Annotated in this window: 97 protein-coding genes and 6 pseudogenes (2 of these 103 running past the window's edge); 45 read left to right on the forward strand and 58 right to left on the reverse strand. The window is 66.4% G+C overall.

All coding sequences use genetic code 11. The annotated features are described in order from the left end of the window. Positions 1–1708 carry the 3' portion of a TonB-dependent receptor gene (locus tag AC0KUR_RS10790; protein ID WP_473375860.1) on the forward strand. The gene continues 428 nt to the left of window position 1, outside the view, so the window shows 1708 of its 2136 coding nt (coding positions 429–2136); the start codon falls outside the window, past its left edge; the stop codon is at positions 1706–1708. 202 nt (positions 1709–1910) lie between these two features. Then, positions 1911–2150: pseudogene (locus AC0KUR_RS10795) on the forward strand (polyamine ABC transporter substrate-binding protein); the annotation flags it as partial. Between the two features lie 100 nt (positions 2151–2250). On the opposite strand, the gene AC0KUR_RS10800 reads toward AC0KUR_RS10795, so the two are convergent. The 10 genes from AC0KUR_RS10800 to rbsK form a co-directional block, all read right to left on the reverse strand. Continuing rightward, positions 2251–2856 (reverse strand): SLOG cluster 4 domain-containing protein, encoded by a 606-nt coding sequence (locus AC0KUR_RS10800; protein ID WP_034191952.1) that lies wholly within the window; start codon positions 2854–2856, stop codon positions 2251–2253. After that, entirely contained in the window at positions 2853–4100 is a 1248-nt protein-coding gene (locus AC0KUR_RS10805) for an MFS transporter (RefSeq protein WP_069704914.1), read from the reverse strand. The genes AC0KUR_RS10800 and AC0KUR_RS10805 overlap by 4 nt, the downstream gene beginning before the upstream one ends. A 272-nt stretch (positions 4101–4372) precedes the next feature. Further along, complete coding sequence (locus AC0KUR_RS10810; RefSeq protein WP_034191954.1) at positions 4373–4702, reverse strand: H-NS histone family protein; 330 nt, start codon at positions 4700–4702, stop codon at positions 4373–4375. A 313-nt stretch (positions 4703–5015) separates the two neighbouring features. Beyond that, positions 5016–6365 (reverse strand): reverse transcriptase family protein, encoded by a 1350-nt coding sequence (locus AC0KUR_RS10815; protein WP_473375861.1) that lies wholly within the window; start codon positions 6363–6365, stop codon positions 5016–5018. Positions 6366–6663: 298 nt separating this feature from the next. Continuing rightward, on the reverse strand, positions 6664–7236 hold the full coding sequence (locus AC0KUR_RS10820; RefSeq protein WP_034191956.1) for a plasmid fertility inhibition factor family protein: 573 nt from the start codon (positions 7234–7236) through the stop codon (positions 6664–6666). A 263-nt stretch (positions 7237–7499) separates the two neighbouring features. Next, complete coding sequence (locus tag AC0KUR_RS10825; protein WP_059562318.1) at positions 7500–8465, reverse strand: dTDP-4-dehydrorhamnose reductase family protein; 966 nt, start codon at positions 8463–8465, stop codon at positions 7500–7502. Between the two features lie 209 nt (positions 8466–8674). Further along, positions 8675–9088, reverse strand: a complete 414-nt coding sequence (locus AC0KUR_RS10830; RefSeq protein ID WP_034191958.1) for a DoxX family protein — start codon at positions 9086–9088, stop codon at positions 8675–8677. 375 nt (positions 9089–9463) lie between these two features. Continuing rightward, positions 9464–10408 (reverse strand): dihydrodipicolinate synthase family protein, encoded by a 945-nt coding sequence (locus AC0KUR_RS10835; protein WP_049036751.1) that lies wholly within the window; start codon positions 10406–10408, stop codon positions 9464–9466. A 44-nt stretch (positions 10409–10452) separates the two neighbouring features. Then, positions 10453–11772, reverse strand: a complete 1320-nt coding sequence (locus tag AC0KUR_RS10840; protein WP_034192040.1) for an MFS transporter — start codon at positions 11770–11772, stop codon at positions 10453–10455. Positions 11773–11832: 60 nt separating this feature from the next. Beyond that, the gene (gene rbsK / locus AC0KUR_RS10845; RefSeq protein WP_124608663.1) at positions 11833–12759 is read right to left on the reverse strand and encodes a ribokinase; all 927 of its coding nucleotides are present in this window, start codon (positions 12757–12759) and stop codon (positions 11833–11835) included. A gap of 241 nt (positions 12760–13000) precedes the next feature. On the opposite strand from rbsK, the gene AC0KUR_RS10850 reads away from it, so the two are divergent. After that, on the forward strand, positions 13001–14086 hold the full coding sequence (locus AC0KUR_RS10850) for a LacI family DNA-binding transcriptional regulator (RefSeq protein ID WP_034191961.1): 1086 nt from the start codon (positions 13001–13003) through the stop codon (positions 14084–14086). A gap of 25 nt (positions 14087–14111) precedes the next feature. On the opposite strand, the gene AC0KUR_RS10855 is transcribed toward AC0KUR_RS10850, so the two are convergent. Continuing rightward, a complete protein-coding gene (locus AC0KUR_RS10855) occupies positions 14112–15182 on the reverse strand; it encodes a lysozyme inhibitor LprI family protein (protein WP_473375862.1) in 1071 nt (356 codons plus the stop codon). On the opposite strand from AC0KUR_RS10855, the gene AC0KUR_RS10860 reads away from it, so the two are divergent. Next, positions 15115–15660: a hypothetical protein gene (locus AC0KUR_RS10860; protein ID WP_473375909.1), complete on the forward strand. Its 546-nt coding sequence runs from the start codon at positions 15115–15117 to the stop codon at positions 15658–15660. The two genes, AC0KUR_RS10855 and AC0KUR_RS10860, sit on opposite strands and share 68 nt — an antisense overlap. Here the strand turns inward: AC0KUR_RS10860 and AC0KUR_RS10865 are convergent. From AC0KUR_RS10865 to AC0KUR_RS10875, 3 genes and pseudogenes are all read right to left on the reverse strand, one after another. Beyond that, a pseudogene (locus AC0KUR_RS10865) lies at positions 15580–15785 on the reverse strand (sodium:solute symporter family protein); the annotation flags it as partial. The gene AC0KUR_RS10860 and the pseudogene AC0KUR_RS10865 overlap by 81 nt on opposite strands. Positions 15786–15810: 25 nt before the next feature. Then, complete coding sequence (locus AC0KUR_RS10870; RefSeq protein ID WP_473375863.1) at positions 15811–16932, reverse strand: Fic family protein; 1122 nt, start codon at positions 16930–16932, stop codon at positions 15811–15813. 94 nt (positions 16933–17026) lie between these two features. Continuing rightward, entirely contained in the window at positions 17027–17944 is a 918-nt protein-coding gene (locus AC0KUR_RS10875; RefSeq protein ID WP_175026866.1) for a LysR family transcriptional regulator, read from the reverse strand. A 127-nt stretch (positions 17945–18071) separates the two neighbouring features. Between AC0KUR_RS10875 and AC0KUR_RS10880 the strand changes: the two genes are divergently transcribed. Both AC0KUR_RS10880 and wrbA read left to right on the forward strand, forming a co-directional pair. Next, positions 18072–18797, forward strand: coding sequence for a pirin family protein (locus tag AC0KUR_RS10880; protein ID WP_034191964.1), 726 nt, complete (start codon positions 18072–18074; stop codon positions 18795–18797). 61 nt (positions 18798–18858) lie between these two features. Beyond that, positions 18859–19461, forward strand: a complete 603-nt coding sequence (gene wrbA, locus AC0KUR_RS10885) for an NAD(P)H:quinone oxidoreductase (protein ID WP_034191965.1) — start codon at positions 18859–18861, stop codon at positions 19459–19461. A 90-nt stretch (positions 19462–19551) separates the two neighbouring features. Here wrbA and AC0KUR_RS10890 read toward each other — a convergent pair whose 3' ends face one another. The 7 genes from AC0KUR_RS10890 to AC0KUR_RS10920 form a co-directional block, all read right to left on the reverse strand. Next, positions 19552–19857, reverse strand: coding sequence for a hypothetical protein (locus AC0KUR_RS10890; RefSeq protein ID WP_034191966.1), 306 nt, complete (start codon positions 19855–19857; stop codon positions 19552–19554). Positions 19858–20090: 233 nt separating this feature from the next. After that, a complete protein-coding gene (locus AC0KUR_RS10895) occupies positions 20091–20825 on the reverse strand; it encodes an LrgB family protein (protein ID WP_049036691.1) in 735 nt (244 codons plus the stop codon). Next, on the reverse strand, positions 20822–21193 hold the full coding sequence (locus AC0KUR_RS10900) for a CidA/LrgA family protein (RefSeq protein ID WP_473375864.1): 372 nt from the start codon (positions 21191–21193) through the stop codon (positions 20822–20824). The genes AC0KUR_RS10895 and AC0KUR_RS10900 overlap by 4 nt, the downstream gene beginning before the upstream one ends. Positions 21194–21462: 269 nt before the next feature. Beyond that, positions 21463–22497: an alpha/beta hydrolase gene (locus AC0KUR_RS10905; RefSeq protein ID WP_473375865.1), complete on the reverse strand. Its 1035-nt coding sequence runs from the start codon at positions 22495–22497 to the stop codon at positions 21463–21465. A gap of 58 nt (positions 22498–22555) precedes the next feature. Next, positions 22556–22981, reverse strand: a complete 426-nt coding sequence (locus tag AC0KUR_RS10910; RefSeq protein WP_034191970.1) for an organic hydroperoxide resistance protein — start codon at positions 22979–22981, stop codon at positions 22556–22558. Positions 22982–23205: 224 nt separating this feature from the next. After that, positions 23206–23772, reverse strand: coding sequence for a TetR/AcrR family transcriptional regulator (locus AC0KUR_RS10915; protein ID WP_034191971.1), 567 nt, complete (start codon positions 23770–23772; stop codon positions 23206–23208). Positions 23773–23889: 117 nt separating this feature from the next. Next, a complete protein-coding gene (locus AC0KUR_RS10920; protein WP_260435792.1) occupies positions 23890–25842 on the reverse strand; it encodes a sensor histidine kinase in 1953 nt (650 codons plus the stop codon). Between the two features lie 529 nt (positions 25843–26371). Between AC0KUR_RS10920 and AC0KUR_RS10925 the strand changes: the two genes are divergently transcribed. Both AC0KUR_RS10925 and AC0KUR_RS10930 read left to right on the forward strand, forming a co-directional pair. Beyond that, positions 26372–27010, forward strand: coding sequence for a response regulator (locus AC0KUR_RS10925; RefSeq protein ID WP_049028533.1), 639 nt, complete (start codon positions 26372–26374; stop codon positions 27008–27010). A gap of 310 nt (positions 27011–27320) precedes the next feature. Further along, the gene (locus AC0KUR_RS10930) at positions 27321–29033 is read left to right on the forward strand and encodes a hybrid sensor histidine kinase/response regulator (protein WP_051701121.1); all 1713 of its coding nucleotides are present in this window, start codon (positions 27321–27323) and stop codon (positions 29031–29033) included. 57 nt (positions 29034–29090) lie between these two features. Here AC0KUR_RS10930 and AC0KUR_RS10935 read toward each other — a convergent pair whose 3' ends face one another. Then, positions 29091–29687: a TetR/AcrR family transcriptional regulator gene (locus AC0KUR_RS10935; protein ID WP_124670073.1), complete on the reverse strand. Its 597-nt coding sequence runs from the start codon at positions 29685–29687 to the stop codon at positions 29091–29093. An 89-nt stretch (positions 29688–29776) separates the two neighbouring features. Here AC0KUR_RS10935 and AC0KUR_RS10940 point away from each other — a divergent pair. The 3 genes and pseudogenes from AC0KUR_RS10940 to AC0KUR_RS10950 form a co-directional block, all read left to right on the forward strand. Further along, a pseudogene (locus AC0KUR_RS10940) lies at positions 29777–30086 on the forward strand (alpha/beta hydrolase); the annotation flags it as partial. Between the two features lie 105 nt (positions 30087–30191). Then, positions 30192–32045: an ABC transporter ATP-binding protein gene (locus AC0KUR_RS10945; protein ID WP_473375866.1), complete on the forward strand. Its 1854-nt coding sequence runs from the start codon at positions 30192–30194 to the stop codon at positions 32043–32045. A 47-nt stretch (positions 32046–32092) separates the two neighbouring features. After that, positions 32093–32173 (forward strand): annotated as a pseudogene (locus tag AC0KUR_RS10950) (hypothetical protein); the annotation flags it as partial. Positions 32174–32317: 144 nt separating this feature from the next. Here AC0KUR_RS10950 and AC0KUR_RS10955 read toward each other — a convergent pair. From AC0KUR_RS10955 to AC0KUR_RS11005, 11 genes and pseudogenes are all read right to left on the reverse strand, one after another. Then, complete coding sequence (locus AC0KUR_RS10955) at positions 32318–33439, reverse strand: porin (RefSeq protein WP_473375867.1); 1122 nt, start codon at positions 33437–33439, stop codon at positions 32318–32320. Positions 33440–33594: 155 nt separating this feature from the next. Further along, positions 33595–34563, reverse strand: a complete 969-nt coding sequence (gene speB / locus AC0KUR_RS10960; protein ID WP_124608654.1) for an agmatinase — start codon at positions 34561–34563, stop codon at positions 33595–33597. A gap of 43 nt (positions 34564–34606) precedes the next feature. Then, positions 34607–36196 (reverse strand): gamma-glutamyltransferase family protein, encoded by a 1590-nt coding sequence (locus AC0KUR_RS10965; RefSeq protein WP_367190516.1) that lies wholly within the window; start codon positions 36194–36196, stop codon positions 34607–34609. Positions 36197–36210: 14 nt separating this feature from the next. Further along, on the reverse strand, positions 36211–37581 hold the full coding sequence (locus AC0KUR_RS10970) for an aspartate aminotransferase family protein (protein ID WP_473375868.1): 1371 nt from the start codon (positions 37579–37581) through the stop codon (positions 36211–36213). Positions 37582–37660: 79 nt separating this feature from the next. Beyond that, complete coding sequence (locus AC0KUR_RS10975; RefSeq protein ID WP_473375869.1) at positions 37661–38425, reverse strand: ABC transporter ATP-binding protein; 765 nt, start codon at positions 38423–38425, stop codon at positions 37661–37663. Continuing rightward, on the reverse strand, positions 38422–39162 hold the full coding sequence (locus AC0KUR_RS10980) for an ABC transporter permease (protein ID WP_226229280.1): 741 nt from the start codon (positions 39160–39162) through the stop codon (positions 38422–38424). The genes AC0KUR_RS10975 and AC0KUR_RS10980 overlap by 4 nt, the downstream gene beginning before the upstream one ends. After that, entirely contained in the window at positions 39159–39857 is a 699-nt protein-coding gene (locus AC0KUR_RS10985) for an ABC transporter permease (RefSeq protein WP_473375870.1), read from the reverse strand. The genes AC0KUR_RS10980 and AC0KUR_RS10985 overlap by 4 nt, the downstream gene beginning before the upstream one ends. 85 nt (positions 39858–39942) lie before the next feature. Further along, a complete protein-coding gene (locus AC0KUR_RS10990) occupies positions 39943–40740 on the reverse strand; it encodes an ABC transporter substrate-binding protein (protein WP_080288030.1) in 798 nt (265 codons plus the stop codon). Between the two features lie 128 nt (positions 40741–40868). After that, positions 40869–41546, reverse strand: a complete 678-nt coding sequence (locus tag AC0KUR_RS10995) for a GntR family transcriptional regulator (protein WP_080288031.1) — start codon at positions 41544–41546, stop codon at positions 40869–40871. Positions 41547–41889: 343 nt separating this feature from the next. Continuing rightward, positions 41890–42321 (reverse strand): annotated as a pseudogene (locus AC0KUR_RS11000) (transposase); the annotation flags it as partial. 60 nt (positions 42322–42381) lie between these two features. Then, a complete protein-coding gene (locus tag AC0KUR_RS11005) occupies positions 42382–43971 on the reverse strand; it encodes a methyl-accepting chemotaxis protein (RefSeq protein ID WP_124671223.1) in 1590 nt (529 codons plus the stop codon). A gap of 863 nt (positions 43972–44834) precedes the next feature. Between AC0KUR_RS11005 and AC0KUR_RS11010 the strand changes: the two genes are divergently transcribed. Beyond that, a complete protein-coding gene (locus tag AC0KUR_RS11010) occupies positions 44835–45047 on the forward strand; it encodes a hypothetical protein (RefSeq protein ID WP_473375871.1) in 213 nt (70 codons plus the stop codon). Positions 45048–45328: 281 nt separating this feature from the next. Here the strand turns inward: AC0KUR_RS11010 and AC0KUR_RS11015 are convergent, their stop codons facing one another. Further along, entirely contained in the window at positions 45329–46675 is a 1347-nt protein-coding gene (locus AC0KUR_RS11015) for an MFS transporter (RefSeq protein WP_049028750.1), read from the reverse strand. 294 nt (positions 46676–46969) lie between these two features. On the opposite strand from AC0KUR_RS11015, the gene AC0KUR_RS11020 reads away from it, so the two are divergent. The 3 genes from AC0KUR_RS11020 (at position 46970) to AC0KUR_RS11030 (ending at position 51354) form a co-directional block, all read left to right on the forward strand. After that, positions 46970–48007, forward strand: a complete 1038-nt coding sequence (locus AC0KUR_RS11020) for a LacI family DNA-binding transcriptional regulator (RefSeq protein WP_175026878.1) — start codon at positions 46970–46972, stop codon at positions 48005–48007. 333 nt (positions 48008–48340) lie between these two features. Beyond that, positions 48341–50122, forward strand: coding sequence for an IlvD/Edd family dehydratase (locus AC0KUR_RS11025; protein WP_034191987.1), 1782 nt, complete (start codon positions 48341–48343; stop codon positions 50120–50122). 50 nt (positions 50123–50172) lie between these two features. After that, positions 50173–51354 (forward strand): fumarylacetoacetate hydrolase family protein, encoded by a 1182-nt coding sequence (locus AC0KUR_RS11030; protein WP_473375872.1) that lies wholly within the window; start codon positions 50173–50175, stop codon positions 51352–51354. Between the two features lie 146 nt (positions 51355–51500). Here the strand turns inward: AC0KUR_RS11030 and AC0KUR_RS11035 are convergent, their stop codons facing one another. The 4 genes from AC0KUR_RS11035 to AC0KUR_RS11050 all read right to left on the reverse strand — a co-directional run bounded on the left by AC0KUR_RS11035 (position 51501) and on the right by AC0KUR_RS11050 (position 56611). Next, positions 51501–52691, reverse strand: coding sequence for a M20 aminoacylase family protein (locus AC0KUR_RS11035; protein WP_034191989.1), 1191 nt, complete (start codon positions 52689–52691; stop codon positions 51501–51503). Between the two features lie 79 nt (positions 52692–52770). Next, positions 52771–54105 carry a DUF3100 domain-containing protein gene (locus AC0KUR_RS11040; RefSeq protein ID WP_034191990.1) on the reverse strand — a complete coding sequence of 445 codons (1335 nt, stop codon included), beginning with the start codon at positions 54103–54105 and terminating at the stop codon, positions 52771–52773. A 48-nt stretch (positions 54106–54153) separates the two neighbouring features. Then, the gene (locus AC0KUR_RS11045) at positions 54154–55671 is read right to left on the reverse strand and encodes an aldehyde dehydrogenase family protein (RefSeq protein WP_059562269.1); all 1518 of its coding nucleotides are present in this window, start codon (positions 55669–55671) and stop codon (positions 54154–54156) included. Between the two features lie 52 nt (positions 55672–55723). After that, positions 55724–56611, reverse strand: a complete 888-nt coding sequence (locus AC0KUR_RS11050; RefSeq protein WP_473375907.1) for an NAD(P)-dependent oxidoreductase — start codon at positions 56609–56611, stop codon at positions 55724–55726. A gap of 128 nt (positions 56612–56739) precedes the next feature. Between AC0KUR_RS11050 and AC0KUR_RS11055 the strand changes: the two genes are divergently transcribed. Then, a complete protein-coding gene (locus AC0KUR_RS11055; RefSeq protein ID WP_473375873.1) occupies positions 56740–57648 on the forward strand; it encodes a LysR family transcriptional regulator in 909 nt (302 codons plus the stop codon). Positions 57649–57857: 209 nt separating this feature from the next. Here AC0KUR_RS11055 and AC0KUR_RS11060 read toward each other — a convergent pair whose 3' ends face one another. Beyond that, positions 57858–59339: a sensor domain-containing diguanylate cyclase gene (locus tag AC0KUR_RS11060; protein WP_473375874.1), complete on the reverse strand. Its 1482-nt coding sequence runs from the start codon at positions 59337–59339 to the stop codon at positions 57858–57860. Positions 59340–59549: 210 nt separating this feature from the next. Here AC0KUR_RS11060 and AC0KUR_RS11065 point away from each other — a divergent pair, with 210 nt between their 5' ends. The 3 genes from AC0KUR_RS11065 (at position 59550) to AC0KUR_RS11075 (ending at position 62183) form a co-directional block, all read left to right on the forward strand. Then, positions 59550–60194 carry a glutathione S-transferase family protein gene (locus AC0KUR_RS11065; protein WP_226252526.1) on the forward strand — a complete coding sequence of 215 codons (645 nt, stop codon included), beginning with the start codon at positions 59550–59552 and terminating at the stop codon, positions 60192–60194. 211 nt (positions 60195–60405) lie between these two features. After that, positions 60406–61506: an acyltransferase family protein gene (locus tag AC0KUR_RS11070; protein ID WP_473375875.1), complete on the forward strand. Its 1101-nt coding sequence runs from the start codon at positions 60406–60408 to the stop codon at positions 61504–61506. Positions 61507–61658: 152 nt separating this feature from the next. Next, positions 61659–62183, forward strand: coding sequence for a hypothetical protein (locus tag AC0KUR_RS11075; RefSeq protein WP_473375876.1), 525 nt, complete (start codon positions 61659–61661; stop codon positions 62181–62183). A gap of 26 nt (positions 62184–62209) precedes the next feature. On the opposite strand, the gene AC0KUR_RS11080 is transcribed toward AC0KUR_RS11075, so the two are convergent. From AC0KUR_RS11080 to AC0KUR_RS11095, 4 genes are all read right to left on the reverse strand, one after another. After that, positions 62210–62674 carry a hypothetical protein gene (locus tag AC0KUR_RS11080; protein WP_473375877.1) on the reverse strand — a complete coding sequence of 155 codons (465 nt, stop codon included), beginning with the start codon at positions 62672–62674 and terminating at the stop codon, positions 62210–62212. Positions 62675–62898: 224 nt separating this feature from the next. Beyond that, entirely contained in the window at positions 62899–63366 is a 468-nt protein-coding gene (locus AC0KUR_RS11085) for a hypothetical protein (RefSeq protein WP_034191999.1), read from the reverse strand. Positions 63367–63415: 49 nt separating this feature from the next. Further along, positions 63416–64087: a hypothetical protein gene (locus AC0KUR_RS11090; protein WP_034192000.1), complete on the reverse strand. Its 672-nt coding sequence runs from the start codon at positions 64085–64087 to the stop codon at positions 63416–63418. A 195-nt stretch (positions 64088–64282) separates the two neighbouring features. Beyond that, positions 64283–65260: a LysR substrate-binding domain-containing protein gene (locus AC0KUR_RS11095; RefSeq protein ID WP_059562249.1), complete on the reverse strand. Its 978-nt coding sequence runs from the start codon at positions 65258–65260 to the stop codon at positions 64283–64285. Between the two features lie 57 nt (positions 65261–65317). On the opposite strand from AC0KUR_RS11095, the gene AC0KUR_RS11100 reads away from it, so the two are divergent. The 3 genes from AC0KUR_RS11100 to AC0KUR_RS11110 all read left to right on the forward strand — a co-directional run bounded on the left by AC0KUR_RS11100 (position 65318) and on the right by AC0KUR_RS11110 (position 68399). Continuing rightward, complete coding sequence (locus AC0KUR_RS11100; protein WP_034192002.1) at positions 65318–66217, forward strand: DMT family transporter; 900 nt, start codon at positions 65318–65320, stop codon at positions 66215–66217. Positions 66218–66854: 637 nt separating this feature from the next. Further along, a complete protein-coding gene (locus AC0KUR_RS11105; protein WP_034192003.1) occupies positions 66855–68009 on the forward strand; it encodes a branched-chain amino acid ABC transporter substrate-binding protein in 1155 nt (384 codons plus the stop codon). An 87-nt stretch (positions 68010–68096) separates the two neighbouring features. Further along, positions 68097–68399: a hypothetical protein gene (locus AC0KUR_RS11110; RefSeq protein WP_059562243.1), complete on the forward strand. Its 303-nt coding sequence runs from the start codon at positions 68097–68099 to the stop codon at positions 68397–68399. Between the two features lie 94 nt (positions 68400–68493). On the opposite strand, the gene ydiJ is transcribed toward AC0KUR_RS11110, so the two are convergent. After that, positions 68494–71541 carry a D-2-hydroxyglutarate dehydrogenase YdiJ gene (ydiJ, locus tag AC0KUR_RS11115; RefSeq protein WP_473375878.1) on the reverse strand — a complete coding sequence of 1016 codons (3048 nt, stop codon included), beginning with the start codon at positions 71539–71541 and terminating at the stop codon, positions 68494–68496. A 152-nt stretch (positions 71542–71693) separates the two neighbouring features. Here ydiJ and AC0KUR_RS11120 point away from each other — a divergent pair, with 152 nt between their 5' ends. Then, positions 71694–72584 carry a LysR substrate-binding domain-containing protein gene (locus AC0KUR_RS11120; RefSeq protein WP_034192006.1) on the forward strand — a complete coding sequence of 297 codons (891 nt, stop codon included), beginning with the start codon at positions 71694–71696 and terminating at the stop codon, positions 72582–72584. A 22-nt stretch (positions 72585–72606) separates the two neighbouring features. Here AC0KUR_RS11120 and AC0KUR_RS11125 read toward each other — a convergent pair whose 3' ends face one another. Continuing rightward, complete coding sequence (locus tag AC0KUR_RS11125) at positions 72607–73458, reverse strand: LysR substrate-binding domain-containing protein (RefSeq protein WP_034192007.1); 852 nt, start codon at positions 73456–73458, stop codon at positions 72607–72609. A gap of 110 nt (positions 73459–73568) precedes the next feature. On the opposite strand from AC0KUR_RS11125, the gene AC0KUR_RS11130 reads away from it, so the two are divergent. Continuing rightward, positions 73569–74216 (forward strand): LysE family translocator, encoded by a 648-nt coding sequence (locus tag AC0KUR_RS11130; protein ID WP_034192008.1) that lies wholly within the window; start codon positions 73569–73571, stop codon positions 74214–74216. A gap of 352 nt (positions 74217–74568) precedes the next feature. Here the strand turns inward: AC0KUR_RS11130 and sfnG are convergent, their stop codons facing one another. Both sfnG and msuE read right to left on the reverse strand, forming a co-directional pair. After that, positions 74569–75672, reverse strand: coding sequence for a dimethylsulfone monooxygenase SfnG (sfnG, locus tag AC0KUR_RS11135; RefSeq protein ID WP_175026886.1), 1104 nt, complete (start codon positions 75670–75672; stop codon positions 74569–74571). 35 nt (positions 75673–75707) lie between these two features. Then, the gene (msuE, locus tag AC0KUR_RS11140; protein ID WP_473375879.1) at positions 75708–76268 is read right to left on the reverse strand and encodes an FMN reductase; all 561 of its coding nucleotides are present in this window, start codon (positions 76266–76268) and stop codon (positions 75708–75710) included. 475 nt (positions 76269–76743) lie between these two features. Here msuE and AC0KUR_RS11145 point away from each other — a divergent pair, with 475 nt between their 5' ends. Both AC0KUR_RS11145 and dhaL read left to right on the forward strand, forming a co-directional pair. Continuing rightward, positions 76744–77898: a sigma-54 interaction domain-containing protein gene (locus AC0KUR_RS11145; RefSeq protein ID WP_367190532.1), complete on the forward strand. Its 1155-nt coding sequence runs from the start codon at positions 76744–76746 to the stop codon at positions 77896–77898. 226 nt (positions 77899–78124) lie between these two features. After that, positions 78125–79825, forward strand: coding sequence for a dihydroxyacetone kinase subunit DhaL (gene dhaL, locus AC0KUR_RS11150; protein WP_473375880.1), 1701 nt, complete (start codon positions 78125–78127; stop codon positions 79823–79825). 45 nt (positions 79826–79870) lie between these two features. Here the strand turns inward: dhaL and AC0KUR_RS11155 are convergent, their stop codons facing one another. Then, positions 79871–80023 carry a hypothetical protein gene (locus tag AC0KUR_RS11155; protein WP_473375881.1) on the reverse strand — a complete coding sequence of 51 codons (153 nt, stop codon included), beginning with the start codon at positions 80021–80023 and terminating at the stop codon, positions 79871–79873. Between the two features lie 60 nt (positions 80024–80083). Continuing rightward, on the reverse strand, positions 80084–80371 hold the full coding sequence (locus AC0KUR_RS11160) for a DUF1330 domain-containing protein (RefSeq protein ID WP_034191737.1): 288 nt from the start codon (positions 80369–80371) through the stop codon (positions 80084–80086). A 625-nt stretch (positions 80372–80996) separates the two neighbouring features. Between AC0KUR_RS11160 and AC0KUR_RS11165 the strand changes: the two genes are divergently transcribed. Next, entirely contained in the window at positions 80997–81929 is a 933-nt protein-coding gene (locus tag AC0KUR_RS11165) for an MBL fold metallo-hydrolase (protein WP_049036817.1), read from the forward strand. Positions 81930–82066: 137 nt separating this feature from the next. On the opposite strand, the gene AC0KUR_RS11170 is transcribed toward AC0KUR_RS11165, so the two are convergent. Both AC0KUR_RS11170 and AC0KUR_RS11175 read right to left on the reverse strand, forming a co-directional pair. Continuing rightward, positions 82067–82315 (reverse strand): hypothetical protein, encoded by a 249-nt coding sequence (locus AC0KUR_RS11170; RefSeq protein ID WP_124671239.1) that lies wholly within the window; start codon positions 82313–82315, stop codon positions 82067–82069. A gap of 212 nt (positions 82316–82527) precedes the next feature. Then, entirely contained in the window at positions 82528–83388 is an 861-nt protein-coding gene (locus tag AC0KUR_RS11175) for an HTD2 family dehydratase (protein WP_059561947.1), read from the reverse strand. A 336-nt stretch (positions 83389–83724) separates the two neighbouring features. On the opposite strand from AC0KUR_RS11175, the gene AC0KUR_RS11180 reads away from it, so the two are divergent. The 7 genes from AC0KUR_RS11180 to AC0KUR_RS11210 all read left to right on the forward strand — a co-directional run bounded on the left by AC0KUR_RS11180 (position 83725) and on the right by AC0KUR_RS11210 (position 90288). Continuing rightward, positions 83725–84204, forward strand: coding sequence for a MarR family winged helix-turn-helix transcriptional regulator (locus tag AC0KUR_RS11180; protein WP_034191735.1), 480 nt, complete (start codon positions 83725–83727; stop codon positions 84202–84204). Next, positions 84201–86318 carry an FUSC family protein gene (locus AC0KUR_RS11185; RefSeq protein ID WP_059561944.1) on the forward strand — a complete coding sequence of 706 codons (2118 nt, stop codon included), beginning with the start codon at positions 84201–84203 and terminating at the stop codon, positions 86316–86318. Before AC0KUR_RS11180 ends, AC0KUR_RS11185 begins: the two co-directional genes overlap by 4 nt. Before the next feature lie 34 nt (positions 86319–86352). Continuing rightward, complete coding sequence (locus AC0KUR_RS11190) at positions 86353–86565, forward strand: DUF1656 domain-containing protein (protein ID WP_473375882.1); 213 nt, start codon at positions 86353–86355, stop codon at positions 86563–86565. 1 nt (position 86566) lies between these two features. Further along, a complete protein-coding gene (locus tag AC0KUR_RS11195; RefSeq protein ID WP_059561938.1) occupies positions 86567–87541 on the forward strand; it encodes an efflux RND transporter periplasmic adaptor subunit in 975 nt (324 codons plus the stop codon). Further along, positions 87538–89022, forward strand: coding sequence for an efflux transporter outer membrane subunit (locus AC0KUR_RS11200; RefSeq protein ID WP_473375883.1), 1485 nt, complete (start codon positions 87538–87540; stop codon positions 89020–89022). Before AC0KUR_RS11195 ends, AC0KUR_RS11200 begins: the two co-directional genes overlap by 4 nt. Positions 89023–89202: 180 nt before the next feature. Further along, the gene (locus tag AC0KUR_RS11205) at positions 89203–89628 is read left to right on the forward strand and encodes a TOBE domain-containing protein (RefSeq protein WP_034191730.1); all 426 of its coding nucleotides are present in this window, start codon (positions 89203–89205) and stop codon (positions 89626–89628) included. A gap of 75 nt (positions 89629–89703) precedes the next feature. Then, positions 89704–90288 (forward strand): nitrogen fixation protein NifQ, encoded by a 585-nt coding sequence (locus AC0KUR_RS11210; protein WP_473375884.1) that lies wholly within the window; start codon positions 89704–89706, stop codon positions 90286–90288. Positions 90289–90403: 115 nt separating this feature from the next. Here the strand turns inward: AC0KUR_RS11210 and AC0KUR_RS11215 are convergent, their stop codons facing one another. Beyond that, entirely contained in the window at positions 90404–91465 is a 1062-nt protein-coding gene (locus AC0KUR_RS11215; RefSeq protein WP_049033618.1) for a DMT family transporter, read from the reverse strand. A 459-nt stretch (positions 91466–91924) separates the two neighbouring features. Beyond that, positions 91925–92605, reverse strand: a complete 681-nt coding sequence (locus tag AC0KUR_RS11220) for a ProQ/FinO family protein (RefSeq protein WP_226252625.1) — start codon at positions 92603–92605, stop codon at positions 91925–91927. 625 nt (positions 92606–93230) lie between these two features. On the opposite strand from AC0KUR_RS11220, the gene AC0KUR_RS11225 reads away from it, so the two are divergent. Continuing rightward, positions 93231–93815: a DUF2889 domain-containing protein gene (locus tag AC0KUR_RS11225; protein WP_473375885.1), complete on the forward strand. Its 585-nt coding sequence runs from the start codon at positions 93231–93233 to the stop codon at positions 93813–93815. A gap of 68 nt (positions 93816–93883) precedes the next feature. On the opposite strand, the gene AC0KUR_RS11230 is transcribed toward AC0KUR_RS11225, so the two are convergent. Together AC0KUR_RS11230 and AC0KUR_RS11235 are read right to left on the reverse strand one after the other, a co-directional pair. Further along, on the reverse strand, positions 93884–94375 hold the full coding sequence (locus AC0KUR_RS11230) for a flavodoxin family protein (RefSeq protein WP_034191725.1): 492 nt from the start codon (positions 94373–94375) through the stop codon (positions 93884–93886). 66 nt (positions 94376–94441) lie between these two features. Then, a complete protein-coding gene (locus tag AC0KUR_RS11235) occupies positions 94442–95095 on the reverse strand; it encodes a TetR/AcrR family transcriptional regulator (RefSeq protein WP_069704944.1) in 654 nt (217 codons plus the stop codon). 83 nt (positions 95096–95178) lie between these two features. Here AC0KUR_RS11235 and AC0KUR_RS11240 point away from each other — a divergent pair, with 83 nt between their 5' ends. The 4 genes from AC0KUR_RS11240 (at position 95179) to AC0KUR_RS11255 (ending at position 100986) form a co-directional block, all read left to right on the forward strand. Beyond that, on the forward strand, positions 95179–96303 hold the full coding sequence (locus AC0KUR_RS11240) for an MBL fold metallo-hydrolase (RefSeq protein WP_473375886.1): 1125 nt from the start codon (positions 95179–95181) through the stop codon (positions 96301–96303). 125 nt (positions 96304–96428) lie between these two features. Continuing rightward, positions 96429–97445, forward strand: a complete 1017-nt coding sequence (locus AC0KUR_RS11245) for an AraC family transcriptional regulator (RefSeq protein WP_473375908.1) — start codon at positions 96429–96431, stop codon at positions 97443–97445. 1821 nt (positions 97446–99266) lie between these two features. Next, positions 99267–99962 carry a ParA family protein gene (locus tag AC0KUR_RS11250; protein WP_031398033.1) on the forward strand — a complete coding sequence of 232 codons (696 nt, stop codon included), beginning with the start codon at positions 99267–99269 and terminating at the stop codon, positions 99960–99962. After that, the gene (locus AC0KUR_RS11255; protein WP_034191721.1) at positions 99955–100986 is read left to right on the forward strand and encodes a ParB/RepB/Spo0J family partition protein; all 1032 of its coding nucleotides are present in this window, start codon (positions 99955–99957) and stop codon (positions 100984–100986) included. Before AC0KUR_RS11250 ends, AC0KUR_RS11255 begins: the two co-directional genes overlap by 8 nt. Positions 100987–101086: 100 nt before the next feature. Here the strand turns inward: AC0KUR_RS11255 and AC0KUR_RS11260 are convergent, their stop codons facing one another. After that, the gene (locus AC0KUR_RS11260; RefSeq protein ID WP_034191720.1) at positions 101087–102403 is read right to left on the reverse strand and encodes a replication initiation protein; all 1317 of its coding nucleotides are present in this window, start codon (positions 102401–102403) and stop codon (positions 101087–101089) included. 2348 nt (positions 102404–104751) lie between these two features. On the opposite strand from AC0KUR_RS11260, the gene AC0KUR_RS11265 reads away from it, so the two are divergent. Continuing rightward, positions 104752–105066, forward strand: a complete 315-nt coding sequence (locus AC0KUR_RS11265) for a DUF4148 domain-containing protein (RefSeq protein WP_124610123.1) — start codon at positions 104752–104754, stop codon at positions 105064–105066. Between the two features lie 152 nt (positions 105067–105218). Here the strand turns inward: AC0KUR_RS11265 and gcvA are convergent. Continuing rightward, positions 105219–106124, reverse strand: a pseudogene (gene gcvA / locus AC0KUR_RS11270) (transcriptional regulator GcvA). A 140-nt stretch (positions 106125–106264) separates the two neighbouring features. On the opposite strand from gcvA, the gene AC0KUR_RS11275 reads away from it, so the two are divergent. Then, positions 106265–107563, forward strand: coding sequence for an adenylosuccinate synthase (locus tag AC0KUR_RS11275; RefSeq protein ID WP_473375887.1), 1299 nt, complete (start codon positions 106265–106267; stop codon positions 107561–107563). Positions 107564–107864: 301 nt separating this feature from the next. Continuing rightward, on the forward strand, positions 107865–108815 hold the full coding sequence (locus AC0KUR_RS11280; protein ID WP_473375888.1) for a LysR family transcriptional regulator: 951 nt from the start codon (positions 107865–107867) through the stop codon (positions 108813–108815). Positions 108816–109078: 263 nt separating this feature from the next. Here AC0KUR_RS11280 and AC0KUR_RS11285 read toward each other — a convergent pair whose 3' ends face one another. After that, a complete protein-coding gene (locus AC0KUR_RS11285) occupies positions 109079–109909 on the reverse strand; it encodes an AraC family transcriptional regulator (protein WP_231750657.1) in 831 nt (276 codons plus the stop codon). A 743-nt stretch (positions 109910–110652) separates the two neighbouring features. On the opposite strand from AC0KUR_RS11285, the gene AC0KUR_RS11290 reads away from it, so the two are divergent. The 3 genes from AC0KUR_RS11290 to AC0KUR_RS11300 form a co-directional block, all read left to right on the forward strand. Further along, positions 110653–111534 (forward strand): LysR family transcriptional regulator, encoded by an 882-nt coding sequence (locus AC0KUR_RS11290; protein WP_034191715.1) that lies wholly within the window; start codon positions 110653–110655, stop codon positions 111532–111534. 229 nt (positions 111535–111763) lie between these two features. Further along, positions 111764–113002: an efflux RND transporter periplasmic adaptor subunit gene (locus tag AC0KUR_RS11295; protein WP_473375889.1), complete on the forward strand. Its 1239-nt coding sequence runs from the start codon at positions 111764–111766 to the stop codon at positions 113000–113002. 15 nt (positions 113003–113017) lie between these two features. Beyond that, positions 113018–115343, forward strand: partial view of an efflux RND transporter permease subunit gene (locus AC0KUR_RS11300; RefSeq protein WP_175868201.1) — the 5' portion only. It continues 866 nt past the right edge of the window; the window shows 2326 of its 3192 coding nt (coding positions 1–2326); its start codon is at positions 113018–113020; its stop codon lies off the right edge, out of view.

Below are 115343 nucleotides of genomic sequence, written 5' to 3' on the forward strand. Positions count from 1 at the left end.
TGACGTCGACCATATCGAAGTGCTGCGCGGTCCCCAAGGCACGCTATGGGGAACCAATGCGCTGGGTGGCGCCATCAACGTTGTCACGAAGCAGCCTGACGGAACTCGGGATGTTCACGTGACAACCGAGGTCGGCGAACACGGCTATCGCATGGGCGAGGCAGTTCTTGGCGGCAATATCCTGCCCGGGCAACTTGACGGACGGATGGCGATCCGTTACGGCCATGAGAATGGCGATATACGCAGCCTTTACACCGACAAGCTGGGCAAGCGCGACATCGGTGCATTCCGTGGAGGACTACGCTTCACGGGGCTGGACGACACGCTCATCACAGTGACGGGCAACTATCTGCATGATCAGGCCAACTCCCCGCTCTATATCCTGCGTAGCGCCAGTCAGTTTCCGACCAGTGGCATCCTGACCGAGCCGGACTTGAAGACAACGCAAGCGGGCGCCACCGTGACCGTCGAGCATTTTTTCAAGAATTTCCAGCTCACTTCCATCAGTTCCTACCAGCACAACAAGCTGGAAAGCGAACTCGATCTCGTGGACAAACTTGTCTATGACGCGATCGGGTTTCCCGCATCCAGTAACGTGGGCCACTCGACGGATCAGGAGAACATCTTCAGCCAGGAGATTCGGCTGAATTCAATCGAGGGTGCCCCGGTTCGCTGGGTCGTCGGTGCCAGTGCCATGCGAACCAACGGCATACGCTGGTGCAGCAGTACGCAGTGCGCGCCGCCTCCGTATTCCGGCTCAGTCGCGATGAAAAGCAATCTCGACACGACCAATCTAGGACTGTTCGGGGACGTTTCGATCCCCTTTGCGAACCGCTGGGAGTTCTCGATCGGCGGTCGGGTAAGCCATGACAATATCGAGATGAAGCAGGACAACTCCCTGGGCCTCGCTTCGCTGACCGGCTCCAACTCCACGTCGCAAACCTATCCGACAGGTCGGGTAGCCCTGTCCTTCAAGTGGACGAACGACATTCAAAGCTACGTGTCGGTGGCTCGTGGTCACGCGTCAAGGGTGTACCCGCTCTTTAGCTATCCGGTCGACGGCATCGTGGGCAACCCCTATCCGGCCGCTTTGGGGTGGACTTACGAAGCGGGCGTCAAGGCCGATCTTCTTGACCATCGTCTTCAGATCGATGCCAGCGTCTATCACAACGACATCAAGAACGGTGTCATGTCCTATCTCGATCCTTCGCTTGGCGCCTTTCGGACGACATACCAGGACTACAAGACCAGTGGTTTCGAGTTGCAGGCGCGCGCGCTCGTCGCTGAAGGCTTGAGCTTCTCCGGGGGCGTCGGCTACATCCATAGCGAACTCGGCGCCAACGGCGCCGCGGTCAATACGGTCACCGGCAATCCCGTTCCGAACACACCGAATTGGACGGCGACGGCCGGGCTGCAATACGAAACCTCAGCCAAGGCAATTCATTTGCCGGGCACGCTCTCCGCCGACCTTCAATACCAATATACAGGCAAGCGCACCGCAGATATCGACAAATCTTATTACCTTGACGCCTATAGCCTGGTGAATGCCCGGATTGGATGGAAGAACAAGGATCTCGAAGTCTATCTGTTCGGCCGCAATCTTTTCGACAAACGCTATGAAACCTTCGGCAACCTGTTCAACGGCATGCAACTGGTTTCGGTCGGTCGCGGCCGCACCTTGGGGGCAGGCCTGACAAAAAACTTTTGATTGCCGCCAGGATGGGCATCTCGTCATCTAGCCGCCGCAGCTCATCATCTGAGTACGTTACTGACCTGATCTTGAAACGCTCGCCTCGGATTGGAAAGATTCGGAATGGTTCATGGCATATCTCGCCGATTTGTTGATCCCTTCTCGCGACCGGACCCGTTCAATCAGATCTCTCGTTGTTGATGCCCAAGCAGAACTGATCCACCTCGACGCGGCGCTGAAATGGATCAACTTACGGCAGGATCCGAAGGTCGACGCGGGCATCCCCAACGCGGCGTTCTACGCGACCGCGAACAAGGCTGCCCGCCAGTACGTGAAGCCGGCCGTCGCGCGCGATCCGTTGGTGTATCCGGCCGACGAGGTGCCGGGCAGGATGACGCGGCTCAAGCCGATGCCGCACGAGATTCGCCGGCCGCGGAACCGGCTGTGGGCGCGGTTGAAACGGGACGTGGACGGCACCGAACCGTGCCTGCGGCCGCATGCGCCGCAGGCACGCCCGCATCGAAAGCGCAACCCGCCGCCGTCGAAGCCGCTCGCGCGAGCTATCTCGTCGCCCGCGCGCGCTCCGCCGCAAACGCCGCCTCCACGAACCGGATCACGTCGTCGAGCGACGACGTGCATACGGCATCGACCGCGAGCGCCTGAAACGCGCCGTCCGGCCCGAAGCAGACGAGCGGCTTGCGCCAGTGTTGCGCCAGCGAGATTTCCTGCGCCGTGCCGGGCCCACCCGGCAACGCGACGATCAGGTCGCTGCTCAACACGTTCACGTGGTTGCGGTTGATCGTGTGCGGATCGGCATCGGGTTCGCGGCGCGGCAGCGGCGTGAGGATCGGGATGTCGACGAATGGATGCGGATAGCCGTCGAGCGGCACGAAACCCGCGACCGGATCGGCCTGCGTCGGCAGGATGCCGATCGACCGGCCGGCCCGCCCCGGCACGCCGGCGAACGCGCGCGCGACGGCCAGCATCACGCCCTGCCCGCCGCCCGTCAGCAGATTGAAGCCGGCCTGTGCGAGCCATGCGCCGAGCGGCTCCGAAAACGCCAGCCACGGCTCCTTGCCCGAGCCCATCACGCCGATCGTCCTGTTCTTCTGTTGCATCGTGGTTTCCGGTGAAATCGTCGCGGTGCGCGCGAGCGCCACGCTCATTCGAGTTCGACGCCCTTGAGCTCGGGAATCAGGAACAACGTCGCGACCATGTCGAGCACGTAGAGCCCGGCGAGCAGCGCGATGGCCGTCTGGAACGAGTAGTGCGCGGCGAGCGCGCCGACCGCGACCGGGCCGAAGCCGCCGACCGCGCGGCCGATATTCCACAGCACGTTCTGCGCGGTGGCGCGCGCGGCCGTCGGATAACCTTCCGACATCAGCGTCCCGTAGCCGCCGACCATCCCGTTGACGAACAGGCCCATCAGCGCGCCGGCCCACAGCATCGCCGTCGGGTCCGTCAGCCGCGCATACGCGATGACCGTGACGACCGAACCGAGCTGGTACAGCAGGAACGTCGGCTTGCGCCCGATGCGGTCGGCCAGCTGCCCGAACACCCACACGCCGATCATCATCCCGACGACCGTCGCCGCCGTCCACAGCCCCGACTTCGTCAGCGAGAAGCCCATCTGCTTCGACAGGAAGGTCGGCAGCCAGATCATGATCCCGTAGTAGCCGAAGTTCTGGACCGAACAGAGGATCACGATGCCGAGACTCGTGCGCGCGGTGCGGCCGTCGGCGACGAGCATGCGGAACGCATTGGACGTCGGCTGCGTCGCGCGCTGCACGAACGCTGCCGGCTCGTGCAGCTTGTTGCGCATCGCCCACGCGAGCAGCGCGGGCAGCACGCCGACCAGGAACATGCCGCGCCAGCCGATGTGGAGCAGCAGGAGCGGCGTCAGCAGCGCGGCCAGCAGCACGCCGGCCTGCCAGCCGAGCGCGACGTAGCACGACACGCGGGCGCGCTTGCTCGCCGGCCACGCTTCCGCCGCGAGCGCCATGCCGATCCCGAACTCGCCGCCCAGCCCGATGCCCGCGATGGTGCGGTAGGCCAGCAGATCCCAGAAGCCGCGCGCGAACGCGCACAGGCCGGTGAAGATCGCGAACAGCAGGATCGTCCAGGTCAGCACGCGCACGCGCCCGTAGCGGTCGCTCAGCGCGCCGAACAGGATGCCGCCCGCGACCGCGCCGATCAGCGTCCACGTGACGAGCGCGCCGCCCTGCCCGGGCGTCAGTTGCAGCGCCGCCGTGATCGCCGGCAGCATGAAGCCGAGGATCAGCAGGTCGAAGCCGTCCATCGCATAACCGATCGCCGACCCGGCCAGCGCTTTCCACGCGTACGACCCGACCTGCTCCACGCGCGGGGCCGACGAGCCGTCGAGCGTCGAAGATTTCATGTTTGCTGCCATGGTGTCCTGCCACGAATGTCCGGCGACATTCTAAGGCCTGTGTGCGCCGACGACGGGCGCGGGCGCGCATCGGCGCCGCTGCCGCAACGGCAAGCGGGACATGGCAGGCAAGGCGGGAAAACGGAGGAAACGTCGATCCGGTGTCGGCGGCGAGGCCGGCGATGTCGCGGCCAGGCCGGACACCGGATGAAAAAGATTGACGGACGGGGGTTACCGGCGGGCCTGCCGGCCCGAGCCGGACGGCGCCGCGCCGCCGGGCGGCTCGACCGGCTTCAGCCCTGGTCGTCGCCGGGCCACCAGGCCTTGGCCTCGCGGTCGACGGCGAGCGATTCGAGATCCTTGCCTTCGAGCCATTTCGGCCGCGGGCCGCGCCCCGACCACGAGCGGCCGGTCGTCGGATCGTAGTACTTGGCAGGCGCCTTGCGTTTTCGCTGGACGATGTAGCCGAGCGCGCTCAACACTTCCTGCTGCGAAATGCCCAACAGCTCGACTTGCTCCTTGAATGCCGCGAGCGCGGCCTGCTTCTCCTTCTGCTTCGCATCCGACAGCTTGATGTTCAGGTCCCGAAGTTGTGCTTCGAGTTCCTGCAGGGCCTGGGTCATGTATTCATCCTCTTTGGGCATGTTTTTGCAAAAAACTCCGATGGTCGAACCTATCACGAAGTTCCGCCGATCGGTGCTGTCAAATATGTGAATCGTCCGCCCGAGCCGGCATGCTTTGCGCGATGCGCACTAAACGACGTCGCGCGTCATTGACAGGCAGGACCGGGCCGGCGTCGCGCACGAACAGGCACGGCGAACGGCTGCGGCAAGTCAGGCGCCGCCCCTGGCACGGGTGCGGCATGGCGCGAATGATAGCAGTGCGCGACATCGTATTGCAGAAGTCGCGTAACGGAATCGATGCGCAGCGAGCGGCTTACCGCCCGGCGTCGTGCGCATCCCAGGCGATCCGGTCGAACAGCGCGCGCAGCTTCGCGCCGCGTGCCGCATTCAGCGCGGCGGCATGCGCGACGCGCCCGGCGAGATGCGCGCGGAAATCCGGATGCGCGTCCCGATTCTGCGAGGCCGGGCCGTGCCGGATGCAGTTGGTCAGGATGGCCTTCAGCCGATCGAACTCGTCGCGCGCCAGATTCGGATGACGATTGACGACCACGCCGGCCAGTTGCTGTCGCGCCCCGCGCCGCATCACGCGCGTCTTGCGCAGTTGCAGCGCGAAGCCCTCCTCGAGCGCGATCGCGGCAACCCTGATTTGCAGCCGCTCGATGTCGCGCGCAAGCGCGCCGCCGCCCGAGAACGCGAGATCGTCCGCATAGCGCGTGTAGGTCGCGTCGAGCGAACGCGCGAGCGCGGCGAGCCGCATGTCGAACCGGAACGCGCTCAGGTTCGCGAGCGCCGGCGACGTCGGCGCGCCCTGCGGGAGATGCCGTTCGCGATAGCGCTGGCGGCCGATCCAATCTAACCGGTCGCGCAGGTCCGGCGCGAGCAGCCGCGCGGAGGGCACGCGATTCGTGCACAACCCGGTGAGCGTGCGCGCGACTTCGACCGGATACCCGAGCGTGGCGAACAGCGCATGGACGCGTGCGGCGCGTACCGACACGAAGAAATCCGCGAGATCGAAGCGGACGACGACATCGCGGCCGGCATGCGGCGCTGCGAACGACACGATCCCGTGCCCCTTGCGAAAACCGTGCACCGCGCCGTGCGGCGCAATGCGATCGAGCAACCCGTGCAGGATGCGGCGCTGTGCCTCGCGCAGCCTTCCCTTCGGGATCTCGACCAGCCGGCACCCGCCGCTGCGCTTGTCGACCGCGACGTACGTGTAGTGATGCAGCGGCGTGGCGCCGCTGCGCGCGTCGACGCGCCAGTGGTCGGACAGCCAGTCGAGCGCCGGCACGCTCACGCCGAGCCAGTCGGCGAGATCGCCGGGCGTCGCCCATGGCGGCACTTCGCAGCCGGCGAGCGGCGCCGGCAACGGCCGCTGGACCGGCGGCCGCCGCACGACGCGGATCACGGCCGGCCGAGGGTCGCCATACCACGCGCGCACGAATCCGGGCGCCTCGGCCACGACGGCCGCAAGTGCATCGATGGCGGTGTCGGCCCAATGCGCGCCGAAGCGCGCGAGCGATGCATCCGCGACTTCATCTGCCCAGACCGGCGCGCCGCCGAGCACGGCCGCCATCCGCGCGACGACGCCGTCGCGTTCGGGCGAACCGGCGAGCATCGCCTCGGCAATCGTGCGGGTCGTGTCGCGCAGGGATGCATGCATGGCCGGGAATGGGCGAGAATGGGCGGGACGATGAGTCAACGTGGCTGGTGCTGCGAGGGGAGGCGTTGCGCCGCGCGCAACCGGGCCCCTTGCGACGCATCGGTGTGTCGATCCGATCCACGGGGTAGCCCCGTGGTCCTGGAACATCGACTGCCTGTTCCGGGTGTGTGCTTGACCCACCGGCCCGCGTCGCGACTGTAATGGGCGCACGCGCCGGGTGTCAAATCAGGGGGACGACGCGCGATAGGCGGCGGGCCGAGCACGTCGCCGGCCCGCGTGCCTCACCCCGTTGCCGCGCTTACACGCCCCGCGCGAACAGCGCGCTGTATGCGATCGGCGCCACGCCGATACCGGCCATACCGTTCAGCATCGTCGCCCAGGTCGCGTCGGCCACGCTCACCGGAAACGACCGCACGTGATTGGCGAGCAGCCAGAAGGTCCGCGTCATACCGTCGCTCATCGCGACTTCGTACCCGCTTCCCGCGGGCCAGTAGCCGACCGGCGGCAGCGCCACCGGCGCCTCTCGGCCGCCCCTGAACCCGGCGGCGGCCATTGCGAACTTGCCGTCGAGCGGCATGGCCCGGCGCGGTACGCAGTCCTGCGAATCCTGTTTCGGGAACGCGGGGCTCGTTTCGAGCCAGCGGCGATAGAACGCGTCGGCGTCGAGATGGACGACGAAACGCTCCACCCCGGCCGGCTCGGCCGCCAGATAGCAGTCGGCCTGACCGGGCACGGGAACGCGCCAGATCGCGCGCTTCGCGCTCAGGTCGACCAGTTCGCACGCCGTCGGCCGGTGCGCAAGGGTTGAAGCGGGTCCGGATCCGCGCAAGTCGCGCGCGCGGTCGAGTCCGTTACGAAGACGTGTCAGCATGGGCCCTCTCTTTCTCTCTCGATTTGTTCGAATGAGTCAGGGAATGTGGCGCGATCCGCGCCATCGCTGCCGGTTTGCCCGGTGCCCCGACGCTCCCGGCTGGGTCGGGAACCCGCGCAGTGTATCGCCTTTCGATGACGGCACGACAGCGCATGCCGCCCTCTACCGGTGGGTGCGGAACCCGCCCCGTCGAACGAAACCCCGCTTCGTCCCGGGCTTTCCGCGCCGGTGGCACGGCCCGCCGCAGCACATCGTCGACGGCCTTACGGAATCGGCGGCGCGCCGCGCAGGACCGTGCGCAAGGCCACGTCGAACGGCGTCGCGTGGTCGATGCCGAGCGCGCGCAGGCTCGACGCGTCCAGATGGCAATCGTATGGGCGCGGCGTCGCGTCGGTCGGCTGCTCGATCGGCGTGAGCGACGCGGCGACGCCGAGCGCGGCGGCGATCCGTTGCGCGATCTCGTATTTCGTCATCGGCTCGTCGCCGGACCAGTGACGGATGCCCGTGACGGTCCGGCCCGACAGGTGACGCAGCGTGAGGTCGCGGATCACGTCCGCCACGTCCGGCGTGTAGGTCGGATAGCGGATCGCCCAGGCGTCCATGCCGACCGCTTGCGCGCCCGTGCGCGCCGACGCCGCGGTCGCCGGAACCAGGCTCGTGACCGCCGATTCGCTCCAGTCGGCGATCGGGCCGTAGAGCAATGGCAGGCGCAGCACGCAGGACAGCGACGACGCGGCGAGCAACGCCGCCTCGCCTTCGAGCTTGGTGCGGCCGTAGATGTTCAGCGGGTTCGGTGCCGCGTCTTCACGGTACGGGGCGGCCTTGCCGTCGAACACGTAGTCCGTGGAAATGCCGAGCGTCCATGCGCCGTATCGGGCAGCCAGCGCGCCGACGCGGGCCGGCGCGTCGACGTTGATCGCGCGGGCGGCGGCCGGGTCGCGTTCGCAGATATCGGGCCGGCGTTCGGCCGCGCAGAGGATGACGGCGGCCGGCCGGTGGGTCGCGAACGCCTGCTCGAGGGCCGGCTGGTCGAGGACGTCGAGCAGCGCGAGGTTTTCCGGCGGCAGCGCGAGCAGTCTTGCGCCAGCGGTGTGCGGGTTACGGCGGGTCGCGATCAGGTTCAGCGACGGTTCGCGGGCGAGGGAGGCGGCGACGGCTCGGCCGAGCAGGCCGGAGGCGCCGATGAGGAGGATGGTGGGGAGTTCGGTCGGTGACGTCGTGCTTGGCATCGGGAACGGATGGCTTCGAGGTTTGGAAGCATGAGGTTACAACGAGTACCCGGATGCCATTCTCGAAAATTCGGATGCCTGCGCTGCCGGCCCGCGGTTCCGTGCAATGCCTGCGGCCGCGAACGGGGGCCGCAAAAATCCGCAACAAACAAGGCCCGGCGCACCTCGGTGCACCGGGCCCATGAGATCGGGCAAAACTTCGCCCTGCGTTACTTCCGGTCCACCGAGTACCGCCCCGGCCCGGTCAGCGCGAGCAACAGCAACCCGCCGATGATGCTCACGTTCTTGTAGAAGTTGATCATCGCCATGTACTGCTCCATCCCCTGCAGCGCCCAGTAGCGATGGCCGATCAGCGCGGTCGCGAGCGTATAGGCGGCGAACACCAGCGCGAGCGGACGCGTGTAGAAGCCGATCGCGATCAGCACGCCGCCGGCCAGTTCGACCGCCACCGCGATCGCGGCCGCCAGTTCGGGCGCCGGGTTCCCCGTCGACGCCATGTACGCGACCGTGCCCGAGAAGCCGGTCAGCTTCTGCCAGCCGAACAGCACGAACAGGATCATCATCAACACGCGAGCCGCCAGCAGCAGCTCGTCCTTCCTCGATTCCAGCGAAACGTAACGCATAATAATCACCCTTGAATTGACGGTTTGATGCGGCCGCCGCCGACGCACGCCGAAGCGGCGCGCGTGGCCGGCAACGGACCACGCCTCGCCCGACCGGATCGCCGGCCGATACCGTGGCCGGTTGCCGAAGAATCCGTCCGGTCGCGCCGTTCGCGGCGCGCTGCGAACCGGTTCTGGCGAAGCACGGGTGCAGTCTACTGTCTCGCCGCAAATCATCAATCCGTCGAAATATGATTCGCTGTCTCGATTTAGTGGACAATTGAGTCAAACAAGGGCTTGCTAAGCATCAAGGTGCGTGCAAAACGGCACGGCAAGCGGTGACGCCGGGCCGCACATGCGGCCCGAATGCATCGCCCGACCCGCCACCCCGGGCGCCTACGCCGCGATCCGCCGGCGGAAATGCTCGGTTCCCGCGACGATCTTGTCGAGCACCGCGTCGAGCGCCCAGAATCGCTCGCGCACGTCGTAGTCGATCGCACGGCACTTGATCGACCCGAACGTGCCGATCCGCTGATGGTAGAGCTTCGCGAGTGCCGGGTAGCCGAGCGCCTCCGACACCGCCGACACGACCAGGAACGTCGACAGTTCGTCGGCCAGCGCCGGATTCGTGTCGCCTTGCGTGCGCAACCACCGGTAGAGGTCCGGGTGGAAATTGGTGAACACGCCATTGAAGCCGGCGGACCCGGCCTTCATCGCGTCCCACGCAATCGCGGCGTTGGCGTTCAGGATCTTCAGCGGCGATCCCGCGGCGATCCCGACACGCCGCTTCACCGTCTCGAGATCGCAGCTCACGTCCTTGAGCATCACGAACCGGCCCGTGTCGATGCACGCGCGCAGTTCGTCATCCGAGAGGAGCCGCCGGTAAGGGGCCGGACATTCATACAGGCCGAGCGGAAGATCCGACGGCAGTCGCGCGAGCAGCCGGTGCAGATGATCGAGCAACGCGGCGCTGCCCTTGCGCTGCGGATCGAGGCGGTTGGTCACGAGCACGACGCCCTGCGCGCCCGATTCGGCCGCCGCGCACAATTCGGCGACCTGCGCATCGAGATCGTCGCTGATGTGCCCGGACGCGACGACGGGCACCCGGCCGGCCACCCGATCGACCACGAAACGCGCGAGTTCCGCGCGTTCGGCCAGGCTCAGGAACTGCATCTCGCTCGATTGCGCGACCGCGAACAACGCATCCGAGCCGTGTGCCAGATACCATTCGATGAGCCGTTCGAGCCCGGCGTAGTCGATCGCGCCGGCGTCGTCGAACGGCGTCAGCATCACCGGCACGATCCCCTCGATGGTCACGTTCGATTGCTGCGGGTGTTGCATCTGTTTCTCCTTGCTTCAGTGAATGCGGGGGGCAGACCGCGAGCTCATGCCGGCAACGGTCCGGGCGCGGCGTTCGCGGCCTGCTCGGGAATCGGCTTGCGCACCAGCAGCAGGTACGCCATCGCACCGGCGAACGCAATCGCCGCGGCCGTCAGCAGCGCCGGCACGAACGACCACTTCTGCGCAATGATGCCCGTCAGGATCGGCGCAAGCGCGCCGCCGATGAAACCGCCGAAATTCTGGATCGCGCCGAGCGACGCGATGCGGCTCGGCGGCGCGGCCGCCGTCGCGAGCGCCCACGAGCTGGCCGACGCGGCGTTCGCGAGAAAGATCACGACCGATATGCATGCGAGCGCAACCGTATTGCTCTGCACGAGCGCGGCCGGGATCGTGAACGCGACCATCCCGAGCATCGCGACCACCACCGCGTTGCGTCGGCTCACGACCGGCGAACGGCTGCGGCGCGTGACCAGGTCCGACAGCCAGCCGGCGACCAGCGAACCGACGAACCCGCACAGAAACGGCACCGACGCGGCGAAGCCGGTGCGGATCAGGCTCATGTGCCGCTCCATCGTCAGGTAGCCCGGCAGCCAGGTCAGGTAGACCCAGTTCAGGTACACGGATCCGAAGAAGCCGATCAGCATCCCCCAGGTCGTGCCGTGCGAGAACAGGCTGCGCCAATCGGCGAAGGTCAGTTTCGGCGCCGCGGCCACGTTTTGCGCGTCGGCATCGAGATAGCTGCGCTCGGCGGCGGACAGTTGCGCACGCACCGGATCGCGATACAGCGCGAACCAGACGACCGCGACGACGAGACCGAGCGCACCGGTCACGATGAAGGCCCAGCGCCAGTTGAACGATGCCACGAGAATCGACAGCAGCAACGGCGCCAGCGCGGTGCCGAGCGGCGACGCGGCGTTGAAAATGCCGGTCGGCGTGCCGCGCGCACGCAGCGGAAACCAGTTGCTCACCACGCGCGCGGCCGACGGAAACTGCGGCGCCTCGCCGATACCGAGCACGATGCGCGCGACGATGAACCAGCCGAAGGTCGACACGATGCCGCCCGCCGCCTGCGCGAACGACCAGACGATCAGCCCGATGCCGAGCAGCCGGCGCGGGCCGATCCGGTCGACGAGGCCGCCCACCGGAAACTGGCACAGCGCATAGCTCCACGAGAACGCGGACAGCAGCAGCCCCATCTGCGCGAGCGACAGGCCGAGATCGCCGCGGATCGCCGAACTCGCGACGGCCAGCGTGCCGCGATCGAGGTAGTTGACGATCCCGCTCGCCATCAACAGCGCGAGCGCGATGCGTTGTCCGCGCCGGATGCGTGGCGGTGCGGGCGGAACAGGTTGGTTTTCGTTCATGTCGGTTGTCTCCATGTCACTGGTGTCGGCCGGTGATGGCCGTTCCGTCGTATGCGGAATTCAGGTATCCCCGCGCATGACTTCGTCACGCGTCGGGATCGAGGTTTGTGCGCCGTGGCGCGTGACGCTGATGGCCGCCGCGCGCTGGCCGAAGCCGATCGCATCGTCCATCGATGCGCCGCCGGCGCGGGCGGCCGCGAACCCGCCGACGAACGTGTCGCCGGCCGCGGTCGTATCGACGGCCACCACCGTCATCGCCCGATGCCGGCCGTTCCCCGCGCTGCCGCGCCAGCAGACGCCGCGCGCGCCGAGCGTGACCAGCACGTTGCCGACGCCCTTCGCGCACAACGCATCGGCCGCGCGCACGGCCGACGCGTCGTCGCCGACGGCGATGCCGGTCAGCGACTCGGCCTCGGTTTCGTTGACGACGAGATAGTCGACCCGTGCCAGCAACGCGTCGGACAGCGGCTGCGCGGGCGCCGGATTGAGCAGCACCGGTGTGTGGTGCTCAGTGGCACAGGCAATCGCGCACGCGACGGCGGCAACCGGCACTTCGAGCTGACACACGAGGAGTGCCGCCTCCGCGATCGCGTCGCGCGCCGCGTCGATCCGGCCGGCATCGAGACACGCATTCGCACCGGGCACGACGACGATGCTGTTCGCACCGCCGTCGTCGACGGTGATCGTCGCCACACCGGTCGCCGCCCCGCCGATCCGATGCAGGTGCGTCACGTCGATGCGCTCCGCCGCGAGCGCGCCATGCAGGCGCGCGCCGAACGCATCGTCGCCGACGCAGCCGATCATCACGACCGATGCGCCCAGGCGCGCGGCCGCGACCGCCTGGTTCGCCCCCTTGCCGCCGTGAACGGTCTGGAATGCCGTGCCGAGCAACGTTTCGCCCGGCACCGGCAGGCGCGTCGTGCGTGTGACGAGGTCGATGTTGACGCTGCCGACGACAGCGATACGCGACGAGGCGATGTCGTTCATGCTCGAATGTAACCGCTTACATTTGAGATCGACATAATGGCCGAACAGGCCGTCGTCTCTGAAAATTTCGCGATGCGGGTGAAATCCATGTCTGACATAATACGAAGCAGCAATAAGATAGCGCTTACATTCTCACAGGATCGGATGAGGATGCAAGCGGGACCACCATGAATCGAGGGTAAACAATGATGCGACTGGCAACGCATGCCGCAGGCAGGCCCCGCCCGCCGGGAGACGGCCGATGAGCACGCCCCCGTCCCGCGGCGGCGCGTCGCGCACGCGCCGCGGCAGCGGCCGCTCGGTGCTCGGCGACGTCGCGAAGCTGGCCGGCGTGTCGACCGCGACCGTCTCGCGCGTGTACAACGATCCCGGCAAGGTGTCGGCCGACGTGCAGCAGCGCGTGCGCGACGCGGCGCGCACGCTGAACTGGATTCCGAATGCGGCCGGCCGCGCGCTCGCGTCCACGCGTACCCACATCACCGGCGCGATCATTCCGACGCTCGACGACCAGGTGTTCGCGTCGCAGGTCGCGGGCATGCAGGCGGTCATGGCCGAACACGGCATCACGCTGTTCCTCGGCTGCTCGAACTACGATCCCGCGCAGGCGCTGGCGCAGGTGCGCGCGATGCTGTCGCGCGGCGTGGAAGCCGTGTCGCTGGTCGGCGAAGCGTATCCGCCGGAACTGTTCGAACTCCTCGCGATGCATCGCGTGCCCTACGTGGTCACCTACGCGTATCGCGACGACAGTCCGCACTGCTGCATCGGCTTCGACAACCGCGCGGCGTTCGCGCGGCTCACCACCCACCTGCTCGACCTCGGTCACCGCGATTTCGCGATCATCATGCAGCCGTCGGCGGACAACGACCGCGTACAAGCGCGCCTGCGCGGCATTCACGACACGCTGGCCGCGCACGGGCTCGCCGTGCGCCCCGTGCATCAGCATGAAGGCGCGGCCACGATCGCGTTCGGGCGCGCGAGCTTGCGCGCAATCGCCGGCAGCGACGCGGCGACGCGGCCGACCGCCGTGATCTGCGGCAACGACGCACTCGCGCTCGGTGCGCTGCTCGAGGCGCAGGCGCTCGGCATCGACGTGCCCGCGCAACTGTCGATCACCGGGTTCGACGACATCGCGCTCGCGCGCGAGATCCAGCCGCCGCTGACGACGATGTGGGTCGATACCGACGCAATCGGGCGCCAGGCCGCGCATGCACTGCTCGACGCGCTCGAGAACGGCGCCACGGGGCCCGGCCGGGCCGTGCTGCCCGAGTTGCGCACGCGGGAATCGGTCGCGCCGCCGGCGCCCGTGCGCGCGGCGCGCCGGAAGTGAAAACGTGCCGCGCGGCGGCGCCCGCTCACGGCATCACGTCGATCGGCAGCGCCTTGTCGAGATTGTCGTGCCAGGCCTTGATCGTCTTCGGCACGGTTTTCTTCCACGCCGGCACGTTCGTGTAGTAGCGCATCCGGACGGTGTTCTTCGCATCGAACACGAGCAGCCCGATCCACAGATCGGCGCCGCGGCGCATCACGATCGCCGCGTTGGTCGTCGCGATGCCGCGCACCCAGTAGGATTTCACGTGCGCATCGAGCCCGTCGAGATCCTTCTCGTCGGCGCTGTAGTTGACCATGTCGACGAGCGTCTGATAATCGCCGCCGAGTAGTTTGTGCGCGGCCGCATTCTGCGTCGCGTCGGTCACGACCTTGAGGGTCAGCAGGTCGGCCGGCGGTTTGGCCTGGAACCGCGACACCGTCACGTAGTCGCCCGCGTAGACGACACCCGCGCCGGCACCGCAATCGAAATCCGCGCCCTGCTGCGTGACGCGGATGCGCCCGCCCTTGCGGTCGAAATCGAGCCGGCATGCGTCCCGGCGATAGGTGCCGCTATCGCCGTGCAGCACGATGTCGCCGTCGAGGCCGCCGTCATTCGCGCCGTTGTTGCCGCTCAGTTCGAAATGCAGGCGCGGCGCCGTGCCGGTGAACGTCAGCACACCACCGAACGACGGGTTGTCGCTCGTCAGGTACCACGTCTGCTGCCAGCGGTCGGCGGCGAGCGGCGTGCCGTTCAGGCTCGCGAGCCGTTCGCGGTAGCGGTCGCCGAGGCAGGGTGCATCGCTGCCGCACTGGTCGCGCTGCTTCAGCCACTTCAATTGCGCGGCCTTCAGCGCGGCCGTATCGCCGCCTTTTGCGAGCGCCCGCTTCCACGCGGCCGACAGGTCGCCGTCCAGCTTCGACAGGGCGGTATCCGCACAGATCGTCTTCTCGGCCGGCGAGGCGGCCTTCGCGCAGTCGAAGCCGGCCGCCTGCGCGGCAATCGGCAGCAGCGTCAGCAGCGCGGCCGCCGCGACGAATGGCAGAGGCGTGCGTCGCACGCTGGATGCGGAAATCGCGGCGTGTTCGCGCGGATTCGATCGGTTCTGGATAGTCATCGGCTTGATCGTCGCTGGGTCGCGCGCCCGTAGAAGCTACCTGCACGCGACATTCGAGGTAAAAACGCCCGGCCCGGCATGCGGCACACGCCGCCGCCCGCCGAAGCGTAACCCGGATGCGCGACGCCGATCAATCGACGTTCGATGTCGTTGCAACCGTTCCGGCAGCCACGCTGCGTTGCACGATGCCGTCGCGCAATACGGCTTGCGTCGCGCGATGGAAGATTCCGATGAACACCATCGCGCCCGCCGCTTCGCGCGGCGACTGCCCCCTGCGCATCGGCCACGCGCACGATGCCTTTTGCGCGCTGGATCGTGCGCGGCGACGCCTTCAGCCACGCGCGCAGCCTTGTCGAGCACGTCCGGCGCGGCGACGGTGATGCTTGCGAACGCCGGCAATCAGGAACAGGATCGATGCGCACGCAACGACATGTTCGAGCGCGCGGCGGCTGCAGTGGCCCTTGAACAGGTCGGGTAGCGTGATCGCGTTGTGGCGCTTGCCGGCCTCCCGGATCCTCGGTCCGACGAAATAGCCGATCGGATTGGCCCGCGGGATGAGCCGAGAAACCACACGCCATAAGTCGGCCTTTTCGCGTAGATGCCGTGCCGTCGAGCGCGCGAACGGGTATCAGCCGTCGAACGGCGCCAGCTCGTAACTCGTGCTCCGGCCGCCGGACGACGAACGGCGCAGCACGCCGTGTTCGACGAGTTCCGCGATGTCGCGCAGCGCGGTGTCCTGCGAGCACTTCGCGAGGGCCGCCCACTTGGTCGTCGTCAGCTTCCCCTCGAAACCGTCGAGCAGGCGATTCATCACCTTGGCCTGGCGCGCGTTCATCGCGAAGCCCGCACAGCGCTGCCAGAAGCGCGCCTTCACCAGCACCGCGTCGAGCGTCGTGTGTGCGTGATCGATCGCCCTGCCGAGGGTATCCAGGAACCACGCGAGCCATTCCGTGACGTCGAGCGAACCGCGCTGCGTGCGCTCCAGCACGTCGTAGTACGCATTGCGCTCGCGCTGGATCTGCGCCGACAGGCTGTAGAAACGCTGCGGACTCCGGTCGGCGCGCGCCAGGACCAGATCGCCGAGCGCACGCGCGATACGGCCGTTGCCGTCGTCGAACGGGTGGAGCGTGACGAACCACAGATGGGCCAGGCCGGCCTGGATCAGCAACGGCTCGGCCGGTTCGGCATTGAGCCACGCGAGAAAGCGCGCGATCTCGTGCGTCAGGCGCGCGGCCGGCGGCGCCTCGAAATGCACGCGCTGCCGGCCGATCGGGCCGGACACCACCTGCATCGGCCCGCTCGCATCCGTGCGCCATCCGCCGACCGTGATTCGCGACAATCCCGAATAGCCGGTCGGGAACAGCGCCGCATGCCACCCGAACAGGCGCGCCTCGGTCACCGGCGCCGCCGCATGGATCGTCGCGTCCAGCACCATGTCGACGACGCCCTCGACGTGGCGGTCGACCGGCGCCAGCGCGCCGATGTCGACCCCGAGCCGGCGCGCGATCGACGAGCGGACCGATGCGACATTCAGGGTTTCGCCCTCGATCGCGCTGGTCTTGACGACGTCCTCCGTCAACGCGGCCAGGCTCGCCTCGTCGCGCAGCGCGAGGCCGATGTCCGCCAGCCGCCCGGCCAGCATGCCTTGCGCGCGGCTGACGTCGGCCAGCGGCGTGGCGAGTGCCGGAAGGTCGAAGCGCCACGCCGGCCAATCGGCCGATTCCCAGATGAAAGTGTAATCTCCGCTCATGATGCGGAGATTATCCCACCGATTCGCCGCATGACTCAATATTCTCCGTATATTTTGCGGAGAATATGCGCGCTATTCACCGCACGGTGGCCTGCTATCGCGTCCGGCCCGCGTCACGCTTCCCGGGCGGCGGCGCGTCGCCGAGCCGCTCGGCAAGAAATCCGATGAACGTGCGCAGCGTGACGAACCCTTCCCGATGCTGCGGGAACACCGCATTGAGCGTGATCGGCGGCGGCACGTACGCGTCGAGCACCGGCACGAGCGCGCCGCTGTCGAGCGCCGCGCCGACGATGAAGTGCGGCAGCAGCGCGATGCCGAGCCCCGCGATCGCCGCGTCGCGCACCACTTCGCCGTTGTTCGCGACGAGCGGCCCCTGCACGTCGAACGTGCGTGACGCGCCGTCGATGCGGAATTCCCAGCCGACGCGCCGCTCGCGCCCGTACAGCAGGCAAGTGTGACCGGCGAGATCGGCCGGTGTCTGCGGCATGCCCTGCCGCTTCAGGTACGCGGGGCTCGCGCACGCGATCATCCGCCATGCGCCCAGCGGGCGGGCGATCAGCGTCGAATCCTCGAGCGAGCCGATCCGCAGCACGAGGTCGAACCCTTCGCCGATCAGGTCGACGCGCCGGTCGGTCAGGTCGAGGTTCAGCCGCACGGCCGGGTGCGCGGACAGGAATTCGGCGATCAGCGGCGACACGTGGGTAATCCCGAACGACAGCGGCGCGCTGATCTTCAGCGAGCCGTGCAGCTCGGTGCTGCGCACCGACATCGCCTGCTCGGCGTCGGCGATCTCCGCCAGGATGCGCTGCGCGCGCGCATAAAACTCCTGCCCCGATTCGGTCACCGCGAGATTGCGCGTATTGCGGTGCAGGAGCCGCACGCCGAGCGACGCCTCCAGCGCCATCGTGCGCCGGCTGACGAACTGCTTCGACAGCATCAGCTGGTCGGCCGCCGCCGTGAAGCTGCCCGCATCGACGGTCGCGACGAAGATCCTCAGGTCGTTGAGTTCCATATTGTCCACTCCATAGCGACAGTCATTATCTCTACAGCCATTTATTTGTCAAATCGATTGACCTAAGATTCATCTCAACGAACGGCCGGGCCCACTTCCGAGGTCCGGCGACTTCAAGGAAAAAATCATGATCGAAATCCGTGCAGCAAACCAACGTGGCCGTGCGGAGCATGGCTGGCTCAGCTCCCGTCATACGTTTTCGTTCGCGAATTACTACGATCCGAAGCAAGTCGGCTTCTCCGACCTGCTCGTGATCAACGATGACCGCGTCGCGCCGGGCCGCGGCTTCGGCACGCACCCGCACCGCGACATGGAAATCCTGTCGTACGTGCTCGACGGCGCGCTGGAACACAAGGACTCGATGGGCACCGGTTCGGTGATCGTGCCGGGCGACGTGCAGTTGATGAGCGCGGGCACGGGCGTGCGCCACAGCGAGTTCAACCACTCGCCGGACACGCCGGTCCACTTCCTGCAGATCTGGGTCGGGCCGGCCGAAAAGGGTGCCGAGCCGCGTTATCAGCAGACGAATGTCGCGGCCGACGACAAGCGCGGCAAGCTCGCCCTCGTCGTGTCGCCGAACGGCGACGCCGGTTCGCTGAAGATCCGGCAGGACACGCGGATTTACGCGGGCCTGTTCGACGGCGATGAGCGCACGACGCTGGAACTTGACCCGAGCCGCTTTGCTTACGTGCACGTGGCGCGCGGCAGCGTGACGGTCAACGGCGTGACGCTCGGCGAAGGCGACGGCGCACGCATCCGCGGCGAACAGGCGCTGACGATCGCCGACGGCCAGGATGCCGAAGTGCTGGTGTTCGACCTGCGTCCGGTCGAAGTGACGGCCGAGTGGGCATGACGCCCGTTCGGGAAACCGGGCCCCGCTGAATGCGGGGCCTTTTTAATCGGAGATTCGCAACATGGCCAAGGTTCTGGTTCTTTACTACTCGTCCTACGGGCACGTCGAAACGATGGCGCAGCACATCGCCGAGGGCGCGAAATCGGTGCCCGGCGTCGAGGTCACGCTCAAGCGCGTGCCGGAAACGATCCCCGTCGACCAGGCCCGCGCGATCGGCGTGAAGGTCGACCAGGCCGCGCCGGTCGCCACGGTGGACGAACTCGCCGACTACGACGCCATCATCTTCGGCACGCCGACCCGCTTCGGCAACATGGCCGGCCAGATGCGCACGTTCCTCGACCAGACGGGCGGCCTGTGGATGAAGGGCGCGCTCGTCGGCAAGATCGGCAGCGTGTTCGCATCGACCGGCACGCAGCACGGCGGCCAGGAAACGACGATCACGTCGTTCCACACGACGCTGCTGCACCACGGGATGGTGATCGTGGGCGTGCCGTATGCGTGCAGCGGGCTCGTCAACATGAACGAAATCACCGGCGGCACGCCGTACGGCGCGACGACGCTCGCGGGCGCGGACGGCAGCCGCCAGCCGAGCGCGAACGAACTCGACATCGCGCGCTACCAGGGCAAGCACGTCGCGGAAATCGCCAGCAAGCTCGCGTCGTAACGCGGCGGCCTCGCGCCGCTGCCGTTGCGCGCACGAACGAACGGCGCCGGTTCGACCGGCGCCGTTCGTCCTGTGCAGGGCTGGCGGGCGTTACTGGCCCGAAGCCGGCGCGGCCGGCGCCGCCTTCGTCGCGGGCGCCTTCTGCACGGCGTTCTGCGGATAGTTGCTCTGGTCGTTGGTCAGCCGGTAACCGCTGCCGGTGCCGATCGCCTTCAGGTCCGACGCGTGCCGCGCACGGGCCGCCTTGCGCGCCGCCTTCTTCTGCGCCTTGTCGAGCTGCTTCTGCGTCGGCGCGGACGCCGGATCCTGCGCGTATGCCGCCGGCACGGCGGTCAACAACAGACCGCACGACGCCGCTACTGCTGCTGCCACCGAAACCACGCGAGACTGCTTCATGGCCGGATCTCCTTGTCGAGTGTTGATTGTGGATTATCGGACACCGGCGCGCACGCGACGGCTTGCGACAACGGCGCCGATGCAACGTTAGCCGATCGCCGCGCAAATGTCCGTGTGCGTTCCTGAATTCTCCTGATAACGACAACGATACGTGCAAGCGGCACGGGCCGTCCTTTCGGCCTGCCATCCGCGCCATCAGGGAAACCGATAGCCCGCGGCCGACCGGCGCGCGTTCAGATCCAGCGCGACAACACCGGCAGCAGGATCGGAACGACGAAGGCCGTCAGCACGCCGTTCAGCCCCATCCCGAGCCCGGCGAACGCGCCGGCCTCCTCGCTGACCTGGAACGCGCGCGCGGTGCCGATCCCGTGCGACGCGACGCCGAGCGCGAAGCCGCGCACGGCCGGCTCGTCGACCCGCAGCAGATTGAGGATGCCACGCGCGCACACCGCGCCAAAAATCCCGGTCGAAATCACGAGCACGGCGGTGAGCGACGGAATGCCGCCGATCTCGGCGGCGACCGCCATCGCGATCGGCGTCGTCGCCGATTTCGGCGCGAGCGACGCGATCGTCTGGCCCGACGCGCCAAACAGCGCGGCGATGCCGACCGCCGACACGATCGCGGTCAGCGAGCCCGCGAGCAGGCCGACGAGCAGCGGCAGCGCGGTGCGCCGCAGCTTCGGCCACTGGCGGTACAGCGGCAGCGCGAGCGCGACGGTCGCGGGGCCGAGCAGGAAGTGGACGAACTGCGCGCCTTCGAAATACGTCGGATACGGCGTATGCGTGATCGTCAGCAGCACGACGATCAGCGCGACCGCGATCAGCACCGGGTTCGCGAGCGGGTTGAAGCGCGCCCGCGCATAGACGGCCTGCGCGAACAGATACGCGACCAGCGTGATGGTCAGGCCGAGCAGCGGGGTCGCGGCGAGATAGACCCAGATCGCGCCGAGTTTCGGGAAGGCCGTCATCGCACGCCCTCCGCGTCGCCGCCCGCGCGGCGCTGGCGCCGCAGCAGCGCACGCGTGACGAGCGCCGTCACCGCGATCGCCAGCGTGGTGCTGACGGCCAGCGCGACGACGACCGCGACCGCATCGCCGCGCACGCGATCGGCCGACACCATGATGCCGACGCCGGCCGGTACGAACAGCAGCGACAGGTGACGCAGCAGCTCGAGCGCGGTCGGTTCGATCGCATCGGCCACCTGCGGGCGCAGCATCACGAAGCCGAACAGCAGCAGCATGCCGATCACGGGGCCCGGCACCGGCAGGCCGAACAGATAGGACACGCCTTCGCCGAGACACTGGAAAATCAGCAAGACCGCGAACGCCTGCAACATGAACCGCTTCTCCCGAATGGTTGCGCCGGGCCGGCGGCTTGCCGCGCCGGCATGGACGATACGCGCGATCGTACCAACATTGCCGGCCGCCAGTCGCGACTGGCGCAATCGCCCGATCCCGGCTCGACCGTGTCACCCCTGCGGACACCGTCGTGCTTCACCGCCCCAACCGCGCGCCGGTCGCATGCAAAAAAGGCGGGCATACACCCGCCTTCGTTCCGTTCGCACACGCACCGCGACGCTTGCGGCGCGCGTGCGCGCCCGCCGCGTTACTTCAACCGCGTCGCGATTTCGTTGGCCATCGCCTTCGTCGCGGCCTTCGTCGGCGCATCGTCGGCCAGCGCGTTCAGCAAACCGAAATCGTGGATCGTGCCGTCGTAGCGCGTGGTCGTCGCATCCACGCCGGCCGCGTCGAGCTTGCGGCCATACGCTTCGCCTTCGTCGCGCAGCACGTCGAACTGCGCCACCTGGATCAGCGCGGGCGGCAGGCCCTTCAACTGCGCGGTGCTCGCGCGCAGCGGCGACGCGTAGATCTCGTTGCGTTGCGCTTCGTTCTTCGTGTAGGCGTCCCAGAACCACTTCATCATCGGCCGCGTCAGGAAGTGGCCCTGCTGGTACGCGTTGTACGAGCTCGTATTGAAGTTGTGGTCCGTGACCGGCCACATCAGCCCCTGGAAGCGGATCGCGGGGCCGCCCTTGTCCTTCGCCATCAGCGCCACGACGGCCGCCATGTTCCCGCCGACGCTGTTGCCGACCACCGCGAGGCGGCTGCCGTCGACACCGATCTCGGCGCCATGCGCGGCCACCCACTTCGTCGCCGCATAGGCCTGGTTGATCGCGACCGGGTAATGCGCTTCCGGCGACGGCGTGTAGTTCACGAACACCGCGACGGCGCCCGACTGCACGACGAGATCGCGCACGAGGCGCTCGTGCGTCGGGAAGTCGCCGAGTACCCAGCCGCCGCCGTGGATGAACACGAAGACCGGCAGCGTGCCCGTCGCGCCTTGCGGGCGCACGATCGTGACGGGTACCGACAGGCCGTCCTGCTCGATCGTGCGGTTCGATACGTCGATGCCGGACAGGTCCACCTTTACGCCGTTCTGCGCATCGACCAGCACCTGACGCGCCTTCGCGGGGCTCAGCGTTTCGAGGCCCGGGCCCTTCTGGCCGTTCAGCACGGCGAGGAACGCACTCGTCTTCGTATCGGGACGGATGGTATCGGCGCCGGCCGCGAATGCGGCGGGGGCGGTGGACAGCGCGGCCGCAACGGCGGCGGCGATCAGCAGCGGCTTGACGATCTTCATGATGGTGTTCCTTGGCGTTCGCGGTTGAATGACGACAAATGATTCGGAATGCGATTGATTAGAGAAGCGTGAGCGTGACGTCGATGTTGCCGCGCGTCGCGTTCGAGTACGGGCAGACGACGTGCGCACGGTCGATCAGCGTTTGCGCGACGTCGCGATCGAGGCCCGGCAGCGAGATCTTCAGTTCGACTTCGATGCCGAAACCGTTCGGGATCGCGCCGATGCCGACGCTGCCTTCGATGGCGGCGTCCGCGGGCATCGCGATCTTGTCGCGGGCCGCGACGAACTTCATCGCGCCGATGAAGCACGCGCTGTAGCCGGCGGCGAACAGCTGCTCGGGGTTCGCGCCTGCGCCGCCCGCGCCGCCGAGTTCGCGCGGCGTGGTCAGCTTCAGGTCGAGACCGCTTTCGGGCACCGTCGCACGACCGTCACGGCCGCCGGTGGCTTTTGCATGGGCGCGGTACAACACTTTTTCGATCGACATGACAGACTCCTTTGCAGTAAATGAACGAAACAACCTTCGAACCGGGGATCGCGTGCCGTCGGCTTTTTCCGCCGGTCCCGCGCTTGTTTATCTACTCATAGATAGACAAGCATCCCAAAAAAATACAGAAGCATTACCCTCTGCGCCGATTGTCTATCTATCACTAAATAGACAACAAGAACCCATAAAACGGCGGCGAACCGCCCTGCTACCCGCGCGGTCCGTCAGGACCGCGCCTTCCAGACGGCCTCGACATCCTCGAGGCGCGCCCGCGTATGAAACAGCCGGCTGGCCAGCACGCTACCCTGAAACGCCGCGTACAACGTGCGCGCGGCCGTATCGGGTTCGCCGCTGAACTGCAGCGTACCTTCCTTCGCGCCCTGCGCCAGCAATGCCGCCAGCCAGCTTTCGTTGGCCTTGAAGAACGCCTGCACGGCCTGCCGCACGTTCTCCGGCAGCGTTTCGATATCGGCCGCGAGCATCCCGCACAGGCAGATCAGGTTGCCGTCGCCGAGCGTGCGGCCGAACATCTTCGTGTACAGGCTCAGCTTCACGTCGGCCGGCAATGCCGGATCGATCGTCCGCATGGCCGCGAGGACTTCGTCGCTGTACACCGCCACCGCTTCCAGCACCAGATCGTCCTTCGACGGGAAGTAGTAGTGGATGCTCGACGTCTTCACGCCCACCAGGTCGGACAGGTCTCGATAGCTGAAGCCGTTGTAACCGCGCAGCATCATCAGCGTGATCGCGTGATCGAGAATCTGTTCGCGGACGGTCGGTTTCGTTTCCATGGATCGAACTTTATCTACTCATAGATAGACAGTCAAGGACTTTTTTCGGGGCACCATGAAAAGTCTGAAAATCTGGCACCCCGGCGAGCGCACCGGCCGGCTCGTCGCCGCCGGCCCTCAGCCCGGGACGGGTTCAGCCAGCGTCTCGCGGTTCGCGCTTTCCGCCGCGTCGTCCGCCCCGGCCACGGGCAAGCTCAGCACTACCGTCGTGCCCTGCCAGGCCGCGCTGTCCACGCGAATCTCGCCGCGATGCCGATCGACGACCGCCTTGGCGAACGCCATTCCGAGCCCGACGCCCTTCGTGTACGGCTGCCCTTGCAGGCGAAAGCGCCGATAACGCTCGAACAGATGCGCCTGCTCGCTGGCGGCGATCCCGTAACCGTGGTCGCGGATGATGCAGCGCACCGACGCGCGATCCTCGGTCAGTTCGACCGTGCACTCGATACGGGTATCGGGTGCGCTGTACTCGACGGCGTTACCGAGCAGGTTGGCCAGCGCGCGCGACAGCAGTGCCGGGTCGCCGTACACGAGCGCTTCGTCGCAACGCGGCACGTCCTCGACGGCAATCCGCTTTTCCTGCGCGCGCGGCCAGATTTCATCCCGTGCCTGATTCATCAGGTCAGCGACGTTGACGAGCTCCGATACGCACTCGCCCGCCTCCGCCCTCGAGACCTGCGCGAAACCGTCGGCCATCGCCAGCGTATGGCACGCCAGCCTGCCGATTTCATGCAGGCGCTCGCGCAGGGTGCAGCCGGACGGGCATTCGGCAGGCGCATTCACCAGCACGACGACCGACGTGAGCGGCGCGCGCATGTCATGCGAGAACAGCGTCAGCATGTCGCTGCGCTGCCGCTCGAGCACCGAACGGCGAACGTAGGCGCCGCGCAGCATGTCCAGTGCGTCGTTCACCCGCCCGATCTCCGGGCTCGCGCCCGGCACCCGGGCGATCGGCGACACATCGCCCTGGCTCAGCGCGACGATGCGCCGGCTCAGCTCGGCGAGCGGCTTCGACAGCGTCCGCTGCGTGCCGCGCACGAGCAGGAACAGGATCAACGTGCACAGCGCCGCTTGGGCGACGGATAGCGCCATCCTGACGCGGGCGGCATCGCGCAACTCGACGGTGCGCGCGCTCGTCATTTCGATCACGCGGTCGCGCAGTTGCTCCGACGCCCCGAGATCGCGCATGATCCGCCGCGCGAAGTCCTCGACGCTCATCGCATACGCACCCGTCCGGCTCGCGCGGATCGTCGCCGCGACCAGCGGCAGGAAGCTGCCGTCCAGCGTGTCGTTCAGTCGTGCGAAGTCGTTTGCGAGCGTCGTGTCGGCGAGCAGCGGCGCGATCGCGCCGGCGATCAATGCGCGCAGCTGCATGATGCGTCCGCGCATCTGGATGATGCTCGCGAGCCGCTCCTCGCCGATCGGCTCGCGCTTGATCAGCGACGCGACGAACAGCGAGCCGAGCCGGCCGGTATATTCGCGCAGGTCGCCAAGCAGGTGCGCGAGCATCAACAAACCCGACGTCGCCGGATTGCGCATTGCCGTGCCGGCCATGACGTCGTCGGCCAGTGACGCGAGATCGTCGGCGACCGCGAACATCCGGTCTTGCGCCGCCTGAACCTGCCACACCGTGCGCGCCGTCAGCGGCTGCGCCGCGAGCGCGTCGACTTCGCCACGGGCGCCGTCCAGTTCCGCGCGGATCGACTCGAGCGCACGCAACGCGATCCGCCGCTCGGGTGCCTCGAGGGTCGCCGCCTGCGCGATGTCCGTTCGAAGCGCGTCGAGTGCCAGGTTCGAGCGCATCCGCGCATCGCTTACGGCCTCCACGTCCGCCGCCGGGTCGCGCCGCTGCAACGCAAGCAGCGTGTTGGCCGGCCAGCGTTCGGCCGAAATCAGGTTCGCCGCGACCATCGCGCGCTCGACCCGCCCAAAATCGCGCAAATCGAGGCTCCCCTGCCGGTATTGCCGGTAGCTTTCCAGGACGATCGTTCCACACGCCACGATCGTCAGCATCACGACGAGCACGAAGCCGATGCCCATCCGCTGTTGGATCGAGAGGCCATCGAAGCTCATGGCGCCCGTCCGCTTCGGCAACGGAACACACCCGATTCGGCATCGCCGGTGGGACATGGATACGTCACGTTCGATTCCTGAATTACGTCATTTCCGTTGACAACACTCATCGCCGGCATCAATTGACGCACAATCGAAATCAATGGCCTCGCCATCGAATGACACATGGAAAAAAATACGCCGTTTCATCATGCTTATTTCATCGTGAAATATCCGATTCAACGGCTCCCGTGCGGCGACTTTCGACGGCCTTCCTCCACACGCTTGCTTCGCACTGCGATACACCTGGGTTTCAGTCGGCATTCAGCGGCAGACGCACGCCGACGATCGCAGCACGGCGCCGCCTGAATCGCCTGCCATTAGCCACTGCCGCGATGGAGTCTCGACCTTTTCAAACGGAATGTAAACGCGACGTTCGACGCAGGGGAAATACCGGATAAGCAGGACGTTAGTATTACGACTTTCGTCTTGTACAATCCTGTTCTTTCCTATCGGATAGGCGTCGGCTTTCCCACAGCCCATCGCGCCCATGAAAATACTGATCGTCGACGATCACGCGCTCCTGCGTGACGGCGTGGAGATGCTGCTGCGTCGGGAAGACGCCGACATGATCGTCGTTCAGGCGAGCAGCGCCGATGACGCGCTGCACCTGCTCAACCTGCACGCAGACCTCGACGCCATCGTGCTCGACTTGAAGCTGCGAGGCATGGACGGGATCGACGCGCTCGCCGTGTTCGCGAAGATGCGCCCGGGGCTGCCCGTCATCGTGCTGTCGTCGTCGGAAGATCCGGGCGCCGTGCGCGCCGCATTCACGCAAGGCGCGATGGGCTACGTGCCGAAATCGGCCAGCCCGCATACGCTGCTGTCTGCCATCCGGATCGCGCTCAGCGGCGAGCGTTACGTGCCACCGCTCGTACTCGACGAACACGCGACACAGCAGCCGGACAGCGCCGGGGCGACGACGCTTTCGCGCGACGAGTTGCTGACGCACCGCCAGATCGAAGTGCTGCGCTATCTTGCGGAAGGCATGCCGAACAAAGTCATCGCCCGCAAGCTCGGCCTGTCGGAAAAAACCGTCAAGGCGCACATCACTGCGATCTTCAAGGCGTTGAACGTAATCAATCGCACGCAGGCGGCTGCCGTCGGCAGGAAGGCCGGACTCATCTGACCGGAAGCGCGAATTGCGTTGCCGGCGGGGATCGCCTAAATTTTTTCTGCATCCTCGACGCAAACGGGGGCGTTGATGACAACCCCGCCCCGAGACACGAATCGTGGCGCGATCCTCCGACTCCCCGATGCACCCGCGTGCGACGCGCGCGATTGCAATTCGCCTCACACGCAATGAACGACACTTGACGGACATTCATGTGCATTCACGTGGCAATGAACGGGCGCGGCACCGACGCCAACCGCCGGGCCCGGTCGCGATACCGCATGCGGGCTCCGGGTCCGGGGCGTGATACCCGAGGAGCCCGTGCATGACGCGCGCCGACGAATCACCCGAAGCCCCGCCGCCGATCGTTTCGGCAGCCTCGGACGTCCCGTTCGACCTGGCCGCCGACGTGATCGCGCGCTGGCAGCGTCTCGTCGACCTGATGGCGGAAATCGTCGGCGTGCCGGCCGCGCTGATCATGCGCAACGTCGGAAAAGACATCCGCGTGCTGGTGGCGAGCCGATCCGAAGGCAATCCGTTCTATCCGGGCGAATCGGCCGAGCTGCACGGATCGGGGCTTTATTGCGAAGCGGTGATCGAGAGCGGCCGCTCGTTGGTCGTGCCGAACGCGCGACGATCGGAACGCTGGCGAAACAATCCGGATCTGCGCGTGAATATGGTTTCGTATCTCGGCCTGCCGATCCGCTGGCCGGACATGACGACGTTCGGCACGATCTGCCTGCTCGACTGCAAGGAAAACGCCTATTCGGAGCGGTACATCCGGCTGGTCGAAGAGCTGCGCAACCAGATCGAGATGCAGTTGCAGCTCATCCATGCGCAACGGACCGCCGAACACGCGCGCCAGCAGGCCGCTCAACTGGCCGAAAACTTCCGGCAGCAGAAGGATCTCGCCGCGGAAGCCGTGCGCGTCAAATCGAGCTTTCTCGCGGCGGCAAGCCATGACCTCCGCCAGCCCGTCCATGCATTGAGCCTGTTCGTCGGCGCATTGCGGCACGTGCCGATGCCCGTCGATGGCGCGCTGCTCGTCGAACGCATTGACCAATCCGTCAATGCGATGGACGAGCTGTTCACCGCGATCCTGGACATCTCGCGGCTCGATGCCGGTGTCGTGCCCGTGCATCGCAGGCCGTTCGCGATCGATTCGGTGCTGGAGCGGGTGTGCCGGGACGTAGCCGTCGACGCGCGCGCGAAGGGGCTGCACCTGTCGTACGTGCCGAGCACCGTGGTGGTCGACTCCGATCCGGTGCTGATCGAGCGGATCGCGCGCAACCTGCTGTCCAACGCGGTGCGCTATACCGACGCGGGACGGATCGTGGTGGGCTGCCGGCGCACACACACGCATGTCCGCCTGCAAGTGATCGATACCGGGCGCGGCATTCCCGCCGATCAGCAAAGCCGCGTGTTCGACGACTACTACCAGTTGCCCCATCGCGACCGCGGCCACGAACAGGGCGTGGGCCTCGGCCTGGCGATCGTGCGGCGCCTGGCGGAGCTGCTCGAGTGCCCGCTGGCACTACGCTCGGCGCCCGGGCAGGGCTCGTGCTTCGAACTGCGTCTGGTACGAGTGGACGCGGTCGTGAAACCGCCCGCGACCGCCGTCGACGAGTTCGCCTTCGACGAGGCCGCCGCGGCCGCGGCGCACCTCGTCGTGGTGATCGACGACGAAGCGGCCATCCGCGCGGGCATGTCGATCCTGCTCACCCGCTGGGGATACCGCGTCGTCGTGGCGCCGTCGGTCGACGACGCGATCGCGCTTCTGGCGACCGGCGACGTACCCCCGACGTTGTTGATCTGCGATTTGCACCTGCGCGGCGACGAGAACGGAATCGGCGCGATCGCACGGATTCGCGAAGAATTCAACGCGGCCATTCCCGCGATGCTGATCACCGGCGACACCACCGCGCGCCGGCCCGGCCGATCGCAGCACGGCGGCTTCATGCTGCTGCACAAGCCGGTGCCGAGCGACAAGCTGCGCTCGGCAATCATGCGCTGCCTGGGTGCGCCGAAGGGCAGATGAGACCAGGACCGAAACGCGCGACGACGAGGGTGCCGCGCGGTATCGGGACAGCGATCGTCACTGCGGCCGCAGCATCCGCCGGATGATCGTCCGCAGCATCGCGCGATGCGCGCGCGGCTTGAATCCCGGCTCGAATACGACCCGCCCGACCGCGCCTTCCGTGAGCGCGAGCAACCACGTCGCGACGAGATCCGGCTTCAGGCTCCCGTCGATCGTCCCTTGCGCCACACCGCGCTTGATCAGCTCGACCATCCTCCCTTTCACCTGCGCCTCGTTCGCCGCGAACAATGCCGCGACCTCCGGATTGCGCGTCGCCTCGGCCGCGGTCTCGATGCTGATGCGCGCATAGACGGGATCGCTCGACAGTTCCATCAGCGCCAGCGCGATCTCCTCGATCGCGGTCAGCGCATCGTCGGCGTTCGCATGCCGCGCGAACAGCTCGGCCATCTCGCGCTGGTCTTCCTGTGCGACGGCCTCGACGATCGCCGCCTTGGTCGGGAAATAGTGAAACAGGTTGCCGGGGCTCATCCCGGCCGCCTTGCAGATCGCGGCCGTGGACGTCGCATGAAAGCCGTCGCGCGCAAAACAGGCGATGGCGGCATCCAGAATCTGGCGCCGCTTCGCTTCCACTCTTTCAGGATCGATCTTTCTCAACGGGAACTCCGTACATGACGATCGCTCTAATATTTATTAGACTGATCAGTCGATCTATTATCATGGCGATGGGCTGCGGGCGTCAAGGCGGCCTGCAATCGGACCGGATCGATGCGACACTGGCCGCCGAGCGCGACTATCTGGAAGATGCATCGCAGGCGCTCGCGACGAGGCAGGGGCCCGTGCTGGCCGGGTGGGGCGCGCTGGATAGCCACGTCGATCCGGCGCGTCGTCGTGGTGCCCGGCGCGACGCACCGGCTGCCGCGCGCCGGCTGGTTCGATTACCCGCTCGAGTCGGACTGGCCGCAGTGGAAGATCGGTCCGTACACGGCGCTCGGGCGCCATGTGTATGCGCCCGGCACGCTCGGCCCGATCGAAGCGTGGATCCGGTCGCAGTGAACACATGTGCAACACGGCAGCGCCGCCAAAGGCGCGCTAGATGAAACGGGCATCAGGCAATATCGGTCGCACCGCCCCGCGCGGCCGCTACAAGGAGGAGTTTCAATGTATTCGTGGTTCGAACGTCGCCTGCCGACTTTCCCGCTCGAAGATCCCGTCACGCCGCCGAAGGGATTCTTCTCGTTCGTCTGGGCGTGCACGAAAGGCGCGCGCTGCTGGATCCTGCTGATCGCGCTGACGTCGGCCGCGCTCGCCGCATACGAAGCCGCGCTGTTCGCGATGATGGGGCACGTGGTCGACTGGCTGTCGACGTCGACACCGGCGGAATTCGGCGGCCGCCACTTCGGCGCGCTCGCCGGCTTCGCGGCGATCCTCGCCGGCAGCACGCTGCTGATCGCGCTGCACACGATGGTCAAGCACCAGGTGCTGGCGATCAACTTCCCGATGCGGCTGCGCTGGCTGTTTCACCGGCTGATGCTCGACCAGAGCCTGTCGTTCTACGCCAATGAATTCGCGGGCCGCGTGACGACCAAGATCATGCAGACCGCGCTCGCGGTGCGCGACGCGCTGTTCATGTCGGTCGACGTCGTGATCGGCGTGACCGCCTACCTGATCGGTATCCTCGTGCTGGCGGCCAGCTTCGACTGGCGGCTGATGATTCCGCTCGTGCTGTGGGCGCTCGGCTACGGCGCCGCGTGCGCGTATTTCGTGCCGCGCCTGGGCGCCGTCGGCAGCCGGCAGGCCGACGCGCGCGCGCTGATGACGGGCCGCATTACCGACGCGTATTCGAACATCACCACCGTGAAGCTGTTCTCGCACACCCGGCGGGAAGCCGACCATGCCCGGCGCGCGATGGAGGCGTTCAAGGCGACCGGCGACGCGCAGATGCGGCTTGTCAGCGCGTTCGAGATCGTCAATCATCTGCTGTCGACGCTGCTGCTGGTCGGCTCGGCCGGGCTCGCGCTCGCTCTGTGGATGCACGGCGAGGCGAGCGCGGGCGTCGTCGCGGCCGTGATCGCGATGGCACTGCGACTGTCGAGCTATTCGCACTGGATCATGTGGGAAATGACCGAGCTGTTCGAGAACGTCGGCACGATCCAGGATGGCATCAACACGCTGACGAAGGTGCGCAGCGTGGTCGACGCGCCCGATGCGCGGCCGCTCGCGGTGCAACGCGGCGAAATCGTATTCGACAACGTGCAGTTCGCGCACGAGGACAACGACCGCACGGTGTTCGACGGGCTAAACCTGACGATCAGGCCGGGCGAACGGATCGGCCTGATCGGCCGCTCGGGCGCCGGCAAGTCGACGCTCGTGAACCTGCTGCTGCGCTTCTACGACGTCGGCGGCGGCACGATCCGGATCGACGGCCAGGACATCGCGCATGTGACGCAGGATAGCCTGCGCAGCGCGATCGGGATGGTCACGCAGGATACGTCGCTGCTGCACCGGACGATGCGCGAGAACCTGCTGTACGGGCGGCCCGACGCGACCGAGCGCGAGATGCAGGAGGCCGCCGTGCGGGCGGAAGCGTCCGAGTTCATCGACCGGCTGCGCGACCGCCACGGGCGCAGCGGCTACGACGTCGAGGTCGGCGAGCGCGGCGTGAAGCTGTCGGGCGGCCAGCGGCAGCGCGTCGCGATCGCGCGCGTGATGCTCAAGGATGCGCCGATCCTCGTGCTCGACGAGGCGACCAGCGCACTCGATTCCGAGGTCGAAGTCGCGATCCAGCGCAGCCTCGACACGCTGATGAGCGGCAAGACGGTGATCGCGATCGCGCACCGGCTGTCGACGATCGCGGCCATGGACCGGCTGATCGTGCTCGACGAAGGGCGCATCGTCGAGGAAGGCACGCACCAGCAGCTGCTGAACGCGGGCGGTATCTATGCGGCGCTGTGGGCGCACCAGAGCGGCGGGTTCCTCGGCGAAACGGCGGAAGCGGAAGGCGCGGAGCGGTAGGCGGGGATGCCGCGGCAACGTGGCGGCACGGATGGTTTTGCACGGAAGTGCTCGCCGAAGGCGACGAACCGGGTTTCTCGTTCACGACCGGGTTGTGGGTCGACCACGGTTTCCCGGAAATCATCGTGTTCTCGTTGCCGGTGCGCATCGCCCACGATGTACCGGGAGACGCATACCGGATGGCCGCTTGCCAAACGCCGTCTCCCCTGCACCTCGTGCGTCACGACAGCGGCCACGAGCGTGCCACTGTCATGACGCGCGCCGCTTGCGTGTCAGAAACGGTGGCGAATCCCGACGATCGCAAGCTCCTGGGTGGCCTTGCCGCCATCGACATACGCATCCGCAATCACCGCCTGCGCCGGGCCCGCACCGTTGCTGCCCGACGCGTGCCCGTAGCTCATCGTTGCATAGAGATCGGTACGCTTGCTGATCGCGTAGTCGGCCGCGAGCGTGACCTGCTGGTAGATGGCCGACGAATCGCCGTGCGATTTCAGATAGTTGTAACCCGTCTCGAACAACAGTGCCGGCGAAGCCTGCCATGCGACGAACACCGAGCCGTTGTTGTAGCGCTCGGCCGCCCCGAACGTCGAATGCCCGTCGCGCAGGTATTCGGCATAGCTATAGTGGCCGCCCAGCGTGAAGGCACCGAGCACGTAGCTCACGCCGGCCCGCGCGATATTCACCGCACTCGCCGTCACGTATGCATTGTTGACCGGCGACAGGAAGATCGTATCGGCACTGCTTGCGCCACGCGTCGACAGCACCGCGTTACCGTTGTCCAGATGCGCATAGCCGGCCGCGACGGTCACCGGCCCGGCCGTGTACGACATCGCGGCGTTGTACGCCTGCCCGGAGCCGACCGAGCCCGCCACGCCGCCGAACCCGTACATCGCGGCCACCTGCAGGCCGCCCCACGACGGGCTCACCCATTTGACCGCATTGCTGTTGCGGACCGAGCCGTCTGCATTGTCGACGTCGCCGGGCGCCGTGAAGTACTCGAGGAAATTGTTCCCCTGCACCGGCAACACCAGGTCCTGCAACGTATCCTGCTGGCGGCCGGCCGTCACCGTACCGAATCCGCCCGACAGCCCGACGAACGCCTTGCGTCCGAACAGCAGGCCGCCGCTCATCTTGCCGCTGTTCACGTTGAAACCGTTCTGCAGGTTGAACAGCGCGCTCAAGCCCCCGCCCAGATCCTCCGTGCCTTTCAGCCCCCACTGGCTGACCGACATCTGTCCCGATTGCAGCTTGACCTGGTTGCTGGCGCCGCCGGTGTTGTGCGTGTACTGAATCGATTCGTCGATGACGCCGTACAGCGTGACCGAGCTTTGCGCAAATGCACTGCCGCACATACCGGCCGCGCATGCAAGTGTGGTCGATGCGATCCATTTCATTGCCGTGCTCTCCTGTCGTTGCGTGGTTGATCCATCTATTGACATGTTTTTGGTTTCGTTCGTCATTCAATTCGGATACCGAATTGATACGACCGAAATCGATGCCGTTTTTCCCGGGCCGCACCGGCGACGCGAATCGCCGGCGCGCCCAGGCCTTACCGCGCCGCGCGAGCGCGGTGCCTGAACAGGCAGACCAGCTCGCTCGCCACGTGCGCGGCGGCCAGCGCGGTAATGTCAGCGTGATCGTAGGCGGGCGCGACCTCGACCACGTCCGCGCCGACCAGGTCGACCGACGTGAGCCCGCGGATGATCGACAGCGCCTGCGCGCTCGACAGGCCGCCCGGCACGGGCGTACCCGTGCCGGGCGCGAACGCCGGATCGAGCCCGTCGACGTCGAAGGTGAAATAGGTCGGCCGCGCGCCGACGATCTCGACGATTCGGGCAATGGTCGCGTTCACGCCGTGTTCATGCACCCACGCCGCGTCGAGCACCGACACGCCCATGAAATCGTCGTTCCACGTCCGGATACCGATCTGCACCGAGTGGACAGGATCGATTAGGCCGTCCTTGATCGCCTTGTAGAACATCGACCCGTGATTGAGGCTGTCCGGCCGATCGTCCGGCCAGGTATCGCAGTGCGCATCGAAATGGATCAGCGAAAGCGGCCGGCCGTATTTTTCCGCATGAGCGACGAGCAGCGGATAGCTGATGTAGTGATCGCCGCCGAGCGTCAGCATCCGTGCACCGGCGTCGAGTATCGTGCGCGCATGCGCGACGATCGTCTCCTTGACGGTCGACGGATTGTGTACGTCGAGCCAGCAGTCGCCGTAGTCGATTACCGCATAGTCGTCGAACGGATTGATCCCCCACGGATACGGCAGCAGCACGCCGAGCTGGCTGCTCGCCGCGCGGATCGCACGCGGGCCGAGCCGCGCGCCCGGACGGTTGGTCGTCGCGATATCGAGCGGCACGCCCGTCACCGCGAGATCGACGCCGGCCAGTTCCTTCGTATACAGACGCCGCATGAACGACACCACGCCCGCATAGGTATTCTCCTTCGACGAACCGTATGGCGACTCGCGGCGGATCGCGCCGTCTCCACGTACGACCGACTGCTTCTGCATGATGTCATCCTTGTTTCGTGTGCCGACAATGCGGACGCCCGGGTCAGATGCCCAGCGCGCAGCCGTCCTTGCGATGGTCGGACGCGCCGATCAGCGTGCCGGCCTCCCAGTCGATCCGGATCGCCTGCGCGCCGCCGATCGCCCAGTTCGGCGCGACGAGGTTGAAGCCGCGTCGCGTGAGCGCTTCGCGCACAGCCGCGGGCATCGTGCATTCGACCTCCACTTGATCGGTACCCGGCCGCGGAAAGATGCGCGGCAGGTCGATCGCCGTCTGCAGGTCCAGATCGTAGTCGAGCACCTTCGACAGGAAGTGCGCATGTCCCATCGCCTGGTAGTGGCCACCCATCACGCCGAACGTGATCTGCACCTTGCCGTCGCGGGTCACCATGCCGGGGATGATCGTATGCATCGGCCTCGCGTGCGGCGCGATCGCGTTCGGGTGGCCCGCTTCGAGCGTGAAGCTCTGGCCGCGGTTGTGCAGCATCACGCCCGTTTGCGCGGACATGATGCCGCTGCCGAACGGATGAAACAGCGAATTGATGAAGCTCGCGCAGTTGCGGTCCTTGTCGACCACGCAGATGTAGACCGTATCCTTGTGCTCCACCGGCGCCGCGACCGGCGCGCCGAGGGCATGCAGCGCCGCGATGCGCGTGCGCAGCGACTCGACCGACGCCTCGGACAACAGCGTATCGACATCCAGCGGCCGGTAGCGCGGATCCGCGAGCAGCACGTCGCGCAACGCATACGCGACGCGCGCGGCGTCGATCTCCCGGTGCAGGCGCTCGGCGCCGAGCGGATCGTCGTTCGCGTCGAATCCTTCGAGCAGCTTCAGCATCAGCAGCGCGATGACGCCCTGTCCGTTCGGCGGACACTCGTGCACGTCGTAGCCGCGAAAACGCGCGGTGATCGGCGTCACGTATTCGCCACTGAACGCCGCGAAGTCGTCCATCGTATGCAGGCCGCCCATGCTACGCAGGCGAGCCACGATGTCCTCGGCGACCGCGCCTTCGTAGAACACGCGCGGGCCCCCTTGCGCGATCGCGTCGAGCGTGCGCGCGAGCAGCGGCTGCCGATGCACGCTGCCCGCGCGCGGCGCATGGCCGGCAACCAGCATCTGCGCGCGGCTCGTGTCGTCCAGCGACAGCAACTGCGCCTGATGGGCCCAGTCCGCGGCCGCGCGCGGCGCGACCGCATAGCCGTCGCGGGCGAGCCGGATCGCCGGCGCAAGCAGCGCGGAAAGCGGCAGCGTGCCGTGGTCGCGCGCGAGCGTCGCCCACGCGTCGACCGCGCCGGGCACCGTCACCGCGTGCGGCGAGTGCCGCTCGATCGACGTGATGCCGAGCGCGCTCAGCCGCTCGACGCTCGCAGCGGCCGGCGCCCAGCCCGACCCGTTGAAGCCGACGATATCGTCGCCGCCGCCGCGCGAATAAAGCGCGAAGCAATCGCCGCCGATGCCGGTCGAGCCCGGCTCGACGACGCACTGCACCGCGCATGCGGCAATGGCTGCGTCCATCGCATTGCCGCCCGATTCCAGGATCCGGATGGCGGCCAGCGTCGACGCGGGATGCGACGTCGCGGCCATCGCGCCGGTCGACATCACCAGCGAGCGGCCCGGTTGTTCGAAATTCCTCATGGTGTTCTCCCGATTCAGCGTGCGGCCAGCGACCGGCGCCATGCGAGTGTGTCGTCGAGCGCCTGTTTCGACGCGTCGAACAAGTGGTCGATTTCGTCGTGCGTGATGATCAACGGCGGGCAGAAATTGAACGTATCGCCCAGCGCCCGCGTGATCACGCCGTACGTCAGCGCCCGCTCGCCCGCATGGATCGCCACGCCTTCGGCGGGCGGGAACGGCGCTTTCGTCGCCTTGTCGGCGACCAGCTCGACAGCCGCGAGCAGCCCGGACCCGCGTGCCTCGCCCACGAGCGGATGCGCGGCGAGATCGGCCACGCGCTGCTGGAAATGCGGGATGACGTCGCGCACGTGGTCGAGCACGCCGTCCTCGTCGTAGATGCGCAGCGTCTCGAGCGCGACGGCCGCGCAAACGGGGTGGCCGCTGTACGTGAAGCCGTGGCCGAAGGTGCCGATCTTCTCGCTTTCGGCCACGAGTGCGCGATAGATCCCCTCGTTGACCATCAGCGCCGAGATGGGGAGGTAGCCGGCCGACAGCTGCTTGGCGACGACGATCATGTCGGGCTGCATGCCGAACGTTTCCGAGCCGAACATGTTGCCGGTCCGACCGAAACCGCAGATGACCTCGTCGGCCACGAGCAGGATGTCGTACCGTTTCAGCACGCGCTGGATCTTTTCCATATAGGTGGCCGGCGGGACGATCACGCCGCCCGACGCCATGACCGGCTCGGCAAAGAACGCGGCGATCGTCTCGGGCCCTTCGCGAAGAATCAGTTGCTCGAGCGAATCGGCGCAGCGCGCCGCGAACTGCTCCTCCGATTCGCCCGGCAGCGCATGACGATAGTAGTGCGGGCAGTCCGTATGCAGGATGCGATCGATCGGCAGGTCGAAGTCGCGATGGTTGTTCGGCAGGCCGGTCAGGCTCGCCGACGCGATCGTCACGCCGTGGTACGCCCGCGTGCGCGCGATGATCTTCTTCTTCAGCGGCCGCCCGAGCGCGTTGTTGTAGTACCAGATCAACTTCACCGCGGTGTCGTTGGCTTCGGAACCGGAGTTCGCGAAAAACACCTTCGACATCGGCACGGGCGCCATCGCGATCAGTTTCTCGGCCAGCAGGATCGACGGCTCCGACGATTTGTGGCCGAACGCGTGATAGAACGGCAGCTTGCGCATCTGCCGGTCGGCTGCATCGGCCAGCCGTTGTTCGCTGAATCCCAGCGATGCGCAGAACAGGCCGCTCAGCGCTTCGATATAGCGGTTTCCTTCCGTGTCGTATACATAAACGCCCTCGCCACGCTCGATCACCATCGGCCCGACATCGCGATGGCGGCTCAGGTTCGTATACGGATGAAGGACGTGGTCGATGTCATTCTGCTTCAGCATGTGCATGGGTACCTTCCTGGTTTCGTCTCTTCCATGGTCGTGTCTTGCGTGTGCGGACCCGGCCGGAACTGGCCGTCGAATCCTGCTATTTGAGCCCGCCGGACAGGAATTTCTGCAACCGTCCGCTCTTCGGTATCCTCAATATGTCGCGCGGATGGCCCTCTTCCTCCACAACACCCTGGTGCAGGAACATGACGTGGTTCGATACCTCGCGCGCGAAGCCCATCTCATGCGTGACGACGATCATCGTGCGGCCTTCGCCGGCGAGATCGCGCATCACCTTGAGCACGTCGCCGACCAGCTCCGGATCGAGCGCCGACGTCGGTTCGTCGAACAGCAGCGCGTCCGGCTCCATCGCGAGCGCGCGTGCGATCGCGACGCGCTGCTGCTGGCCGCCGGACAGATGGGCAGGGTACGCATCGGCGAAATGCGTCATGCCCACCTGCTGGAGATAGCGCTCCGCCCGCTCGCGCGCCTCCGCGCGGCCGAGCTTCAGGACGTGCAGCGGCGCTTCGACCACGTTCTGCAGCACCGTCATGTGTGCCCACAGATTGAAATGCTGGAACACCATCGCGAGCCGCGTCCGCATCCGGCGCAACTGCACGGGATCCGAAATCCTGATCCGGCCGTTGCGGTCGACCGACGTCCGCACTTCCCCGCCGCCCAGCGACACGCGGCCCGACGAAGGCGATTCCAGAAAATTGATGCATCGAAGCAGCGTGCTCTTGCCCGATCCAGACGAACCGATCACGCTGATCACGTCGCCCGGGTTCGCTGCGAGCGAGACGCCCTTCAGGACCTCGTTGTCGCCGTAGCGTTTGTGGAGATTGTCGACAGACAGTGCATTCATGTGGCGTGGCTCCGCGATTGAGCAAGCGTGGAAAGCGGCAGCGGCCGCAGGTGGACGAGCAGGCGCCGCTCGGCGGTCCGGATCAGCAGCGCGACGAGCCCCGTCAACGCGAAATAGACGGTGCCGACGGAAATGAACGCCTCGAACGGCGCGTAGTAATTCGCGTAGGCATCCCGCGCGGCGCCCGTCAGGTCGATCAGCGTGATCGCGCTGACGAGCGATGTGCCGTGCAGCAACAGGATGATTTCGTTGCCGTAGGCGGGCAGGAACCGGCGCAGCGCCGACGGCAGCACGATGCGGCGCCACGCGGTCGCGCGCGACATCCCGTAGGCTTGCGCCGCTTCGATTTCGCCGTACGCGGTGGTGCGAATCGCTCCGGCCAGGATTTCCACGGTATACGCGCAGGTGTTCGCGGTCAGCGCGATCAGCGCGCACCCGAACGGGTCGCGCAGCGGCAACAACAGTGGATTGCCGCGCTGCCACGCGTCCTGGACCCACTGGAACTGACCGAATCCGTAATACACGAGCATCAGTTGCGCGAGCAGAGGCGTGCCGCGCATGAACCACGTGTAGGCCGCCACCGGGCCGTGCACGACGCGGTTCGGCGACACGCGCAACACGGCCAGCGGAATCGCGAGCAGCAACCCGAGGGCCAGCGAGCCCACGGTCAACTGCACGGTGATCCACAGCCCGCCGGCGTACGCGCCGAGCAGCGCGATCCATTGTTCATGGCTCATCCGTGCAGCCTCCCCTCGCGCATGCCGCGGTTCAGGCGCACGCGGGCACGCGCCAGGCATGCCGTCGATCCCGACGTCACCAGCAGATACACCGCGCAGGCGGCCAGGTAGAACGTCATCGGCGCCTGGGTCGTGCGGCCGGCCTGGTCGGAGATGAACATCACGTCGTGCAGGCCGATCAGCGACGCGATCGCCGTCGTCTTGAGCAGCACCAGCCAGTTGTTCACGGCGGCGGGCAACGCGAGCCGCGCCATCTGCGGCAACATGATGCGTCGAAAGGCGAGCCATCCCGAGAATCCGTATGCGCGCGCCGCCTCCATCTGGCCGCGCGGCACGCCGAGCATCGCGCCACGGAACGTCTCCGTGTAGTACGCGCCGAAAATGAAGCCGATCGTCAGCACGGCGGTGGCGAACGCGTCGACGTCGGGCGCATGCAAGCCGAACGCGGCCGACAGCTGGTTCAGTAGAATCTGGCCGCCATAAAACACCAGCAGCATCATCACGAATTCCGGCACGCCGCGAATCAGCGTGGTATACGCGGTGGCGGCGGACACCAGCACACGCGAGCCCGACAGCTTGGCCATCGCGCCCGCGATGCCGATGCACACGGCGAGCGCGACGGACAACACGGCGAGCATGATCGTCACCTCGGCGCCGCGCAACAGCGCCGGCAGGTATTGCTGCAATTCGGACATAACGCTCCTTTCCAGCGCGCTCGGGGTTCATATCGGCCATGCCGGCGCATCCATGCGCGTCGGCGCGGCGCCGATCGACACGCGATCAGTAGATGTCGAAATCGAAGTACTTCTTCTCGATGGACTGATACACGCCATTGGCGCGAATGGCCGTGATCGCCTGGTTCAGTTGCTGCCGGAGATCGTCGTCGGTCTTGCGCACCGGGATGCCGTAACCCTCGCCGAGCAACGCCTTCTGCTCGGGCGTCGTACCGACGATCGGCGTGCCGACGAACTTGAAGTTCGCGCCTTCCGGTTTCGTCAGAAATGCCGAATACGCGGCGGTCGCGTCCTGCAGCGCGGCATCGATGCGGCCCGAGCGCAGGTCGAGGTAGACCTCGTCCTGGGTCGGGTAGCGCACCAGCTGCACGCCGTTCTGCACCCAATACGCGCTCGCGTACTTGTCGGCCAGCGTGCCGCGTTGAACGCCGACGCGCTTGCCCTTCAACTCCGCCGGCGTCGCGTCCTTGACGGGGCTGTTTTTCGCGACGACCAGCCGGCGCGGCGTGTTGTAGTACTTGTCGGTGAAGGCGACCTTCTGCTTGCGCTCGGCGGTGATCGCGACCGACGCGACGATCGCGTCGACCTTGTCGGCCATCAATGCGGGAAGCAGGCCGTCCCAGCCGATCTGCACCAACGTGCAACGGGCGTGCATCTGCGCACACAGTGCATGGATCACGTCGATGTCGAAACCCACCGGCGTGCCGTCCGGCTGCATCGACGAAAACGGGGGATAAGCGCCTTCGTAGCCGATCCGGATGTCCTTCCACTCTTTCGCCTGGGCCTGCGCGGCCGCCAGCATGACGGCGGCGAGCATCAGGAATCTCATCATGTGTCGTTTCATGTCGATACTCCGTAACGTGTTTCGGTGGAAATGACTGCGTGGTCGTGTTGCAGGTCTCTCGTCTGACGATTATTTCGGATGCCTTATCGATAAGCACGAGGCGTCGGCGACCGCCTCGCCGCGTTCCGTCAGTCGCCGCCCGTCATCCAGTCGCGCAATGCCGGCACGGTCGCTTCGATGTGCTCGCGTACCGCCGCCTCGAGCGCGACAGGATCGCCGCACCGGATCGCCTCGATCAGCGACATGTGGTCGTCGCGCGACGTCTTCGGCTTGTACGCCAGCTCGAGCCACAAGCGCATGTGCGGTTCCACCATCGTATGCAGCCCGGCAATCTGCGTAATCAGGCGCTGGCGGCCGCACAGCTGGCACAGATACTCGTGAAAGCTGCGATGCACGGTCACCCACTGCTGGCCGTCCGGCTCGGCGCGCTCCATCGCATCGATCAGGCGCGTCAACTCGTCGACATGCTGCGGCGTGATGTTCGGCAGCGCCATGCGCGCCGCCAGCCCCTCCAGCACGCCGCGCATGCCGAATACCACTTCCATCTCGTCGACGTCGAGCCCCCGCACGACCGCGCCGCGATTCGGCCGGATCACGACCAACCCTTCGCTGGCGAGCCTGCGAAACGCTTCTCGCACCGGCATGCGGCTCGTATTGATGTCGGCGGCGATGTCCTCCGGAATCAAGCGATCGCCCGCCTTGTACGTCCCCATCCGGATCCGGTAGAGCACGTACGCGTAGGCTTCCTCTTCCGCCGTCGCGGGAAATTGCGGATATGGCGAGGGTGTCTGTCCGTCCATGTTCATGTCATTGCCCTATGTCGCTACGCTGGCTGAGCGTGCGTCGATCCATCCGCCGGGGAATCACCATCGCCCCAATCGGAAAGTATTTTGTAATACTGGATATTTGTATCCGTGGCTGCAATATACGACGCCAAAAATAACCGACGATACGGGTTTACCCGTTGGCAATCGCAACGCGCGTATCCGGTCACATCCCCGCGAGCCGCGCCGATCCGGCGGCTCGAGATTCGATCGCGCATGTGTTGCCGCCCGGCAAAGTTTGCTGATTCGCTCAAACGATCTAATGAATGATCGACCACGCGTACAAGATCGAATCGCGGTGTCGTCGATGCGCGGGGTCGCGCACGAGAATATTCAACGCACGCCCGTCCGCCAACGGGTCGCGCGCAAAGCCGTAGCGCCATACCGGATCGGCTTGTGTCGCACCAGGCAGGCGAATGTTGCAGTCGCAACGACGACGGCGTGGCCACCGCCGGGTCAGGGCTTCCAGCGCGTCGCGCCGTCCCGTTGGATGACTCGTTTTTTCGGCTGCATTTCTTCAGGCCGTCGATGACCAGCCATTGCAGCGATCAAACGTCCGAGCCGCTCGCGCTCCGACTCCCGGCCCCTTGAGCCGGTCGGCATCGGCCACATCCACGCCGCCGAACCGGTTGCGCCAGCGCTCGAACGTCTGTTCCGAGATGTCGTGGCGCTTGCCCGGATCCTTCATGGGTTCGTCCCGACTCTCGGCCACGCGCGGAGTCCGGACGATCTGCTCGTCGGTCAACCGCTTCTTCATCGAGTTCTCCTTGCCTCCAGGAAAAGAGAACTCGCTTGCCGAATGACTACGAGAAACGTCTCAGACCCATGCTTGCTGGTTCGCATCCAGCCGGAAGAACGACACTGCATGGTTCAGCTGTCGCCCTTGGTCTTCCAGTGATTTCGACGCCGCAGCCGCTTCCTCCACCAGCGCGGAGTTCTGCTGCGTGACATCGTCCATCTGTGTGATGGCCTGATTGACTTGCTCGATACCCCGGCTTTGTTCGGTCGATGCCGCGGCGATTTCGCTCATGATGTCGGTGACGCGAGCGACCGACTGCGTGACCTCGGTCATCGTTTTTCCCGCTTCACTCGCAAGGGACGAGCCGTCCTGGATCTTCTGCACGGATGCATTGATCAGATCCTTGATCTCCTTCGCGGCGATGGACGATCGCTGCGCGAGACTGCGCACCTCGCTTGCGACCACGGCGAACCCACGCCCCTGCTCGCCCGCGCGGGCCGCCTCCACCGCGGCATTGAGCGCGAGGATATTCGTCTGGAAAGCAATGCCCTCGATGATCCCCGTGATCTCGGCAATCTTGCTGGAACTTGCGCTGATATCGCCCATCGTGTCGACCACGCGGCTGACGACATGATTGCCGCGCCCTGCCACTTCCGACGCTTTGGCAGAAAGTGAGCTTGCCTGCTGCGCGTTCTCGGCATTCTGCCTGACGGTCGACGTGAGTTCCTCCATGCTCGCGGCCGTTTCTTGCAGGGAAGCCGCCTGCTGCTCGGTGCGCGCGGAAAGATCGACGTTACCCGACGCAATCTGGCTCGAACCGGTGGCGATGCCGTCCGCTGACGTGCGGACTTGACCAATCAGGCGCACGAGGCTCGCCTGCATCTCACCCATCGACGCGAGCACGCTGCCCGCGGGCGCGGCTTGCGCACCGGGTACCGGGCCCAGATCTCCGCCGGCCACGCGTTGGGCCACCTTGCCCAGAGCGTCCGGCTCGGCACCAAGCGCACGCAACACACCCCGTGTAATGACGACGCCGGCCAGCACTGCGATTGCAACCGCGACAAAACAGATGATGATCAGCACGGCTCGTTGGGTCGAAAACTGTTCGCCCGCCTCCTGCACCATCTGCGCTGCGTGCTGACGCGTGAAGTCCGCATAGTCGTTGGACGCCTTGATCAGCGCCGACAGCAGCGGTCTGCATTTCGTATTGATTTCAGCGATCGCTGCATCACGCTGGTTGCTCACTGCCAACCGGTCGATGTCCAAGGCCACCGGGCGGTAGAGCGCTTCGATCCGCGGGAGTTCAGCCGCCAGACTGCGCCCCTTGTCGCTTAGGTCGGAAGCGCTGGCCACCATTGCATTGAACTTCTCGAGGTTGGACTCGACGCGTCGTTCGGCGTCGATCACGGCGGCTTTTTCCAGTTCGACGTCGGCCGGTGTCGTCACCAATACGAGGTTGCGCACTGCCATCGCCCGATCGTCGACTGCGGTACGTACGGCTTCGGCCAAGTCGGCACGTGCATTGACGCCGCCGATATATCCGGCGAAGCGGCTGTTGGCCTCGTTCAATTCCTTGAGGGACAGTCCGGAGACGACCAGCACGATGACTGCCAGTATCCCGAACGCTCCGGAGAGCTTCGTCTTGACCGGCAGGTTGTTCAGATTCATGTCTTCTACTCCAGGGGCAACAAGGCCGGACGATAAAGAGCAGTCCTTGCGATGTTGGATAATTGAAAGGTGCGCGCGGCAATTGCGACAGGCTCACGAGAACGCGCCTGTATCTGCTTTACGGCGGCACGGTCGGGCGCTGAAGTGCGACGGAGCTCGTTTGGCATTCGCAAACGTTGGCGACGCATTAAAAAATTTTTTATGACGGAACGGCGTAAGTCTCGTGACACCACGTTCGTTCACGTGCCGCCAAAACCGCCGTGTTGGCTCTTTGCCTCAGTCGCGGCGCTGTTCGCCCACGCTGCGCCCGAATACAGAACGGCCGATATGAAAGCCAGCAACAGTGGACGCTTGCGGCAAAGAGTTCATTTCACGGTTGTTTCTCGAAGTGGAGGGGCAACGGAGCCGACTCTAGGATCGATCGACTTACTCGTTACTTACTCACCCGGAAACAGCGAATCGACGGAGACACGGCGCTCGCGCCTCGCGGAAGGCGGGCTCGGCAGGCAGCCGCCCCGCGCGCGTCGCGCCAAAGCCGAATGCGAACGGCGGCAAGGCCCGCGGGATGATCGCGGCCGCCGTCATCACGATGGCGCGCGTGCTTCATGCAGGCATCCGCGAGCACTTCCCCCGCGGTATCGGCCTTGGTTGAAGATTGCGGATCATGTCAGTGTCGGGTAAGCCATGCACGCTCAGCATGGCGATCACGTCTATCCCGCGGAGAACCTGCGCGTCATGAAACCCCGCACCGCAACGGCGCCGCGCGCAAACATCGTGCTCTTCTCGGTTTCGACGGGCATGGCCAGCCCCCCTGTCTGAGCGTCGGCCTGCTGTTCGGCGTGCCCGAAAGCGGTGCACCAGCGTTGCTCTATCAGGGCAGCACCGTCACCGTGGCGCTTCTGGTGATGATGCTGCTGCGGCGGTGGGCGCTGCGAGCGTTCGATGCCGCCGTGGCGGCGCGCAAGATCGAATCGAGCGAAAACCCCGGCGTCAAAGTGCTGGTCGCCGACGACTGCCGCCGGGCGTGGCTGGTCCAGTTGCACCTCGGGCTGCATGGTCGCCAATGTGGCGACTGATTTCGTCCGGCGAACCAGCGGCGACTCCCGTTCATCCCGACTTGCAGGTCTCACGCCACGGAATGCGGCCTGAGGGGGGGGCCGAATCATTCAAGGCACGGGAACCGCCGTGGAAACGCTCGGGCATTGTCTGCTCGTCGGATTGCCGCGGCATCCCGTGCTCGTCAGCGTGGTTGGCACACCGATCATCGATCTGCTCACCCGGCACGTGCTTGACAAGGCGATCGATCGCGCGATCAGGCTCGCCGCGACGACCGCGTACGAGACTGTCCGCGAAGTACCTACAGCCTGGCCGGCGGCTGCAGGATGGCACGCGGAATCAGCGCGATCAGCACGCAGCTGACCAGCAGGCAGGCGCCCAGCGCATAGGTGCCGTTGTTGATGTTGCCGGTCATTTCCTTGGCGATGCCGGTAATCATCGAGCCCGTGAAGCCGGACAGGTTGCCCACCGAGTTAATCAGCGCAATGCCCGCGGCCGCGGCCGTGCCGGACAGGATCTGGCCGGGGAAGGTCCAGTAGATCGGCATCAGCGCCAGAATGCCGCAGGTGGCGATGGTCAGGAACAGTATCGACAACGCCACGTGCTGCGCGCACGCCGCGCTCATGATCAGGCCGACGCCGCCGATCAGCGCGGGAATCGCCGCGTGCAGGCGGCGTTCGCCGGTCTTGCGCGAGTGCGATGCATTCCACACCATCGCGAAGATCGCCGTCAGATACGGAATGGCGGTAAGCAGACCGATATGCAGCGGGCTCTGCACGCCCGACGCGCGAATGATCGACGGCAGCCAGAACGCCAGTCCGTAGAAGCCGGTATTGAAGGTGAGCAGGATGAAGGTCAGCAGCCAGACGCGCGGGCTGCGCAGCGCGGCGCCGATGCTGTGCGACTTGTGCGCGGCCTCGGATTCGAGGTTGCGCGACAGCACGGCCTTTTCGTCGGCGGACAACCACTTCGCCGACTGCGGGCCGTCGCCGAGGCAGGCCAGCACGATGAACGCCACCACGATCGACGGCAGCCCTTCCAGCAGCAGCATCCATTGCCAGCCGCTCATGCCCGCCAGGCCATGCGTCTGTTCCATCAGCCAGCCGGACACCACACTGCCGAGCGTCAGGCTCAGCGGGATCGCCACCAGAAAGCCGGACATGGCCACGCTCTGGCGGCGCGCCGGAAACCAGTAGTTCATGTACAGGATCACGCCGGGGAAAAAGCCGGCTTCGCACAGGCCCAGCAGGAAGCGCAACGTGTAGAACATCGTGGACGTCTGCACGTGGAAGAACTGCGCGAGCGGCACGATGAAGGCCATCGACGACGACACGATGCCCCAGGTGATCATGATCCGCGCAATCCAGAAGCGCGCGCCGTAGCGGTGCAGCAGCAGGTTGCTGGGTATCTCGAACAGAAAGTAGCCCCAGAAGAATATGCTGGCGCCGAACGCGTAGACGCCATCGCTCAGGCTCAGGTCGTCGAGCATCTGCAGCTTGGCGAAGCCCACGTTGACGCGGTCCAGGTACGCCACGACGTAGCACAGCAGCAGCAATGGCAGAACGCGCCGCATGACCTTGCGATATAGGGCGTCTTCCGAAGAGGCGGCCGCGGCCGGTGCGACAGCGGTCTGCGTAATGGACGGCATCGGTTTGTCTCCTGATTGTGTAGGTCTTCTTCGTACCTGCGAGTTCGATGATGCGTGGATGTTACCGATAACAATCCGTCGCAAAAAAAACGCCGACGCGGCAACGGGAACCATCGGCGATCTGATACCGGTAACATAACCAAGTTAGCATGTCGGGACAGGCGAGTTCAAGTGCTGGTGAACGGGGAGTTTCCCTAGTGGAACCACGGTCGCAACGGACGCCGCCGGCCTGCACGGTATTTCGCACCGGTATGATGTAGCCTTGATTGATTTCTCTCCCGGATCGCCATTCCGATGCCCAGCCCCACCGCCGTCCGGCCTGCCGGACCGCCCCGCATGTCCGACGTAGCGCGCCTGGCCGGCGTATCGAAGATGACGGTGTCGCGCGTGCTCGCCGGCCACAGCGTGGCTGCCGAAACGCGCGCGCGGGTCTGCAAGGCCATCGACCAGCTCGGCTACGTGGCCGACGCGGCCGCGGGTGCGCTGTCGTCGGGGCGCTCGGCGTTCGTCGCGGTGCTCGTGCCGTCGCTGTCGAGTTCCAACTTCTCCGACACCGTGCGCGGCCTCACCGATGCGCTCGAACCGCATGGCCTGCAACTGCTGCTCGGCGACACCGACTACGACCTGGAACGTGAAGAACGGCTGGTGCGCTCCATGCTGCGTCACCAGCCGCGCTGCATCGCGCTGACCGGTGCGCAGCACACCGATGCGACGCGCCAGGTGCTGCAACGCTCGGCCATTCCCGTCGTCGAAATGTGGGACCTGCCCACGCATCCCATCGACACCGCCGTGGGCTTCTCCAACGTGCGGGCCGCGCGTGCGATGGTGCGGCATCTGGCGGAGCGCGGCTACCAACGCATCGGTTTTCTCGGCGGCGCCAGCGAACTGGATCGCCGCGGCCTGGACCGGCTCAAGGGGTATCAGGCGGAGATCAAGGCGCTGGGACTCGGTGAGCCGCGCATCGTGCGGCTCGGCGAATCACCGATCACCATGAGCCACGGTGGGCCTGCGATGGCCGCCCTGCTGGAGACGTGGCCCGACACCGACGCGGTGATGTGCGTGAGCGACATGTCGGCGTTCGGTGCAATCATGGAATGCCATCGGCGCGGGCTGTCCGTGCCCGCGGACATGGCCGTGGCCGGCTTCGGGAACTTCGAGGTGGCCGCATGCTGCCACCCGAGCATTACCACGGTGTCGGTCGACGCGTACGGCATCGGCCTGCGCACGGGCGAAGCGTTGCTGGCCGCATTGCAAGCTCGCGATGGCGGCGAGCGGAGCGCGTCGCAACGCATCCGGATCGACTACACGATCGTCGCACGGGAAAGCGCGTGACTCGCCGAAGGCACGGGCCGGCCGGCTCGTCCGAGAACGGCTGCACCTCCTGGCGCGGCGGTAGCGCGGCGCGCTAGACCGCGTACACGCCCTGCCCATCACGTGCACCTGCCCCGCATCGGCGAGCTGCCCGCATGAGGATCGATGCGTATCGGCGCACGCCATTCACCGCCCCGGAAACCCGCGCCCGTGCGTCGCACGATCTCCATTGCCTGCATCATTCGCTCGAGAATCCCCTTACGCAACGCGAAAACCCCGTGCTAACATCGACGTCATGTTACCGGTAACTATCCGGCACGCAAAACCAAGAAAATCCTTCGGAGACAGCCTGCCATGACCCAAGCCCCTCGCCGTCTGCGCAGCCAGGAGTGGTTCGACGACCCCGCGCATGCGGACATGACCGCGCTCTATGTCGAGCGCTTCATGAACTATGGGCTCACGCGCGAGGAGCTGCAGTCGGGACGTCCCGTCATCGGCATCGCGCAGACGGGCAGTGACCTGGCGCCGTGCAACCGCCACCACCTCGAGCTGGCCGAACGCACCAAGGCAGGCATCCGCGACGCGGGCGGCATTCCGATGGAGTTCCCCGTCCATCCGCTGGCCGAGCAGAGCCGCCGGCCCACCGCCGCGCTCGACCGCAACCTCGCCTACCTGGGGCTCGTGGAAGTGCTGCATGGCTTTCCGCTGGACGGCGTGGTCCTCACGACCGGATGCGACAAGACCACGCCCGCCTGCCTGATGGCGGCGGCCACCGTGGACATGCCCGCGATCGTCCTGTCGGGCGGACCGATGCTCGATGGCTGGCACGCAGGCAAGCGGGTCGGATCGGGCACCGTGATCTGGCACGCCCGCAATCTGCTGGCTGCCGGCGATATCGACTACGAAGGCTTCATGCAGCTGACCACCGCATCGTCGCCGTCGATCGGCCACTGCAATACCATGGGTACGGCGCTGTCGATGAATAGCCTGGCCGAGGCGCTCGGCATGTCGCTGCCGGGGTGTGCGAGCATCCCCGCCGCCTATCGCGAACGCGGTCAGATGGCTTACGCCACCGGCAAGCGCGCCGTCGAGCTCGTGCGCGAAGATCTGCGCCCGTCGCGGATCATGACGCGCGCGGCGTTCGAGAATGCCATCGTGGTCGCCTCCGCGCTCGGCGCATCGACCAACTGCCCGCCACACCTGATCGCGATTGCGCGGCACATGGGCGTGGAACTGAGCCTCGATGACTGGCAGCGCTTCGGCGAATCCGTGCCGCTGCTCGTCAACTGCATGCCGGCCGGCGAATACCTGGGGGAGAGCTTCCATCGCGCCGGCGGCGTGCCCGCCGTGCTGCGCCAGCTCGATTCGGCCGGTCTGCTGCGGCGCGATTGCCTGACCGTGTCCGGCCGCGCGATCGGCGAGATCGCCGACGCGGCGCAGGACGCCGATCGCGACGTGATCCGTACGCCCGAAGCGCCGCTCAAACACGGCGCCGGCTTCATGGTGCTGTCAGGCAATTTCTTCGACAGCGCCATCATGAAGATGTCGGTGATCGGCGAAGCCTTCCGTCAAACCTACCTTGCCGAACCGGGCGCGGAGAACACCTTCGAGGCACGCGCGATCGTCTTCGACGGCCCCGAGGACTATCACGCCCGCATCAACGACCCGCAGCTGAACATCGACGAGCGCTGCATCCTGGTGATCCGGGGCTGCGGTACGGTCGGCTATCCGGGCAGTTCGGAAGTCGTGAACATGGCCCCGCCTGCCGACCTCGTGAAGCGCGGCGTGACGTCGCTGCCATGCCTGGGCGACGGACGCCAGAGCGGCACGTCGGCCAGCCCGTCGATCCTGAACGTGTCGCCGGAGGCTGCGGTCGGCGGTGGCCTGGCCCTGCTGCGCACGAACGACCGCGTCCGCGTGGATCTGAACCGCCGCAGCGTCGACGTGCTCGTCGACGAAGAGGAACTCGCACGCCGCCGCGAAACTGCCCGCTTCACCGTCCCGCAGGCGCAGACGCCCTGGCAGGAACTCTATCGCCGGTTCGTGGGCCAGTTGTCCACCGGCGGCTGCCTCGAACCGGCCACGCTGTACCTGAAGGTCATCGAGCAGCGCGGCAACCCGCGCCACTCCCACTGATCTCGTTGATCCCGCCGATCCAACCGTCCACGACTCCCACCGAGCTGACCATGCGTACACTTTCCGTTTCCGACTGCCTGCCGCACGACCTCGCACACGCGCTGCTGATCGGCCGCGTCTGGCGGCACGATGGCGCCCACGCGGGCCCGAGCGTCGTTGCCGTGCGCGGCGGCGAGATGTTCGACATCACGCGCACCGTGCCGACCACCGCGGACCTGTTCGACTGCCCCGACGCAGTCGCCATCGCGCGCGCGGCCCCCGGCGAATCGCTGGGCCGCGTCGAGCCGCTGCTGCAGGCGGCACTGGACGGCACGTCCGGCGCCACGCACCTGCTCGCACCGTGCGACGTGCAGGCCATCAAGGCTTGCGGCGTCACCTTCGCCGTCAGCCTGATCGAACGCGTCATCGAGGAACAAGCCGGCGGCGATCCGGCCAAGGCGCGGGACGTGCGCGACACCCTGGCCGCGACCATCGGCACCGATCTGTCGAGGATCGTTCCCGGTTCGGAAGCCGCCCTGCGCCTGAAGGCCGAACTCGAGCGCCGCGGCGCGTGGTCGCAATACATGGAAGTCGGAATCGGCCCGGACGCGGAGGTGTTCTCCAAATCGCAGCCGATGTCCGCGGTGGGCTTCGGCGCGGAGGTGGGCCTGCTGCCCGTGTCGGTGTGGAACAACCCGGAGCCCGAGATCGTGCTCGCGGTCAGCAGCGCCGGCGCGCCGGTCGGCGCCACGCTCGGCAACGACGTGAACCTGCGCGACATCGAAGGCCGCTCGGCGCTGTTGCTTGGCAAGTGCAAGGACAACAATGGCTCGTGCGCGATCGGCCCGTTCGTGCGGCTGTTCGACGACGGCTTCACGCTGGACAGCGTGCGGCAGGCCAGCGTGTCGCTGCGCGTCGAAGGCGCGGACGACGGTTTCGTCCTCGACGGCGTCAGCCACATGCGCGAGATCAGCCGCGACCCTGCCGACCTCGTCGCGCAAACCTGCGGCGCGCATCACCAGTATCCGGACGGCTTCATGCTGTTCCTGGGCACGATGTTCTCGCCGATTCAGGACCGCGACGCGCCCGGCGGCGGGTTCACGCATCACCTGGGCGATCGCGTCACCATCTCGACGCCCACGCTCGGCGCACTCGTCAATACCGTACAGCTTTGCACGACGATTGCCCCCTGGACCTTCGGCGTGCGCGCCCTGTACGCCAATCTGGCCGCACGCGGCCTGCTCGGCGCCTGACGCAGCGAAACTCGACGGCGCGCGACCGCGCGAAAGCGTACGCGAACCCGATCGACGGGCAGCGGGGCAACGGCAAGACCGCGGCCCCGCCACCTCGGTGCGCGGCGCCCGGTCGCGATCGGCCCCGACAAGTCAGCACCGCGTCCCTACCGCCCCAGGACCCGCTCCACCAACCTCACGAAATAACTCGCCCCCACCGGCAGCAAGGCATCGTTGAAGTCGTAACTGGCGTTATGCAGCAGGCAAGGCCCGCCGCCGTGCCCATGCACGCGATGATCGCCCGCGCCATTCCCGAGGAATGCATAACAACCCGGCTTCTCGCGCAGCATGAACGAGAAATCCTCCGCCGCCATGGTCGGATCGACGGCGGCGTTCACATGCGCGTCGCCCACCAGTTCACGCATCACCGCCACCGCCACCGCCGTCTGCTCGGCATCGTTCACGGTAGCCGGATACTGGCGCTGGAAATCCACCTCGCTTTCGCAATCGAAGGCCGCGGCCGTCGCAGCCACCACGGCGCGCATGCGCGTTTCGATCAGGTCGAGCGTCGCATCGGAGAAGGTCCGCACCGTGCCGCCGAGCCAGGCGTCGGTCGGCACCACGTTCATCGCTTCGCCCGCATGCACCTGGGTGACCGACAGCACCGCGCCGTCGACCGGATTTCGGTTGCGCGTGACGATTCCCTGCAGCGCGCTCAGCACCTGCCCCGCCGCGAACACCGGATCGCGGCCCAGGTGCGGCATGGCCGCGTGGCAGCCGGCACCGCGCAAGTTGATCCGGAACAGGCTGGTCGAGGCCATCAGCGGCCCCGGCCGCACCGCGAAATCGCCCGCCGCGATGCCGGGCCAGTTGTGCAGCCCGAACACGGCATCCACCGGGAAACGCTCGAACAGGCCGTCCTCGATCATCGCGCGCGCGCCGCCGCCCGCCTCCTCGGCCGGCTGGAAAAACAGCTGCACGGTGCCGTCGAACTCGCCATGCCGCGCCAGATGGCGCGCGGCCCCCAGTAGCATGGCGGTGTGCCCGTCGTGGCCGCAGGCATGCATCGCGCCGGGCACCGTCGAACGATGCGCGAAGGTGTTGGCCTCCTGCACGGGCAGCGCATCCATGTCGGCGCGCAGGCCGATCGCGCGCGCGCTGCCGCCGCGCTTCAAGGTGCCGACCACGCCGGTGCGGCCGACACCGCGCGTGACGGCATAACCCCATTGCTCGAGCCGCTCGGCGACGAGTTCGGCGGTGCGGAACACGTCGTAGCCCACCTCGGGATGGGCATGGATGTCGCGGCGTATCGCCGTCAGTTCGTCGGTATGCGCGACGATGGAATCGATCAATTTCATGCAGATGGGTACGTGCTTGTCGGTCGTCGCGGCGTGGCGGCGGGCTGGTCCATGGCGCCCGCCGCCACACCGCGAGGCATCAGATATGGAACAGCTGCGCCACCAGGGTCGCGCCGATGAAGGTGCCGGCATTCGCCACGAAGGACACCAGCACGATACGCCAGCCGAGTCGGCGGAAGGCCGGGATGTCCTTGGCGATCGACAGCCCCGCGAACACCAGCATCGGCGTGGTCACCCCGAGGAAATCGTTGTGCGAGCCGAGCGCGGCGATCTGCGAAGCCCACGGGCACCACGGCGAGGTCAGGAACATCGCCACCACCGATACCCAGCAGACGGCCGGAATCCGTCGCCCCGTCACGCGCGCCAGCGCATCGCCGACGATCGTCGCGCACACCATGATCGCCATTCCCGGCAGTCCCACCAGCGGTGTGGTGCCGTGCGCGATCCAGTCGCACACCAGCGCCATCGCGGCCGTCACGATCCAGGCGAGCAGCTTGCCGCCGTAGCCGAGCGCGGGCGCCTCGGTCCGCACTTCGCCCAGCGACGGGCTGGCCGCCTCGGGCTGTGCCGAAGCCTTGGTGGTGCGGCCGATCAGCGGCTCCAGCACGCGATAGCCCCAGACCGCGAGCGGCAGCGAGATGAACAGCGTGAAGTAGGTACCGATGGTGGTGGTGATCAGGTTGCTGGCCGCGGCGAAGGCGAGCACCGATTTCGCCGTCTCCGGGTCCTGCTGCGCGGCGATCGCGCCCGAGGCGGCCGCCATCATGCTGCCCGAGCCGACGCCCGAGCCCATCGCCAGCGCAAGCGGATCGAAGATGCCGAGGCTGCTCACGAAACCCGCGAACACGGCGATGAACACCGCACCGAACACGGTGCCGGTCAGGTACTCGGCCAGCACGCCGCGGCCCTCGGCCGAATCCATGCCGTACTTCTCGCCGATGATCGCCAGGCTCGGCTCGCGGCCCACCGAGAAGGTCGCGCCGATCGCTTCGCGCTTGATGCCGAGCAGCAATGCGAGCGGCAGGCCGAGCAGGATGGTGCCGACGAAGTGGCCGAATTCCTGGAAGGCCAGCGCCCACCCCGCCGAAGCCAGCTTGGGCAGCGCGCTGCCCACCATCAGCCCGAGCTTGGAGACGAACAGCAGCAGCGCCGGCTGCAGGATCGCGGCCGCGAAGAACTGGTCCGGCACGCTCAGGCGCGCGCTGCTGTTCCAGCGCGCACTGGCCAGCCCCACCGCGGCACCGAGCAGCAGCGCCCAGATCATCGGCAGCAGCACGACCTTGCCCGGTCCGAGCTTGAACGTGAACGAGCCGATCCATTCGGCGATCAGCAGGATGCCGGCCGCGTAAAGCAGGACCTTGGCGGTGGCCGCGCCGCCCAGCTCGCGGCGTTCGATACCCAGTGCGTGTTCCATGACGAATCTCCCCTTGAAGCCCGGCTGCCGTCGAATGCGGGCCGGTAGTTACAGATAACCGAACGCGGTGGGCGGCGCTTCGGCCGTCTCGACCCACACGCTCTTGGTCTGCGTGTATTCGTAGAGCGCCTCGACCCCGCTCGAGCGGCCGTAGCCGCTCATGCCGTAGCCGCCGAACGGGGAGGCCACGTTGATGGTCTTGTAGCCGTTGACCCAGAAGGTGCCGGCATTCACCTGCGCGGCCACGCGATGCGCGCGCGCCACGTCGGTGGTCCAGGCCGCGCCGGCCAGGCCGAAGTCGGTGTCGTTGGCGATCGCGATCGCCTCGTCCTCGGTGTCGAACGGGATGGCGGCCACCACCGGCCCGAAGATCTCGGTGCGCGCCACCTCCATCGCGTTCGACACGCCTGCCAGCACGGTGGGCGCCACGAAGTAGCCGCCGCGACCCGCCTCGACGCGCTCGGCCGAGCCGCTGGCGAGCGTGGCGCCCGCCGCCACGCCGCGCGCGATCATCGACATCACATGGTCGTACTGCTTGCGATTGTTGATCGGGCCCACCTCGGTCGCGTCGTCGAGCGGCGCGCCGACACGGATCTTCTTCGCGCCGGCAGCCACCATCGCAACGAATTCGTCGTAGACGGCGCGCTGCACCAGCAGGCGCGAGCCGGCCACGCAACTCTGGCCCGCGCCGGCGAATATCGCCGCCTGCGCGGTCAGCGCGGCGCGCTTGAGGTCGGCATCGGCGAACACGATATTGGCCGACTTGCCGCCCAGCTCCAGCACGCAGGGCAGCACACGGCGCGCGGCGGCCTCGGCGATGCGCGCGCCGGTGGCCGGCGAGCCGACGAACACCACCTTGCTCACCACGCGATGCGCGATCGCGGCCTGCCCGACGGTGTGACCGAAACCGGCCAGCACGTTGACCAGACCGCGCGGCAGCCCGGCCCGCTCGCCGAGCCGGGCAACCGCCAGCGAGGTGAAGGGCGTCAGTTCCGACGGCTTGAGCAGCACGCCATTGCCCATCGCCACCGCGGGCGCCACTTGCCAGCCGCAGGTGAACACCGGCGCGTTCCAGGGCGTGATCTGCAGCACGACACCGGCCGGCTCGCGGCGCGTGTAGTTGAGGTGCGAGGTCGGCACCGGGATCACGCTGCCGTAGAACTTGTCGGTCCAGCCCGCGTAGTACTCGAACATCTCGGCGACCTTCGCCACCTCGCCGCGACAGTCGCGGATCGGCTTGCCCGAGCCCAGCGCCTCCAGCCGCGCGATCGCCTCGGCCTCGGCGCGGATCGCACGCGCCACCTCCTGCATCACGCGACCGCGCGCGGCATGCGTGAGCGCCCACCATTCGCGCTGCGCGCGGCGCGCGCTTTCGGCGGCATGGTCGATCACGGCCGCGCCGGCGTCGCGATAGGCGAGCGTGGCCTCGCCCGTCGCCGCATCGTAAAGCTGGATCGTGTCGCCCTGGCCGGCGACGAGTTCGCCGTCGATATACGAGCCGATCGTGGCGGCACCGGGGAAGAAATGCGCGAAGGCGGCGAGCAACTGGTCTGCGTGCTGGGTCATGTCAGGTTTCCGTATAGGGGTCGAGCGGGATCGCGGCGCGGGCTGCCCGGCCTCAGGCAGGGTCGACGAAGTCGACGATGCGGTTGAAGTCCTCGCCGTCGGCGACGGTCACCTCGCTGGCGGCCCACACACGCGCCGCCTCGCGCGCCACCGGCGCGACGCTGTCGAACTGGTCGAGCAGGCCCAGCGCGAGCCGCACGTCCTTGCGCATCAGCTTCATGGTGAAACCGGAATCGAACTTGCCGTTGAAGATCCAGGTCGGGTAGTTGGTCAGCGTCGCGCTGTTGCGGCCGGAGCCGCCGTTGAGCGCCTCGACCAGCTTTTCCGGATCGACGCCGGCCGCGCGCGCGGTGCGCACCGCCTCGCTGGCGGCCAGCAGGTGCACGCCGGTCAGCAGATTGTTGAGCAGCTTGGTGACGTGGCCGGCGCCCACCGGGCCCACATGCACGCGCTTCGCGCTGATCGCCGCGAGGATCGGCTCGATGGCCGCGATGTCGCTGTCCGAGCCGCCCAGCACCATGGTCATGGTGGCGGTGGCCGCGCCCTTCGGGCCGCCGCTCACCGGGCCGTCGACGAAGCCGATGCCGCGCTCGGCCAGGGCCGCCGCCACGCGCCGCGTGCTGTCCGGATCGGCCGTGGTGGTATCGATCACGATGCTGCCCGGCCTGGCGTTCTCGAGCACGCCGCCCGTGCCCAGCACCACCGCCTCGACCACCGCCGAGGTCGGCAGCGACAGCAGCAGCACGTCGGCATCGCGCGCGATCTCGGCCACCGAATCGCGCGCCGACAGCACCGCCTGCCCGGCCAGCGCGAGCGCCACGCCGGGCGCCGCGTCGTAGCCGAGCACCGTGTAGCCGCCGCGCCGCAGCGAACCCGCCATGCCGCGCCCCATGTTGCCCAGACCGATCACGCCCACCGTTTTCATCCGACGACTCCTGATAGCTGTTGGTTCGAGGCCGGCGCGCCAGCGTGCGCCCGCCTTGCATGGCCACGATGTTCGGTCCGGCGACCCGTATAATCAATCAACGCCAATATTGATATTGTTCTCTTTTTTAGAACACCTGGATCATGAGCGACACCCTTACCGACAGCCGGATCGTCTATTTCTACGAGGCCGTGCGCTGCGGCACGATCCGCGCCGCGGCCGACTGGCTCGACGTGGCGCCCTCGGCCGTGAGCCGCCAGATCGGGCTGCTGGAGAAGGAGCTCGACGCCACCCTGGTGGAGCGCCACGCGCGCGGCGTGACGCCCACCGAGGCGGGACGCTGCGTGATCGAGTATTTCCGCGAGCAGCTCGCGCACCGCGACGACCTGCTCTCGCGCCTGCAGGAACTGCGCGGCCTCAAGACCGGCGAGGTCAGCCTGGTGCTCGGCGAGGGCTTCGTCTCGGACCTGTTGGCCGGGCCGATGCAGCAGTTCTGCCGGCAGTTCCCCGGGATCCGCGTCAACCTCGACGTGGGCAGCACCAACGACGTGATCCGCAAGATCTCGAACGACGAGGGCGAGATCGGCCTGGTCTACAACCCGCCCGCCGAGCCCAAGCTGGTGTCGCGCGCCTCGAAGCGGCAGCCGATGATGGCGATCGTCGGCCCCGACTTTCCGCGCCGCACCCACAAGGTACTGACGGTGCAGCAGCTCGCCACCTACCCGCTGGCGGCCACGCACCCGTCCTACGGCACGCGGCAGATGATGGAGGCCGTGGAGTACGCCGAGCACGTGCGGCTCGGACCGGTCGTCACCACCAATTCCTTCGCAATCCTCAAGGAGTTCGTGAAATCGGGACTCGGCATCTCGGTGATGCCCGCCTTCGCGGTGGCGGCCGAGCTGCAAGCCAAGGAGCTGTTCGCGATCGAGATCGCGCATCCGATCCTCGAGAACGCCGAGGCGCATATGGTCACGCGCGTGGGCCGCAAGCTCTCCGTGGCCGCCAACAAGATGCTGCAGATGATGATGGGGCAGATGCGGGCGTTCCGCTAGTTGTGCAGCGTCACGAGGTTGTTTCTCGACGCAGGAAATCCGGCCATCGGCGCAACGCCGCCGCGGTTACAGGACATACGCGTCCCCGTCCGATTCGATCGGCAACCTGTCGCCCAGGCAGTTCGCCCGCGCGCACGATGCCAAGCAGCGGGTTTTTACCTCGGACTCCACGCCGGTTCGAACAAAAATAGGGGTACGTCATCCCGGCCTCAATCGGGCCGGGACTGAAAGGCGGCGACCTTGTTCCGGCCGGTTGCCTTCGCGTAGTACAGCGCCTCGTCCGCTGCCTTGATCACGGCGCCAGCCTCCCCTTCCTGCTCCGGTGTCCAGCTTGCCAGGCCAATACTGGCCGTGACGCGCCCGTATTCGCTGCCAGCATGCTCGAGCGCCAATTCATCGATGGCCGCACGAATGCGCTCGGCGATCTGCGCGGCGCCCGTTGGCGGCGTATCGGGCAACAGCACGACGAATTCTTCCCCACCGTAGCGAGCCGCGGTATCTGCCGGGCGGCGGATGTTGTCGCCGATGCAGCGGGCAACAGCCGCCAGCGCGTCGTCGCCCGCCTGATGGCCGTACGTGTCGTTGTACGCCTTGAAGCGGTCGACGTCGACAAACAGCAGGGAAAAAACGGAATGAGCGCGACGGGCGCGGCGCCATTCGCGGTCCAGCACTTCCCCGAAGCTGCGCCGATTGTTCAAGCCAGTGAGCCCGTCCGTGCGTGCCAGGAGCATCAGTTCGGACTCCGCCCGCATACGACGCCGCAGTTGTGCGCCGAGCATGATCGACACGACGATAAAAGCGACGCCGAACGTGGCCACCAGCGCGCCGATCGTTACCGCGCGGTGCCGCCAGCCTGCATAGATGTCCTGTTCCGCCTCCGCGACCATGATGATCAGCGGCAGCTTCGGCAGGCGCTTGAAATAATAGAGACGACGCACCCCGTCGATCGACGCCGTTTCGGAAAAAGAGCCCTCCGATGCCGTCTGGAAGCGCCGGAATGTCGCTGCCTTGCTGATGTCGCGGCCGATGAGGTGCACGTCGTACGGGTAACGCATCACCAATATGCCGTCTTTGCCGATCAGGGACATCGAGCCGTGCTGCCCGAGCGACAGCCCGGCAAACAGCTGCCGGAAGTACTCGAGGTTGATCGCGATCAGCGCGACGCCGCCAAACGAGCCGTCGGGGTTCGAGATTCGCCGCGACAGCACCATGCTGAGCAATCCGCCCCGCAACCGCGATGCAAATGGGTCACTGACGTAAAGCCCTGCATTGGGATTGTCGCGATGGACGGTGAAGTACTTGCGATCCGCAAAATTTCCCTGGCGCGGCACGTCGTTGGCGGAATCCAGGACGATGTTTCCGCCAGCGTCGAGCACCAGCATCGAGCCAAGAAATTGCGCAGTCATCGCATGATCGAACAGCACGGCGCGGCGCAGGCTCGCGGAAGAATTCATCACGTCCGTGCGCTGCAGACCGTGAAGCACCGCCTGCAGCGAAAGGTCGTAGAGTTCGACGTTGCGCTCGATGTCGCGTTCGGCCATCAGGCCCAGATTGCGGGAGGTTTCGCGGGCCCGGTCGAGCGCATCATTACGGCTCTGCAACAACTGCAGCACGCACAGGCCCATCAACGCGCAGGCGATCACGATACCCATGACGACGACAGTATAGGGAGCAGCCGACCTGGATTGCATTGAGGCCCTCGGAAGTGGTTTGGGCGCACGTGCGGGCGCGTTTCCCTCATAGTAAAAAACGGATGGGGGCACATCAAGCCCGCGATGACCCCGGTGGATCGCCTTTTTCGACGGGAGCGCGACGGACACTCGGCAGGCGTGCACCGCGGTGCACGCCTGCGGCGCTTACACTGTCCGACTTCCGATTCCACACGACGCAAGGAGACCGGCATGCTGACGGTATGGGGACGACGCAACGCGTTCAACGTCCAGAAGGTGATGTGGCTCGTCGGCGAGCTCGCGCTCGCGCATCGGCACGTGCCGGCCGGCGGCCGGTTCGGCGTGCTCGACACGCCCCAGTTTCTCGCGATGAATCCGCATGGACGCGTGCCGTTGATCGACGACGAAGGGTCCGTCGTATGGGAATCGCACAGCATCCTGCGCTACCTCGCCGCGCGTTACGGGCGCCCCGGCTTCTGGCACGACGACCCGGCCGAACAGTCGCGCGCCGACCGCTGGATGGACTGGGCGCAGACGACGCTGCAGCCCACGTTCCTCAACGGCGTGTTCCGCGGCTACTTCCGGACGCCGCCCGAGCAGCGCGACACCGCGCGCGTCGAGCAGAGCATCGCGCAATGCGCGCAGTATTTCCGGCTGCTCGACGCGGTGCTGGCCGGGCAGCCGTTTCTCGCCGGCGACACGATCACGCTCGCCGACATCGCGGCGGGCACGCATCTGTATCGCTACTTCGAACTCGACATCGCACGGCCGGACATCCCGCACGTGCAAGCGTGGTACGAACGCCTGAAGGCGCGGCCCGCGTACCGCACGCACGTGATGATTCCGTTCGACGACCTGCGCGGAAAACTCGACTGACCGGGTACCGCACCAGCGGTAAAACGGCTTGTTGGAAGGTTGTAAGCACAACGGCGTAGGGTACGGATCTGTACGCCCGCCGGATGCGCACGTGTCGTCGCGACAACGATCGTCGTCAGGCGGGTCATGACGGACCAACCACGCAGGCGAGGCGATGAGCGCTCACGACGTTCCGGTCAACCTAGCGTTTCAGCAAGACGGGGCAGTTGCCGTGCATCGAAATGCCGGCCTCGACGCACTGCGGGCCTGCCTGACGTTGCTGGTGGTCTTTCACCACTGCGCGATCACGTACGGCGCACTCGGCGGGTGGTACTACCACGAAGTGGCCGCCGGGCCGTCGGTCGAATCCGCGCTGTTGACGCTCTTCTGCGCGATCAACCAGGCATTTTTCATGGGCCTGTTCTTCTTCCTGGCGGGCTATTACACGCCGCCGTCGATCGCGCGCAAGGGCACCGTCCGTTTCCTGGCCGACCGGTTTCTCCGGCTCGGGCTGCCGTTGCTGATATACGGCGTCCTGATCGGCCCCGTAACGATCGCCCTCGCACAGTCTGGCGCGGGCCACCCGTTCGCGAAGACGCTGGAACATCTGTGGCGAACCGGCACGTTCGAGAACGGACCGATGTGGTTCGCCGAGGCGTTGCTGATTTTCAGCGTGGCGGCGGCCCTGCTGTACCCCCCCTTCCCGCGCGCTGTCGCACACGATATGAACCGCTCCGCCCGCGGCCCTTCCGACAGGACGCTGGCCATCGCAGCGTGGTTCACGGGTATCGCGGCACTGGCGCTGCGGTCCCGGTGGCCGATAGGTACCAACGTATGGGGACTGCAACTCGGCTACTTCGCGAGCTACGTCGTGTTGTACGCGGCCGGTTGCCGGGCAGCGCGCGTGCACTGGATCGCGCATCTGCCGGCACGGCAGGTCCGGCTGTGGTCGCGCATCGCGCTGCTGGCGCTGCCCGTGCTGCCGCTCGCCTACCTGCTCGCGAAACACGTTCCCGCGTGGCGCGGCCGCCCTCAGGCGGTGATCTACGCGTTCTGGGAACCGCTGGTCGCATGGGGGGCGATCCTGTTTCTCGTCGACCGCTTTCAGCGGTGCTTCGACCGGCTGACGGGCGCATGGCGGCCACTGTCGCGACGCGCGTATGCCATCTACATCATCCATCCGCCCGTGCTGGTCGGTGTCGCCCTCGCGTGGCGGCACGTGCCCGCGAACCCGTTCCTGAAATTCACCGTGACCGGCAGCGTCGCCTGCGTCGCGTGCTACCTGGTTGCCGGTCTCCTGCTTCGCGTGCCCCGGTTCGCGTCGATCCTGTAAGCGCCTCGGTCGTCTCGCGCGGAGCGGAATACCGCACCGCGCTCCCGGCTACTACACTGATTTCAGGGTTGTCCGCGTCGCTTCGTCGATCGATACCGGCTGTCCCGCACGGGAGCACGAACATGGCACATCTGCGGTGGTCGCAGCACAGGATGGCTACTGTCTGGGTACTGGCGTCGCTGATGCTTGCGACTCCGCACATGGCGCTGGCCAGTGACGAATCGGACGCCAGCGTCGGCAAGAGCGCGTCCGAACCGCAATCGAAGGTCACCTGGGCTGACCGCATTCGCGCAGCAGACGTGCACGAGCACGAACCGATCGTCCTGATCGTGCACGCGGCAAAGGATTGCGTTTATTGCCAGCGGTGGGCAGGTTCATTGGGCGGAAAAGGCGAATTCGAATCCTGGGCCAACGCGCACCCGGACGTGCATCTTTTCATCGTGGAACGCGATACCATTGCGTCCGCCGAAACGGTCGACGACTATCCGCCGATCGTCCGATGGTTGTTCGAGCGGCGACAGCGCCTCGAAAAATTGTCGCCACCGACGCCCACGTTCGAAATTTTCGTCAGACGGAAAATACTGTGGCAGTCGTACGGCCTTGGTTCATGGGACCGCAGCGTCTTTCCGGCACTGAAGGACCTGGACAGTCGCCGCGTACCGTCCAGGGTCGAATAGGCATCGCGACACCGGTCAATCGCCGTCTAACGTCGTCGCATGCCGCCCGATCCGCGAGTCGCGCCGACCGGAAACGAGCCATGGCGGAACCCCGCGCCCATCGGGGCGCCGAAGCGGCGATGCTCGATCGGATTGAAGTGATCGGCGTGATCGAAGCGGTGGAAACGCCGGAAACGATCGACGAAGATGAAGCTCACGCCCGCTCCGACGAACAGCGGCGGCCCCCAGTACCACGGATCGGCATAGGGGTAGGCCGCCGCCGGATACCACAGCACGCTGCCGTCGGGGCCTTGCACGATCTGCCACGTACCGTCGCCTTGCAGGCACGCGCGCCCCACGATCTGCTGCCGCGTGCCGTCGATGTCCGCCTGCGCGACGATCGCGCGGCAGTTCGCGCCGTTCTCCGCCGGATCGTCAGCCATTTGCGCGAAGACGGACGCGGCAAGGCCGAGACAGACGATGCCTGTCGCGGATCGAAACAGGTTGCACATGATCGGCTCCTGCGTTGCCCCCGACCATTTGATCCCGAGCGTCGCCAACGACGCCCGACACACCGTTTTGCTTGCGCACGATTCATCGCGCGGCGATCACCGCTCGCCGCTACTTCGCTTCGCACCGGGGTCTCCTGACGGCTAAACGACACGGCGCGCCAGGTTATTCCAGGGGTCGGGATACGGATGACGGGGGCAAGCACCCTCGGCAATCGATGCCGGGATCAGCGCCCCGTCTCGCGCCGGGCGACGCAGTAGACTGCCGCAGCCGTGACCCCGAATACCAGATGAGCGATCAGCGTGATCGCGCCGCGAACCGGAATGAACCACGGGAAAATTGCCGTGAAGGCGTACAGGTTGACGCCGTACAGGACGAGGCCGAATGCGCCGCCGGCAAGCGGCGTGGCGCGAAGCGACAATCCGTGGGCCAGCCGTGCCAGCACGGCCGCATAGACCAGCGAAAGCGCCGCATGCACGAGCGTCGCCACGCCCATGACCAGCGGATCGAAGCCGCCGGACGAACCGAGCACGCTGCGCCCCATCACGATCGCGGCAGTGAGGCGTGCGTCGCGCAACAGATTCCGGACGGCATCGTCGCCGGCAATTGCCCACAGCAGCAACTCGATGACGGTCGATCCGACGGCCGCGCCGAAGGCTGCCCAGAGAATCGGGACCGGACTGATTTGCTTCAATGGTCGTCCACCATGGCAAGCGGCGGATGCGTCGCGCCGCCGTGCGGCCTTACAGCGCGCGGTCGCAATCCGACCAGTATGCAAACGGGTCGCGATGTTTCGGATAGTGCTCGTCGAGCCACTTCAGCAGCGTCGCGCGGGCGTTGTCCATGTCGGCCTTCAGCGACGACGTCGTCAGTTCGTGCACCTCGACGGACTTTTCGCGGTCGATCACGAAGCAGTTCCAGTCGGGACCGTCCAGATCCGGATCGTCGGACGCCTTCGACGACTTGCTCCAGCCGAAACGCTTGCGTGCATCGATGTAGTAGCGCGGGTGCACCTTCAGATACGACATCTCGCCGCCCTGCAGGCTGCTCTCGGCGCGCAGCACGTCGTGCTCGTCGACGATCTGCGTGACTTCCGGAAGGCGGCGCGAGCGCCATCCGGCCGGCAGCGTCGCCACGGCCCGGATGCTGTCGTACGTCCCCCATTCCAGCCCCCACGCTTCGGCCATGCGCTTCATGAACGCGTCGGCGCTCGGATAGCCGCGCAGCTGGATTCGGGTCGACAGCGTGACTTCGACGCGGCCACGGCCGCCGGATGCACTGGACACCTCGTCGTCCGCCGCCTCGAACGGATTGCCGGGGCGCGGCGAAGTACGCGTCGCGTCCGCGGGCGCCATGCCCGAAAACAGCTGGTCCAGCGCCGCACGCGCTTTCGACGACTTGTCTGGTCTATTCATCGGTTCCCTTTTCAACAGATTTGAACCCGTACTGCAATGATTGAAGAGTGGCCCGCCACCGGCCGAAGGCACGATTCTGCCTCACTGTGGCGATCTCGCCGTATTCCGCGGCTGCATTGTAACGATCTGGCGACGACGGTCGAGCTGACAGAAATGGCACCGCACGGTCGATCGCATCCACGGCAAGGCGCGTGCCTACCCCAACGCCTTCACCATCCGCTCCATCAACGCCAGCACCTCCGGCCGACTCTCGCCCTTCGCATGCACGAAGTGATACCTGAGCTGCGAATCGACTTCATGCCGGCTGACGCGAACAAGCGCGCTGCGCGTCAGGTACGTATCCGCGAGCGGGGTCCGCGCCAGCGCCACGCCGAGGCCCGCTTCGGCCGCCGCGAGGACGAGGTTGTAATCCTCGAACCGGCGATCCTGCACCCGCGGCTTGAACGGAATGCCCAGCCCGTCGAACCAGGTGCGCCAGCCCGTCACGTCGGAATCGTGCAGCAACGGCATGTCGAGCAGCGCGGCGTCCCCCGCCCGGCGGCGCGCCTTCGCCAGCTGCTCGGCAAGCCGCGGATGCGCCACCGGGTACAGCCGTTCCGGCATGAACGCACGGGTTTCGAGCTGACGCCAGTTGCCGCGCCCGTACCGGATCGACAGATCGGCTTCACCGCCGGCGATATCGACGTTGCGCAGTTCGATGCCGAGCTCGATACGCAGCGCGGGTGCTTCGCTTTCGAGCGCATGCTGCCGCTCGAACAGCCAGAGCTGCGCGAACGCGGGCACGACGCTCATCCGGACCAGCCGCGGCGTACGCGGCGAGCGCCATTGATCGGCCGCGCCGTCGATGATCGCGAACGCCTGCTCGATCCGGCCGACGAAGCGCTGCCCGTCCGGCGTCAGGCGCACGCCGCGCGCATGCCGCTCGAACAGCGCCATCCCGAGCCAGTTTTCGACGGCGGCCACCCGCCGGCTGATCGCACCGTGCGTGACGCCGGAAACATCGGCGGCCGCGAGAAACGAACCCTCGCGGGCCACCGTGCAGACGGTCTCCAGGCTCGCGAGCGGCGGCCGCGGGCCGGGCGCCGACGCGGCAACCGGCAGCACGTCCACGACCGGGCGCGCACGCGCCGGATCGTCAGCCCGACGCGAACCCGAGCTGTGAACCATATTCATATCCGCGTGTTGATCTGTGCGCTAGCTTAACATCTCGCGACGCCGCACCATGGCTGCATGAATACCCTTTCCTCATCGACGTCGCGCGGCGCGCGACAACCGCTCGTCGCGGCAGGCGCGGTCGCGTTCACGATCGTCTCGTGGGCATCCGCATTCCCGTTCATCCGGATCGGCCTGCACGGCCTCGCACCGCTGCAGCTCGCGTCGGCACGTTTCGCGACCGCGGCGCTGCTGGTGATCGCGTGGCTCGCGTGGCGGCGGCCGCCGCTGCCGGCGAAAGGCGACGCATTGCGCTTCGTCGCGTGCGGTTTTCTCGGCATCGCGCTGTACAACGCGCTGCTCAATACCGGCGAGCAGACCGTGTCGGCCGGCGCGGCAAGTTTCATCGTGAATACGCTGCCGATCTTCACCGCGCTGCTGGCCGCCGTGTTTCTGCGCGAGCGCTTCAACCGCTGGGGATGGCTCGGTTCGCTGGTCAGCCTCGCCGGCATCGCGGTGATCGCGCAAGGGCAGCCGGGCGGCCTCGTGCTCGGCTCGGGCAGCACGCTGATCCTCGGCGCGGCGCTGTGTTCCGCCAGCTATTTCGTGTTGCAGCGGCGGCTGATTCCCGTGTACGGCGCACTGGCCTGCACGGCATACACGCTGCTGGCCGGCGCGGTGCTGCTCACGCCCTGGCTGCCCGGCGCGCTCGGGTCGCTCGCCGGCGGGTCCCGCGACACGGCGCTGGCCGTCGTGGTGCTCGGTGTGTTCCCCGCCGCGCTGGGGTATGCGACCTGGACCTTCGCACTCGGCTACTTCGGCGCGGCCCGCGCGGCCAACTTCCTCTACCTGACGCCGGCGGTCGCGACGCTGCTGTCGATGGTACTGACGGGCGAGCGGCCCGGCATCGCGACGGCCTGCGGCGGCCTGCTGGCCATCGCAGGCGTGGTCTTCGTCGCACTGCGCGGGCGTTCGTAGATCGCCACCGCTTCGGTTGGCCGTGCCGGCCCGTCGATCCGGCAGCAGGCGGACCGAAACGCCCCCAGCTTCTGCGAAGCGGAATGGATCGTCCCGGGCAGGCGGTCGACACCCATTCGCCGACACAGGCGGGATTGACCGTTAGTTGCATTAAGACGAACACCATCGTTGATGAAAGCCAGCCGACGAAACCGGATAGGCGATCGCAAGTGCCCAAACTGTGCAGACAAATCGACCGAACAGTTCCGGATTGACCGCGCGTCAGTGTCCATGGCTTCGCCCCGTCGCCCGGCCGAATAATGGATGCATCCGTAAGGACATCGACAGCGAACCGCAGCCGGTGGCCCGCCGCAGCGCACGATTTCCGGCATCCGGAGGCTTCGACATCCGGGCGTCCGCCCTTGCCGCGCGGGCCGCTACGCGATTCGCCGCGGCGCGCAAAATCGCCTTCGTATATATTCATACGAATTGCATGACGGCCGGCGACGATTCGCCCGCTCGTCCGGGCGAGCCCGTCACACCGCCGGACGCCATGCAAGTGACGCCCATGATGGGTATGGAGACTCGTCCGACCGCCCCGGCGCCTCGCCGGCCGGTCGAGACGTCAATAGAAAGACATTCAATTCGGAGATGGCAGATGGAACGAAGCACTGTCGGCATGCGCTGCAAACCCCTGATCACCGTTGCACTGGCTGCCGCCGCATTCGCGGCCGCGTCGACGGCAATGGCCGACCAGGTCGTGAAGATCGGCAGCGTCGAACCGACGACGGGCGGCATTTCGCACCTCGGCAAGGACAACGAGAACGGTGCACGCCTCGCGGTCGAGGAAATCAACGCCAAGGGCCTGACGATCGGCGGCAAGAAGATCACGCTGCAGCTCGACGCGCAGGATGACGCGGCCGACCCGCGGCAGGCCACGCAGGTTGCGCAGAAGCTCGTCGACGACAAGGTCGTCGCCGTCATCGGCCACCTGAACTCGGGTACGTCGATCCCGGCGTCGAAGATCTACAGCGACGCGGGCATCGTGCAGATCTCGCCGTCGGCCACCAACCCGACCTACACGCAGCAAGGCTTCAAGACGACCTACCGCGTCGTCGCGACCGATGCGCAGCAGGGCCCCGCGCTCGCGAGCTACGCGCAGGCGAAGGGGGTGAAGAGCGTCGCGGTGATCGACGATTCGACCGCGTACGGCCAGGGCCTCGCGAACGAGTTCGAGAAGAAGGCGAAGGCGCTCGGCCTGAAGGTGCTGTCGCACGACGCGACCAACGACAAGGCGGTCGACTTCCGCGCGATCCTGACGAAGGTCAAGGGCGAGAATCCCGACGCGATCATGTACGGCGGCATGGACGCGACCGGCGGCCCGCTCGCGAAGCAGGCGAAGCAGCTCGGCCTGCGCGCGAAGATCCTGTCCGGCGACGGCGTATGCACCGACTCGCTGGCCGAACTGGCCGGCCCGGCGGCCGACAACGTGCTGTGCTCGCAGGCCGGCGCGGCGCTCGAGAAGATGCCGGGCGGCGCGGACTTCCTCGCGAAGTACCAGAAGCGCTTCAACCAGGGCATCAAGTTCGATGCGCCGTTCGCGTACGACGCGGTCTACATCGCGGTCGATGCGATGAAGCGCGCGAACTCGACCGACCCCGCCAAGATCCTCGCCGCGATGCCGTCGACGAAGTACAACGGCGTGATCGGCACGACGACGTTCGACGCGAAGGGCGACCTGACGCACGGGATCATCTCGATCTACGGCTACAAGAGCGGCAAGAAGACCTTCCTCGATCAGGTGAAGATGTAACCCGCCGCGGCGCCGGCACGACGGGAACGCCACCCGTCGGCGCCGGCGCCGGGCGGGCCGAATGCCGATTCACGGAGACGAAGCATCATGTGTGCAATGGCGTATGCGGAATTCCAACAGGAGCTGAAGAAAGCGCAGTTGACGGCGCGCGAGTTCGCCCGCCTGATCCGGATGAACGAAAGTTCGATCACGAACTATTCGAGCAAGGGCACCGTCCCGTCCCACCTCGCGGTCATCGCGAAACTGATCGGCACGCTGGCCGCGCACGAGATCGATTTCCGGCGCGTGATCCGGCAGATGCGGATCGAGCCGAAACGCCCGCGCGGCGGCGGCGTGTTTCCCGCGGCGGAAAAGCCGCGCGCGCGAAAGGCCGCGAAAGCCGACGCCTGAACCGCGGCATGCGTCGCATGCGGCAACGCAGAGGGCCGCTCGATGCATCGATCGATGCCCCCTCGCGCGCCGCGCAAACCGCGCCGCCCGATCGTTACCCCGCCGCCCGCACGTGATCGAGCAGCGCCTGCAACGGATGGCGCACCTGTTTCGACGACAAGCGCTTCACCTGGCTGCGACATGAATACCCGGTCGCCAGCGCCTCGCCTTCGTCCGCGGGCCCGTCGACGTGCGCCGCCCACGACTGCGCATAGATCGTCCTCGACGTCGCGAGATTGCGCGCCTCGTGCCCGTACGTGCCCGACATCCCGCAGCATCCGGTCGACTCGACCTTCAATCGCAAACCGCGCCGCGCGAATACCTGCATCCATTGCTTGCCGCTGTCGGGCGCATTGGTCTTCTCGGTACAGTGCGGCAGCAACCGGTACGAACCGGTCACGCCGCTCGCGCCGGCTTCCGGCAGTGCCTGCAGCAGCCACTCCTGCGGCAGCGCAACTTTCGGTACCTCGGCGAGCCCCGTCACCTTCAGGTATTCCTGCCGATACGTGAGCGTCATCGCCGGATCGAGGCCGACCAGCGATACGCCCGAACGCGCCAGCGCGGCCAGTTGCGTCGCATTGCGGATCGCGGCCTTCTCGAACGCGTGCAGAAAGCCCTGCACGTGCAGCGCCTTGCCGTTCGGTGCAAGCGGCGCGAGCCAGACCTGAAAGCCCGTACGCGCCGCCAGCTCGATCAGCGTCGCCAGCTGCTCGGTATCGAAATAGCGCGTGAACGTGTCCTGCACGATGACGACGCTGCGAACGCGCTGCGCGTCGCTCAGCGCGGCAAGCGCGCGCGGGTCGGCCGGCTTCACGCTCCATTGCCGGATCACGGCCGCGAGATCGAAGCGGCTCAGCAGCGGGCTGTCGACCATGCCGACCTGCCGTTCGAGCAGCGTGCGTACCCATCCCGCACGCATCAGCCCGTTGTACAGCGCCGGCACGCGCGCCATCCACGGCATCGTGACTTCGAGCGAGCCGATCAGGTAGTCGCGCAGCGGCCGCAGGTAGCGCTGGTGATACAGCTCGAGAAAGCGCGAACGGAACTCGGGCACGTTGACCTTCACGGGGCACTGCCCCGCGCACGACTTGCACGCGAGGCATCCAGCCATCGCGTCGTACACCTCGTGCGAGAAATCGGCGTCGCCGCCGCGCGCCGCGCGACTGTTGCGCCAGCGGGCGGCCAGGCCGCGCAGGAACGGCTGCCGCGCACGCGCCGCCGCGACGACGTCGATGCCGGCCTGTCCTTGCAGGCGCAACCATTCGCGCATCAGCGACGCGCGCCCCTTCGGCGACTGCACGCGTTCGCGCGTCGCCTTCCACGACGGGCACATCGCGTCGTCCGGATCGAAGTTGTAGCACGCGCCGTTGCCGTTGCAGTGCATCGCGGTGCCGTAGGCCTGCCACACGCGCTCGTCGATCTGCCGGTCGTAGTCGCCGCGCGTCGGCACTTCGTCGATCTTCAGCAGCCGCATCGTATTGTCCGGCGGCGTCGCGATCTTGCCCGGGTTGAACTGGTTGTGCGGATCGAACGCGGCCTTCAGTTGCTGCAGCGACGGATACAGCTCGCCGAAAAACGCCGGCGCGTACTCGGAGCGCACGCCCTTGCCGTGCTCGCCCCACAGCAGGCCGCCATGACGCTGCGTGAGTTCGGCCACTGCGTCCGACACGGGCCGCACCAGCGCGGCCTGCTTCGGGTCCTTCATGTCGAGCGCCGGCCGTACGTGCAGCACGCCCGCGTCGACGTGACCGAACATCCCGTACTGCAGCCCGTGGCCGTCGAGCAGCGCGCGGAATTCGGCAATGTACGCGGCGAGGTTCTCGGGCGGCACCGCGGTGTCCTCGACGAACGGCTGCGGACGCGCCTCGCCCTGCACGTTGCCGAGCAGGCCGACCGCGCGCTTGCGCATCGCATACACGCGCTTCACCGCATCGTCGCCGGCCGCGAGCGTATGGCCGAGGCGCTCCACGCTCGTATCGGTGCGCAGATGCTCGACGAACGCACGCACGCGCGCATCGACGTCGTCCGCATCGTCGCCGCTGAATTCGACCAGGTTGATGCCAAGTGTCGGCCGCCGGTCGTCCTGCGGGAAATACTCGGCCACGCTGCTCCACACGAAATCCTTCATCGCGAGCATCAGCACCGTCGAGTCGACGGTCTCGATCGACAGCGGCCGGTGCCCGAGCAGCGCGCGCGCGTCGCGCAACGCATCCATGAAGCCCGCATAGCGCACGTTGACCAGCACCGAATACTTCGGGATCGGCAACACGTTGAGCTTCGCCTCGACGACGAAGCCGAGCGAACCCTCCGCGCCGCACAGCACGCTGTTCAGGTTGAAGCGGCCGTCGGGTTCGCGCAGGTGCGCGAGGTCGTAGCCGGTCAGGCAGCGGTTGAGCTTCGGAAACTTCGCGTCGATCAGCGCGGCCTGGTCGTCGCTGATGCGGCGCGCGGTGCGATAGACCTTGCCGATGCGGTCCTGCCGCGCGCAACGGCGCGCCAGCTCGTCGTCGTCGAGCGCATCGCTGTGCAGCCGCTCGCCGCCCATCAGCACGAAATCGAGTGCGAACACGTGATCGCGCGTCTTGCCGTACGTGCAGCTGCCCTGCCCGCTCGCGTCGGTATTGATCATCCCGCCGACGGTCGCGCGGTTCGACGTCGACAGCTCCGGCGCGAAAAACAGCCCGTGCGGCTTCAGCGCCGCATTGAGCTGATCCTTGACGACGCCCGCCTGCACGCGCACCCAGCGCTGCCCGACGTCGATTTCGAGGATCCGGTTCATGTTGCGCGACAGGTCGACGACGACGCCGTCGGTCAGCGACTGCCCGTTGGTGCCCGTGCCGCCGCCGCGCGCGGCCACCGCGACGTCGCGGTGCGCGGGTTCGGCCAGCAGCCGCGCCAGCAGCCGGACGTCGTCCGCATGCGCGGGGCAGATCACCGCCTGCGGCAGGCGCTGATAGATCGAGTTGTCGGTGGCCTGCACCGTCCGGTTCGCGTGGTCCGCATGAATCTCCCCGGCGAATCCCGCCGCCTGCAGCGCGGCGAGGAAATCGCGGTAAACGTTCGCGGGCGGGCTGGCGGGACGGGGCAACGGGGCGATCGACATGGGTAAAAACGCAGTGTGGGTGGAGCCGGCCGGCTCGCGCGCACCAAAACATGATTTTTTAGCAAGTTTCCGCGCGACCGGGAATTCCAGTATCTTTGGATATTCCGCGAGAAACAAACGAATTCTTGCCCGGCGAATATTGCATAAAACTCATGAATTACCGTCGCCTGACCCCGTCGATGTCATTGCTGCTCGTGTTCGAGGCCGCCGCGCGGCATGAAAGCTACACGCGCGCGGCCGAGGAGCTGTCGCTGAGCCAGAGCGCGATCAGCCGGCAGGTCCAGACGCTCGAGGACCAGCTCGGCGTGCCGCTGTTCCGGCGCGAAGGCCGCTCGGTGAAGCTGACCGAAGTCGGCCGCCGCTATTTCGCCGAACTGAGCGGCGCGCTCGGGCGCATCCGCGGCGCGACGCTGCAGGCGATGTCGCACCAGGCGGGCGCCGGCACGCTGCGGCTCGCCACCTTGCCGACGTTCGGCTCGAAATGGCTGCTGCCGCACCTGCACGACTTCTACGCCGCGCATCCGGGCGTGACCGTGCATCTCCATTCACGGATCGGCACGATCGATTTCCTCAACGACGACCTCGACGCGGCCATCACCGTCGGCGCGGGCGACTGGCCCGGCCTGCACGCGCACCGGTTGTACAACGAGTTCCTGATCGCGATCGCGCCGCCCGAGGCGGGCCGCGGCCGCAAGGCCGACGCGCGCACGCCGGCATGGGCCGCGAAGCAGACGCTGCTGGGCGTGACGAGCAACCAGCAGGCATGGGCCGAATGGTTCTCGCACTATCGGCTCGACCATCGCCAGATGCGTATCGGCCCGAGCTTCGAGCTGACGTCCCACCTCATCCAGGCCGTGCGCGCCGGGATGGGGATCGGGCTGGTGCCGAAGGTACTGGTGGAGGATGAATTGAGCCGCGGCGAACTCGTGTCGATCGGCGACGCGATCACGAGCCAGCGCAGCTACTACCTCGTCTATCCGCCCGGCAACGAGACGCTGCCGTCGCTCGCCGCGTTCCGTGAATGGCTGCTGGCGTCGTGCTGACGCGCGGCCGGCCGCCGGCCGGTCAGGTGCGCCATTCGCCGAGAATCTGCTCGGCCAGGTAATCGCACGGCGGGCGCGCCGACTGCGCGCTGCGCGCGAGCACGACCTCGATCTCGCCCAGCGGCGGCAGCCCGTGGCTTTCCGAAAGCTGCACGAGGTGATCCGGAATGCAGCAGCGCGCCAGCGGCGCGACCGCGAGCCCGGCCTCCACCATGCTCAGTATCCCGAGGTGGCTCGGGCTTTCGTACGACATCCGGTACGGGATCTTCCGCCGGTTCAGCGCCTTGACCGCGTGATCGCGCGCCATGCTGCCGCCGTGCGTGAAAAACGCCACCGGCAGCGGCCGCTCCTTCCACACGTCGCGTTTCGGCGACCCGACCCAGACGAGCGGCTCCATCCGGATCAGCTCGCCGGTCACGCCCTTGATCCGCGTGAGACACGCGAGGTCGACCGTGTTGTCCTTGAGCATCGGCACGAGCGCGCTGCTCGGCTGGCCGATCACGCGCACTTCGACGCGCGGATGCATCGCGGCGAATTTGCCGAGCACCTGCGGCAGCAGCGACGAAATGTAGTCGTCCGGCACGCCGATCGTCACGCGGCCGCGGATCTCCGGGCGCACCACCGACGCCCATGCCTCGTCGCGCAGCGCGAGCATCCGGCGGCCGTAGTCGGCGAGCATCGTGCCGTCGTCGGTGGCCGTCACGTTGCGCGTGTCGCGGATGAACAGCGGCTTGCCGAGCGCGTCTTCCAGCGCCTTGATCTGCATGCTCACCGCCGACGGCGACCGGTGCACGGCCTGCGCGCCCTGCGCGAACGAGCCGGTGTCGGCGACGGCCACCACCATCGCGAGTACGTCGAGGTCGAGCTTTTTCATGTCGATTCAGGAAATCTGATCAATCGATTCAGTTTATCCCGTTTTACTGCTCTCCTCCACGGCCGGACAATGAATCCCGTCAGCACTCACTCGATGCAGGAAGCGGAAAAATGCACACGTCCGGATCGCTTTACGGATTTCTCGCCATCGGCGGCATGCTCGCGGTCACGCCCGGGCCGAACATGGTCTACGTGATGTCGCGCTCGATCGCGCAAGGCCGCACGGCCGGGCTCATTTCGCTGGCCGGAGTGATGATCGGCTACCTGTTCTACATGTTCGGCGCGGCATTCGGCATCACGACGCTGTTCATGAGCGTGCCCTATGCGGGCAGCGTGCTGGGCGCGGTCGGGGCAGTCTACCTGCTGTATCTGGCATGGCAGGCGGTGCGGCCCGGCGGCCGCTCGCCGTTCGAGGTGCAGGCGTTGCCGAACGAGCAGCCGATGCGCCTGCTCGCGATGGGTGCGACGACGAGCGTGCTGAACCCGAAACTCGCGATGCTGTTCGTGTCGCTGCTGCCGCAGTTCATCGACTACCGGCAGGGCAGCGTGTTCGGCCAGTCGCTGTTTCTCGGCTCGCTGCTGATCGCCGCGTTCGCGTCGGCCAACGGGCTGGTGGCGATCTGCTCGAGCGGCATCGCGAAATTCCTGCGCGGGCGCCCGACGCTGCTGCTCGCGCAGCGCTGGGCGATGGGGCTCGTGCTTGGCGGCCTCGGCGTGCAGATGGTCCGGGAAGCATCGAAGCTGGCGGGCGTGGCGTGACGGCCGCGCGCGGGTAACGACATCCGCCTGCCGACGCGCGCGTGATGCCGTACAGCACGCACCGGCGCGCGTTGCGTCACTTCGCCGGCAGGTCGGCCGCCAGTTCGCGCAAGCGTGGGGGAAACCGGACGCGCAGCGAACGGCAGCTTCCGTTCGCTGTCGCGCGACGGCACATGTGCCACGAGCCGCGCCGCGACGCGGTGTGCGACCTCGATCGCGTCCGCATCGGAACCGATGAATCGATCGACGGATCCTCCAGGCATCCGTCGCCCCCTGTTTCGCTATACGAAGCGTCAGATCGGAACGACCCGCAACAGCCGTCGCAGGCAACCTGCCTCGATCGGCCGGCGCGTCACGCCGCGATCGCCTGCCGCTGCGCCTCGAGTTCGCGCACGAGCGGCAGCACCTTCTTGCCGAAGTACTCGACTTCCTCGATGAAATGCAGGAACCCGGCCAGCACCAGATCGACGCCGATCGCCTTCAACGCGACAATGCGCTCCGCGATCTGCCGCGGCGTGCCGATCAGGTTCGTGCGGAAGCCGTCGTTGTACTGCACGAGATCCTCGAACGTCGATTTCGCCCAGTTGCCCTCGCCTTCCGGCGACGCCTTGCCCGCCTGCTTCACCGCGTCGCCGAACGCATTGACCGCCTCGACGTGCGCGTGCGCAATGATGTCGTCGAGCACGGCCTTCGCCTCTTCCTCGGTGTCGCGCGCGATCACGAACGCGTTCACGCCGATCCGTACGCGATGGTTGTTCGCGGCCGCCTTGGCACGAATATCGTCGATCTGCGCCTTGAGGTTCTCCGGCGTGTTGCCGTTGGTGAAATACCAGTCCGACACGCTCGCCGCGTTGTCGCGCGCCGCCCGCGAGCTGCCGCCCTGGAAGATTTCCGGGTGCGGCTTCTGCACCGGCTTCGGGCTCAGCGTGTAATCGTTGAAGCGGTAGAAGTCGCCCTTGAACGTGAAGTTGTCCTGGGTCCAGATGCCCTTGAGCGCCTGGATGAATTCCTTCGAACGCCGATAGCGTTCGTCGTGCTCGAGCCACGGCTCGCCGATCGCGGTGAATTCGCCCTTGAACCAGCCGCTCACGACGTTGATCGCGATGCGCCCGTTCGAAATGTGGTCGATCGTCGCGAGCTGCTTCGCGACCACGGCCGGATGCCACGGCCCCGGCAGGATCGCGGCGAGCACCTTGAGCTTCGTCGTCGCATGCAGCAGCGCCTGGCTGAACGACACCGACTCGTGCTGGTATTCGGCGCCGTAGCCGGCCGTGAAGCGGATCTGGCTCAGCGCGTAGTCGAAGCCGGCCGCCTCGGCCGTGCGTGCGAGCTGCTGGTTGTATTCAAGGCTCCAGTCGGTACGCTGCTCGATCGTGCTGACGACGAGGCCGCCGCTGACGTTCGGCACCCAGTACGCGAATTTGACGCCGTCGGCGGAAGGGTCGTGAAGGCTCATGAAGGTGTCCTGGTCGAAGGGGAAACGGAAGCGGCCTACGCGGCCGCGGCGGAGAATGCGTGCGCACGCAACTGCGGTACCGCGCGATCCACGGCGAGCGCGATGCGCTCGCGCAGTGCCGGGTTCGCGATCCGGTACGCGTCGAAATCGCTTTCGGACGCGTACACGCCGACCGGCAGCGTGCGCGCCTGGAAGAAGCTGAACAGCGGTCGCAGTTGATGGTCGATCACCAGCGCATGACGCTCGCTGCCGCCGGTGGCCGCGAGCAGCACGGGCACGTCGACGAGCGCGTCATGGCGCACAAGGTCGAACAGGTGCTTGAACAGGCCCGTATACGACGCGCGATAGACCGGGCTCGCGACGACGAGCGCATCGGCCGTCTCGATCGCGCGGATCAGCGCCTCGAGATCGGCCGGCACCTGCGCGCGCGTCAGCGCACCGGCCAGCCGGCTGCCGATCTTGCCGAGTTCGATCAGTCGCGGCTCGATCGGCAGCGCGGCGCCGAGTGCCGCGACGATCTCGTTGGTCAGCGCCAGCGTACGCGACGGTCGTTGCAAGCTGCCCGATATCGCGACCACGTTGAGGGTGTTGCTCATGCGATGCGTTCCCGTTGTCGAGCCGCGTGTCGATGCGGCGATACCGCTTCGGGTCAGCAAGGAGCGTGCCATTCGGGCGGCCGGCTCGCGGCGCGATCGTCTGCATCGCGAAGTTTCGTGCGTTCGTCCGCCTGGCACGGGATTCGCACAAATGCGCGAGCGCGGCAAGCGTTCCGCCGCGCGTATCACATCGATATTCCACGACGTGATGAACCGGGCGAAGCGACCGTGCTGGCGAACTGCTGCCCAGGAAGCAGCGCAGCGCGCGATGGCATCGAATTCGACGCCCCGGCGTCGGGGCAACCCCGCTCGCCCGCACCATTGCAGGTTTCTCAGCAATCGCGCTTTGGTTATCAGAAATCGATGCTTTTCGCGCGCGGCGAAACATTGAACACTCTGCTGACCACGCAGCAGCCGGACCCCGGCGCTTGTCGGCACGGGTCCGTCTCGCCCGGCCATCCAACGGTTCATCGCCATGACTTCCATTTCCGCTTCGTCGCGCCCGCTCAACCTTCGTGTCGTCGTCCCGTCCCGCGACGCATCCGACACGCGCGATCCGGCCGGCCTGCCCGCTGCGGCACGCACCGCCTCCGTCCTGACGTTGCCCGGACGCCCGGCACAGGTCCGCGCGCGGACGCAGGTGTTTGCCGATCCACGCTCGCTCGCGCTGCTCGAGGAGGTGCACCGTGTCGCACCGAGCGACGCGAACGTGCTGATCGTCGGCGAGACGGGCACCGGCAAGGAACTGATCGCGCGCCACGTGCACGCTCTCGGCAATCGCCGCGACGGGCCGTTCGTCGCGGTGAATTGCGGCGCCTTCTCCGAAACGCTCGTCGACAGCGAACTGTTCGGCCATGAGAAAGGCGCATTTACGGGCGCCGTCGGCGCCAAGCCCGGCTGGTTCGAAGCCGCGCACGGCGGCACGCTGTTTCTCGACGAGATCGGCGACCTGCCGCTGTCGATGCAGGTCAAGCTGCTGCGCGTGCTGCAGGAGCGCGAGGTCGTGCGGCTCGGCTCGCGCACGGGCATTCCGGTCGACGTGCGCGTGGTCGCGGCGACCAACGTCGATCTGCAGCAGGCGGTGGCGGCCGGGCATTTCCGCGGCGACCTGTACTACCGGCTCAACGTCGTGCAGCTTGCGGTGCCGCCGCTGCGCGAGCGTCCGGGCGACATCCTGCCGCTCGCGCGTCACTTCTTCGACGACTACCGCGCGCGCCTCGGTGCCGGACCGCGCGGTTTCGACCCGCGCGCCGAGCGCCGGCTCGTATCGCATCACTGGCCCGGCAATATCCGCGAACTGGAGAACGCGATCCATCACGCGCTGCTCGTGTGCCGCCACGATGTGCTGCACGACACCGACCTGCACCTTGCGTCGCCGTGCGTGCCACCGGCCGCCGTGCCTGCGCCGGAACCGTCCGCCCATGCTCAGGCTGCGTTCGAGCACGCGTTGCGCGACCTGCTCGACGACGGACACGGCAACCTGTTCGAGCATATCGAGGACACCGTGATGCGCGTCGCGTTCGACTTCAGCCACCGCAACCAGATCCGGGCCGCGCAACTGCTCGGCATCAGCCGCAACGTGCTGCGCGCGCGGCTGATCCGTGCGAAGGAAATTGCGGCGCTGAAATAATCTCGCCCAACGGCGCGATCGCGCCGCAATCCGTGCATTGACGTCCGAACCTGATGTATCGTGGCGCGAAGCTCGTGCTTCGTTGCCGCTCGCGCATCCGGTCATCCGTCATGCGACCGGCTGCCCCCGGCGACCGGGCACCCGCACGATTCTCCGCAATACGATGCCGACCGACGCCCATGCAGGCCCGGCCGCGCCCCCGTTCACCCGTCCGGAATCCGTCGCCATGAAAAAGCTTGTGAATCGTCCGTCCGATGTCGTGCGAGAAATGCTGGAAGGCATCGCGCGGCAGTCGCCGCATCTCGCGATCCTCGGCGACGAGCACGTGCTCGTCCGCCAGCCGCTGCCCGAACCGTCTCGACGCCCCGTCGCGATCCTGTCCGGCGGCGGCAGCGGCCACGAGCCCGCGCACGGCGGCTACGTCGGCGAAGGGATGCTGAGCGCGGCCGTGTGCGGCGAAGTATTCACGTCGCCGTCCACCGACGCCGTGCTTGCCGCGATCCGCGCGAGCGCCGGCCCCAACGGCGCGCTGCTGATCGTGAAGAACTACACCGGCGACCGGCTCAATTTCGGGCTCGCCGCCGAGCTTGCGCGCGCGGAAGGCATTCCGGTCGAGACGGTCGTCGTCGCCGACGACGTATCGCTGCGCGGCCGTGTCGACCGTGGCCAGCGGCGCGGGATCGCCGGCACCGTGCTGATCCACAAGCTCGCCGGCGCGGCCGCCGCGCGCGGGCTGCCGCTTGCCCGTGTTGCAGCCATCGCGCGCGACGCGGCGGCCGAGCTCGGCACGATGGGCGTCGCGTTCGACGGCTGCACGATCCCGGGCGCCGACAAATCGGGCTTCAGCCTCGGCGATCAGGAGATCGAGCTCGGCCTCGGCATTCACGGCGAGAAAGGCGTCGAACGTCGCGCGCCGCTGCCGGCCGACGCGCTGGTCGACACGCTGCTGTCGAGCATCGCCGCCGATCTCGTGCTCGACCGCGGCGAACGCGTCGCGCTGTTCGTCAACGGTCTCGGCGCGACGCCGGACATGGAGCTCGCGATCGTGCTGCGTGCCGCGTACGACAACCTGACCCGGCGCGGCATCGTCGTCGCGCGCGCGTGGGCCGGCACATTCCTGTCCGCGCTGAACATGCCCGGCTGCTCGATCTCGGTGCTGCGGCTGAACGACGAACGCGCATCGCTGCTCGACGCACCGACGCAGGCGCGCGCCTGGCCGGGCGGCGGCGCCGTGAATGCACGGATCCGCGTAGCCGCGGCCGCGTCGCCGGACGCACCACTGCCGCCGCTCGACGCGGCCGGCCGCGCCTGGGCCGCGCGCCTGCAGCCGGCGCTGCACGCGGTCGCGCAGACGCTGATCGATCACGAGCAGACGCTGACGGACCTCGACGCGGCGGCCGGCGACGGCGACCTCGGTGCGAGCATGCTGCGCGCCGCGCACGCGATCCTCGCGTTGCCCGATACCGCGTACGCCACGCCGGCCGGCGCACTCGCGGCGCTCGGCGCGGCGTTGCGCCGCGCGATCGCCGGCAGTTCCGGGCCGTTCTATGCAACCGCGCTGCTGCGCGCATCGCGCCGGCTGGCCGACCTTGCCGAACCGTCGGCGCGCGACTGGGCGGCGGCATTCCGCGCGGCAGTGGATTCGATCAGCGAACTGGGGGGCGCGCATGCCGGCGACCGGACGATGCTCGATGCACTGGTGCCGGCCGTCGAGGCATTCAGCCGCGCGCTCGACAGCGATCGCGACAACGCAAGTGCATGGACGGCGGCCGTGGAAGCGGCCGTGGAAGGCGCGGAAGCCACCGCGCGCATGACGCCGCGCGCAGGGCGGGCGAGCTATCTCGGCGAGCGCGCGATCGGCACGCCGGATGGCGGCGCGGTAGCCGTGTCGTACTGGTTGCGCGCGTTGCAGCCTCACGTGCGCTGAACGGCAACGCGCGGGATGCGGGTGGGCGGCCGCGCCGCCCGCCTCTCAGCCTGCGTTCATCCGCCCGGGCGACAGCATCGCGCCGACGCGCAACACTGTGGTGAACATCGCGGCGAGACGACACGGCACGCCGGCGGCGAGCAGCGTGATGACCGCGCGGCCCATCGGCGGACGGACGGGCGCGGGGGAAGATGTCATCGCAAACATGACAACGTCAACCACGACATCGCGTCGCGGTGAACGGCCGAAGCGCCGCGCTCAAACACCTTCGACCAGCACGGCACGATAGCGCGCGCCCTTGAACCGGTGCTGCACGACGGCCTGGTATTCGGGGCCGTGATACCACGCATGTGCGGCCTCCTTCGACGGAAACTCGACGATCACCACGCCTTCGGGTCCTTCGCCTTCCAGCGTTTCCTGAGCGCCGTAAGCCGCGAGCACCTTCACCGGATGACCAGCGAGCGTCGCGCCGACCTTGCTCGCGTAGGTATCGAGTTCGTGCTGATCCTGCGTGCTTTCCCGTGTAAAAACGATGTAAGTTGCCAAGATGCGTGCCCCTTTGTCCGGTGGATGGAAATCGCGCGCGTATCGCTGCTTTCCGACGATCGCGCCGCCCCCGGCCGCGTGCAGTGCGAACGGGTGTGCGGATTATAGGCGGTCGCGGCGCAAGCCGCCGCGACGCTGAAAAAACCGATCCCCACATCGTCCGATGACATCGGGCATCGCAAATTGGCGGGATGACTTGCCCGGCGTGCGACGTGTCGACGCCGCTGTTCGGCGGTACCGCTCCGATCGCCAACGACCGGTTGATCGGCGAGACCGGCAACGCGCTGATTCCCGCGTATCACATGCTGGCCGCTGCGCAACCGGGCTGATCCGCGCGCCGGCGGCGCCCGGCTGTCCATCAACGGCATCCATTGCATCGCCCGCCGTCCGGCGACGGACAGCGGGCGACGCAGGTCGGGCGGCTGAAGCCGCGGCGGGATTGTTGTCGCCCGGACAACACGATGTGCACACGTGCGGCGCTGTTGGCGTGTATCGGCCGTCACTACAATCGCTGACACGCTCAACCGGAATCCGGGCGAACCGAAGCGCGCGACCTTCACGATCGCGCTCGCGAACCGCGCCGTGCCGCGCGGCTCAATCCACTCGACGAACAGGACTACTGAACATGAACGCACCACTCCGCAACGTCCAGCCGGTTATCGACCGCCTGGGAAAAGAAGGTTCGGGCGAGCTCGTTCCCTCCCGCTACGCCGTGCGCATCGGCGATGTCGATGTCGTGCTGATCAGCGACGGCGTGCTGCCGCTGCCGACTTCCACCATGTCCACCAACGTGAGCGAGGCGGAGCGCAACGCCTGGTTCGACGGGCGTTTCCTGCAACGCGACCGATTCGACTGGGCGCTCAACATCGCGCTCGTGCGCAGTGCCGATCGGCTGATCCTGATCGATTCGGGCGTGGGTGACGGCTTCGAATACTTTACGCGCGCCGGGCGATCGGTGATGCGTCTGGAATCGGCCGGTATCGACCTGGCCGCGATCACCGACATCGTGATAACGCACATGCACATGGATCACGTCGGCGGGCTGAACACCGACGGCGTCAAGGCCCGGCTGCGCCCCGACGTACGCATTCACGTATCGGCCGCCGAAATGGCGTTCTGGAAGAATCCGGACTTCAGCAAGACGGTGATGCCGGAAACCGTACCACCCGCACTGCGCAAGGCGGCGGCCAGGTTCGTGACGCTCTACGGCGAAAACATCGTGACGTTCGATCGGACCGTGGAAGTCGCAACCGGCGTGACGGCGCGCGTGACGGGCGGACATACGCCCGGGCACTGCGTGGTCGACGTCGCGTCGAACGGGGAAAAGCTGACGTTCGCGGGCGACGCGATCTTCGAAGTCAACTTCGACCACCCCGACTGGCAAAACGGCTTCGAGCACGATCCCGAAGCGGCTGTCGACGTGCGCATCGCATTGTTCAACGAAGCCGCCGACACCGGTGCGCTGCTGGCCGCCGCACATGTCGCGTTCCCTTCCATCGGCCATGTTGCGAGGGACGGCAGCGGCTTCCGCTTCGTTCCCGTCGTGTGGGACTACTGATCGAGGATCGGCGACCGGTGCGTGCTGCGGCAACGCATCGGCGGTCCTCCCGAACGGCACCACCATAAAAACGCGCCGCCGCATTTCATGCGGCGGCATCACGTCACGCGCCAAAGCGCATCACGACCGCCCGAACCTCACGCGAGCGCCGACATGTTCCGCTCCGCGACCTCGTCCGCCGCCTCCTTCACTATACCGACGCTCTCGTCGGCTTTCGCACGCGTCACGAGCCGCTTGTCTCTCGACTCGATGCCGGGCACCGCGCCGATCGCGTTGCGCCAGCCCGCCGATACCTCGGTCTTTCCCGTCTCGATGTCTCCGTCGTGGCATCCGCCTCGTCGCCCGGCAAAACACCCTGAAAATATTGTCCCGGTGGAATCGCGCACGTCAGCAGGGCGCTGCGGGTCGAGTCGATGCGGGCAGTCAGGCCACCGGCGCGCACGGCATGTGCCGTGTCTTCGAGGTCACCGGCACATCGGCCGGAATCGCGTCGGTACGCAGTTACGGCGGGACCGTCGCGAGCGTGAGACCGCGACCGGGAACCGCGTTCGTCGTGGGTTGTGGAAACGAAATCGGGTCGCGCCGTTCGCGCGGCGCGTCAAGCCAGCGTCGCCGTCGCCTGCATCGTCAGCCAGCCATCGCGATCCTTCGCCCACAGCTCGATCGTACTGCCGTCGTCCGACGGCTTGCCGCACAGCGTGAACGGCTCCCCGTCGAAGGTCGGGCGCACCGCGCGAAACGCAAAGCTCGCGAGCACCGCGTCCGGCCGTTCGCGATGCACGAGATCGACGAGCAGCGTCGCGATCAGCGGGCCGTGCACGACGAGCCCCGGATAGCCTTCTTCCTGCGTCACGTAGCTGCGGTCGTAGTGGATACGGTGACCATTGAAGGTCAGCGCCGAATAGCGGAACAGCATCACGGCGTCGGCCGTGACGGTGCGCGCCCACGTTTCACCCGTGGGCGCCGCGACCGGCTTCTGCGCCGGCGCGCCCGGCTGCTGCGCGTCTCGATAGACGATGTCGTGCTCTTCCTCGATACACAGCACCCCATCGGACTCGATGCGGTGCTGCACCGTCACGAACACGAGCCGGCCGCTGCGGCCCGTCTTGTCCTCGATGTTCGCGATCGTCGATTCGCGCGTCGCGCGCCGCCCCGCGCGCAGCGGCGCGTGAAACGTCAGCCGGCCGCCGGCCCACATGCGGCGCGGCAGCGGCACGGGCGGCAGGAAGCCGCCGCGCTTCGGGTGGCCGTCGGGGCCGACTTCGGCCAGCGGCGCGATGGGCAGGAAATAGAGCCAGTGCCACATCGGCGGGACGACGTCGCCGGGCGACGGGCGGTCGAGCGTGGCGGCCAGCGCGTTGAGCGGGAACGCGGTGATGTCGTCGCCAAGCGTTTCGGTCTTGCCGAGCCACGCGTCGAGTGACGCGGGTGCGGCGGGCTGCGAGGATGAGTTCGACACTGATGGAGTCTCCGGTGCGTTGGCAAGGGCCCAAATATGCGCGCCGCACGGCGTTTCGCGAAGTCGGCATTCCCGAACCCGGGCTTCGAATTTGCTCGCCCCCTGCGGCCCTGCCGGTCCTGCGCGACGATTTTCGTCTGACCATTCGATACATTCGACAATATAGCCGCCTCGCGCGCCGCGTGCGATTCCTGGCGCGGACCTTACAGCTTGACCACCGCCGGCACGCTGCCTAAATTGGTTCTGATGGACCGGCCGCGCGACGAGCGACATGTCATCCGGGTGACAAGAAAACGATAGTTTGCTATCGAATGTTTTTACCCTATCATCTCGGCCATGACCAATCTGCACGACCTCCGCCTCGCCGTCAGCAGCCTGCTCGTGCTGTCCGCGCGCAAGTGGCGCCGCACCAGTGACGGCGTGCTGAACGCGTACAACGTGTCCGAGGCCTGCGCGACGCCGCTCCTGATCGCCGGCCGGCTCGGCGAAGGTGTACGGCAGGGCACGCTCGCCGAACACGTCGGGATCGAAGGGCCGTCGCTCGTGCGCCTGCTCGACCAGCTGTGCGCGGCCGGCCTTGCGCGCCGCGACGAGGATCCGCACGATCGTCGCGCGAAAACGATCTCGCTGACGGCCGCCGGCCGCGCCGTCACCGCGAGGATGGAAGAAGACCTGCGCACGCTGCGCGCTCAGGTGCTCAAGGGCGTGACGCGCACCGATCTCGAAACGACGCTGCGCGTGCTCGAAGCGTTCAACGCGTCCGAGTCGCACCCGCCCGCCTCGCGTATCTCCCCCGCCGACGACACCGCGTCATGACCTATCCGAGCCTCCGCGACTGGCTGTTCTCGGGCAAGACGTTCGCCGCGTCGATGCTGGCGCTGTACCTCGGCCTGTATTTCCAGCTGCCGCGCCCGTACTGGGCGATGGCGAGCGTCTACATCGTGTCGAACCCGTTCGTCGGCGCGACGCGCTCGAAGGCGCTGTACCGCGCGCTCGGCACCGCGCTCGGCGCAGCCGCCGCGATCTTCTTCGTGCCGCCATTCGTCGAGACGCCGCTCCTGTTCAGCATCATCGTCGCGACCTGGTGCGGCACGCTGCTCTACCTCGCGATCTCCGACCGCACCGCGCGCAGCTACGTGTTCATGCTCGCCGGCTATACGATGCCGCTGATCGCACTGCCGACCGTGACCGACCCGTCCACCGTGTTCGACGTCGCGATCGCGCGAACCGAGGAAATCGTGCTCGGCATCGTCTGCGCGAGCGTGGTCGGCAGCACCGTGTTTCCGAACCGGCTCGCGCCGACGCTGATCGAACGCACCGACGCGTGGTTCAAGGACGCCGCGTTCTACGGTCGCGAGACGCTGTCCGGGCAAATTGCCGGCAAGGCGTTGTCGGCATGCCGCCAACGGCTCGCCGCGACGATCACCGGCCTCGAATTCCTGCTGAGCCAGCTGAGTTACGACCATGCGCACCCGCGCATCCTTGCCCGCGCGCAGGCGCTCGCGGGCCGCATGCAGTTGTTCCTGCCGCTGATGTCGTCGCTCGCCGATCCCTTGATCGCGCTGATGCGCGACCTGCACGTGCGCCCGCCCGCTCTCGATGCGCTGCTGGCCGATGCCGCGAAATGGTTCGACGCACCGCTGCCGTCCGTGAAGGCCGACGGCGACATGGCCCACGACGCGGTCGCGGACAACCTGCGCGAGCGCATCGCCGCGCTGCAGCCCGCCGACAGCGCCCTGGCGAGCTGGGAGGGCGCACTGCTGTCGAACGCGCTGTGGCGGCTGCGCCAGGTCGTCGACATCTGGCAGGACTGCCGTTCGCTGCGTGCGCTGATCGCGAACGAATCGGGTGTGTGGCAGCCGCGCTACCGGCACTGGCGGCTCGGCGGCACCGAACGCTTCTTCGATCGCGGGATGATGCTGTTCTCGACGCTGACCGTCGTGTTCGCGATCGTGTTCGCGTGCTGGCTGTGGATCTCGTCCGGCTGGCACGACGGTGCGGCGGCCGTCACGCTCGTGGCCGTGTCGTGCAGCTTCTTCGCCGCGCTCGACGAGCCGGCGCCGCTGGTGTTCAAGTTCTTCCTGTCGACCGCCGCGAGCGTCGTGTTCGCGGGCCTGTACCTGTTCGTCGTGCTGCCGCACGTGCACGATTTCGCGATGCTCGTGCTGATGTTCGCGGGCCCGTTCATCCTGATCGGCACGCTGCTGCCGCGCCCGCAGTTCAACATGGTGACGATGCTCGTCGCCGTGAACACGGCGACCTTCATCAGCATCCAGAGCGCGTACGAAGCCGATTTCTTCGTGTTCCTGAACAGCAACCTCGCGGGTGTCGCCGGGCTGCTGTTCGCGTACGTGTGGACGCGGGCGACGCGGCCGTTCGGCGCGGAGCTCGCGGTGCGGCGCCTGTTGCGCTCGGGCTGGGAAGACGTCGCGCGCTCCGCGTCGACGCAGCCGCTCGACGACCAGCGCAACCACGCATCGCGGATGCTCGACCGCGTCACGCAGCTGCTGCCGCGCCTGGGCGCATCCGACGATCACCGCCACCCGTCGATCGAGAGCTTCCGCGACCTGCGCATCGCACTGAACGCGCTTGACCTGCGCCGCTCGCGCCGTCGCCTGTCGGGCGACGTACCCGACGCGATCGATCGCGTCCTCGCCGGCGTCACCGATCACTACGCGCGCTGCGCGGCCGCGAACGCGCGCCAGCCGGCACCGCCCGCGCTGCTCGCGACGATCGACGACGCACTGCACCGCGTGGGCGGTCGCGGCCTGCCGGGTGCCGCGCCGGCCGAGGGCGGCACCGCACCTGCCGCCCCTGCCACGCACCGCCGGCTGCGCGACACGCTGCACGCGCTCGTCGGGCTGCGTCTGTCGCTGTATCCGGCCGCTGCCGGCCAGGCGCCTCGGGCCCCGGACGGAGCACGCGCATGATCCGGCTTTCCAACCCGTCCTTCCGACCGCGACCATGATCGGCGAAATCGACATCTTCGGCGTATTCGTGCCGGCCCCGCTCGTGCTGATGCTGATCGCCTACCTGATCAACATCGTCGTGCGCGCCATGCTCGAGCGCGTCGGCTTCTACCGCCTCGTCTGGCACCGTTCGATCTTCGACCTCGGCATCTACGTGTTCGTGCTTGCCGCCGTCGTCATCGCTTCCCACCATCTCGTGGCTTCCTAACGTGAAAAAAACCTGGCTCTCGGCAGGGCAAATCCTGCTCACCCTGATCGTCGTCGTCGTGGCCGGCCTCGTGCTGTGGCGGATCATCAACTACTACATGTTCTCGCCGTGGACACGCGACGGGCACGTGCGCGCCGACGTGATCCAGGTCGCGCCGGACGTGGCGGGCCTCATCACGTCGGTGCAGGTCGCCGACAACCAGGAGGTCAAGCGCGGCCAGGTGCTGTTCGTGATCGACCAGGCGCGCTACACGCTCGCGGAACGGCTCGCTGAAGCGACGCTCGCGCAGCGCCGCGCGACACTGGCCCAGGCGAAGCGCGAATACGCGCGCAACCTGCAGCTCGGCAACCTGGTCGCGAGCGAGCAGGTCGAGGAAAGCCGCACGCGCGTCGAACAAGGCGAAGCCAGCGTCGCCGACGCACAGGTATCGCTCGACACCGCGAAGCTGAACCTGCAGCGCACGACGATCGTGAGTCCCGTGGACGGCTACCTGAACGATCGCGCGCCGCGTGTCGGCGAATACGTGCCGGCCGGCCGCGCGGTCCTGTCGGTCGTGGACCGCCATTCGTTCCGTGTCGACGGCTACTTCGAGGAAACCAAGCTGCGCGGCATCCATATCGGCCAGCCGGTCGACATCATCGTGATGGGCGAGCCGCATGCGCTGCGCGGCCACGTGCAGAGCATCGTCGCCGCGATCGAGGATCGCGACCGCACGCAGGGCGCGAACCTGCTGCCGAACGTGAACCCGGCGTTCAGCTGGGTGCGGCTCGCACAGCGCGTGCCGGTGCGCGTCGTACTCGACGAAGTGCCCGACGATTTCCGGATGATCGCCGGCCGTACCGCGACCGTGTCGATGCGCGACGCCGACACGCGCCGAAACGACAACACAAAACCGGCTGCCGGTGCCGGCTCGGCCCCGGCACCGGTCACCGCGGCGTCCGGGGCCGCCGCCAGCGCGGCGGGAGCATCGCAATGAACCGGCACGGTCTGCGCGTCGCGGCCGCACTCGCGCCGCTTGCGCTCGCACTCGGCGCATGCAAATCCGTCGGCCCCGATTACACGCTGCCGCAGCAGGCGTACGTGAATGCGCCGCTCGCGAACCATGCGCTCGACGACGCGAACGGAACGCTCGTGTCGCGCGACGCGGTGCCCGGCAACTGGTGGCAGCTGTACGACGACCCCGTGCTCGACGCACTGGTGCGCGATGCGCTGAAGTCGAACACCGACCTGCGCGTCGCCGCGGCCAACCTCGCGCGGTCGCGCGCGGCGCTGGAAGTCGCGAGCCAGCAGGGCGGGTTCTCGGGCGGCGCCGAAGCCGCGGTGCAGCGCGCGCAGGAATCGGCCGAGCAATACCTGCTCGAGAACAAGCTGCCGGTCGTCAACGAAGGCGCGGTCGGCATCAACGTGTCGTACGAGCTCGACCTGTTCGGCAAGCTGCGGCGCGGCGTCGAAGCCGCACGCGCGGACAGCGAGGCCGTCAAGGCGGCCGGCGACCTGGCGCGCATCACCGTCGTCGCCGACGTCGTGCGCGCATATGTCGAATCGTGCTCGGCCGGCGACGAGCTGGCGATCGCGAGGCAGTCGCTCGCGCTGCAGAAGCAGCGCGTCGCGCTGTCGCAGCGGCTGCGCGATGCCGGGCGCGGCAATCAGACCGACGTGACGCGCGGCGTGACGCAGGTGCGCACGCTCGCGGCCGACATCCCGCGCTTCGAAGGGCGCCGCAAGGTCGCGCAATACCAGCTCGCCGCACTGCTCGCGCGCGCGCCGGCCGACCTGCCGAAGGCCGTCGTCGAATGCGAACGGCTGCCGAAGCTGCGTCAGCCGATTCCGATCGGCGACGGTGCCGCGCTGCTGCGCCGCCGCCCCGACGTACGCGAAGCTGAGCGGCAGCTCGCCGCCGCGACCGCGCGGATCGGCGTCGCGACCGCGGCGCTGTATCCGTCGATCAGCATCGGTGCGTCGGCCGGCTCGGTCGGCGTCGCCGCCGACCTGTTCTCGTCCACCACGAATCGCTGGTCGTTCGGCCCGCTGATCAGCTGGTCGTTCCCCGTCAACGGCCAGCGCGCCCGCGTGCGCGAAGCCGAGGCGTCGACGGGCGGCGCGCTCGCGCATTTCGACGGCGTCGTGCTGAACGCGCTGCGCGAAACACAGTCGAGCCTCGCGACCTATGCGGCCGACGTGCAACGTACGGACGCCTTGCGCACCGCGTACGAATCGGCCCGCAATTCCGCCGACGAAACCCATCGTCTCTATGCGGCCGGCCGCGAGTCGTTCCTCTCCGATCTCGACGCGACGCGCACGCTGACGAGCGTGAAGGCGCAGGTTGCGGCGGCCGAAGGCCAGGTCGCGGCCGATCAGGTGCGGCTCTTCCTCGCGCTGGGCGGCGGGTGGGACGGCGACGGTACGGCGGCCGCGCGTGCCGCCGCAACGATCAAGGACGGCGAGTCGCCACGGTAGCGTCATCGCCTTCAATACATCACCCCGGTGCGGCAAAACGCACCGCGGTGGCGGGTTTTACTGATTCGCGCCATAGCATCCGGATGGCGACGCGTCCCTGCGTTGACGGTAGACTGGGCGATGCATTTCCATTCATCCGCGGCTGCCGATCCGGCAGCCGCCTTCATTCGGAGCGTCATCATGCGAACCAGTGCCCGCAACCATTTCGCCGGTCAGGTCGGCGCCGTCAAGCCCGGTGCCGTCAACGACGAAATCACGCTGCACACGCAGGACGGCCTCGACATCGTCGCCGTGATCACCCACGGCAGCGCGGCTTCGCTGGGCCTCGCGGCGGGCACGAAGGCGTTCGCGCTCGTCAAGGCATCGTCGGTCATCGTGATGGTCGACGTCGACAGCAGCAAGGTATCGGCGCGCAACTGCGTCGCGGGCACCGTCGCGACGGTCACGAAGGGCGCGGTGAATTCGGAAGTCGTGATCAAGGCCGCGGGTGGCGCCGAAATCGTCGCGATCGTCACCAATGACAGCGTCGATCGCCTCGGCCTCGCGAGCGGCTCGGCCGCATCCGCGATCTTCAAGGCATCGAGCGTGATCGTCGGCGTCGAGTGAGCGCGTGACGGTCGCGACGGAGAACCGCCCAGTGCCGCGCGTTCGCGCGGCCCGGCTGCCATCCGGCGGCATGCGATGACAGCCGCGCTCGATCCCGCGCGGGAAAGCGCGCTGCACGCGCTCCGATCGGCGGCCGCGCATGCCGACACGCCCGACGCACGGCTGTTCGGCGTGCTCATCGCGGCTCGCGCGTGCCGTAACGAACTCTCGCTGCTGGGGCTGTCCCCCGACCAGTTCGCCGGCTTGCTCGCCCGGCAGTTTCCGTATCTGGCGCCCGTCGCTGCACTGATGCCAATGGTCCCGTTGGCAGTGTTACCAGCCAACCATTCTGCGTTCGTCGCGACGCTGCGCTCGCGGCTGATGGACGACGCGAATCCCGACGTCGCCCGCGACGATGCCGACTGCCTCGCGTCGATCATCGCGCATGCGTGCCTGCGCCCCGACCATCTCTGGCGCGATCTCGGGCTCGACGGGCGCGACGCGGTATCCGCGATGCTCGATCGTTATTTCCCCGCGCTGGCCGCGCGCAACGTCACCCACCTGCGCTGGAAGAAATTCCTCGCACTGGAAGTGGCGGCCTCACTCGGCGCGCCGCCGGGCCCCGCACCGGGGTGCCCGGGCTGCGAAGATTTCGGTTTCTGCTTTCCTCACGCGCGATAGCCATCGCGTCGACCAGCCTGTCCACTTGCGTCATCGACGTCATGGACCAGTGCGCGACGCGCATCCCATAAACGGTCACCTGGCGGCGCATGTTGTCCGCCGTCCATGACCGCGGTCAATGTCGATGCCGGTGATGAATGTCCGGAAAGTGCGCGTGACTGTGCGTGATCGGCAAATGCACGTGCGAATGCGAGTGCGGCTCGTTGCCGTCGTACGCAAAATCGTGCGTGTGCTGGTGATGTTCGTCGTGCCGGTGCCGGTGCGCATGCTCGAGTCGCTCGTGCTCGTGCATGTGCTCATGCCGCTCGCGCACGTGCAGCCAGATACCGAATGCCATCAATGCGGCGGCGACCCAGAACGTTGCCGGCGGCAGCGCAGGCCAGATCAGCAGCGACAGCACGACGCCGAACAGCGGCGCGATCGAGAAATACGCACCGGTCCGCGCGCTGCCGAGATGGCGCAGCGCGACGACGAATAGCACCAGGCTGATCCCGTAGCCGCCGAGCCCCGTCAGCATCGCAGCAGCCGTGACCGGTACGGCAGGCAGCGGCGCGCCGGTCGCCAGCGCAATGCCGATGTTCACGGGCCCCGCGCTCAGCCCCTTGACGCACGCGATGACCATCGCGTCGTTCGCGGCGACCTTGCGGGTCAGGTTGTTGTCGATCGCCCAGCACAGGCAGGCGCCGACGATCAGCAACGCACCGACCGGCACGCCGGCCCGACCCGGCACCCACGACAGCAGCGTGCCGCCGGCGACGATCGCGACCATGCCGAGAAACACCTGCGTATCCACGTTCTCGCGAAACACGACCCATGCGATGACGGCCGTCAGTACGCCTTCGAGATTGAGCAGCAGCGCACTGGTCGCCGCCGGCGTGCTCGACAGCCCGAGCATCAGCAACGCCGGGCCGGCCACACCGCCCGCCACGATCGCACCGGCCAGCCACGGCAGGTCGGCGCGCTGCAGCGGCGCGGCATCCGCGGCCGGTGCGCGGCGGTTGTGCAGCCTGCGCAGCAGGATCCCGATGCCGAGCCCGACCCCGCTGCCAAGATAGAACAGGCCGGCGACCATGAACGGCGACATTGCGCCGATCAGCGCCTTGGCGAGCGGTGTCGCCGCGCCGAACAGCGCGGCGGCCGTGAGTGCGACCAGAATCGCGGAATGTCTCGGGTTCATGATCCGGTTTGAATGGACGTTGAAAATCGGTGGACGCGACTCCGGATCGCGTGGGCGCGGGTTTCCCGCACCTTTCGAAATGCAAGCTGCGTCGTGCAATCAGGAGCCTGTCGGGATTATCGCGCGTCGCCCTGTCGCGATGCGCCCGACCAGATCGCTCACGTCCCGGCCGGCGATTCCGATATTGCTATTTCAGGAAACCGAATTATCAAGCGACGACGCCGATAAATTAAGGTATGCAAATCGTTTTCCTCGAAATGGAAAAGCATGTAGTCCCGATTGACGAGCGTGCCTCGTCCGGTTGCATTGCCTGGTTGACGCGGGATAGGTAGGTGCTGGCCGGCAAGCGCCGGGGGAGGCAGTCCTGACCTGCCTCCGTCGAGGCAGGTCAGTCCGTCGTGTCATGCGCCGCGTGCGACATGCATGCGGGTACGCGCCGTGCGGCGGACGGCGGCGGCGTTACTCGTTGCCGGCCACTTGCTGCTCGACCTGCGGCGTGGCGTCGGTCTGAACTTCTGCTGCATCCGCCGCCTGCGGTGCAGTCGCGGCCTCGGCCTGCTGCTCGGCCTTCGGCGGCTGCTGTGCGCCCTTGGCCGCTTGCGCGGCGCCCTTGCCGGGACGGCGCGACTTCAGCCGGCGTGCCCGTGCCGCGTCGTCATGCGTGACGCGCCCTGCTTCGTTACCCTGCAGGTCGACGCGCACCGCGTCTTCGACGAGGCACGACCAGTAACGGTTGCCGCGGCACCACGTCGACATGGCTTCGCGCAGTTCGGCCTCGGTGAGGCCGACGGCCTGTGCCTCGCGCGCCAGGTCGTCCCAGATGCCGACCTTGAGCGGCACTTTGGGGGCCGGATTCTTCGGGAACGCGCTCGGAAACTTCCGCTGCAGTTTGCCGATCGCGACGATGACCGGATCGACCGGTGCCGACGGCTTGGCCGAAGCGGGCTTCGCGCGATGCGGTGCCTTCGCACCGGCCCCGGCCTTGGCGCCAGCGCCCGGTTTGGCACCGCGAGACGGCCGGTCGCCCGACTTCGGCTTTGCGCCGGTGTCCGCCGGTGCTGCCGGCCGCTTCGCGTTGCGCTCCTGCTTGGCCTTCGCTGCGAGCTGCGCCCGCAATTCGGCAAGTTGTTCAAAACCCATAAATTCAATCCACCAGGAATATAAGGTGTGGTTCGTGCGGCCATGCCGCGCGGCTCGAAAGCTCGCCGCCGTGCGGGCGGCCCGTCTGCCGCCGATGCGGGACACTATGGGGCCGCATCGCGCACGCCACGCTGTTTTCAGGCACCCGGCCACGATGCCGGACAAGGCAGGGGTGGAAGTATACCGGTACGCGCGGTGGCCGGTTGACTCGCCGGTCTGCATTTGCCCGCCCCCGGAGGCCGGAAAGGCGTCCGCGCGGTCATGTTGCGCATTATATGGATACGCTCCCGGATGTCACGCCATTCGAGGACGTCGCGGAAATCGGGCCGAAGCCCGGCCCGGCTTCGGCAGCGGCCCGCCTCTCCCGTGCGGCATTCCGCGTGACGCGCGTCCTGTCAACGTCACGCGACAGGCCGTCCGACAGCCCGCGGCCGCACCGGACGCCCCCTCGATTCGTTGCGTTCGCATCGATCTCGTCGTGTACGAAGATGCCGGAAAATGCGTAGTATGGCCGGATTGACGTCGTCGGCAGCGCATCTCGGTCCGTTTCGCTGCACGCCCGATCAACCGGCGATGTTCTCCTTTGCCTGCGAAAAGAACCGGTTGTACGAAACGGAGCGGATACATGATTCCCCGACACGACATCGCGCACGACGGCATCACGCGCGAGGAAATTCACCATCGGCACATCGACATGCGCGGCTATCGGCGCAGCGACGGCCTGTTCGAAGTGACGGCCTGCCTCGCGGACCGCAAGACCAGCGATTTCACGCCACCGGGCGGTACGCGAACGGTCGCGGCGCTGTCGCCGATCCACGACCTCGGCGTGACGCTCGTCTTCGACGCCGACATGGTCGTTCGCGCGGTATCCACGTTCATTCGCGCGCATCCCTATGCGCAGTGTCCGGGCGGCGGCGACTCGCTGCAGGCGCTCGTCGGCCTGAGCATCGGCGCCGGCTGGAACAGCGAGGTTCGCAAGCGCCTGCCGTCCTGCGACACGTGCACGCACTTGAAGGAATTGCTCGGCCCGATCGCCACCACCGCCTATCAGACGATGGTCGGCATGCGGCGCTCGTCGCTGGACTACCGCGACAGCGAAGGAAAGCCGCTCAAGATCGACAGCTGCCACGCGTACAGCGCCTCGCGCGATCTCGTGAAACGTCTTTGGCCCGAATACCATCGGCCTTCGCCAACGGCAAAAGACGGCTAGGGTTTCGGTATTCGACCGGTTGTGCGTCCGCACGACCCGCGCCGCAAATCGCCACAACCACAACGCCGTCAAAAGACGCCCAGCGCGAGTCCCGCGGCCAGACCCGCACCCAGTTCCGCGCAGCGTGCGAGATCGTCGCCGTCGATCGTCTTCGCCGCGAGGATGCGCTCCGTTGTCTGCGCGTGGGTACAGACGATCAGCCCGGGCGCCACGTTCTTCAGCCGCCATCCGGTCGCGATCCGGTCGATCTGGCGCAACGCGTTCTGTCCGTCGCTTCCCGCGCAGATCATTGCCGCATACGGACGGCCGTTCACGCGATCGAGCGCCGCGTAGTAGCAGCGGTCGAAGAAGTCCTTCATCAGCCCGGACATCGCCGCGAGATTCTCCGGCGTCGCGAACAGGTATGCGTCGGCGGCCAGCACGTCATCCGCGCTCGTCGCATCCGCGCGCTGCAGCCTGACGTCGATGCCGGGTTGCTCGCGCGCCGCGCCGGCAGCCGCTTCGGCCATCTGTTGCGTGCCCCCGGTCATCGTGTGATAGACGATCAACAGCGTCTTCATGGGTAGTTGCTCGCGTTCGGCTTCAGATGCGCCGGCTTCGCTGTGCGCAGGGCATCCGACGCACGGTCAGTCCGGTGTGGCGCGCACGGCATCGCCGTCATCCGGCCGCGCGTAGTACGCGAGAAACATGTCGGCCGCGGACTCCGCGACTTTCCGTTGCTCCTGCGCCGTGAGCGGCGGCTGACCCATCGTGATCTGCGGCCAGAACGCAAATGCCTTCACGACGCCATGCAACTGGTGCGCGGCGAACACCGGATCGGTGACCGACAGGCGGCCGGCCGCCGCGGCCGCACGCACCCAGACCGTCACGTCTTCCTCGCGCTCGCCGAGACGCTCGACCATGTCGCGCGCGCGATCCGGCGAATGGATCGCAGCGCCGATCGCCACGCGCGCGAGTGCGAGAAACGCTTCATCGTTCAGCAAGCGCAACTTGCGGTCCAGCAACGCGAGCAGTTGCTCGCGCAGCGGCACGTCGGCGCGATAGGTCGGCGAGCCGCCGGTCTGCGTCGCTTCCCACAGCTTGTGCAGGATCGCCGCGAACAGCGTTTCCTTGCCCGGGAAGTGGTTGTAGACCGTGCGCTTCGAGACGTCCGCGCGCGCAGCGATACGATCCATGCTGGTCGCGTCGTAGCCTGCCGCGAGAAATTCCTCGATCGCCGCATCGACGATGGCCGCGCGCTTTCGATCAGTCAGGCGCAAGGGGGGAGTGCTGGTTTCCATACGAAAATTTTACACCGGGCAGTTTACTTATCCAAAAAATAAACTACACTGTTTAGTGTACTTTATTCTCCGGACGCCCCGACATGGCATCGCCTCTCGTTCTGATTCACCGTATTCTGGGTTTCGCCGCCGCCCGGCGCGGCCGCGCGCTGTCCGGCGGGTCGCCGCAGCACAACGGCGAGCGTTTCACCAATGTCGCGCCGCGTCCTGTCGAAGGATTCAGCAAGACACTCGGGATCGCGTGGAACATGCTGGTCAACAAGCCGCGCAACACCGTACCCACCGGCCCCGTGCCCGTCGATACGCTGACTCGCGCGACGCTCGATGCCGCCCCCGATCGCAGCCTGTACCGGCTCGGCCATTCGACGCTGCTGCTCAAGCTGCGCGGCGAATTCTGGCTGACCGATCCCGTATTCGCCGAGCGTGCGTCGCCGTTCCGACGCATCGGCCCCAAGCGCTTCCATGCCCCGCCGATCGCGCTTGACGATCTCCCGCCGCTGCGCGGTGTGATCCTCTCGCATGATCACTACGATCATCTCGACCGCGATACGGTGCTGGCGCTTGCCGCAACCACCGATGTGTTCGTGACCACGCTGGGCGTCGGCGACCGCCTGATCGAATGGGGCATCGACGCAAGGAAAGTTCGTCAGCTCGACTGGTGGCAGAGTGTCGACGTGGCCGGCCTGACGTTGACGGCGACACCCGCGCAGCACTTTTCCGGGCGCAGCCTGTTCGACGGCAACAGCACGCTGTGGGCGTCGTGGGTCATCGTCGACGACGACCTGCGCATGTTCTTCAGTGGCGACACCGGTTACTTCGACGGGTTCCGGACGATCGGCGAGCGCCTCGGACCGTTCGACGTGACGCTGATCGAAACAGGCGCCTATGATGCGCAATGGCCGTACGTGCACATGCAGCCGGAAGAAACCGTGCAGGCGCATATCGATTTGCGCGGACGCTGGCTGGTCCCGATCCATAACGGCACGTTCGATCTTGCAATGCATCGCTGGCAGGAACCGTTCGAGCGGGTCACGGCGCTGGCGCTCGTGCGTGGCATCGAGTTGTCGACGCCCAGGATCGGTGAGCGCCTCGATCTCGACGTACCGCATCGCGGCGAGCGGTGGTGGCGCACGGTCGACGAGCATGCGACGGCGCCGGCAACGAAATCGCGCCGCTGGCAACTTTGCGCGTCGCAGGCGACGAAGTAGCCGCTCCACCGATCGTTGCGCTTTCCGGCAATGCGGCCATGCCGCGATTCCGGATGGCGCATGCGTTGCCGGAGCATCTGCATATCGGCGGCCTGCCCGCCCCCGATTACCTGAATAGAGAAGTCATGCATCCGGCACCCGTCCAATATACCCCCGGCCAACGAGACGACGACGTCGCCGTCGCTGCATTCGACGGCGCAGATCAACGACCAGCCGGCCGCAGCCCCATGTGCGCTCTGCGGCAAACGCTCGCGGCACGTGTCGCGAAGTGGACCGAAGGCGCCGACCACGTCACCACGCCCATTCCGAACCTGAGCTTCCACCGCCGGGAAGCGCCGACTCAGCCGATGGACTGCATGGTCGAGCCGAGCTTCGGTCTTGTCGTTCAGGGCACGAAGCGGGTCATTCAGAGCGGCGACGCCTACATCTACGACGCCAACCGCTTTCTGATCACGTCGCTCGATTTGCCTGGTTCGACCCAGGTCATCGAGGCCAGCCACGAGAAGCCGTTTCTCGGGATCGGTCTCAAGCTCGATTTCCGTGTCCTGACGGAATTGATGATGCAGGTCGCACCAGATCGCGACGAAGCCCCCGTGGGCCGCGGCCTCGTCGTCGGCGACATGACCGAATCGCTGTACGATGCACTGAACCGGTTGCTGGCGTTACTGGACGACCCGAACGCCATTCCCGTTCTCGCCCCGTATGTCGAGCGGGAAATCTACTATCGCCTGCTGACGAGCGACCAGGGCGTTCGTCTGCGTCAGATCGCGTCTGCCGGCAGCCAGGGCAACCGCGTGTCACGTACGATCCGGTGGTTGCGTGCCCACTATGACGAGTCGCTGCGAGTCGACGATCTCGCAGCGCAAGTCCAGATGAGCAGTTCGACGTTCCATCACCACTTCCGCCAGCTCACGGGCATGAGTCCGCTGCAGTACCAGAAATGGATTCGGCTCAACGAGGCACGTCGGCTGATGCTGTCCGAGCGACTCGACGCCGCATCGGCATCGTTCAGGGTCGGGTATGCGAGCCCGACCCAGTTCAATCGGGAATACAGCCGGTTGTTCGGCAATTCACCACGGCGAGATATCGATAACCTGCGCGGCGGGATGGATGTCGTTCTGTCGATCGCAGCAAGTTATTGATCGCGGGCAATGATGGGGAGAGAGGCGGGCGCTCCGTTTTGGCCGAATCCGCAGAACACCAGTATCGGCTTCACCCGTATTTGATTGAGCCGGTTGAATCGGGGGAGCGCGACAGAATGCGCGCGTCGTGCCCACTCAGGATCAAATTGCTCAACATCTGTCCGGGGAACTCTCTTGGCTGTCTTGCGCGTGACAACGATCACGCCCGCGGGAGCGCGCATCCTGCACCCATAGCCGGACCCGTGGCGGACTCGCGGTCACTCACCCCTTTCTGAAGGTATCTGGGCTTCCCCTCCCAACAACCGCGGTGCCTGTTTCAGCATTCTGGTCCTTGGGCGCATATGCCCATCTATCGACTTCTCTCGAGGCGCCACGCATCACCAAATCGTGCGACTGACATGACGCGTTGTCACGTGACAACTCGCGTTGAATATCAGCACTGCGCGTCGGGCCAGAGTGTCGACATGACCTCAAGCTGACCACGACTAGCAACGAATCCGCCGCCCGCAGGCCTGGGTCACCCAAAAGCATTTTATTAACCACGAATTACGTATCAAAAGATACATTTTGTGTCGATCATCTGTGTATCGATGGCAACGGCAGACGGAAACGCCATACGCCCCCATTTCCACGAGCCATTTCGTTCATTTTGCGTGAAACAACATGAAGAATGTGGCGCAAGCCATTGCCAGACAAGGATTTCCAAGAATACCCCATTTCTCGAAAATGTTTCACGACACGATCCGCCTGCGTTGTCACGCGCCGTTTGGCGCGTGAATTCTCACCTATTCAGCCGGTTTCTCGGTGTCGCGGTCGCAGATGCGCGCCGGGATGCATCGATGGCAACATCGGCGTTCGACGAGACCACACCCCTCCCCTGCCGACTGGCGGACGAAATGAAACCACGGAGAGTCCCCAAATAAACGGGGACACATCACTGACATTCGATACACCTGCAACGGATCCATATTATTCCAGGCAGTCCCAAGGACTCATGCAAGGGCAAGTGCACGCTTGAGCAGGGAGTCAGCAGCGGTTCGTTCAGAGCGATAATCCGCTCTCCATAACTCGCCATCCTCAGGCGCTTGCTCACGGTGATACCCGAGCGGCTTCTCTCGATCAATTCATCAAGCGGCCAAGTCAGGAGTTTTGGTTGTCACGTGACAACTCACCAGCGTACCGTGCAGCGAGCCACATCGAGCGGTTAACCACCGTCTGTGAAAATCCGCCTTGGTAGACAACGCCTAAGATCTCGATGCTGTTCGCTTCACTGCTCCAGGAAGATGCCGCGAAGGCACTCCAGGCGCATCTCAACAACTCGTTTGTCACGTGACAACTCGCCTCATCAGATAGTCGAGCAAGGTCAAGAGCCGAATATCGGATACAGAAATGGAATAGTCGGGGTCGATACCAGGGCCTGGTCAGAAACCTCCTGGCGATGTACCGCGATGCCCGGGACCGATTTCCAGCGACTTGTCACGTGACAACTGGATGCTTCTTCGATGTCCAAGATCCTAACCAATCGAAATCGCTACGAGTAAAGCGAGAGATGGAGATCTGTCGCGGCAGCCGGTTTTCACGCTGCGTCTTATCGTCGACATGAAACCGAGCAAATCTTTTCCTGGCTCTAGTGATCGCATTGATGAAGCGATCGAAAGTTATATTTTTACTGGAAAATTTTTGTTGATAGCAAATAGACCATTTGGCCTACTTGTCACGTGACAACCACATAGACCGTCAAGATATGCATTGCATCGAATGCTTTTCTGGACATTTTGCCAATAACTACATATATTACGCAAAACTCCTTGGAGGAATTTAATGGCTTTCAAGATCGCCGTCAGTAATCAAAAAGGTGGGACTGGGAAGACAACCATCTCCGTCAACATCGCGGCCGCGTTCGAGGCCGGCGGGAATAAAGTCGCGTTGATCGATGCCGACCCTCAAGGCACATCTGTCCGCTGGGTCACGAGTGGCGAGAACACCCTGCCGATGACGGTCCTTTCGCTGGCGCCCGCCGGCCGCGGCATTGGTGGCGAGATCAAGAAGCAGGACGCGAACTTCGACGTGATCGTCGTCGACTGTCCCGGCAACCTCGAAGATCCGCGCATCGCATCCGTCCTTGAAGTCGCCGATTTTTGCCTGGTGCCGCTGTCGCCGTCGCCGGCCGACCTGTACAGCACCGTCGCGATGATCCGTATGATCGAATCGATGCGCGCCGTTCGAAACCCTAATCTTTCTTCCGCATTAATGCTGAATAGCGTCAATGGAAAAACTAAAATGCGTGAAGAAATTTTAAAAATTCTAAGGGCTGAAGAAATAGGGGAGCATCTGCTCGACAGCCAGATCGCGCAACGCGAGGTCTATCGTCAGACATTCGCGCTCGGCACCACGATCCACCACCACAATCGATACCTGAAGGGCCTGAAAGAGGCCCGCGCGGAAATCGAAAAGCTGGTCACGGAAATGGCCCAATACATCGCGTCGACGCGCGCTACCGGAGCCGCCCATGGCTAAGGACACTTCGAAAGACAAGAAACCCACCGGCAACCTGCACCTCGCTGCCGGCCTGTTGCGCGGACTCGCGCAGGAAAATGCGGCCCTCGAAACGCGGCTGCCCGAACCCGCGGCCGTTGCAAATGTTGCCGCCGAGGCGACGCCTGCTGGCACGCCCCCCGCAGTCACGCCCGCCGGGACGCCGGATCTTGGCGCACCTCAGAAGGTGCTGGTCAAGGACTGCATCCCGAATCCGTTCAACCCGCGCGTGTTCTACTCGGAGTCGAGCCTGCACGAACTCGCGCTGACGTTGAAACGGGAAGGGCAGATCGAGCCGATCAAGGTCACGCGGCTTCCCGAGTTTCCCGGCAAGCTCGTCGTGATCGACGGGCAACGCCGGCTGCGGGCGACGAGCATCAACGGCGACGAGACCATCAACGCCACGTTCCGCACGGACCACACGCCCGAGCAGCTCTATACGATCGCGTATCGCGCGAACCACGACCACGAACGCCAGACGATCTTCGACGACGCGGTTGCGTGGAAGCGCCTCCTCGACGAAAAGGTCTTTTCCGACCAGAACACGCTGGCGGAAAAGATCGGCAAGGACAAGGCATCGATCAGCAAGACGCTGTCGCTCAACGCACTGCCCAACACGCTGCTGGAGCGGATGGCCGGCGCGAACGACGTTGTCGGCCTGCAGGCGGCGTACTTTCTGAAGCTGATTTTCGAACGCCTGGGCGAACCGACGGCCGACCGGCTGCTGACGGCCGTGATCGACCGGAAAAAATCGGTCCGCGATCTCGAGAATTTCCTGCGTGCGCAGAGCGACGGCAACAAGAAAACGGGCCGCACGCGCTACAGCGTCCGTCACGACTTCGCGCTCGAATCGCGCGCGATCGGCCAGTTGAAGACCTACCCGGACGGCCGTCTCGATCTGCAGCTCAAGGGCGTCGACGCGTCCCATCAGGAGGCGCTTGCCGACCAGCTCAAGATCGTCATCGATGCTTACGTCGCCGAGCTGGCGACGGCCGCGCAAAAGTAACTAACGCGCCCAAAGCAGAAGGCCTCGCATCCGCGTTGCACCGCGAAGCCGGACGACCGCAAAGTCCGGCGCGCGATGCAGCTCGGCTGCGAGGCCTGGATCAGTTGCCTGCGAGACTGCTTTTGAGCAGGAATTCCAGCAGGTCGTCCGAGGTCGGTTCGCCCCAGGTATCCAGTGCCAGCCATCGGAAGAAGCTGGTCTGCGCGAGCTTGCTCGCCTTCTTCTTCGGCGACAGCGTCAGGTCCTTCGAGCCCACTACCGTCTCGTTGTAGCGTTCGAGCAGCTTGGTCTGGTCATCGATCTCCAGTTCGCGGAAATACGCGCCGGCTTCCTCGACCTTCGCCGCCAGATACTTGTCGCGAATCTGCTCCTGCTTGCTCTGCGCGGATTCCTTCGCCGGTGCGACCGCCTCGGTTCCCTGCCCGTCAGCCAGCGTATAGCCGTGCGTCAGCGCCTTGCGGAAATACGCGGCCACGTTGTCGACCGGCGCCGCATTCTTCTTCGTTGTCCGATTGAGCGTATAGGCGATCGCCGCCTTGATGCGCTGCACGCCGTATTGCGTGATCAGCCGGCGCGCTTCCGAACGCGGAATGCCGAACTTGGCGACTTCCTCGACCAACGCTTCGTTCTTGACGTCGCCGTCTTCCACCGTATCGGCGCTCTGCTTGCGCGTCACCTTGAACTGCACGGCTTCCACGCTGCGGCCGGACTTGTGTTCGATCAGCTCGAGCGTGTGATCCGATACTTCGTTCACCTCCTGAATGCACGGCACCAGGACCTTGCTCTTGAACAGCTTGTATTCCTTGTACGACTGCGACGCCTTGTCCTGGCCGAGAATGAGGTCACGGAATTTCGGCAGCGGGATCTTTGCGGTGATGCCGATCCCTTCGTAGCGCACCGTGTTTTCCCACAGGGCGAGCGAGTGCGACCGCCGGAATTCGCGAGCGATCCGCATATCGATCAGCGCGTAGATTTCGGGGTTCAGCAGTTCGCTGCGAATCTGGTCCGAGAAACTGTACTTCAGCACCGATTGCTCGAGCTCCGCGCCGGCGAGCAGGCCCGACGCTTTCCAGACCGTCGAACGGTCCGCGGCCAGGTAGTCCCAGTTGACGACGGTACTGATCAGCGAGTTGACCGTGTCCTTCACGTACTTCGTGTTGTTGCTGTTCAGCCCGCTCTCGTGCGAAAGCGACGCGATCGAGATCGAGAAGCTGGTCCGGCCAGGCTCGAACGCCTCCTGCCGAAGTGCGTTCTTGATCAGCGAGCTGAACATCTTGCGCTGCTGCAGCCCGATCTTTCCCGACTTGGGCGCGATATGGATCGCCTGGACCGCCTTGCGCAGCAAGTCGGGAGGCTCGGGTGTCTGAAACAGTGAAACCTGTTTGTCTGAGCCTTTGCTTGCGGGCTTGCGCGGCATCGTGATGTCCGGATAAGGTGACCTTGTTGATAGCAGACTTTATACCTTTTCTCGTCCGGGAGCAACGTCATTGCTCCAGTATCACTTTCACTATCACGTCTAACTATCAGATAAAAAAGGGGAAATTTCGATTATTTGGTTTGCAAGGAGCCCCATATCCATCTACCTTTGGAAAAAAATGCTTCCCAAAAGCCGCTACCTTTCGTGTCCGGACACCGAAACCCGGCACGAGATTTGCCCCCACGAAGGTAACCATCCATGGGAGACAATCGACCGCAATCGAGATCGTCGGCGGAATTCGTGGTGCCCTGCAGCACAACACGTTTTTCCTCCCATAACTTGCTACCTTCATCGATTCCCACAGGAGGGTACCTTTCAGCGTCATCGATTTCATTCTTTTCGATCCCGCCCGCGGAAATCGCTCCCATAAATGGCAACCTGCCATTTCCCCCATAGCAGGTAACCTTTATGCTCCAACGATCCAGTCCATGGGAAAGGTTTCCGGAACACCACGGTGAATTTCAGCCAATCGACCCGAGCAGGTTCCCATAAAAAGGTACCTTCGAGATACCCCATAACTGGCTACCCAAAGAAAATCGCTGTGCCTTGAGGGACTCATGGATCGAGAAAAACGCCCCATAAAAGGCTACCCTCAAGCATCCCCATAGACGACTACCCAGCGCGATTTACGACCGATTTCCCATAACCGGGTACGCTCGCCCCATATCCACAACCCCCAATCCCCACAACTCGGTACCCCATTCCCCAAATCCACAGACCTGAAACCCCAGACCCTTCCACCTGTGCTCCCATAAATGGGTACCGAACACCGCTCAAACCCTTGTGGCACAAGGCTGTGAGCCGTCTAAAAGTAGTTAAAGAAGTAAACGTGGTTTACAAAAGATGTAAACACACGTGTGCTCCCACAGAAAGACGAACCCCATAAACCGCTACCTACGGTAGCCGTCTGTGGTACGGAAAACGCGCGGAACGACCGATCCAGCCGTGCAGAACCTGAGATTGGGACCCTGTCCTGCGAGGGTTTCAGGCCCGACAAGGCTTTCCGGAGGGGTGAGTGCCTACTCACAAACGCCGAAACGTAGAAACCTATGGGAGGAAACCACGAGGAAATCCCCCGATTCGGCGTACAGGTTCCCGTTTATGGGATCGACGAATCCACTTCCTGATCACCCGCGCGCTTGCGTTTGGCCGACAGAGCAGGTCCACGGCCACCGCGGTGGCTGTCTTCGGAATCGCCGGCAGCAGTTCGAAATCATCGTGGATTGCGGGCGAGTGGATTTTTGTCCTCGTGATCCCGCGTCCGTGGACAACTTTTTACCGGTCGCCAACCGGCATGTTTCGAACAAATTCAGCCTGTGGACTGTGCGCAGAGGCAATCGTCCCGGACTGCGTGTCCACGCGGCGGCTTCCCGATTTTCTACCTTTGGACCAACCGAGCCGTCGCACTGTGGCTCTGGCAAGCCGCCAAAAGCCGCACGACCGACCGCGAGCGATCGTCATGGCGAACACCTTCCGCACAGCTCGCCGGCTCCAGGACCGATCCGAAGATCGTTCCGAGCCGACGTGAAGATCCGGTCTATGACGAAGCTCACCGTCGCCGAATCGCAAGTGGCTCCCGGAAAGGCTCACCTTTCGGTACCGCACTGGGTTCGGCAAACCGTGTCGATCGCGATACCGCTCAACGGGTGGGCCACCTGAGCGATCAAATAAAAAGTCTGTGGCAAATGCTCGCGGTGTGATGTACCCGCAAGCACAGTCGCTTGCGCTTTCTCGATGCATGCGTGAAGTGACGCCGATCGACGTCTTCACCACACAGTGTTCGGCTTTTCGTCATACGTACCCGTCAATGACGACCTTCACCTCAACAGGTCACCCAAGCCACAGGTGACCGCCAACATCACGACGCGGCGACTCGACGCGATCGTCCCGATCGCCGGAGGAACCGAATCGTGACCGTTTATGGGAGGAACCGTCGCTCGAGCCGCGTCGAATGGCAACGTGACGCACAGATCGACTGCTGCTGCGGGGATCATGGATGAGCATGTCGACATCACCACCTGTGAAACAGCGGCCTATCGTGCGTGCACAATCCGTCGCCGTTCCCGAACCGGGCGATAAGCGTCGCGGTCTCTAGCACATGACGCCGGTGCGGAGCCCCATCTTCTCCCATACATGTATCCCGATTCCGTCATCACGTTCACGCCACATTTTTCGCGACACGGTTATGATGCACAGGTCCTGATCGCGACATGACAACCGATCAGGACAGGGGCGGTATCTCGATGGTTGTTCAATCCGTGATAGTCATCAAAAAAGAGAGTTCAGCGATGCAAATCCAGATCAGAAAACTCGCGCTGGCTGCTACCGCAGCCGCTTTCCTGTTCGGCTCGGCAGCTCCCGCGTTTGCACAGACCGACGCCGCCAGCGCGCCTGCCGCACAGGATGCGAAGGCAGCGAAGAGCGAAGCACGCAAGGCGGCCAGGGCCAAACGCAAGGCCGAGCGCAAGGCTGCTCGTGCGAAGAACACCGCCGAGCTGAAGAAACTCGAAGATGCCGGTTACAAGCCGGCGGCCAATGATCCGAACTATCCGCAGAACCTGCAGAACGCGGAGAAGAAAGCCGGCGCTGCAGCAAGCCAGTAAGCGTCGTCCGACGGCAAGGCGCGGTGTGAGCCGCGCCTTGCCGTGTGCATCACGATCACGCGGTGCACGCCTAAAATCACGTTCCGTGAATTTCCGTTGTTTGATTCGGAATCCTGCCTTTCTCGTTACGCACGACCGACTCCTCGACGCGGTCAGTGCCGTCCGTCCCGCTCGGTCGCGTTCCCCGTCGTTTTCAGCCAGTCCTTGAATGCACGCACGGCATCGTCGTTTGCCTGCGCGGATGCGACGTACGTGAAGTAGCGCCACGGCGGCAGCGCCGGTTCGCTGAACGGCTGCACGAGCCGCCCTTCGGCGATATCGTCGGCGACGAGCGCGATCGGCCCCATGGCGACGCCCAGCCCGTCGAGCGCACCTTGCAGCGTCAGGTAGAAATGCTCGAGCGTGAGCGAGTGCCGCGGTGCAAGATTCGGATGCCCGGCCGCCGCGAGCCACTCGGGCCACATGCCGGGATAGGTGGCCGCGTGCAGCAGCGTGAAGCCCGCGAGATCGGCCGGCGTGTCCAGCGGCCGTCCCTCCAGCAGCTTCGGCGCACACACCGGCAGCCGAACTTCCGACAGGAATTCCTCGGCAACGTAACCGTCGATGGCTTGCGGGCCGCCGCGAACGATCAGGTCGACCTTGTCGCGCAATTTCTCGATCGGCTCGTTCGACGTCGACAACCGCACCTCGATGGCCGGATGGGCGACCTGGAACGATGACAGCTTCGGCACGAGCTAGCGTAGCGAAAACGTCGCGGGCGCGCTGACGCGCAGCACGCGCTGCTGCGCGTGACCGAAGTGTTGCGCGGTGGCGAGCGCGATCCGGTCGAACGATGCGCCGACCTCGGCGAGATACGCACGGCCGGCGTCGGTCAGTTCGACGCGCCGGTTGTGGCGTTCGAACAGCGGCCGCCCGAGCCACGCCTCCAGTTGCTGCACGTGCCGGCTGATCGCGCCGTGCGTCACGCACAGCTCGTCGGCGGCCAGCGTGAAACTGCCGAGCCGCGCGGCGGCTTCGAACGCGCGCAGCGAATTCAACGGGGGAAGTCGTCGGGCCATTGCTTCGTTTCGCGTGATTTTTACTCACACGAAGGTTCAGGTTTAATCGTTTGATCGGGCGATCCAGCTCCGCCAACATGGCACACAAACGGCCGGCACGGCCGAACGAGTGTCTGAATTTCTCACATGGAGTGCGGAGCATGCCGAACGTGGTGGTAGTAGGCGCCCAATGGGGCGACGAGGGCAAGGGGCGCGTCGTGGACTGGCTGGCGGCCCAGGCCGATCTCGTTGCGCGCTACAACGGCGGCCACAACGCGGGCCATACGCTGGTCGTCGGCGACAAGACGTACAAGCTTGCGCTGCTGCCGAGCGGCATCGTGCGCGGCAAGCGCGGCGTGATCGGCAACGGCGTCGCGCTCGATCCGGAAGCGCTGCTCGCGGAAATCGGGCGGATGGCCAGGCTCGGGCTGTCGGTGACACCGGACAATCTGTCGATCGCCGAGAACGCGACGCTGGTGTTGCCGATTCACCGCGCAATCGACCAGGTGCAGGAGCGCCAGCGCCGCGAACCAATCGGCACCACGCTGCGCGGGATCGGGCCGGCCTACGAGGACAAGGTCGGGCGCCGCGGTCTGCGCGTCGGCGATCTCGCGGAGCCTGGCCGGCTTGCCGCCAAGCTCGACGTGCTCGTCGATCATCACAACGCGTGGTTCCGGGGCCTGGGGCTCGACGAATACGACCGCGACGCGATGCTGGCGACGCTGGTCGGCCTCGCGCCGAAGATCCTGCCGTTCGTGCGCCCCGTCTGGGCCGATCTGAACGACGCGACCGATCGCGGCGAGCGCATCCTGTTCGAGGGTTCGCAGGCCGTGATGCTGGATATCGACTGGGGCACGTACCCGTTCGTGACGTCGTCGGGCACCGTGGCGTCGGCCGCCGCGGCCGGCACCGGCCTGGGCGCGTCGAAGCTCGGCCATGTGCTGGGCGTGACCAAGGCGTATGCGACGCGTGTCGGCGGCGGCCCGTTCCTCACGGAGCTGAACGACGTCACCGGCGAAGCGCTGCGCGCGCGCGGGCAGGAATTCGGTGTCAATACCGGCCGGCCGCGACGCTGCGGCTGGCTCGATGCCGCACAACTGCGTCAGGCCGTCAGGATCTCGGGCATCGATTCGCTCGCAATCACGAAGCTCGACGTGCTCGACGGCTTCGAGTCCATCGCGCTGTGCGTCGGTTACGAACTCGACGGTGCGCGTGTCGACCATCTGCCTGCGAGTCTCGATGCGCAGGCGCGTGCGAAGCCTGTATACGAAAGATTCGACGGCTGGCACGGCACCGTGAAGGGCGTGCGCGAGCGCGCGGCGCTGCCGCGCGCCGCTCAGGATTTCATCGCGCGCGTCGAAGCGGTCGCGGGCGCACCGGTGTCGATGATCACGACCGGTGCGGAGCGTGACGACACGATCGTGTTGCGCAATCCTTTCGACGTGGCGGCCGCTGCGTGACGCGCGAAACGGGGAGGGCGTAAATTGCGCCGCGGCATCGCGGCCGGCGGGTCGTTTTTGCCGGCCCGATGCCCAATGCCCGTTGATGCTCGGGTGCGTGCACGCGCGGCCCGGATGCCATGCGACAAGCGATTCCGCGGCACGATTCGGCATCCGGATTACGCCGCGTACGGCGAACTGGACACGCCTGCAGCGCTGCTGTACTGTTCCGCACAATTCGCGCCAGACCGGCCTGTGCCGGAGCCGCCGGCACCCAGGCCGCACGGCGGCGCGACGTGATCTCAATCCCGGGGACAGGTCGATGGACACGTTACAGATGATGCGCATTTTCGTCCGGGTTGCGGAGGAGGGCAGTTTCACGAGTGCGGCCCATCGCCTGGACATCACGACGGCCTACGCATCGCGTTCGGTCGCACAACTCGAAACGCATCTGCGCACGCGCCTGCTCAACCGCAGCACGCGCCGCATTGCGCTGACCGACGCCGGGCAGCGCTATCTCGACCGCTGCCAGCGGATCCTCGGCTATATCGACGAAGCGGAAGCCGAGGCGGCCGACGCACAGGCGAAACCGTCGGGGCGGCTGCACGTTCACGCGACGACGAGTTTCGGCCAGTCCTACGTGGTGCCCGCGGTCGTGCGCTACCGTGAGCGTTATCCGTCGGTCGCGGTCGAGCTGACGCTGTCGCAGCACGTGCCCGACATCATCGACGAAGGCTACGACGTATCGCTGCAGTTGAGCACGACCGAGCTGCCCGATTCCGGGCTCGTGTCGCAGCGGCTCGGCGACGTGGGCAGCGTGCTGTGCGCGTCACCCGCGTACCTGAAGGCGCGGGGTACGCCGCACACGGTGAGCGACCTCGAAGGTCATGCGTGCCTGCAGATCGTCACGTCGCTCTTTCCGCGCGACTGCTGGCATCTCGATGGCCCCAATGGTCGTGAAACGTTCGAGCTGCCGTTGCCGGATTTCCAGGTAAACATCGCCGAAGCGCTTGGCGCCGCGCTGCGTGCCGGCCTCGGGATCGGCTCGCTGCCGATCCCGGCCGCCCTGCCCGGGCTCGCGAGCGGTGCGCTGGTGCGCGTGCTGCCCGAATACCGGTTGCAGAAGCTGACGGTCTATACGCTGTACGCGTCGCGTCAGTATCTCGACGCGAAGATCCGCACGTTCGTCGATTTCCTGCGCGAATGCGTGCCCGAGTTGCTGGCCGCCGACGAGGCTGCGGTGACCGCGTCCTGCGCGTCACGCAATTCCTGATTCAGGCATGGTGCGGTGCGCGAGCGCCGCATACCGATCCTTACTAGCTTAAATAATACGTATTCCTATATTTGCTGGCGGCGCTGGCTACTGGCGCACACCCGGCGCGCCACCTGTATCTTCTGTTTCGCGACAGCGTGGTGCCCACGTCGTCGGCCGAATACTTCGCCCGCTGCATCGACGAAGCCGTGCTGGCCGAACGGGCGAATGAGAGCGGGAAGAAGGGCGGGGCACGCACGCGCATACGGCCAGCGTGAAGCGGCTTATGGCGCGACGCGCGACAGCGGCACCGCTTCGCCTCGCAGCCTCGCGACGTCGCGGCCCGGCGCGTCGCCGAACAGCCGCGCATATTCGCGGCTGAACTGCGACGCGCTGACGTAGCCCACGCTGCGGCACGCTTGCCGCGCATCCATCGCCGACAGGCACATCAGGCGGCGCGCTTCCTGCAGTCGCAGCACCTTCTGGCATTGCAACGGGCTCATCGACGTGACCGCACGGAAGTGGTGATGAAAAGTCGACGGGCTCATGTCGACCTGCCGCGCGAGCGAGTCGACCGTCATCGGATCGCGGTAGTGGTCGCGAATCCACGCGACCGCGCGCGAAATGCGCTGCGCCGTCGAACCGGCCTCGCCAACCTGCGCGACGCGTGCACCCGACGGACCACGCAGCAGCCGAATGAGGATTTCGTCGACGATCAGCGGCGCGAGCAGGTCGAGCTCGACCGGTTGCGCCATCAACTGCATCAGCCGCGCGACGGCGTCGACGATTTCCGGCGTCGCGTCGTGCGTGTCGAGCGCGCCGCAGTCGACGGTTTTCGGCAACCCGCGCGGGAACACGCGTGGCGTGAGCGCGGCGATGCGCGCCGGATCGAGTTCGAGCTGCGCGTAAAGGAACGGCTCGGCGGGCGTTGCGCGCGTCACGCGGCCGGTGACGGGCACGTCGGCCGTCGCGACCAGCATCCGCGCTTCGTCGATCGTGTAGGTGTCGTCGCCGACCCGCATCGACTTCGCGCCTTGCCCGACGATGCTCATGCACGCGTGGTGCACGCCGTGGTTCCACTGCGCCGGCGCGCCGGACGCGCGTGAGATGCGCATGCCGCGCACCGGGAGGTCGAACCACCCGTCGTGCGGCGCGTAGGCGGCGATCAACGCCGCGAGCCGGGCCGCGTGCGGCCGTGCCGGCGACCGCGGGACGTAATCGGGCAGGGGGCGCGGTGGCGTTCGGGCGTCGGTTTCCATGTTGCGTGAGCGGATGGCGGAGTGAGCGAGGCGAGGTGCGCGGCGGCGATTCCCCGTCGAGAAACAGGCAGGGGCGCCGGCACGGCGGTCACATCGTACGACCAGTTGCGTGCGCCGGATTGCCCAAACCTGTCGGAAATTAGCCCGATCATCCGGACCTGCATGGTCGGTGGTCGCATCGCCCGTCGTTGCGAGGTGTGCAGCGCACAAATTCGGAAATTAAGGCAAAACAATCGCAGGATCGGGCAAGCTATTTCCCGGTGGTTTTCATACCATTGCACCTGCTGAAAGAAATGTGTTCCAGTGCGTTCGTGTGACGCAGGCAAAACCGTCGCATGATCCGCGGCCGCTGCCGCACGTGTTGCCGCCGCGAATCGCTGGAAAAGACTCAGGACTGCTATCGAATGATCGTACATCGGGCCGGCCGAGGCTGGCTTGCGCCCGTTGTATGCCGACTCGCGCCCGTCGCGAGCGTGCCGACCGGCCCGGCGTGGCCGGCGTCGGCGCCGCTGCATTGGCCGGGCTGATGCGGATCGGCACGCGACGTGCCGGCGGGTGCAGGTGGAACGGCAGCCGTCCGCGCAGGGGAATCCGGACAAATGGACCAACTTCAATCGATTCGGGCATTCGTGACGGTGGCAAGAGAAGGCGGGTTCCGCCGCGCGGCGACGCGGCTGCGCGTGTCGACGGCGATGGCGAGCCGGTTGGTCGATGCGCTCGAAACGCGGCTCGGCGCGCGCCTGCTTCAACGCAGCACCAGCCACCAGTCGCTGACGGAAATCGGCGAGCTGTATCTCGCGCGCGTCGAGCGGATTCTGGGCGCGATCGACGAGATCGACGGCCGTTTCGTCGCGATGGGCAGCAAGCCGGAAGGGGCGTTGCGCGTGGCCGCGCCGGTTGCGTTCGGGCTCAGCCAGTTGAGCGCGTTGCTCGATCGTTTCGTGCACCTGTTTCCGGACGTGCGGCCGACCGTGACGCTGACCGATGCGTACGTCGACCTGACTGCCGAGGACATCGACGTCGCATTCCTGATCGACGGTATGCCGGTATCCGGTGCGCACGCGCTGCATACGCTGGCCGCGTACGAATCCGTGCGCGTCGCGGCGCCGGGTTACGTCGCCGCACAGGGCGGCGCGGCGGCATCGGGCGGCTGGCCGGATCTCACGACCGTCCGGTTCGAACCGCCGGCGGCCGACGACGACCCTGCGGCCGCGATTCGACCGGGCTCGGCACCCGGCAATGCGGGCGTCGGCCATCTCGAGATGGCACGACGGCTGGCCGTGGCCGGCATGGGCGCGGCGGTACTGCCCGCGTATCTCGTCGACGCCGATCTGGCGGCCGGCACGCTGGTGCGTATCGCACCGGTTCGCCCGCTCGCGCCCGTCACGCTGAAGCTCGCGCATGTGCGTGCCGCGCGTTTGTCGGCCGCCGCGCGCGCGTTCATCGAATTCGCCGGCGCCGCGTTCCGGCCCGCGCGCTAGCGTCCCGGCTGGCCGCCGCGGCAACGCGTGCCCGTCGGGGCCGCGGGCTCGCCGTTCCTTTTTACGGAAGCAGTTCGGCAAACGAACGCTCCGCAGGGTGCACCGCACACCCGAAGCACGTGCCCGCATGCGTGTCGGACGGAAGCGAGAGCATTCCGCCCGCGCATGCAGGCCGCGAGGAGATCTGGTGATTCCCATTGAATGTCGTCTATTTGTGAGAGGTCGCTCCATGCGCGTCGAACGGGTTCCATACCGCTTGATCACTGTCGCGGCAGCCGCGGTTTTCCTGGCTGCCTGCGGAAAAAAAGAATCGGCACCGCCGCCGCAAACACCTGAAGTCGGCGTCGTCGCCGTCCAGCCGCAGGCCGTACCGGTCTTCACCGACCTGCCGGGCCGCACCAGCGCGTTCCTCGTCGCGCAGGTGCGCGCGCGGGTCGACGGCATCGTGCTGCGCCGTGAATTCACCGAAGGCAGCGACGTCAAGGCCGGTCAGCGTCTGTACAAGATCGACCCGGCGCCGTACGTCGCCGCGCTGAACAGCGCGAAGGCGACGCTCGCGAAGGCGCAGGCGAACCTCGTCACGCAGAACGCGCTGGTCGCGCGCTACAAGGTGCTGGTGGCCGCGAACGCGGTCAGCAAGCAGGACTACGACAATGCGGTGGCCACGCAGGGCCAGGCCGCGGCGGACGTCGCGGCCGGCAAGGCGGCGGTCGACACCGCGCAGATCAACCTCGGCTATACGGATGTCGTGTCGCCGATCACGGGCCGTGTCGGCATCTCGCAAGTGACGCCGGGTGCGTACGTGCAGGCGAGCCAGGCGACGCTGATGTCGACCGTGCAGCAGCTCGATCCGGTGTACGTGGACCTCACGCAGTCGAGCCTCGAAGGGCTGAAGCTGCGCCAGGACGTGCAGAGCGGGCGCCTGAAGACGAGCGGCCCGGGCGCGGCGAAGGTGTCGCTGATCCTGGAAGACGGCAAGACCTATTCGGAAGCGGGCAAGCTGCAGTTCTCGGACGTGACGGTCGACCAGACCACCGGCTCGGTGACGATCCGCGCGGTGTTCCCGAACCCGGGCCGCGTGCTGCTGCCGGGGATGTTCGTGCGCGCGCGGATCGAGGAGGGCGTGAACGAGAACGCGTTCCTGGTGCCGCAGATCGGCGTCACGCACGACCAGAAGGGGCAGGCGATCGCGCTGGTGGTGAACGCCAGCAACAAGGTCGAGCCGCGTCCGCTGAAGACGACCGGCATGCAGGGTCAGAACTGGATCGTCGAAGGCGGTCTGCAGGCGGGCGATCACGTGATCGTGCAGGGCGGCGAAAAGGTGCGCCCGGGTGCGACCGTGAAGACCGTCGAGGCGCAGCTCGCGCCGGCGCCGGATGCGGCGTCCGCCGTAGCGGCGGGTGCCACGCCGGCGAGTACCGCCGCCAATGCTGCTGCGAGTTCGGCCGCCGCGTCGGCCGCGCAATAACAGGGAGTCCGTTTCATGGCCAAGTTCTTTATCGATCGCCCGATCTTCGCGTGGGTGATCGCGATCGTGCTGATGCTGGCCGGCGTCGCATCGATCTTCAAGATGCCGATCGCGCAGTATCCGACGATCGCACCGCCGACGATCCAGATCCAGGCGAACTACCCGGGCGCATCCGCGAAGACGGTGGAAGACACGGTGACGCAGGTGATCGAGCAGCAGATGAGCGGTCTCGACAACTTCCTGTACATGTCGTCGACGAGCGACGACTCGGGCAATGCGACGATCACGCTGACCTTCTCGCCGGGCACGAATCCGGACGTCGCGCAGGTGCAGGTGCAGAACAAGCTGTCGCTCGCGACGCCGAACCTGCCGCAAGTCGTGCAGCAGCTCGGCATGCAGGTCACGAAGTCGAGCAGCAACTGGCTGATGTGGTTCGCGTTCAACTCCGAGGACGGCAGGATGTCGAAGGAGGACCTGACGAACTACGTGGCCTCGCACGTGCTCGATCCACTGAGCCGCGTGAACGGCGTCGGCCAGACACTGCTGCTCGGTTCGCAGTTCTCGATGCGGATCTGGCTCGACCCGACCCGCCTGACCAACTACGGCCTCACGCCGATCGACGTATCGACGGCGATCACGCAGCAGAACGTGCAGATCGCGGGCGGCCAAATCGGCGGCACGCCGGCGAAGCCGGGAACGGTGCTGCAGGCGACGATCACCGAATCGACGCTGCTGCGCACACCCGAGCAGTTCGGCAACATCCTGCTGAAGGTCAACCAGGACGGCTCGCAGGTTCGACTGAAGGACGTCGGCCGCGCGGCGCTGGGTTCGGAGAACTACACGTTCGACACGAAATACATGGGGCAGCCGACGGCCGGTCTCGGCATCCAGCTCGCGACCGGTGCGAATGCGCTGGCGACCGCGACTGCGTTGCGGGCCAAGATCGACGAGCTGTCGAAGTACTTCCCGCACGGTCTGGTCGTCCACTACCCGTACGACACGACGCCGTTCGTGCGCCTGTCGATCGAGGAAGTGGTCAAGACGCTGATCGAGGGCATCGTGCTCGTGTTCCTCGTGATGTACCTGTTCCTGCAGAACCTGCGGGCGACGATCATCCCGACGATCGCGGTGCCGGTCGTGCTGCTCGGCACGTTCGCGATCATGGGCGTCGCCGGCTTCTCGATCAACACGCTGTCGATGTTCGGCCTGGTGCTTGCCATCGGCCTGCTGGTCGACGATGCGATCGTGGTGGTCGAGAACGTCGAGCGCGTGATGGCGGAAGAGGGCTTGTCGCCGAAGGAGGCGACCCGCAAGGCGATGGGTCAGATCACCGGCGCGCTGGTCGGCGTGGCGCTCGTGCTGTCGGCGGTGTTCGTGCCGGTGGCGTTCTCGGGCGGCTCGGTCGGTGCGATCTATCGCCAGTTCTCGCTGACGATCGTGTCGGCGATGGTGCTGTCGGTGCTTGTCGCGCTGATCCTGACGCCGGCACTGTGCGCGACGATCCTGAAGCCGGTTCCGCAAGGGCATCACGAAGAGAAGAAGGGCTTCTTCGGCTGGTTCAACCGGACCTTCGATCGCAGCCGCGATCGCTACACGGGTGGCGTGAATCACGTGATCCGGCGCTCGGGCCGCTGGCTCGTGATCTATCTGGCCGTGTTCATCGCGGTCGGCGTGATGTTTACGCGCCTGCCGAAATCCTTCCTGCCCGATGAAGACCAGGGCTACATGTTCATGATCGTGCAGACGCCGTCCGGCTCCACGCAGGAGACGACCGGCAAGACGCTCGACAACATCAATACATACCTGACGACCGCGGAGAAGGACGTGGTCGACTCGGTGTTCACGGTCAACGGCTTCAGCTTCGCGGGCCGCGGCCAGAACGCGGGCCTCGTGTTCGTGAAGCTGAAGCCGTACGAGCAGCGCCAGCGTTCGAACCAGAAGGTCCAGGCGCTGATCGGCCGCACCTTTGCGCACTATTCGACCTACAAGGACGCGATGGTGATTCCGTTCAACCCGCCGTCGATTCCCGAACTCGGCACGGCCGCCGGCTTCGACTTCGAGCTGACGGACAACGCCGGTCTCGGCCACGAAGCGCTGATGGCCGCGCGCGGCCAGTTGCTCGGGATGGCCGCGAAGGATCCCGCGCTCGCGCTCGTGCGCCCGAACGGCCTGAACGACACGCCGCAGTACAAGGTCGACATCGACCGCGAGAAGGCGAATGCACTCGGCGTCACGGCCGCTGCGATCGACCAGACGTTCTCGATCGCGTGGGCGTCGCAGTACGTGAACAACTTCCTCGATACCGATGGCCGGATCAAGAAGGTCTACGTGCAGTCGGATG

This window comes from Burkholderia sp. YHN3-13 (genome assembly GCF_055810675.1).

What these genes read in the sequence shown, in the direction of transcription:
- AC0KUR_RS11225 (WP_473375885.1), top strand. Translation starts at nt 93,231, where the DNA reads ATGATTCCCCGACACGACATCGCGCACGACGGCATCACGCGCGAGGAA.
- AC0KUR_RS11130 (WP_034192008.1), top strand. Translation starts at nt 73,569, where the DNA reads ATGCACACGTCCGGATCGCTTTACGGATTTCTCGCCATCGGCGGCATG.
- AC0KUR_RS10955 (WP_473375867.1), bottom strand. Translation starts at nt 33,439, where the DNA reads ATGAAATGGATCGCATCGACCACACTTGCATGCGCGGCCGGTATGTGC.
- AC0KUR_RS10890 (WP_034191966.1), bottom strand. Translation starts at nt 19,857, where the DNA reads ATGAAGCAGTCTCGCGTGGTTTCGGTGGCAGCAGCAGTAGCGGCGTCG.
- wrbA (WP_034191965.1), top strand. Translation starts at nt 18,859, where the DNA reads ATGGCCAAGGTTCTGGTTCTTTACTACTCGTCCTACGGGCACGTCGAA.
- rbsK (WP_124608663.1), bottom strand. Translation starts at nt 12,759, where the DNA reads ATGAACGACATCGCCTCGTCGCGTATCGCTGTCGTCGGCAGCGTCAAC.
- AC0KUR_RS11045 (WP_059562269.1), bottom strand. Translation starts at nt 55,671, where the DNA reads ATGACCCAGCACGCAGACCAGTTGCTCGCCGCCTTCGCGCATTTCTTC.
- AC0KUR_RS11240 (WP_473375886.1), top strand. Translation starts at nt 95,179, where the DNA reads ATGGCATCGCCTCTCGTTCTGATTCACCGTATTCTGGGTTTCGCCGCC.
- AC0KUR_RS11035 (WP_034191989.1), bottom strand. Translation starts at nt 52,691, where the DNA reads ATGAAATTGATCGATTCCATCGTCGCGCATACCGACGAACTGACGGCG.
- AC0KUR_RS10825 (WP_059562318.1), bottom strand. Translation starts at nt 8,465, where the DNA reads ATGCCAAGCACGACGTCACCGACCGAACTCCCCACCATCCTCCTCATC.
- AC0KUR_RS11005 (WP_124671223.1), bottom strand. Translation starts at nt 43,971, where the DNA reads ATGAATCTGAACAACCTGCCGGTCAAGACGAAGCTCTCCGGAGCGTTC.
- AC0KUR_RS11250 (WP_031398033.1), top strand. Translation starts at nt 99,267, where the DNA reads ATGGCTTTCAAGATCGCCGTCAGTAATCAAAAAGGTGGGACTGGGAAG.
- AC0KUR_RS10855 (WP_473375862.1), bottom strand. Translation starts at nt 15,182, where the DNA reads ATGACTATCCAGAACCGATCGAATCCGCGCGAACACGCCGCGATTTCC.
- AC0KUR_RS10820 (WP_034191956.1), bottom strand. Translation starts at nt 7,236, where the DNA reads ATGCTGACACGTCTTCGTAACGGACTCGACCGCGCGCGCGACTTGCGC.
- AC0KUR_RS11075 (WP_473375876.1), top strand. Translation starts at nt 61,659, where the DNA reads ATGGCTACTGTCTGGGTACTGGCGTCGCTGATGCTTGCGACTCCGCAC.
- AC0KUR_RS11040 (WP_034191990.1), bottom strand. Translation starts at nt 54,105, where the DNA reads ATGGAACACGCACTGGGTATCGAACGCCGCGAGCTGGGCGGCGCGGCC.
- AC0KUR_RS11095 (WP_059562249.1), bottom strand. Translation starts at nt 65,260, where the DNA reads ATGAATATGGTTCACAGCTCGGGTTCGCGTCGGGCTGACGATCCGGCG.
- AC0KUR_RS10905 (WP_473375865.1), bottom strand. Translation starts at nt 22,497, where the DNA reads ATGAAGATCGTCAAGCCGCTGCTGATCGCCGCCGCCGTTGCGGCCGCG.
- AC0KUR_RS11105 (WP_034192003.1), top strand. Translation starts at nt 66,855, where the DNA reads ATGGAACGAAGCACTGTCGGCATGCGCTGCAAACCCCTGATCACCGTT.
- AC0KUR_RS11110 (WP_059562243.1), top strand. Translation starts at nt 68,097, where the DNA reads ATGTGTGCAATGGCGTATGCGGAATTCCAACAGGAGCTGAAGAAAGCG.
- AC0KUR_RS11245 (WP_473375908.1), top strand. Translation starts at nt 96,429, where the DNA reads ATGCATCCGGCACCCGTCCAATATACCCCCGGCCAACGAGACGACGAC.
- AC0KUR_RS11030 (WP_473375872.1), top strand. Translation starts at nt 50,173, where the DNA reads ATGCGTACACTTTCCGTTTCCGACTGCCTGCCGCACGACCTCGCACAC.
- AC0KUR_RS10830 (WP_034191958.1), bottom strand. Translation starts at nt 9,088, where the DNA reads ATGCGTTACGTTTCGCTGGAATCGAGGAAGGACGAGCTGCTGCTGGCG.
- AC0KUR_RS11200 (WP_473375883.1), top strand. Translation starts at nt 87,538, where the DNA reads ATGAACCGGCACGGTCTGCGCGTCGCGGCCGCACTCGCGCCGCTTGCG.
- AC0KUR_RS10930 (WP_051701121.1), top strand. Translation starts at nt 27,321, where the DNA reads ATGACGCGCGCCGACGAATCACCCGAAGCCCCGCCGCCGATCGTTTCG.
- AC0KUR_RS11155 (WP_473375881.1), bottom strand. Translation starts at nt 80,023, where the DNA reads ATGACATCTTCCCCCGCGCCCGTCCGTCCGCCGATGGGCCGCGCGGTC.
- AC0KUR_RS11295 (WP_473375889.1), top strand. Translation starts at nt 111,764, where the DNA reads ATGCGCGTCGAACGGGTTCCATACCGCTTGATCACTGTCGCGGCAGCC.
- AC0KUR_RS11280 (WP_473375888.1), top strand. Translation starts at nt 107,865, where the DNA reads ATGGACACGTTACAGATGATGCGCATTTTCGTCCGGGTTGCGGAGGAG.
- AC0KUR_RS11190 (WP_473375882.1), top strand. Translation starts at nt 86,353, where the DNA reads ATGATCGGCGAAATCGACATCTTCGGCGTATTCGTGCCGGCCCCGCTC.
- speB (WP_124608654.1), bottom strand. Translation starts at nt 34,563, where the DNA reads ATGCAGAAGCAGTCGGTCGTACGTGGAGACGGCGCGATCCGCCGCGAG.
- AC0KUR_RS11180 (WP_034191735.1), top strand. Translation starts at nt 83,725, where the DNA reads ATGACCAATCTGCACGACCTCCGCCTCGCCGTCAGCAGCCTGCTCGTG.
- AC0KUR_RS10875 (WP_175026866.1), bottom strand. Translation starts at nt 17,944, where the DNA reads ATGGAACTCAACGACCTGAGGATCTTCGTCGCGACCGTCGATGCGGGC.
- AC0KUR_RS10880 (WP_034191964.1), top strand. Translation starts at nt 18,072, where the DNA reads ATGATCGAAATCCGTGCAGCAAACCAACGTGGCCGTGCGGAGCATGGC.
- AC0KUR_RS11100 (WP_034192002.1), top strand. Translation starts at nt 65,318, where the DNA reads ATGAATACCCTTTCCTCATCGACGTCGCGCGGCGCGCGACAACCGCTC.
- AC0KUR_RS11080 (WP_473375877.1), bottom strand. Translation starts at nt 62,674, where the DNA reads ATGTGCAACCTGTTTCGATCCGCGACAGGCATCGTCTGTCTCGGCCTT.
- AC0KUR_RS11285 (WP_231750657.1), bottom strand. Translation starts at nt 109,909, where the DNA reads ATGCGCATCTCACGCGCGTCCGGCGCGCCGGCGCAGTGGAACCACGGC.
- AC0KUR_RS11255 (WP_034191721.1), top strand. Translation starts at nt 99,955, where the DNA reads ATGGCTAAGGACACTTCGAAAGACAAGAAACCCACCGGCAACCTGCAC.
- AC0KUR_RS11120 (WP_034192006.1), top strand. Translation starts at nt 71,694, where the DNA reads ATGAATTACCGTCGCCTGACCCCGTCGATGTCATTGCTGCTCGTGTTC.
- AC0KUR_RS11015 (WP_049028750.1), bottom strand. Translation starts at nt 46,675, where the DNA reads ATGCCGTCCATTACGCAGACCGCTGTCGCACCGGCCGCGGCCGCCTCT.
- AC0KUR_RS10945 (WP_473375866.1), top strand. Translation starts at nt 30,192, where the DNA reads ATGTATTCGTGGTTCGAACGTCGCCTGCCGACTTTCCCGCTCGAAGAT.
- AC0KUR_RS10985 (WP_473375870.1), bottom strand. Translation starts at nt 39,857, where the DNA reads ATGTCCGAATTGCAGCAATACCTGCCGGCGCTGTTGCGCGGCGCCGAG.
- AC0KUR_RS11060 (WP_473375874.1), bottom strand. Translation starts at nt 59,339, where the DNA reads ATGCAATCCAGGTCGGCTGCTCCCTATACTGTCGTCGTCATGGGTATC.
- AC0KUR_RS10810 (WP_034191954.1), bottom strand. Translation starts at nt 4,702, where the DNA reads ATGACCCAGGCCCTGCAGGAACTCGAAGCACAACTTCGGGACCTGAAC.
- AC0KUR_RS10910 (WP_034191970.1), bottom strand. Translation starts at nt 22,981, where the DNA reads ATGTCGATCGAAAAAGTGTTGTACCGCGCCCATGCAAAAGCCACCGGC.
- AC0KUR_RS11025 (WP_034191987.1), top strand. Translation starts at nt 48,341, where the DNA reads ATGACCCAAGCCCCTCGCCGTCTGCGCAGCCAGGAGTGGTTCGACGAC.
- AC0KUR_RS10900 (WP_473375864.1), bottom strand. Translation starts at nt 21,193, where the DNA reads ATGTTGCAGGCGTTCGCGGTCTTGCTGATTTTCCAGTGTCTCGGCGAA.
- AC0KUR_RS10970 (WP_473375868.1), bottom strand. Translation starts at nt 37,581, where the DNA reads ATGCACATGCTGAAGCAGAATGACATCGACCACGTCCTTCATCCGTAT.
- AC0KUR_RS10800 (WP_034191952.1), bottom strand. Translation starts at nt 2,856, where the DNA reads ATGAGCGTGGCGCTCGCGCGCACCGCGACGATTTCACCGGAAACCACG.
- AC0KUR_RS11055 (WP_473375873.1), top strand. Translation starts at nt 56,740, where the DNA reads ATGAGCGACACCCTTACCGACAGCCGGATCGTCTATTTCTACGAGGCC.
- AC0KUR_RS11185 (WP_059561944.1), top strand. Translation starts at nt 84,201, where the DNA reads ATGACCTATCCGAGCCTCCGCGACTGGCTGTTCTCGGGCAAGACGTTC.
- AC0KUR_RS11210 (WP_473375884.1), top strand. Translation starts at nt 89,704, where the DNA reads ATGACAGCCGCGCTCGATCCCGCGCGGGAAAGCGCGCTGCACGCGCTC.
- AC0KUR_RS10850 (WP_034191961.1), top strand. Translation starts at nt 13,001, where the DNA reads ATGAGCACGCCCCCGTCCCGCGGCGGCGCGTCGCGCACGCGCCGCGGC.
- AC0KUR_RS11290 (WP_034191715.1), top strand. Translation starts at nt 110,653, where the DNA reads ATGGACCAACTTCAATCGATTCGGGCATTCGTGACGGTGGCAAGAGAA.
- AC0KUR_RS11215 (WP_049033618.1), bottom strand. Translation starts at nt 91,465, where the DNA reads ATGAACCCGAGACATTCCGCGATTCTGGTCGCACTCACGGCCGCCGCG.
- sfnG (WP_175026886.1), bottom strand. Translation starts at nt 75,672, where the DNA reads ATGAGCCTTCACGACCCTTCCGCCGACGGCGTCAAATTCGCGTACTGG.
- AC0KUR_RS10870 (WP_473375863.1), bottom strand. Translation starts at nt 16,932, where the DNA reads ATGAGCGGAGATTACACTTTCATCTGGGAATCGGCCGATTGGCCGGCG.
- AC0KUR_RS11230 (WP_034191725.1), bottom strand. Translation starts at nt 94,375, where the DNA reads ATGAAGACGCTGTTGATCGTCTATCACACGATGACCGGGGGCACGCAA.
- AC0KUR_RS10990 (WP_080288030.1), bottom strand. Translation starts at nt 40,740, where the DNA reads ATGAAACGACACATGATGAGATTCCTGATGCTCGCCGCCGTCATGCTG.
- AC0KUR_RS10965 (WP_367190516.1), bottom strand. Translation starts at nt 36,196, where the DNA reads ATGAGGAATTTCGAACAACCGGGCCGCTCGCTGGTGATGTCGACCGGC.
- AC0KUR_RS10915 (WP_034191971.1), bottom strand. Translation starts at nt 23,772, where the DNA reads ATGGAAACGAAACCGACCGTCCGCGAACAGATTCTCGATCACGCGATC.
- AC0KUR_RS10840 (WP_034192040.1), bottom strand. Translation starts at nt 11,772, where the DNA reads ATGAACGAAAACCAACCTGTTCCGCCCGCACCGCCACGCATCCGGCGC.
- AC0KUR_RS11275 (WP_473375887.1), top strand. Translation starts at nt 106,265, where the DNA reads ATGCCGAACGTGGTGGTAGTAGGCGCCCAATGGGGCGACGAGGGCAAG.
- AC0KUR_RS11125 (WP_034192007.1), bottom strand. Translation starts at nt 73,458, where the DNA reads ATGAAAAAGCTCGACCTCGACGTACTCGCGATGGTGGTGGCCGTCGCC.
- AC0KUR_RS11165 (WP_049036817.1), top strand. Translation starts at nt 80,997, where the DNA reads ATGAACGCACCACTCCGCAACGTCCAGCCGGTTATCGACCGCCTGGGA.
- AC0KUR_RS10980 (WP_226229280.1), bottom strand. Translation starts at nt 39,162, where the DNA reads ATGAGCCATGAACAATGGATCGCGCTGCTCGGCGCGTACGCCGGCGGG.
- AC0KUR_RS11065 (WP_226252526.1), top strand. Translation starts at nt 59,550, where the DNA reads ATGCTGACGGTATGGGGACGACGCAACGCGTTCAACGTCCAGAAGGTG.
- AC0KUR_RS11265 (WP_124610123.1), top strand. Translation starts at nt 104,752, where the DNA reads ATGCAAATCCAGATCAGAAAACTCGCGCTGGCTGCTACCGCAGCCGCT.
- AC0KUR_RS10835 (WP_049036751.1), bottom strand. Translation starts at nt 10,408, where the DNA reads ATGCAACACCCGCAGCAATCGAACGTGACCATCGAGGGGATCGTGCCG.
- msuE (WP_473375879.1), bottom strand. Translation starts at nt 76,268, where the DNA reads ATGAGCAACACCCTCAACGTGGTCGCGATATCGGGCAGCTTGCAACGA.
- AC0KUR_RS11145 (WP_367190532.1), top strand. Translation starts at nt 76,744, where the DNA reads ATGACTTCCATTTCCGCTTCGTCGCGCCCGCTCAACCTTCGTGTCGTC.
- AC0KUR_RS11205 (WP_034191730.1), top strand. Translation starts at nt 89,203, where the DNA reads ATGCGAACCAGTGCCCGCAACCATTTCGCCGGTCAGGTCGGCGCCGTC.
- dhaL (WP_473375880.1), top strand. Translation starts at nt 78,125, where the DNA reads ATGAAAAAGCTTGTGAATCGTCCGTCCGATGTCGTGCGAGAAATGCTG.
- AC0KUR_RS10895 (WP_049036691.1), bottom strand. Translation starts at nt 20,825, where the DNA reads ATGACGGCCTTCCCGAAACTCGGCGCGATCTGGGTCTATCTCGCCGCG.
- AC0KUR_RS11020 (WP_175026878.1), top strand. Translation starts at nt 46,970, where the DNA reads ATGCCCAGCCCCACCGCCGTCCGGCCTGCCGGACCGCCCCGCATGTCC.
- AC0KUR_RS11220 (WP_226252625.1), bottom strand. Translation starts at nt 92,605, where the DNA reads ATGGGTTTTGAACAACTTGCCGAATTGCGGGCGCAGCTCGCAGCGAAG.
- AC0KUR_RS10920 (WP_260435792.1), bottom strand. Translation starts at nt 25,842, where the DNA reads ATGAGCTTCGATGGCCTCTCGATCCAACAGCGGATGGGCATCGGCTTC.
- AC0KUR_RS11090 (WP_034192000.1), bottom strand. Translation starts at nt 64,087, where the DNA reads ATGAATAGACCAGACAAGTCGTCGAAAGCGCGTGCGGCGCTGGACCAG.
- AC0KUR_RS10975 (WP_473375869.1), bottom strand. Translation starts at nt 38,425, where the DNA reads ATGAATGCACTGTCTGTCGACAATCTCCACAAACGCTACGGCGACAAC.
- AC0KUR_RS11235 (WP_069704944.1), bottom strand. Translation starts at nt 95,095, where the DNA reads ATGGAAACCAGCACTCCCCCCTTGCGCCTGACTGATCGAAAGCGCGCG.
- AC0KUR_RS10805 (WP_069704914.1), bottom strand. Translation starts at nt 4,100, where the DNA reads ATGGCAGCAAACATGAAATCTTCGACGCTCGACGGCTCGTCGGCCCCG.
- AC0KUR_RS10995 (WP_080288031.1), bottom strand. Translation starts at nt 41,546, where the DNA reads ATGAACATGGACGGACAGACACCCTCGCCATATCCGCAATTTCCCGCG.
- ydiJ (WP_473375878.1), bottom strand. Translation starts at nt 71,541, where the DNA reads ATGTCGATCGCCCCGTTGCCCCGTCCCGCCAGCCCGCCCGCGAACGTT.
- AC0KUR_RS11260 (WP_034191720.1), bottom strand. Translation starts at nt 102,403, where the DNA reads ATGCCGCGCAAGCCCGCAAGCAAAGGCTCAGACAAACAGGTTTCACTG.
- AC0KUR_RS10925 (WP_049028533.1), top strand. Translation starts at nt 26,372, where the DNA reads ATGAAAATACTGATCGTCGACGATCACGCGCTCCTGCGTGACGGCGTG.
- AC0KUR_RS10815 (WP_473375861.1), bottom strand. Translation starts at nt 6,365, where the DNA reads ATGCATGCATCCCTGCGCGACACGACCCGCACGATTGCCGAGGCGATG.